Source organism: Streptomyces sp. NPDC107765 (genome assembly GCF_055657085.1).
This window is the reverse complement of record NZ_JBVKBL010000007.1, coordinates 171,810-283,661: the sequence shown is the minus strand read 5'-3', so window position 1 is coordinate 283,661 and position 111,852 is coordinate 171,810. Positions and strand designations below refer to the sequence as shown.

Sequence of the window (111,852 nt, the reverse complement as noted above, 5' to 3'; positions counted from 1 at the left end):
TGACGGCGGCGGCGCAGGACAGAAGGCCCACGATAGCGAGCGCCCATTCAGGTGCGGCGCCGACGCGGTCGGCGAGCGTCGTTTCGTTCCGCAGCGGAATGCGGGCGGAGACCACGCCCTGGGTGAATTCCGGAATCCGGTGGGTGACCGTGCCGTCCGGAGCGACCACCGCGCTGATCCCGCTGGTGGCCGCGGTGACCACCGCGCGGCCGTGCTCGACTGCGCGCAGCTTGGACATCGCCAGTTGCTGCTCGGGCTGGCCGGTGCGCCCGTAGGTGGCATTGTTGGTCTGGATGACCAGGGCCCGGGCGCCGGCGCCGACGGTGTCGTGCACGATCTCGTCGTAGGCGACCTCGAAGCAGATGACGTCGCCGAGCTCGGCGGGGCCGACCTTCAGCAGACCGGTGTGGTCGCCGGGATAGAAGTCGCGGGGCACCCGCTGGAAGCGCGTAATGATCTTGCTGAGCTGCTCCCGGAACGGTACGTACTCGCCGAACGGCACCGGGTGCTGCTTGGTGTACGAGGCGCCCGGCCCCTTCTTCGGGTCCCAGACGATGCCCTCGTTGAAGACGTAGCCCTTCTTGGACGGATGGTCCACGAGGGCGCCGACGAGCACGGGCACCCCGATCGCCTTGACCGCCTCGTCGATCCGGTCGTACGCCTGCGGGTACTGGAACGGGTCGAGGTCGGAGGAGTTCTCCGGCCAGATGACCAGGTCCGGCTTCTTGGCGCGGCCGGCCTTGATGTCGGCGGCGAGCTTCTCGGTGGCCGTGGCGTGGTTGTCGAGGATCTTCATGGGGCGGCCCAGGAAGTCCATCCCGGCCTGCTGGACGTTGCCCTGGACCACGGCGATGTCGACGGTGTCGTCGGCCTTCGTGGGGACCGGCACCAGCACCCCGGCCGCGGTGACCGCGGCGGCCAGCCCGAACGCCTCCAGCGCCGGCACGGCCCGGCGGACCGTGGCGTTGCCGCGCAGCCCCCACAGGACGGCGGCGCAGGCCGCCAGCAGCGTGCCGGCCAGCGCGACCGCGAAGGTCACCAGCGGGGCGCCGCCGAGCGCGGCGAGCGGGGTGAACGGCGAGCCGGTGTTCGCGAAGGCCAGCCGCCCCCAGGGGAAGCCGCCGAACGGCAGCCGGTCGCGGGCCCATTCCTCGGCGACCCACAGGCAGGCGCCCCACAGCGGCCAGGCCGGCAGCCGGGAGGTGAGCGCGAGCCCGGCGCCGAGCAGCGCCACGAAGAGCGCCTCGGCGAGCGAGAGGCCCACCACCGCGTCCCAGCCCACGACGTGCAGCCACTTGAGCAGGATGAGGAAGAACGGCAGACCGAAGGCGAGGCCGGTCCAGGCGCCCTGGCGGGCGGTCCGGCCGCGGGTCAGCAGGGCCAGCGCGGCCACCGCCAGCGGCGACAGCGGCCACAGGTCGTACGGCGGGAAGGCCAGGCCCAGCGCAACGCCGGAGACGACCGCGAGGCCGGTGCGCAGTGCCTCGCGGCGGGCCAGGGAGCGCAGGCGGCGGGCCCGTCCCGGGCGCGCGGGGGCGTCCGGGGCGCCGGTCGCGGCGGGCGGCACCGCGCCGCGGGGCGAGGGGCCGCGCACGGCTTCTTGGGTGGTGTCGGAACCCGACGGCACGGTCACGGGCCTTCCTGCAGCAGGTCATGCGTATGTGAGCTGACCGTACATCGGATGACCGGAATCGTGGGTGCGGGGTGCGCAGAAGGTGAAGAACACGGAAGACGGGTGCGGATCGGGGCCCGGGCGCCCTTCGGGCCGACCTGGGACCCGCTGGCTGCGGGTCGACCGAGAGCCGTTGTCTACTGAGCGTCCGGGCCCCACCCGGGTCGCACCTGCCGACCAGCCGAAACCCTCCGTCGCCCCGTACCGCTGGTGCTGGACCTGGCTCCCAGTGGTGGTGTGCCGCGGCGCACCGCCCCATGGCCCAGCTGCGTTCGACGACTGCGCGGAGGTCTCCCGGTCGGACGTCCTGTGGTGGACTCGGCCGAACCTACCGGCCGCCGACCGCCTGCTGTCAACAGGTGCTCCGCCTGCGTCGTTTTCGCGTCGTCCCAGGTCAGCAACGAGCGGCCCCTGGTGGGGCGAGTAGCGGCAAGCACGGGCCGTGAAGGGACCTGCCCGCCCGATGTCACTCGTTCGGCGGCCCGAAGACCGTGCGGCCGCCGACGACCGTGCGCAGGCACACCGGGAGGTCCCGGCCCGGCGTGAGATCGGGCAGGCCGGGGGTGCCCGAGCGGGGGTCGGTGGACCAGCGCTCCACCCGCTCGTCGGGCGCCTGGACGACCAGGTCGCCGGTGCGCCAGACCGCGTAGTCGGCGGGCGCGCCGGGGACCAGGACGCCCGCGTCGTCCCTGCCGACGGCCCGCCAGCCGCCCCGGGTGTGGGCGGTGAAGGCGGCGCGGGCGGAGATGCCGTGGGCGGGGGTGCGGTGGAAGACCGCGGCGCGCACGGTGCCCCAGGGGTCGAGCGCGGTGACCGGGCTGTCGGAGCCCAGGGCGAGCGGCACACCCGCCTTGAGCAGCGCGGCGTACGGGTTGAGGGTGGCCGCCCGCTCGGCGCCGAGGCGGGCGGCGTACATACCGTCGGTGCCGCCCCAGGCCGCGTCGAAGGCGGGCTGGACGGAGGCGGTGAGGGCCAGCTCGGCGAAGCCGGCGATGGTGGCCCCGGTGAGCATTTCGGCGTGCTCGACGCGGTGCCGGGCGGCCCGGACGCGGTCCGTTCCCACCCGCTCGGCGGCGGCCCGTACGCCGTCGACGACGCTGGTCAGGGCGGCGTCGCCGATGGCGTGGAAGCCGGCCTGCAGGCCGGCCTCGGTGCAGGCGACGACGTGCGCGGCGACCGCGTCCGCGTCGAGCTGCGCGGTGCCGGTGTGCCCGGCGTCCGCGTACGGGGCGTGCAGATGGGCGGTGTGCGAGCCGAGCGAGCCGTCGGCGAACAGATCGCCCGCGGCGCCGATCGCGCCCAGCTCGCGGATGCGCTCGGCGTCCTTTGCGGATGCGACCGCCTCGGCCCAGTAGCCGACCACGCGGGGGCCGGTCCCCTGCCGGGCGAGGGCGAGCAGTGCGGTGAAGTCGTCCTCGCCGGAGATCTCCGGGCCGGCGCATTCGTGGATGCTGCCGATGCCGAGTGCGGCGGCCCGGGCCAGTGTGGCGGCCTGGGCCTCGGCGCGCTGGGCGGGGGTGACGGTGGCGAAGGCGGCGCGGCGGGCCGCGTGGTGGGCGTCGCCGGTCAGCGGTGCGTCGGCGCGGAACCCGGCGCGGTCGCGGATGCCGGGAACCAGGTCCAGCAGGGCGGTGGTGACGACGGCGGAGTGCACGTCGACCCGGGTGAGGTAGAGCGGCCGGCCGCCGGCGGCGGCGTCCAGTTCGGCGCGGGACGGCGGGCGGCCCTCGGGCCAGGCGCTGGCGTCCCAGCCGTGCCCGAGCAGGATCCGGTCCGCGGGGCGGGCGTCGGCGTGGGCCCGGATCCGGGCCAGCGCGTCGGACAGCGAGGTGGCGCCGAGCAGGTCGAGGCCGGTGAGTGCGAGCCCGGTGGCGGTGGTATGCACATGTGCGTCCGTGAACGCCGGGGTGACCAGCGCTCCGTCCAGTTGGACGACCTCGTCGACGCCGTCGGCGAAGGAGTCGGCCGCGCCCTCCTCACCGACCCAGGCGATGCGGTCACCCTCGACGACCATGGCGGTGGCGAAGGGATCGGCGGGACTGTGCACCTCACCGCCGCGCAGCAGAACGGTACGGGGGGAGGCCGGGTCGGGGATGTGCTCGCTCATACCGGACAGTCTGGCCCCTGGACGGGCACGCTCCGCACGCAGGGGGCACCCCAGGGTGTCCTTCCCGTCAGATGCGCGGCGGGCGGGACTCGTACGGGGTGGACAGCACGACGGTGGTGCGGGTCGAGACACCGGCGAGCGTGCGGATGCGGGTGAGCAGGTGTTCCAGTTCGAGCGGGGCGGCGACCCGGACCTTGAGGATGTAGTTCTCGTCGCCGGCGACGCTGTGGCAGGCCTCCAGCTCCGGGACCTCGGCGAGCCGGTCGGCGATGTCGTCGGGGGCGCTGGGGTCGAAGGGTTTGACCGAGATGAAGGCGGTGAGCGGCAGGCCCACGGCTTCCGGGTCCACGATCGCGGCGTAGCCGCGGATCACACCGCGCTGCTCCAGGCGGCGCACCCGCTGGTGCACCGCCGAGGTGGACAGGCCGGTGGCCTTGCCCAGGTCGGTGTAGCTCATCCGCCCGTCCTTGACGAGCAGATCCACGATTTGTCGGTCCAACTCCTCCACCCGTTCAACCTACTGTGCGCGGGCGCGTATGCGCATCGTGCGCCGGATCGTGGACACCTCCGCGCCCCGCCGTGTGACCAATGCCACATGAGTGAACCCGTGTCCGTGGGGCGGTCGCGATTATGCGCGCGGCATGAAGGGAATTGCTGGTGGTGGCCAGGACCGCCCGTCAAGGAAGTCAGCGGTCCCCGCGGCCCACCCGAGGGGGATGGACATCATGCGACGCCTTCAGCAGGACTCCGCCGCCGCGAACATCGACGCCCAGGAGGGCGACAGTTCCGGCCTCACCGGCGACGACGAGGCGTACGACGCCTTCGACACCTTCGAGATCTACCGGGTGACCTGCCCGGACTGCCTGCAGCCGATCGCGCTGCTGGCGGACGAGGACACCCTTCCCGAGCACGCGCTGTGCCCGACTCCGTGGAACCCGTTCGGACTGACGGTGTGCCAGGGTTCGGGCCGTCCGGTGGCCGAGGCCCCGGAGACCGAGGACGCGCTGGACGCCCAGGAGCAGGACGCGGCCGTGCTGCTGACCCTGCCGGAGGGCCTGGACTGGCGCCGCCAGCCGTTCTCGCACATCGGCGGGCCCGGCACCCGTCCGCTGCGGGTGCCGCGGATGCGCCACAGCGCCTGACGTCCCGCCCGCGGCCGTCCGGCGGCCGCGGTGTTCCTCGCACGTACCGGGGCCGGGGAAGCCCTCAGCGGCTCACCAGTACCGGCCCTCGATCATCGCCTCCAGGCTGTCCCGGTGGAGGATCAGCGCATCGGCGTCCTCCGGTACCGGCACCTCCCCGAAGTGCACCTGGCGGTAGGCCACTCTCAGCATCACGACGGCGTGCCGCAGCGCCGCGTAGAGGGTGTGGAATTCCATGTCGCGGGGGGTGTGCCCGGTGAGCCGGGCGTAGCGGCTCTCCACGGCGTCCCGGCGCAGGAAACCGGGCAGTCCCCGTTGGCCGCTGCCTTCCGTGAGGTCCTGGAAGAAGCGGTGGAGATAGATCATCCAGCCCAGGTCCAGTTCCCGGGGGCCGAGCGCGGCCATTTCCCAGTCGAGTACGGCGGCGGGTTCGAAACCGTCGTAGACGATGTTGCCGATCCGGGCGTCGCCCCAGGTCAGTACGGTCTCGCCGGGGTCGGCGGGCCAGTGGTCGGCGAGCCAGGCGAAGCCGCGCTCGATCAGTGGTGATCGGGGGGTGTCCGCAACGACCCAGGCGTAGTAGGCGCGTTGGGCCGCCACATGCCGCTGCAGGGCGCTCCCGGTCCCGGCGGCGGCCAGGAAGCCGGCCTCGGCGGGCGGGACGTGGTCGTGGAGCCGGGCGAGCACCCCGACGCTGGCGGCCTCCAGCCGGTCGCGTTCGGCGTCGGTGGCTCCGGACAGCCAATTCCCCTCGTACGTATAGGGCATGACGTCCGGCGGCACCCGGCCGTCGGCCCGGGCCATGACGAAGAACGGGGCGCCGAGGTGCGCCGGGTCCTCCTCCAGCCAGAGGGTGCGGGGCACGGGGAGGCCGGTGTGCGCGGCGACCAGCCGCATGGTGCGGTACTGGCGGGGCATGTCGTAGCGCGGGAAGACGGTGTACGCGGCGGGGTCGGCGGCCAGCCGGAGTGCGCAGCGCATGGGGGTCCCTCCCTGCTCGAGCGAAGCCGAGAGCTTGGGGGACGGCGGGTGAGCGTGCTCGATGTCGAAGAGCAGCGTCTCGCTGGACATGCCGTTGGAGCCGGGGACGGTGGTGCGGGTGGCGCGGGCACCGGGGAGCCGGGTGCCGAGCCAGGCGTTGAGCCGGGCGGTGAGCTCCTCGGGGTCGCGGGTGGTGGTGCGGGGCCGGGGCGCGGTGCTCATCGGTCCGCCTCCGGGGCGACCGCGGCGTAACCGGTGAAGCCGCTGGGGTCGTGGCGTCCGAAGCTGCCGTGTTCGAAGATCCCGTAGCCGGTGCGGCCGTCGAGGGTGAAGCGGGCGGCGTGGTCGGTGACGCCGTAGGCGGCGTGGGGGTGTGCCGCCGGGTCCTTGAGGTCGTAGACGCGGCGGTCGGTCCAGCCGCGGCCGCGCCAGGTGCCGTGCTGCCAGTCGTCGTCGGGGTCGGGGTGGGGGTCCCCTCTGCTCGAACGGAGCTGAGAGCTCGGGGGAGGATAGCCGGCGCCGACGGCCAGGGGTGAGGAGGTGAGGATCTCGGCGGTGAGGTCCAGGGGTTCGCGGGCCGGGCCGGTGAGGTGGAGGACCGCGCGCTCGGGGTGCCGGGTGCCGGGGCGGTAGGTGATGTCCGTGTGGGGCCAGCCGAGTTGGACGTCGGGGCGGTCCGGGCGGACCTGCCGCGCCTCGTTCAGCGTGCGGTACCCGTCGGCGTCCTCCTGGACGATGACCATGACGAAGCGGTCGTCGAAGCGGACCGGGCACCAGATCCAGTGGAAGCCCTCGGTCCGCAACTCCTCCCCGGCCCGTCCGGGGTCCTCGCCGGGGATCGGCCGGACGCCCCAGCTGCGGTCGCGGGTCCCGGTCCACTCCCCCGCCGTGACGGCGATCTCCTCCCCCGCGACGCGGATCCGGCCGGTGCAGGTGCCCGCCTGGACGAACCGCCGGGCCTGGAGCGTCAGCCGGTCGCCGCGGTACTGCGTGTGGTGCGGTTCCCAGGTGGCCGGGAAGGCCGCGGTCCAGGTCAGGTCGTACGCCAGGCCGTCCGGGTCGCCGGGGTCCGCGGCGCAGGTCAGCCGCAGCCGGGCGAGCGGCTCCTCGACGGTGATCGCGAGCGGGCCGACGGTGAGCGCCATCCGGTCGTCGGTGAGCGCGTCGGAGGCCCGTACGGCGTGCAGCCGGTCGCCGAGACGGAGGGTGGCGTAGGCGTCGATGACGCCGGTGTTGGGGTAGACCCCGAGGCCGGCGATCAGCAGGGCCCGGCCCGAGTGGTCCAGGACGTGGAAGATGCACCGGTCGTAGGCGTTGCGGTCGCCGGTGGCGACGTGCCGCAGGGACAGCGGCACCTGGTGGATCGGGTATTCGTCGAGCGCGATGGGACGGTCGGACACTTCTCCTCCTGGGCGCTCGGGCAGGCCGGGCACCGCCCGGACTCGCGGGCCGCGGCGGGGAGTTGACGGTACGTCAGCTCGGCGCGGACGGCCAGACCCCGGCCGGGGTGAGAGGTGTCGACAGCACGGGCGGGCCGGGTGCGCCGGCCCGCCCGGTGGAGGATCAGCGGCCTTCCGGGCCCGCGAGGTGGCGGGCGATGACCATGCGCTGGATCTGGTTGGTGCCCTCGACGATCTGCAGGACCTTGGCCTCGCGCATGTAGCGCTCGACCGGGAAGTCGAGGGTGTAGCCGTAGCCGCCGAGCAGCTGGACGGCGTCGGTGGTGACCCGCATCGCGGTGTCGGTGCAGAAGAGCTTGGCCATCGCCGCCTCCTTGGAGAACGGCAGACCGGCGTCCCGCAGCCGGGCGGCGGTGAGGTAGAGCGCCCGGCCGGCCTCGATCTGGGTGGCCATGTCGGCCAGCATGAAGCGCAGGCCCTGGAAGTCCACCAGGGGGCGGCCGAACTGCCGGCGTTCGGCGGTGTACGAGAGCGCCTCGTCCAGCGCCGCCTGGGCGACGCCGACGGCGCAGGCGGCGATGCCGAGGCGGCCGGAGTCCAGGGCGGACAGCGCGATGGCGAAGCCCTGGCCCTCGTCGCCGATGCGGCGGGCGTCGGGGACGCGGACGGCGTCGAAGTGCAGCTGGGCGGTCGGCGAGCCCTTCATGCCCATCTTGCGCTCGGGGGCCGCGGCGCTCAGGCCGTCGGCGTCGCCGGGTACCAGGAAGGCGGTGATGCCGTGGGCACCGCTGCCGCCGGTGCGGGCCAGGACGGTGTAGAAGTCGGCCACGCCGCCGTGGGTGGTCCAGGCCTTGGTGCCGCTGAGCGTCCAGTCTCCCCCGTCCTCCCGCTCGGCGCGGGTGGTCAGCGAGGCGGCGTCGGAGCCGGAGGACGGCTCGGAGAGGCAGTAGGCGCCCAGCAGGCCGCCGCCGAGCATGGCGGGGAGGTGTTCGGCGCGCTGTTCCTTCGTGCCGTAGCCGGCGACGGCGTGGCAGGCGAGGGTGTGCACGCTGACACCGAGGCCGACGGTGAGGCGGGCGGCCGCGAGCTCCTCGACGACCTGGAGGTAGACCTCGTAGGGCTGGCCGCCCCCGCCGAATTCCTCGTCGTAGGGCAGCGAGAGCAGTCCGGATTCCGACAGCAGCCGGAAGGTCTCGCGGGGGAAGCGGCCGGCGTCCTCCTCCTCGGCGGCGGTCGGCCTGATCTCCCGCTCGGCGAGCTCTCGCACGAGCGTCATCAGGTCGCGGGCTTCCTCCGTGGGCAGCCTGCGGTCCACCGGCCGGGGGCCGTACTCGGTCATGGCGGCGCTCTCCTCCCTGTCGGGCGCTGCGGCGACGCACGCGGGGTGGGCGGCGGCGCCGTTTCCGTAGTGCCAGGCCGATGATCGCTTTCCGGGTCGCGGAAGGCGATGACCTGCGGCTGTGGCGCTAGGAGTATGCCCGATCGGCGGCCCCGCGTCACTGGTTGATCAACAGCGGGTACGGGTTCCGGCCCCTACCCGGACGTCGTGCGGTGCCGCCACCGACCGCCGGTGAAATTGGTCCGAACCATTGACGCACTGGTCTAGTCCTTCTACCTTCTCCTCAACGTTCAACGCGTTCATGCCAATTCGGAACGCAGGTCCGCACGCTTCCCCCTCGCCCCCCTCCGAGGAGACGACATGCTCAGACCGCACCGCAGGCGATCGCCGCGCCGGCTGATCGCCGCCGCCACCGCGCTGTGTACCGCGGCACTGGCCGGCACCCTGCTCGCCGGCCCGGCCTCCGCCCACCCGGCAGCCGCCCCTCACTCCCCCGCGGCCGCCGTCCCCACGGCGAAGCCGGCCGCGGCGGGCGGCAAGGTGGTCGGGTACTTCACCAACTGGGGTGTCTACGACCGCAATTACCACGTCAAGAACATCGAGACGTCCGGGTCGGCGGCCAGGCTGACGCACATCAACTACGCCTTCGGCAACGTCCAGGGCGGCAGGTGCGCCATCGGTGACTCCTACGCCGACTACGACAAGGCCTACACCGCCGACCAGAGCGTCGACGGCACGGCGGACACCTGGGACGCCGGTGCGCTGCGCGGCAACTTCAACCAGCTCAGGAAGCTCAAGAAGCTGCACCCGGGCCTCAAGGTGATCTGGTCCTTCGGCGGCTGGACCTGGTCCGGCGGCTTCGGCGAGGCCGCCAGGAACCCGGCCGCCTTCGCCCAGTCCTGCTACGACCTGGTCGAGGACCCGCGCTGGGCGGACGTCTTCGACGGCATCGACATCGACTGGGAGTACCCCAACGCCTGCGGTCTGACCTGCGACACCAGCGGGAAGGACGCCTTCACGGGCGTCATGAAGGCACTGCGGGCGAAGTTCGGCAGGAACAACCTGGTGACCGCGGCGATCACCGCGGACGCCTCGGCCGGCGGCAAGATGGACGCCGCCGACTACGCGGGCGCCGCCCAGTACGTCGACTGGTACAACCCGATGACGTACGACTACTTCGGCGCCTGGGACGCCAAGGGCCCGACCGCACCGCACTCCCCGCTCTCGTCGTACAACGGCATCCCCAAGGCCGGCTTCAACACCACCGACACCATCGCCAAGCTGAAGGGCCTCGGGGTGCCGGCGAGCAAGCTGCTGCTGGGCATCGGCTTCTACGGCCGCGGCTGGTCGGGCGTCACCCAGGACGCGCCGGGCGGCGCGGCGACGGGCGCGGCGCCCGGCAAGTACGAGGCCGGCATCGACGACTACAAGGTGCTCAAGACCCGCTGCCCGGCCACCGGCAAGGTGGGCGGCACCGCGTACGCCAAGTGCGGTGACCAGTGGTGGAGTTACGACACCCCGGAGACCATCGGGACCAAGATGGCCTTCAAGAACGCCCAGGGCCTGGGCGGCACGTTCTTCTGGGAACTGAGCGGTGACACCGCCAGCGGCGAGCTGATCAAGGCGATCAACTAGCCGCTGCGGCACGGGACGCGGACGGGCGGGAGGTGGCGGCCTCCCGCCCGTCCGGCATGCCGCCCCGCCGGTCTCAGGCGGGCGGCCGCGGCGGGGCCGGGCAGGCCGGTTCGAACTCCTCGATCAGCCGGAGGGTGTCGCCCAGGCCGCGCACCAGCAGCGTCACCACGGTCTCGCGGGGCACCTCCTGTTCCGCGATCCAGTCCAGGGTGACGCCCTCGACGCCGGAGAGCCAGCCGGTCAGCGCGGTGCGGGCGAGCGGCGGGAGGTCGGTGCGGCCCCAGGCGCCGAGCGCGATGGTGCCGAGCAGCCGGGCGCGCACCGCGTCGCGGAGCGCCATGACCTCGGCGTCGAAGCCGACCCCGCCGGTGACGATGGCGCGGTAGGCGGCCTGGTGGTGCTGGGCGTAGCGCAGATAGCCGTCGACGGTGCGCTGCACGCGTGCGGCCGGCGGCAGGTCGTGGGTGGTGCCGGCCCGCTCGACCAGCTCGGCCACCGCATCCTCGATGATCGCGAGGTAATAGCCCCGCTTGTTCGTGAAGTAGTAGTAGATCAGGCCCTTCGCGACCCCGGCCTGGCGGGCGATGTCGTCCATCGACAGTGCGTCGTAGGAGGTGTCGGCGAACAACTTCCGTCCGATGGCTATCAGTTCGGCGCGGCGCGCCTGGGATCGCACGGTGCCGCGAGCGGCCGGGGAGCCGCTCGTGCCGCGCTGTGGGCCCTTGTTCAAAATTCGCCCTAGTTTTCAACTGCCGGGATTTACAGGGAGTATGACAGAGCGTCATGAGTGCCGGAGGCCGTACCGCGCCACCTCGGACCCGATCAGCGCGGACGGGGCCGCGGCCGCACGCGGGACACCCGCACGCCTGAGCGACGACGGGCAGGCGGGGTTTACGGTCCCGTCCCGGCCGAGCACCATCGGCACATACGGTGCAGGAGCCGCTGCGGAAAGGTGACACGTGGTCAACCCCTGGCTGGCGATGGAGGCCGGCGCCGATCCGGTGGAGCGCACCCGGACGGTGCGCCGGGCCCATGCCGCGTTCCTGGCCGACGGGACCGTCGCCCCGCCGGTCCGCCGGGTCGTCGCCGAGTCGTGGCGCCGGTCCGCGCACGCGCGGGCCGCATGGGACGGTGCCGCGCCGATCGAACTGGACGAGGCGGCGCTGCGGGCCCACCGCGAGAGCCATCCGCTGGCCCGCGCGATGCCCGTCTTCCGGGACCTGCTGGGCAGCATCGCGCAGGACGGGGCGCATCTGCTGGCCGTCTGCGACCAGCAGGGGCGGCTGCTGTGGGTGGAGGGGCACCGCGGGGTGCGGCGCAGCGCCGAGCGGATGAACTTCGTGGTGGGTGCGCGCTGGGACGAGCCGCACGCCGGCACCAACGCGCCCGGCACCGCGCTCGCCGCCGATCACGCCGTGCAGATCTTCGCCGCCGAGCACTACAACCGGCAGGCGCAGCGCTGGACCTGTGCGGCCGCGCCGCTGCACGACCCGCGGACCGGGCGGCTGCTGGGCGCGGTGGACATCACCGGCGGCGACCATCTGGCGAGTCCGCACAGCCTGGCCCTGGTGCAGGCCACCGCCCGGGCCGCGGAGGCCCATCTCGCGGCCGGGGCGCCGGCACCGGGCACGTACCTGTCCGTGCTCGGCCGGGACGAGGCCGTGCTCGTCGTCGACGGCCGGCGGCTGCGGCTCGGGCGCCGGCACAGCGAGATCGTGCTGCTGCTGGCCCGCCACCCGGCGGGCCTGACGGGTGATCAGCTCACGGTGCAGCTCTACGGCGAGCGCGAGATGCGCCCGGTGACACTGCGCGCCGAGCTGTCCCGGCTGCGGCAGCTCGTCGGGAGCCTGCTGCACTCGCGTCCGTACCGCCTGAGCCGGCCGGTGGAGACCGACCTCGGCACGGTCGAGGAACGGCTGGCGGCCGGCGACCCTCGGTCCGCGCTGGACGGCTACGGGGGCCCGCTGCTGCCGTCGTCGGAGGCACCCGGCGTGCGGCGGTTGCGGGACGCAACCGCGGACCGGCTGCGCGCCGCCCTGCTCGCCGCGCGCGATCCGGGACTGCTGGGCGCGTGGTCCCGTACGCCGTGGGGCGAGGACGACCTGGAGGTCTGGGAGGCCCTGGTGGACGCGCTGCCGGAGCGGTCACCGGCCCGCGGCGGACCGCGCGCCACCGCGGACCGGCTGCGCGCCGCGTACGGCCTGACCGGCGGCCCGGCTCCTGCTCCGGCCGCCGCGCGCAGCGCAACGTTCCGGCAACCTCCGCCGCCCTAGGGTGCGCCCCATCGCCCGCCGCACGGGAGCGGCGGGCACCGCACCGAGAGTGATGGGGAGGCCGCTTCATGGCCCGTTACGCCAGCCCGGGTTCCGCCGATGCCGTGATGAGCTATCTGCCGCGCTACGACCACTGGATCGGCGGCGAGTTCGTGGCGCCCGCGGCGGGCCGGTACTTCGAGAATCCGACGCCGGTCAACGGGCAGCCCTTCACCGAGATCGCCCGGGGCACCGCCGAGGACGTCGAGCGGGCGCTGGACGCCGCGCACGCGGCCGCGCCCGGCTGGGCCCGTACCCCGGCCGCCGAACGCGCCGCCGTCCTCCACCGGATCGCCGACCGGACGGAGGCGCACCTCGAAGCCCTCGCGGTCGCCGAGAGCTGGGAGAACGGCAAGCCGGTACGCGAGTCCCTGGCGGCCGACATCCCCCTCGCGGTCGACCACTTCCGATATTTCGCCGGGGCGCTCCGGGCCCAGGAGGGCTCGCTGTCGGAGATCGACGAGGACACCGTCGCGTACCACTTCCACGAGCCGCTCGGCGTGGTCGCCCAGATCATCCCGTGGAACTTCCCGATCCTGATGGCCGCCTGGAAACTGGCCCCGGCGCTGGCGGCGGGAAACACGGTCGTCCTGAAACCGGCCGAACAGACCCCGGCCTCCCTCCACTTCTGGATGAGCCTGGTCGCGGACCTGCTGCCGCCCGGCGTGGTCAACATCGTCAACGGCTTCGGCGTCGAGGCCGGCAAGCCGCTGGCGTCCAGCCCCCGGGTCGCCAAGATCGCCTTCACCGGTGAGACCACGACCGGCCGGCTGATCATGCAGTACGCCTCGGAGAACCTGCGCCCGGTGACGCTCGAACTGGGCGGCAAGAGCCCCAACATCTTCTTCGACGACGTCTCCGCCGCCGCGGACGACTTCCTCGACAAGGCACTGGAGGGCTTCACCATGTTCGCCCTCAACCAGGGCGAGGTGTGCACCTGCCCCTCCCGCGCGCTGATCCAGCGCGGCCACTACGGCGATTTCCTGGCGGCCGGCGTGGCCCGTACGGAGAAGATCGTCCAGGGCCACCCGCTGGACACCGACACCATGATCGGCGCCCAGGCGTCCAACGACCAGCTCGAAAAGATCCTCTCCTACCTGGACATCGGCCAGAAGGAAGGCGCCCGCATCCTGACCGGCGGCACCCGCGCCGAACTCGGCGGCGAACTGGAAGGCGGCTACTACGTCCGCCCCACCGTCTTCGAGGGCAACAACGACATGCGCGTCTTCCAGGAGGAGATCTTCGGCCCGGTCGTCGCCGTGGCCCCCTTCTCCGACTTCGACGACGCCATCGGCATCGCCAACGACACCCTCTACGGCCTCGGCGCCGGCGTCTGGACCCGCGACGGCTCCACCGCCTACCGCGCCGGCCGCGCCATCCAGGCCGGCCGCGTCTGGACCAACTGCTACCACGCCTACCCGGCCCACGCCGCCTTCGGCGGCTACAAACAATCCGGCATCGGCCGCGAGAACCACAAGATGATGCTGGAGCACTATCAGCAGACGAAGAACCTGCTGGTGTCGTATTCGGCCAAGAAGCTCGGCTTCTTCTAGGGGCCTGGCTTACGCACCTCCACCCCCCGTGGCCCCCGGTTCCAACGGCTGTTCCGCCCAGATGGTTTTGCCGTTGCGTACGTAGCGGGTGCCCCAGCGGGCGGTGAGTTGGGCGATCAGGAAGAGGCCGCGGCCGCCTTCGTCGGTGGTGGCGGCGTGGCGTAGGTGGGGCGAGGTGCTGCTGGTGTCCGAGACCTCGCAGATGAGGTGGTGGTCCCGGATGAGCCGGAGGGTGGCGGGACCGCTGCTGTAGCGGTAGGCGTTGGTGACCAGCTCGCTGACGATCAGCTCCGTGGTGAGGGCCAGGTCCTCCAGGCCCCAGTCGTGGAGCTGGGCGGCCGCGAGCTTCCGGGCCTCGGCGGCCGCGGTCGGTTCGGCCGGCAACTCCCAGGTGGCCACCTGGTGTTCGGCCAGGCAGCGGGTGCGGGCGGCGAGCAAGGCGACGTCGTCGCGGGGACTCTCGGGGAGCAGCGCGTCCTCCACCGCCTTGCAGGTGTCGTCCAGCGACCGGGCGGGATCGCTCAGCGCCCCGCGGAAGAGGGCCAGGCCCTCATCGAGGTCGCGGCGCCAGGCCGCCAGGAGTCCATCGGTGTAGAGGACGAGCAGGGAGCCCTCCGGCAGTTCCCATTCGGTGGCTTCGAAGGGCAGTCCGCCCAGGCCGAGCGGCGGGCCGGCCGGAAGATCGGGGAAGTCCACCCGTCCGTCCGGTGTCACCACCGCGGGTGGCGGGTGGCCGGCGCGCGCGAGGGCGCAGCGCGCGTGGACCGGGTCGTAGACCGCGTACAGGCAGGTCGCGCCGACTATCTGCGGGGAGTTCTCGTCGGTCGCTTCCTGCTCGGCGGCCAGCCGGTCCACGAGGTCGTCCAGATGGGAGAGGACCTCGTCCGGTGGCAGGTCGAGGTGGGCGAGGGTGTGGACCGCGGTGCGCAGCCGGCCCATGGTGGCCGCGGCGTGGATGCCGTGGCCGACCACATCGCCGACGACGAGGGCGACCCGGAGTCCGGAGAGCGGGATGACGTCGAACCAGTCGCCACCGGCGCCGGCGGTGGTGTCGGCCGGCCGGTACCGATGGGCGATCTCGACCGCAGGATGCTCGGGCACCTCGCGCGGGAGCAGGCTGCGCTGCAGCGCGACCGCGGCCTGTTGCTGCTGGGTGTAGCGCCGGGCGTTGTCGATGCATACGGCGGCGCGGGCGGCGAACTCCTCGGCCAGCGTCAGGTCGTCCTCCTCGAACGGCTCGGGCCGGCGCCACCGCCACAGGCTCACCACGCCGAGTACGAGGCCGCGCGCGAGCAGCGGCACCACGATGAGTGAGTGGACGCCCAGTTCGAGGACCCGCTCGACCTTGGCCGGGTCCAGGGACGACCAGGCGGGGGAGAATTCCACGGCCGGTTCGAGGACGGGACGTCGCTCGGCCAGACATCTGGCCTGCGGTGCCTCCGGGGGGAAGTGCACCGGGTGGCCCACCGGGAACATCACCTGCGGCGCCTCCGGCGAGACGCTCCGCACGGCCGTCCTGCGCAGGGAGGCCGACGGCGCCTGATCAGGCTCCGCACCGCGGGTCACCGGTTCGAGCAGATCCACGGAGGCGCAGTCCGCGAGGTCGGGAACCGCCACCTCGGCCAGCTCACGCGCCGTGGCCTCCACGTCGAGGGTGGTGCCGATCCGGGCGCCGGCCTCGTTGAGCAGCGCCAGTCTCCGGCGCGCCCGGTAGCGGTCGGTCACGTCCTCGACGAGCTCGGTGACCCCGAGGACCTGCCCGGACGAATCCTGCATCCGGAAGGCCGAGACGGAGACGAACATCTCCGTGTCCGGGTCGTGCCGCAGACGGCAGGGCTGCTCGGTGAAGATCAGCGGTTCGCCCGTGTCGAGCACCCGCCGCAGCCCCGATTCCACCAGGGCCGTGTCCCGGTCGACGACGAAGTCTCCGGTGCGCATCCCCCGGTAGTACTCGGCCGGGAGGCCGCCGAACCGCGCGATCGCCCGGTTCACCCGTAGCAGGCTCAGGTCAGGGGCGAGGACGGCGAGACCGATCGGGGACCGGCGGAACATCCCGTCCAGGACCGACCGGTCCGTCTCCCACTGGATCACCTGCTCCGCGGGCGCACTCACGAGGAACCACTCCAGGCGGGAGCCCGGGCGCACCACTGCCCGGGCCCGGCAGCCCACCTCGACCCGTTGACCAGCCCGGTCCCGCACAGGGATGACCCCGAACCAGCCGCCGGCGCTCACACAGGCCGCCACCGCCGCCATGACGACGTCTTCATCGCGTGGGTCGAGCAGGAGGTCGCGGGCCGCGCGCCCCAGCACGTCCTCGGGCGAGTAGCCGAGCAGCGCCTCGGCGCGCTCGCTCCAGCCGACGACCCGCCCTGTGTCGTCCAGCACCGCAGAGGCCGAGCGACGCACCGCGAACGGGTCGTCCGGGCTCTCGCTGAACGTCGTCACCGGGGTGTCCATCACTACCACCCTCGTACCACCCCGGCGGGATCGCGCGCTGGAGCCGGGAGGGCTGCTGGCTCCGCCCCGACGATCTGTCCGGGCGGACAAGACTTACAAAACTGCCTTGCAAGGGTGCTTTGCAACTTCTAGGCTGCCGTGCATGCCACCCGAACCTCAGGAAATCAACGATGTGGAGGCCCTCCGGGTGCTCGCGCACCCCATGCGGCAGAAGATCGAGCAGTGCCTGCGGAAGGGCCCTGCCAACTCCACCACCCTCGCGCGCGAACTGGGCGAGAGCACCGGGCTGACCAGCTATCACCTGCGCCAGATGGCCAAGCACGGATTCATCGAGGAGGCGCCCGAGCTGGCGAAGGGGCGGGAGCGGTGGTGGCGGGCGGTGCCCGGGGACCGGCGGTTCCCGCCGTACAGCCGGCAGACGCCGCAGATGCGGGAGGCGCTGACCCAGATGCACCGGCTGAACCTCGCCGAACTGCTCGACAGCGCCCGGCAGTTCGAGGCGGCGCGGGACACCCTCGGCCCCTGGGCGGATGCGGCGATCTTCTCCCGTGCCACGCTACGACTCGATCCGGCCCAACTCCGGGAGTTCTTCGAGGAGTACATCGCGCTGGTCCACCGGTACTCCCCCGCGCAGGACGAAGCGGCTCCCGGGGCGCGCGCCGTCCTGGTCCGTCTGCTCGGGTTCCCCGAGATCGGCGACGAGGACGGCACGGCGTGAGGCTCTCGTTCCCTCGGTCCCTCTCCGCGCTGGCCGTGGTGTGGACGGTGGTCCTTGCCGCCGTGTCGGTGCCCGCGGGTGCCGCCCGGGCAGACGGTCACCGGTCGCACGGACGCGGCCACGGCGGCGAGGGCCTGGTCCGCCAGGAGGTTTCCTTCCGGGGCGGTGACGGGCTCGTTCTGCACGGCACGGTGCTGAGCGCGGCCGCGGCCCAAGGGATGCCTGCCCGGCCCGGGATCGTGCTGGTCGGCGGGGCGGGGCCGGGGCCTCGTCGGGAATACCGGCAGGAGGCGGAGTCCTTCGCCCGCGCGGGGATCACGACGCTGGTGTACGACAAGCGCACGGTGCGCTACTCCACGATGGACCGCGACTTCGGTCTGCTGGCGGCGGACGCCGCGGCCGGGGTGCGACTGCTGCGCGGCCGGCCGGGGGTGGATCCGCACCACGTCGGTCTGTGGGGATTCAGCGAGGGGGGCTGGGTCGCCCCGCTGGTCGCCGCGCGCTCCTCCGACGTCGGTTTCGTGATCACCATCGGCGGGCCCGGCCACTCGCCGCTGCGCACCCAGACCTGGAACCTCATCACCCATCTGCGGCATCGCGGCGTCAGCGGGTCCTTCCTCCCCACCCTGCAGGGGCCCGCCTCCCAACTCGTCGCCGCCACCGGCCTGTTCCCGGAGGGAGACTTCGATCCGTTGCCGGCGTGGAGGCGGCTGCACCACACGCCGGTGCTGGCTCTGTGGGGCGATCACGACCGGCAGGTGCCGCCGCGGGAGAGCGCGCAGACATTTCGGCGCGTCCTGACCGAGGCAGGCAACCGGCATGTCGTCGTCCGCTTCCTCCGGGGCGCCGCGCACAACGGCCACCGCACCTCGGACGGCTTCGACCGGATCGGCGGACCGCTCTTCCGGGGCAAGCGGTTGGGGGCGCTGGCCCCGGGCTATGTCCGCACCCTCACCTCCTGGGTGGCCGCGGTGGCCTCCGGTCACCCTCCCCGGTCCAGCACCGCCCCCGCCCCGCCGCAGCCGGTGTCCAGCGCCCCCGCGGCCGGCGCCTGGTACGCCTGGCTGCCTCCCGTACTGCTGCTCATGGGGTTCGCCGCCTACCCGGTGGCCGGGGCGCTACGACGGATCGCGCGGCGCCCTCGGCCCGGCCCGGCTCAGGGGGCAGCCCTGCGGGGCTGGCTGGCCGGGCTGGGCCTTGCTGCGGTCACCGCCGCGGTGCTGTGCCCCCTTGCGGTCTTCGGGGTGGGCGACGGGGGCGCGGCGGGACCGGTGGTGGCGGGACGTCCGCTGGGCTGGCTGCTGGCGCAGGCGCTGAGCGTCACTGTGGTCGTGCTGACCGGGGTGGTGGTGCGGCGCCGGTGGAAGGGGCAGCGCACCCCGGCCGGTGCGCGTCCGCGCGTCCGGCCCGGGGTGGCGAGGGCGACGCTGATGGCGACAGCGGTGCTGTTCGTGCCGTGGGCGCTGTGGTGGGGGACGTTGCGTCCGTGAGGAACCCCTCGGCGGCCGGGCCGGCCGGATGCCGGCCCGGCTCGCCTCGTGGCGGCACAGCGGCCCCGGCGCAACCCTCCTGGCCGTCGCGCCTCCCATGAGCCCTCCGCGCCCGCGCCGGCCGGGGCTCAGCCTGCGTGGAGGGCGAGGACCAGTGCGGAGGCGCACAGGACGAGCATGCCGGTGGCGTTGAGGAAGAGGTTGCGCCCGTAGTCCTTGGCGCGGAGGTGCAGGGAGATGGCAACGAGGAAGTAGACCACCAGTGAGGCGGTGGTGAGGACGGCCAGCGGCAGGAACCAGATGCCGACGATCAAGCCGGCCGCCGACGCGGTCTTCAGCACGGGCAGCAATCGCCAGTACCGGCGGGGGAAGCCGACATCTTCCAGGCAGGCCCGGATGAATCCGACGGGCCGGAGACACAGTGCGGCATCGCCGAGCTGGACGGCGGCCAGGCCGGCGAAGAGCCACCACGGGTTGATCACCACAGATACCTCGTCTCGTAGCGGTGGTACGGCTGTCGAACGAGGGACGGACGCGGGCCGGCGCCTTGTGACATCGCCACGTCGAGGAGGGCACGGGCCGGCAGTGCGGTGGCCGCTGCCCCGGCCACCGGGCCGGTTCATCAGGCTGTTATCGCCGTCGGCGTTCTCGTGGTACAGGTGCTCGCTGATGTGCAGCCGGTCGGTCGGCGACTCCGGTACGAGACTCCGGTACGAGCAGCCCCGCGAGGCGCCCGCGCCCCACGCCCTCTCGCCCGGCGTGGCCGTGGGAGGATTCCCGATCATGACGCTTCCACCATCGGATCGGCCCGTTGCCCTGGTCACGGGGTCCACATCGGGGATCGGCGAAGCCGTCGCGCGTCGGCTGGCGGCGGACGGCATGCGGGTCGTCGTGCATTCGCGGCGCAGCACGGAGGCCGGGGAGGCACTGGCGGCGGAGCTCGGCGGTGCGTACGTACGGGCCGATCTGGCGGTGGAGGAAGAGGCCCGCGGGCTGGCCGAGGCGGCGCTGGACCGGTACGGGCGGCTGGACGTGCTGGTGAACAACGCAGGCATCAGCTGGCCGATCCCGCACCACGACCTGGCCGCGGCGACACCGGCGGACTGGCGGCAGGTGCTGGAGGTCAACCTGATCGCGCCCTGGGTGCTGTGCACGGCGGCACTGCCGGCACTGCGCGCCTCCCCGGGGGGCGGCAGCATCGTGAACGTCACCAGCCACGCCGGGGTCCGACCCAAGGGCTCCTCGGTGCCGTACGCGGCGAGCAAGGCCGCGCTGAACCACGTGACCCGGCTGCTCGCGGCCGCGCTCGCGCCCGACGTACGGGTCAACGCGGTGGCCCCGGGGCTGGTGGACACGCCCATGACGAAGGACTGGGCGCACGCGCACGAAATCTGGCGGGACCGCGCGCCGATGCGCCGTCCGGCCCGACCCGCCGACGTCGCCGACCTGGTGGCGTCGGTGCTCGCCCACGGCTATCTCACCGGCGAGGTCATCCTGCTCGACGGCGGGCTGAACCTCACCTGACGCGCCGGGGGCCGGAGCCCGGCGCGGGCACCCCGGCCACCCCGGCCACCTCGGGCACCACGGACACCTCGCACACTCTACGGACCGTGCCGCTCAAGCCGCCGTGAACCAGGTGCCCAGCGCCTCGTGCAGGCCGTCGCCCGTGGTGCCCTGCCAGGCGACGTAGCAGTCGGGCCGGAGCAGCAGGGCGCTGTCGAGTCCGGGGACGGCCACGGTGTCGACGTGCGACGCCCAGGGGCCTGTGTCGAGGGTCCCCGTCGGGTCCAGTAGGAGCGGCCGGCCGGTGCGGGTCAGTTCGCGCAGGCCCGGCAGGTCCGGCGCCCAGCGGCCGACGAGCGCTCCGGTCGCCGGCCCCATGTCGTAGGTCAGGTCCGCGCCGGACAGCAGATCCGCGAGGTGCTGCCGCGTCGCCGGCTGGGCGAGCAGCTCGCCGAAGAGTTCCCGCAACGCCGTCACTTCGCCGCCCGGCCGGGTCAGCAGTGACTGCGCCTGGGTGTGCATGGCGACCCGCCGGGCGGCCGGGGACCGTTCCGCCTCGTAGGTGTCCAGCAGTCCCTTCGGTGCGTGGCCCCGCACGGCCGCGGCCAGCTTCCAACCGAGGTTCACCGCGTCCTGCAGGCCCAGGTTGAGCCCCGGGCCGCCGATCGCCGAGTGCACGTGCGCGGCGTCACCGAGCAGGAAGGTCCGGCCCGCACGGTAGCGCGACGCGATCCGGGTGTTGCCGCCGGACAACCGCCTCATCGAGTGCGGTCCCGGCCCGGTCGGCGGGCCAAGCGGCACGTCCGCGCCGAGCACCCGGGAGACGCTGGCCCGAAGCGCGTCGAGCGAGGCCTCGCCCTCGGCCGGCTGTCCCCATTCCACCGTGCTGATCAGCGGATCGCCGCCGGGGAACGGCGCCCAGGCGATCAGGCCGTGTGCGGTCCGCAGGTGCCGGAACGGCGGCACGGTACCGAAGTCGGGTACGACCAGCCCGCCATCGGCCCCGACCCTCTCCCGGGGCACGCTGACATGCCCGGTGCGCGAGACCGAGTCGTCCCTGGTCACGCCGGGGAAGTCGATCCCGGTGAGCTTGCGGACCACGCTGTGCCCGCCGTCCGCGCCGACCAGGAAGGCCGCCTCGACCGGCGTGCGCCCGCGCAGCTCGACCACCACCGACCCCCGGCCCTGCGTCAGGCCGATGACCTCGTGGTCGCGGCGGATCTCGACGCCCAGTTCGGCCGCGCGCTCGGCGAGCATCCGCTCGATCCGGCGCTGCGGCACCTGCAGCGTGTGGAGCGGGTTGTCCGGCAGGTCGGTCAGGTCGAGCGGGAACGCACCGAAGACGTGGCCGGGCGCCGGCCGCGGGGTGGCAGGGGCACCGGGCGCGGTCAGCCGCTCGTACAGTCCGCGCCGGTCGAGCATGCGGACGACCTGACCGACCAGGCCGTTCGCGCGCTGCTCGGAGGTCGGTTCGGCGAGGCGTTCCAGGACGAGCGGGCGCACGCCGGCCAGGGCGAGCTCACAGGCGAGCATCAGGCCGTTGGGTCCGGCGCCCGCGATGACGACGTCGATCATGAGTGGTCTCCGTTTCCGGGCAGGGGCCATCGGCCCGGCGCCGCCGGGCTTCCGGTCCGGGAGGGTGTTGCCTACGGGTGGATTCCTCGGGGTGGACGCCTGCGGGACGAGCCCTGGGAGTCCTGTCGGGCGGACGCCTACGGGGCCGACAGCCCCGCCGCGACCCGGGTGAGGGCGTCGGCGAGCAGACGGCTCACCGGCACCGGAGGATCGGTGCGGAGGTGGTGCGCGGTGGCGGTGTTGATGGCGGCGACGACTGCGGACGCGACGAGATGCGGGTACAGGTCCTGCTGCAGATCGGTGCCGGTACGGTCGGCGACGGCCGCGGCGATCTCGGCCTCGGCGAGGGCGCCGGCCCGCAACATCTCGCCCTGCAGGGCGGGTTCGGAGACCATCATGCGCACGCCGGCCGTCCACCGGGCCGCGTCGGCGACGGGATGGGCGGCCGCCTCGGCGTCCGGCCCGAACCGGTCCAGCACCGAGCGGGTGATCGCCTCCCAGAGCGGCTCCTCCGGGCCGTCACGCAGCGCTTCCGCGATGCGGAGACAGCGGTCGAGGTGGCGGGCGACGATCGCTTCTCCCTTGCTGGAGAAGTAGTTGTTGAACGTGCGCGGGGAGACGCCGGCCGCCTCGGCGATGTCCTCCACCTTGACGTTGCCGAAACCGCGCTCGACGGTCAGCCGGACCGCCGCCCAGCTGAGCGCCGCACGGGTCTCGGCCTTCTTCTGCTCTCTCCACCCCATGACAGAGGACAGTAGCAAAACTTGCGTGGCGCGCAAATATGCGCGCCACGCAAGTTTCTGGAAACGATCGCGTTGCTCGGGCCGGCCGCGCTGCTCCGGCCGCCGTCCCGCTCAGGCCACGCAGAACTCGTTCCCTTCCGGATCGGTGAGGAGCGACCACTCGCCCCCGGGTTCCTTCACGTGCCGGACCAGTGTCGCGCCGCGCTCCTGCAACCGGGCCACGGTGGCTTCCCGCCGGCCCGCCTCGGTGTGGATGTCGAGGTGAAGCCGGTTCTTTCCGTTCGGCTTCGGCTCGGGGACGCGGTTGAACAGCAGGCGTCTGCCCCGGCCGGCGCCGCTGAGCGGATCGAAGGGGTCGTCGGGGTGCCGGACGGCCGCGGCGTCCCGCCAGAACAGCCGCCCCTGGAACTCGATGCACAGACTTTCGTCGACCGCCCCGGAGGCCAGCAGCCGTTCGATCAAGGCGCTGTTGTCCTCGATCCGGTAGTCCAGCGCGTCCGCCCAGAAGACGGCTTGGCGGTGCGGGTCGCCGGCGTCGAAGACCACTTTCCAACCGAGTGCCACAAGGCTCTCCCCTCAGGAGGCGGTTGAACGGCTCATCACGCGGTGGATCACTATGCCTCCTCGGCGGAGAAGCGCGCCGGCTCCCGCGAGGACGCTGCTCAGTCGGCGACCTTGAGGACGATCTTGCCGCGGGTGCGCCCGGTTTCGCCGAGGCGGTGGGCGTCGGCGGCCCGTTCCAGCGGGAAGACGTCGGCGACCTCGACGGAGAGGGCGCCGTCCGAGATCAGCCGTGCGACCCGGGCGAGCGCCGCGCCGTCGGGCTCGACGAGGAACGGGGTCGTGCGCAGGCCCCGGTCCTCGGCCCGGGCGGCGAGTTCCGGCGCCACGTCCGACGGCACGACGACCAGCAGACCGCCCGGGGCCAGGACGTCGAGGGAACGGGTACCCGTCGCGTCCATCGCGTCACCGACGAGGTCGACCACCACGTCGACGTCCTTCACCACGTCCTCGAAGCGGACGGCGGTGTAGTCGATGAGCTCGTCGGCGCCCAGCTCCCGCAGCCACCGGTGCTTGCCCGCCCGCGCCGTCCCGATGACATGGGTGCCCAGGTGCCGGGCGATCTGCACCGCGAAGTGGCCCACCCCGCCGGCCGCGGCATGGATCAGCACCCGCTGACCCGGCCGGACGTCCGCGGCGTCGACCAGGATCTGCCAGGCGGTGAGCGCGGCCAGCGGCACCGCCGCCGCCTCCTCGTGGCTCAGGACCCCGGGCTTGCGGACGAACTGCCGGGCCGGCGCGGTCACGTACTCGGCGTAGGCCGAGGCGGCCCGGGGGAACCAGGGCATGCCGAAGACCTCGTCGCCCACCTTGAGCGTGTGGACGCCGAAGCCGACCTCCTCCACCACGCCGGAGACGTCCCAGCCCAGGGTGAACGGCGGGTCACCGAGCACGCCGAGCCCGCCCACGGCCCGGGTCTTCCAGTCGACCGGGTTGACCCCGGCAGCGTGCACCCGCACCAGTACCTCGGTCGGCAACGGCACCGGTCGCGCGGCCCGCGCGACGCGCAGCACCTCGGGACCGCCGAAGGTGTCCTGGACGATGACGCGCATGGTGGTGGAGGGGGTGGGGGCGTCGGGGGTGGCCGGGCTGGTCATGGGGTGGCTCCTGGGTGCGAGGCACGGGACAACGGCTGGTGGCGGCGGCCGGTGGACCGGGCCCCAGCCGCTGCGCCCCGGAAGCTACCTCGGAGGGAGTAGTAACCAGCAAGGGCGGCTACTATCCAAAGGGAAGTATCGAGGGTAAGGAGAGGTGGCAGGGGATGACGACGACGTGCAGGACGGGGAGCCATGACGAACACGACGTCTACGCGGCGCTGTGTCCGGGACGTGAGGTGTTCGATCTGCTGTCCAACAAGTGGACGGCGCTCGCGATCGGCGCCATGGAGGAGGGGCCGCAGCGCTTCGGGGCCCTGCAGCGCCGGCTCCAGGGCGTCAGCCCGAAGGTGCTGACGCAGACCCTGCGGCGGCTGGAGACCGGCGGCTTCGTCGACCGGACCGTCATCCCCGCCGTACCGCTGCACGTCGAGTACGCGCTGACCGACCTGGGGCGCAGCGTCGCCCAACCGCTCGCGGCCGTACGGCACTGGGTCGAGGCCCACCTCGACGAGATCGGCAGCCCGGCCGCGGCAGCGGGCTGACCTACGCCCCGGCGCAGGTCGCACCTCCCGGTACGGGCGCAGCGCTCAGGCCGTAAGCACCGCCATGCCCAGGGCCAGCAGGGCGAGTGCCTTGAGCGACTCGGCGACGGCGTAGAACACGTGGGCGCGGGAGCGTGGGAGTTCCTCGCCGGCCAGCACCCGGTCGGAGCGGCGGTTCAGGGCCGGGCGGATCGCCGTGAGCTGCGCCGCCAGGAGAAGGACGGCGACGGCCGCCGGGATCACCACGGAGGCCGGAGGACGGCCGAGGGCGACCGCGGTGATCACGACGACGGCCAGCACCGCCTCGACCCGGTTCAGCGCCCGGAAGACGAGCCGGCCGATGCCGAGGCCGATGCGTACGGTCACGTCGGGGGCGCGGAACTTCAGGGGCGCCTCCAGGAAGGAGATGCCGAGGACCATGCCCAGCCAGACGAAGGTCGCCGCGACGGCCACGGCGGCGGGGGCGGCGTGCATGGCGTGCGGGGCGTTCATGGCGGGCATGACGGTCACTGCCCCAGCCACAGGTCCGGGCCGAAGACCTCGTAGTGGATGGCTTCCGCGGGGACGCCACGGCGCAGCAGGTCGCCGCGGACCGCGCGCAGGAAGGGCAGCGGGCCGCACAGGTAGGCGGTCACGCCCGGAGGGAGGTCGACGGTGTCGAGATCGACCCGGCCGGTCGATGCCTCCGGGGCCCGGTCGTCCAGCTGCTCGTACCAGAGGTGGAGCCGGGCGTCCGGCAACGCGCCCACCAGGCTGCGCTGTTCGTCGCGGTGGGCGTGGTCGGCGGGGGTGTGGTCGGCGTGCAGGACGGTCACCGGGCGGGCGGATCCGCCGGCGGCGAGGTGGTCGAGCATGGACAGCATGGGCGTGACGCCGATGCCGGCGGACGCCAGGAGCAGCGGGGTCTCACCCTCCGGCAGGACGAGGTCGCCGAACGGGACGGAGACCGTGAGCTCGTCCCCGGTACGGGCGTGGGCGCAGAGCCAGTTGGACAATTCGCCGTCCGGCCGCCCGCCGTCCGCGGCACTCCCGGCCCGGACCCGCTTGACGGTGATGCGCCGATCGGCGCGGCCGGGCGCGGTGGACAGGCTGTACTGGCGGATCTGCCGGGCGCCGTCGGGGAGTTCGGCCCGGACGCTGACGTACTGGCCCGGGCGGAAGGGCGCGGTGGGGCGGCCGTCGGTCCGGCGCAGGACGAAGGAGACCGCGTCGGGGGTTTCCTGCCGCCGTTCGACGATCTCCATGCGGTGCCAGACGTCGCCCTCGGCCGCGCCGGCCTCCTGGTAGAGCCGCGCCTCGACGGCGATCAGCGCGTTCGCCATCAGCCAGTAGACCTCGTCCCAGGCCGCGGCGACCTCGGGGGTGACCGCGTCGCCGAGCACCTCGGTGATCGCCGCGAAGAGGTGGCGATGAACGATCTTGTACTGGTCGGAGGTGATGCCGAGGGAGGCGTGCTTGTGCGCGATCCGGGCCAGCAGGGCGTCGGGCCGGACGTCCGGGCCCTTCAGCAGCATGCCCGCGAACGCCGCGATGGAGCCGGCGAGGGCGCGCTGCTGCTCCCCGTTGGCCTGGTTGCCCCGGTTGAACAGGTCCCGCAGCAGCTCGGGGTGGGCGGCGAACAGCTTCCGGTAGAACAGCTCGGTGATGTCGCCCATGGCGGCGCCGACCGCCGGGAGGGAGGCCCGGATGACCGGGGTGGACCGCTCGGAGAGCACCGCGACTCCTTTAATTGGTTAATGATCTTCTTATTCAGGTCGCATGACGCGGCTACGGGCATGCAGGGGTAGGCGCACCGGCCGTCCGCGGGGCGGTGGTGCCGGTGGGGCGAGGGGTCACTCCGGCGGGCGGCCGACCAGACCGATCAGCACGGGGCCGGTGGGTGAGGCCACCAGGTCCGCCACGGAGAGCGGGTCGAGCGTGGCGTAGAACGCCTCCTGGGCGTCGCGCAGCGCCCGGCGCAGACGGCAGGCCGCACGCAGCGGGCACGGCGGGTCGCCCTCGCAGGCGACGACCTCGCCTTCACCTTCCAGCTCCCGGACCAGCCAGCCGACCGACGCCTTCCGGCCGAGACCGGTCAGCGCCAGGCCGCCGCCGCGGCCTCGGCGCGCCTCCACCACACCCAGGCGCTGGAGGCGGGTGACCGCCTTCGCCATGTGGGTGTAGGGCACGTCCATGGCCTCGGCCACCTCGCGCGTGGTCAGCGGGTCGCCCTCTCCGGAGACCGCCAGGCGCATCACGGAACGCAGCGCCAGGTCGGTGAACTTCGTCAGCCGCACACACGGACGTTAACAAAGACGCATGTAAGGTTCCTATTTGATGCGCCCGTGACGGTGTGGAATGCGTCACGAGCGAGACTGCCGACGGGCAGGGGGCCACCGAGGGCCCGTCCGGCTGGCAGTGGGCAACGCACATCGAACAGGGCACGTGTATGACTGTGGAAAACGACGGCTCCCCCGGACCGGCCGGTGACGCACCGGTCCCCCGCGTACTGTGCGACGCCGGGGCCCTGACCGCGCACGCGGCGCTCGACGGTGCGCCGGCCGGAGCGCTGTGGCGACTGGCGGAACCGGGACGGCAGCTCGACGCCAATGTCGTCCGCATCCCGCCCGCAGGGCGGGTGGACCCGCACACCGAGCCGGACCTCGACGTCCTCCTGCTGGTCGTCGCCGGCGACGGCACCCTGCTCTGCACGGACGGGGCACACCCGCTGAGCGAAGGAAGCCTGGTCTGGCTGCCGCACGGTTCCACCCGCGGCCTGGTCGCGGGCGCGGGGGGCCTCGGTTACCTGACCGTCCACCGCCGCCGGCCGGGCATGCAGATCCAGCCGACCTCGTCCGCCGACCGCCTCCGGCCGTGAACCGCTCCGCCTTCCCCTCCCGTTGAGGGGTTGGGAAGAGGGCGGTGGGGGTGGGCGTTGGGGGTACAAGGGGGCCTGCGGACCCGTAGGGGACGGTCGAACAGATCCCGTAAGGGTCGCGAGCGCCCCCTGCAGGGCCCAACTCGGCGGGCGAGGGGCGGTATTCCCGCTGTTCGTGCAACCCTCTCGCAACCTCGTAGGGGGTTGACTGACGGCCTTATGCCGGAAGTTGATGTGGAGGGTGGTGCGGCCGTGGACGCGGATGCCGGTGTGGAGCGGATCGCGGTGACCGCGGAGGCGGGTGCCGTGCTGCGGGACCTGCGGGAGCAGCACGGGCCGTTGATGTTCCATCAGTCCGGCGGGTGCTGTGACGGCAGTGCGCCGATGTGCTACCCGGCGGGGGAATTCCGTACCGGCGGGTCGGATGTGCTGCTGGGACGGCTGGCGGTGGCGGGGGTGCCCGAGCCGGTGGACTTCTGGATGTCGGCGGACCAGTTCGCGCGCTGGCGGCACACCCATCTGACCGTGGACGTCGTACCGGGTCGCGGCAGTGGGTTCTCGCTGGAGGCGCCCGAGGGGGTGCGGTTCCTGATCCGCTCGCGGCTGCTGGCCGAGGAGCCGGCGAAGGGGCCGGCCCACGACTGAGGGGACGGGCGGGAGAACGTGGTGAGACCCCACGCACGGGGGAGAGCGTGGGGTCTCACCTATAGGAACGGATGGGAGCGGGAAGTGGTTCCCCTGACGTGAAGATTCCGAGAAGAATCTTTCGGGTTCGCGGAAACGACGTCCCCGGCCGGGCTCCCCGGCCAGGTAGCGGCCGCTCAGGTCGGGCTCTCCCGCTCAGGTCGCGCCCGCCCGCTCAGGTCTCGCCCTGTACGAGGCGTTCGAGCAGCTCCTGGAATTCCCCGTCGACGACCACGCGCAGGCCGTCCCCGTCGGGCTCGCTCAGCGGAGTCATCATGCCCCGGCGCCACCAGAAGACCCGCGGGCTGATGGCACCCGCCGCGTCCTCGTGGCCGGCCGCGGCGAACTGTGCCATGGCCTGGAGCGCCGGGATCACCTGGGCGTCCTGGATGCGGTGGAACGCCAGCTGGTGGCGGAACGGCATGGCGACCAGCGCACCGTCCGGGGTGAGCCCGGTGCCCATGAGCCGCTGGACCAGATCGTCGAGCACCAGCACCCGGCTGGCGGTGAAGAACGAGTCCCCGAGCAGGACTTCGAAGGCCGAGCCGTCGCCGCGGCGTACCGTCTCGTGCCCCTCGACGGGCAGCGCGCGGAGGTTGTTCATGGCCCGGATCCGCAGTTCGGCGACGTCCCCGAGGTCGCTCAGCGAGTCCTCGCTCAGCATCTGCACCGCTTCGGGCAGGTCGAGCGCGAGCACCTCGCGCAGGCCGGGGGCCGGTTCCTGGCCGTAGCGGAAGGCGTCCGAGGCGGGCAGGGTCTCCTGGGCGACGACCCGGGGGTAGAGGCAGGCGCGGATCTCGTCCGCGGAGAGCACCTCCAGCGGCTGCGGGCCGTCCATGGTGCGCAGCACCTTGCCGACGTGGTCCCGGATCAGCCCGGGCCAGGCGCGTTCGCCGCGCCGGTCGCGGTGGCACACCGCGGCGAGGTTGCCGAGGCCGAACTGACGCCCCGACGAGTCGGTGACCACCCCCGCGTACGCGGTGACCTCCAGGCCCTGTTCGGCGAAGGCCTGCCGGACCTGGGACCGGAAGACGCCGCCCTCCCGCTCGGAGAAGAAGCTGAACTCCCCGTCGCGTGCCAGGTCGCGGGAATCCCGCTTCGGTCCTCGGCGGAACAGGCCCATCTCTTCCTCCCGGCAGCGGCCACGCACAACGGCCATGAATGGGCCGATCGTAACGGGTGCGCCGGCCGGCCCCGGCACCCCGCTGACCACGGGACACTGCCGTGACGCCGCAGGGCGACGGGGCGGTGGGGACGGGGGCGGACGAGCGGGGCGAGGGGGACGTACGCGGAGGAAGCGGTCGGACGGCGGTAGCGGGTCAGCCGCCGATGGTGACGTCGATGCAGGCGTAGAAGGCGTTCGCGGTGTCGGCGATGTTCCAGACCGCGAGGATCTTCTGCTTGCCCGTGATGCTGCCGAAGTTGACGGTATGGGTCACGGTCTCCGGGGGCTGTGCGCCGCCGCCGCTGAACTGGGCGACCTTCCTGCCGCCCGCGAAGTACTGCCAGGTACTGGTGGCATGACGGGCCGTCAGTCGCCAGGTGAAGGTCTGGGTGTGGCCGATCGGGGTGACCTTCCAGCCCTTGGAGTCGTCGTCGAGTTCGGCGAACCGGCTGTTGCCGCCGCTGCAACTGGTCAGCCCTTTGGGGCCCTCGACGCTCTGCGGCTCCCACTTGACGGGGCCGCAGTCGAGGGTGCCGGCGGCGCACTGCGCCTGGCGGCTGGGGGGTGCGGAGACGTAACCGTGGGCGCCGGCAGGGGTGGCCGGGAGGGTGACGACCAGCAGTGGGGCGATGCCGGCGCCGATGGCGAGGGCCAGCCTTCTTTTTTTGTCCATGTCAACCCTTTCGCGAGGGGGTGAGAGGCGCGAGGGGTGCACTGATTGGTCTGGACTTTACTCCGTGACCGTGTACGGTCAAGAGGTCCGGAGCGGACCGTCGGCAGCGACGGCGGCCGTCGCCCCGCTGGAGGCCCGGACCACCAATTCCGGGGCGAGGCGGACGGTGTGGCACGGACCTGACGAACCGTCGGCCCGGCGCCGGGACAGCAGACGGGCGGCCTCGGCGGCGAGGTCGGCGACCGGTTGCCGGACGGTGGTGAGCGCGGGGTCGGCCAGCCCGGCGAGCGGGATGTCGTCGAAGCCGGTGACCGCGACCTCGCCCGGGACGTCCGCGCCCAGCTGCCGCAGCCGTTGCAGGGCGCCGGCCGCGATCAGGTCGTTGGCGCAGACCACCGCGTCCGGGCGGGCCGGCCAGAGGCGGTCGACGGCGGCCCGGCCCCACTCCGCCGAGAAGTCGCCGAGGGCGAGCCGGCCGGGTGCCGCCGGATCGAGGACCGCGGCGCCGCTCTCGTAGGCCGTGCGCCGCTCGACGGCCGCGGAGGCGGTGCCGGCGGCCCCGATGAAGCAGGGGCGGCGGCGCCCGGTGGCGGCCAGATGGGCCAGTACAAGCGCCATTCCGGCGGCGTTGTCGACGGCCACGGAGTCGGCGACGCCCGGGCCGCAGCCGCGGTCCAGCAGGACCAGCGGCACCTGTGCGGCGGCGGCCGCCACCGCCTCCCGGCTGTGCCGTTCGTCGACCGGTATCAGCAGCAGCGCGTCGACCTGCCGGGCCAGCAGGGCGCTGATCCGGGCCGCCTCGGTGGCCGGGTCGTCGTCGCAGTCGGCGAGCAGCACCGCGCGGCCCCCGGCGTGCAGGGCGTGCTCCAGCTCCCGGACGAGGGTGGGGAAGAACGGGTTGGTGATCTGCGGCAGGACCAGCCCGACGGTGCCGGTGGAGCGGCTGCGCAGGGCGCGGGCGACGTGGTTGGGGCGGTAGCCGAGGCGCTCGGCCGCCGCGCGGACGGTGCGGGCGGTCTCGGCGCCGACCGGGCGGGTGCCGGCGAGCACACGGGAGACCGTGGCGATGGAGCAGCCGGACGCCAGCGCGACGTCCTTCAAGGTCACTTCGGCCACGGCGGCGCGCCCCTTTTGTCGACCCGTACCGGATGAGGGCGGCAAACGTTATCACCGCTCACCCACCGTGTCCGTGAGCCGGATCAAGCGGTCGTATGGCTCACATTCCGTTGACATCGGGAGGAGCGATGGGCGAAATTCTCGGAGAACGTTTTCCCTCGGTAGCCGCCTCCTGCGGGCGCACCCAGAGACTTCACCCCGGCACCACCCGCACCACCGTTCCGCAGAGCAAAGGGGCTCGTCCGTTGGCCAGAAAGATCATCCTCGACTGCGACCCGGGGCATGACGACGCGATCGCCATGCTCCTGGCGCACGGCAACCCCGATGTCGAGCTGGTCGCCGTGACGACCGTGGTCGGCAACGCGTCGGTCGAGAAGGTGACCCGCAACGCGCTGTCCGTGGCCCGGATCGCCGGGATCACCGGTGTGCCCTTCGCGGCCGGCTGCCCGCGTCCGCTGGTGCGGGACATCGAGACGGCGCCGGAGATCCACGGCGACACCGGTCTGGACGGCCCGGAGCTGCCCGAGCCCACCCTCGAACTGGACCGCCGGCACGCGGTGGACCTGATCATCGACACCGTGATGGCGCACGAGCCGGGCGAGATCACCATCGTCCCCACGGCCGGCCTGACCAACATCGCGCTGGCCGCGCGCAAGGAGCCGCGGATCGTCGAGCGGGTCCGCGAGGTCGTGCTGATGGGCGGTGGCTACCACGAGGGCAACTGGAGCGCGGTCGCCGAGTTCAACGTCATCATCGACCCCGAAGCGGCGCACATCGTCTTCAACGAGAAGTGGCCGGTCACCATGGTCGGGCTGGACCTCACGCACCAGGCGCTGGCCACCCCCGCGGTCGAGAAGAAGATCGCCGCGGTGGGCACCAGGCCGGCCACGTTCGTGCTGGAACTGCTGGACTTCTTCCGCGAGGCGTACCGCGAGAACCAGGGCTTCGAGCACCCGCCGGTGCACGACCCGTGCGCGGTGGCGTACGTCATCGACCCGGACGTGATGACCGTGCGCCGGGCCCCGGTGGACGTGGAGCTGCGCGGTGCGCTGACCGTCGGGATGACCGTGACGGACTTCCGCGCGCCCGCACCGGACGACTGCACCACCCAGGTCGCGGTCAAGCTCGACCACGAGCGGTTCTGGAACCTCGTCGTGGACGCGCTGGAGCGGATCGGCGACGTCGCGGAATGAACGGCACGAACGGCAAGAACGGCATGAACACCACCTCCACCACCCCCTCCCCCCGGTCCACCGTCGAGACGACGGGCGGCGGTTCCGGCGTCCGCATCGGGGTGCTGGTCACCGCGCTGCTGGCGGCCTGCTTCGCGTTCCAGCTGAACGCCAGCATGCTCAGCCCGGCGCTGAAGAACATCGAGGACACCCTCGGTGCCAGCTCGGCCGAGATCGGCCTCACCCAGACCGCGTTCTTCACCTCGGCGGCCCTGTTCTCCCTGTTCCTCCCGCGGCTGGGCGACGTCATCGGCCGCCGCCGGGTGCTCACCGGGATGCTCGGTCTGATGGTCGTCGGCTGTGTCGTCGCCGCGCTGGCGACCAGCGTGCCGATGCTGTTCGCCGGCCGCGTCATCCAGGGCGTCAGCGGTCCGGTCGTCCCGCTGTGCCTGATCATGCTGCGGGTCGAGGTGCAGGAGCCGAAGCGGTACGGCACCCTGCTCGGCGTGATCACCGCGGTCAACGGCGGGATCGCCGGGGTGGACTCCCTCGCCGGCGGCTACCTCGCCGACAGCCACGGCTTCGGCTCGGTGTTCTGGGCGATGGCCGTCGTCGCGGCGCTGGCGACCGTCCTCGTCGCCACCCTGACCCCGGAGTCCCGGGCTCCGGCTCCGGACGCGGCGGGCGCCCGCCGGATGGACTGGCCCGGTGTCGCCCTGCTCGTCGTCTCGGTCGGCTCGCTGCTGATCGCGCTGAACGAGGCGGGCAAGCTGGCCGCCGCGAACTGGCCGCTGATCGCCGTCCTCGTCGTGCTGGCCGCGGTCGCCTTCGGCCTCTTCTGGCGCACCGAGAACCGCAGCGGGCACCCGCTGGTCGCGACCAGGCACCTCAAGCAGCGTGCGACCTGGGCGACCCTGCTGACCACCGTGCTGACCATGACCGGCGTGTTCGCCGTGATGAACGGGCTGATCCCGGCGTTCGCGCAGGACGTGCAGGCCGGTCTCGGGATGAGCGCGGAGGCGTCCGCCTGGTGGACGCTGTCGCCGTACGCGCTGGCCGGTCTGGCCATGGGCCCGCTGGCCGGCCGGCTGGCCGCCACCTTCGGCTACGGGCGCGTGCTGCGGTGCGGCCTGGTCGGCTCGGTGGCGACGGTGGTGCTGATGCTGGCCACGATGCACAGCCACTCGCACGTCCTGCTGCTGGTGACCTCGATCCTGGTGGGCGTCGCCTACGCCGGCGTGGCCAACATCGTCCTCAACGGGCTCGGCATCGTGCTCTCCCCCCGCGACAACCCGGGCTTCCTGCCGGGCCTGAACGCCGGTGCGTTCAACCTCGGCGCGGGGCTGAGCTTCGCGGTGCTCTACGCCGTCAAGACCGCCGCCACACCGGTCGATCCGGCGTCCGCCGGCGGCTACACCGCGGGCATGATCGCCGGTGTGGTCATCCTGGCGGCGGCGATCGCCACCTCGTTCCTGATCCCGAAGCCGGTGGCGGCCGAGGCCCACGACTAAAGGGCTCGCGGCGCGCCACCGGGGGATCCTCGGGCGGTTCACTCCGGCGCCGGCTCGTCCGTCCACCGCAGGATGGCGCCGAGCCCGCCGGAGGGCGCCCGTTCGGGATCGCGGACGATCACGACCTCGGCGCCGCTGGCCGCGGCCGACCGGATGAGCGCGTCGTCGGCCCGGGCGGCGGCCGGCCGCACCTCGCCGAGGTACTGCAATTCGGTGCCGCGCACGGCCAGTTGGTCGGCGCTCTCACCGACCCAGACCTGGCGACCGGTGTCCGCGCCGTGCGGGTCGACCAGCAGGGTGTCGATCCGGTGTTCCCGGGCCGCCTCGACGAGCGCGGGGATGCCGGCCGCCGCGTGCGGGGCGCTCTTGCCGCCGGGGCCCTCGCCGGTGCGGAAGCGGTCGGTGATCTCCACGACGTGCTGGCGTTCCTGTTCGGCCCGGACCTGGGCGATGTCCCGTTCCACCAGGTCGCTCTCGGAGCCGGCCGCGCGGCCGCCGTGTTCGCTCTCGTAGGTGATGCTGCGCAGCTGCTCCGGCAGCTTGTCGTGCACGAGGTGCCGCTCGCGGGCGTCGCCGATGAGGATGACGGCCTCCACCCCGTGCTCCTGGGCGGTCCGGCTGATCGCGTCGGCGATCTCCGCGGCGTTCTGCTCCCAGGTGTTCTCCACCTTCGCCTGGAAGTGGGTTTCGGACCAGTCCGAGGACGTGGTGCGGTGGATGGGCCACTCGGCGCCGGTGACCTTGCCGGCGTCGTCCTCGGTGCCCTGTTGCCCCAGGACGGCGAGGTCCGCCCCGGTGCGGTCCAGCCGGACCACGAGGCAGACGGGGTCGTCGCCGATCGCGGCCAGGAAGGGCGCGATCCGGGGCACCGGCCCCCAGGCGGCGAAGGGTGTGGGCGGCGGCCCGGGCAGCGGCGCGTCGAGCACGACGTGACCGTTGGTCGCGAACAGCACCCGCCCGGCGTGCGACTGCGGTTCCCCTTCGCGCCGCCTGACCAGGGCCTCGTGCACGGCGCCGCAGGTGGCCTCGTCCGCGCCGAGCGCGAAGAGCTGTGCGGTGGTCGCGCTCGCCGTCAATTCCTGTTGTTTCTCGGCGTCCTCGGTGCCGTGCGAGATATCGGCATAGACGGTTGCCCATGGGCCCGGCCGATCGATGACCGGTCGAAGGAGCGAGAGTCGCATGGCGCTGCCTCCTTGGGTTCTCCCGGTTATGCGTGGGGCTTGTCTGCAGTGGGCTGCGTAATGCGGTGGGACGCATATGCGTCGACTGGTATCGGGTATGCGGTTGGCTGTCCTACGAATTCCCGATCTCCCAGGGCGTATGCATTGCGGTCCGGCCGGGGATATGCCTCGGCCGGTCACGCAGGGTGGCGGCCCGGGTGAATTGCGTACAGGGGCTTGAATCGACCGCTTCGGGTTGTTAGGGCAGAAGGACCAGGGAAACTGGGAGAAACGCGTCGGGTCGGTAGGACTCGTCAGACCGGAGGCAGCGATGGTCATGGAACACGGAATGGACAAGACCGGCCCCGCCCGGGACGACATGATGAAGAAGCAGTTGCGCGGGCAACTGGCCGCGGAGCGCTCGCTGCGGACCGACGAGGAACACGAACTCCAGCCCGCGGGCGAGGACCAGCCGGTGCCGGCGTGGTCGCCCGCGAGCGACTACCGCGGCGGTACGCCGAGCGGGATGACCGAGCAGGACGTCGGACTGCGCTCCGAACTCGCCCAGCACCTCGGCCGGAGCCTGTATCCCGCCGACAAGAACACGATCATCGAGACGCTGCGGCGCAACCACGCGCCGGACCGGCTGGTGGAGCTGGCGCAACGGCTGCCGGCGCACGACCGGTACGTCAATGTGCAGGCCATCGCCGAGGCCATCGGACTGCACACCGAGCACGTGCGGCGCTGACCCGGCCGTCCGCCTCCTGACGCTGCCGAGCGGCGCCGGGAGGCGGACAATTGGTGGCAGAGAGACCCGCCGCGGCCCGCGACGGGACGAGCGGACGGGAGAGGGAGGGCGGTCATGTCCGACGACGCGATGGGCGACGAGGTCTACCAGCCGCCCAGCTCCGACCCCCAGGACAACCCCAACGATCTGGACATGGAGGACGCCCTCGACGAGCCCGACCTCGACGCCATCCTGGACACCGGTTATTCGCCGCCCGAACGGCCCTTCGTGGTCAATCACGAGGGCACCACGGCACGCGAACTGCACGACCGCGAGTCGCTGGAGCACCGGCTGGCCGTGGAGGTGCCGGACGTGCTCCCGGTCGACGGCGACGGCATCGGCGATCTGCCGGGCGGCGTGGGCGAACCGGTGGATCTGGAGTGCGGCGAGACGCGGGCCGGCCGGCTCGTGGGGACCGACGAGGGCTTCTGGCGCGGTGGCAGCGACGACATCGCCGCCCGGGACGTCGGCATCGACGGCGGTGCGGCGTCCGCCGAGGAGGCCGCGGTGCACATCGCCCGCGACAATGCCGGGGACGGGGAGCTGGAGGCCTAGTTCCGGGGTGCGGCCCCGTCGACGGAATGCCTTTCGCCGAACCTCTCACCACGCCCGCCGTGCGATGTCGGAACGCCCCGCCCGCCGTGCGACGTCAGAAGATTTCCTCGGCGGTGGACCGGACGATACGGGCCTGCATATTGCGTTCCATCATGCGCAGCGCGGCTTCCGCGAGATCGCGGTGGATATGCGCGCAGGCGTCCTCGACGACGGTGACGCCGATGTGCCGGATGTGGGCGTCCAGCGCCGAATAGAGCACGCATTGTTCGGTGACCTGGCCGCAGAGCACGATGGTCTCGATGCCGTGCTGGCGCAGCAGGTATTCCAGCGGTGTCTGGTAGAAGATCGAGTGCCGCGCCTTCACCACGAACAGTGATTTCTCGTCCGGCCGTACCGGCTCCACGAGATCGGCGTGCGGGCCGCTCAGCGCGGTGTCCAGGAGCTCGTCGTGGTGCGAGCGCCACAGGCCGAAATTATCGTTGACGTAAATGACCTCGGTATCGCTTTGCCGGGCCCGTTCGAGCAGCGCGGTGAGCCGGGGCAGCGTGGCGCGCACCGAGGGCAGCAGCAGTTCGGCGTCCTCGTGCTCGTAGGAGTTGAGCATGTCGATCACGACGAGTGCGGTGCCGGACATCGCGGACTGCCCGGTCAGCCCCGGGCCGGAACGGCGCCGGCCCTGCTCATCGCCGGTTCACCCGTTCCCCGGCCTCCTCCTCGGCGACCCGTTTGAGGGTCCGCCCGCTGCGCACGGACCGGGCCCGGCGGGCGTCGGGGGTGCCGCGCCGTTCGGCCCGGTCGTCGTTCTCCTTGACCAGCAGCCAGGACTCCCGCTTCCCGGAGCCGTCGCCGCCGCGGAACCGGGTGAGCGCATAGCCGCCGTGCAGTTTGCTGCCGTCGAGCCAGAAGGACGCGTGGCCCTGCTCCAGGGCTTCGCCGAACGTGCGGGTGCGGCCCTTCTTCCGCCCGGGCAGCGGGCGGTAGCTGCCCTCGTCCCAGACGATGACGGTGCCCGCGCCGTACTCCCCGTCCGGGATGACGCCCTCGAACTCCCGGTACTCCAGCGGATGGTCCTCGGTGGGCATGGCCAGCCGCTTGTCCTGCGGATCGGTGGACGGGCCCTTCGGCACCGACCAGGACTTGAGGACGCCGTCGACCTCCAGCCGGAAGTCGAAGTGCAGGGTGCTGGCGTCGTGGATCTGCACCACGAAGCACGGGGTGTCCCCGGAGGAGCTCTGCCCGCCCTGCGGCTCGCGGGTCCGGTCGAAGTGCCGTTTGCCGCGGTACGTCGTCAGTCCGTTCCTGCCACTCACGGGTCCGCCCGCCTTTCCTCGGATGCCGCATCTCTCACTGTGGCGCGCGGCGGGCGGCACCGCACGTGCGGCCGGGGCCCGCCCCGCGGCTCATCGAGTGCCCGGTTGGGTGAGTAACACGCCCGCCAAGGGGCACGCGAGGGCCGCGGGAGCGAGTTTGGATCCGGAACCGCACGATGCGAGGTGCTTGGAGGAGCCATGGGCGTGGGGAGGCTGCTGCGTGACTGGCCCGTGTACCGGCAGCTGACCGGCGGTGATCCGCTGGGCCGCGGACGCGCCGTGATGTCCGCGCGCACCGAAACGCTCCGGCCGCGGACCAAGACCGCCGACCGGGTGGTGAAGTCGGTCTGCCCGTACTGCGCGGTCGGCTGCGGACAGCAGGTGTACGTCAAGGACGACCAGGTGGTGCAGATCGAGGGCGACCCGGATTCGCCGGTCAGCCGGGGCCGGCTGTGCCCCAAGGGCTCGGCGACGCTCCAGCTGACGACCGGGCCGTCCCGGCGCCATCAGGTCCTCTACCGCCGGCCGTACGGCACCGACTGGCAGCCGCTCGACCTGGACACGGCCATGGACATGATCGCCGAGCGGGTCATCGAGACCCGCCGGGACACCTGGCAGTGGGAGGCGGACGGCAAGCGGGTAGCCCGCACGCTCGGCATCGCCAGCCTTGGCGGCGCGACCCTCGACAACGAGGAGAACTACCTGATCAAGAAGCTGCTGACCGGGCTGGGCGTGGTCCAGGTGGAGAACCAGGCCCGGGTCTGCCACAGCTCGACGGTCGCCGGCCTGGGCACCTCGTTCGGGCGCGGCGGGGCGACCACCTTCATGCAGGACCTCCAGCACGCGGACTGCATCGTCATCGAGGGCTCGAACTTCGCCGAGGCGCATCCGGTGGGCTTCCAGTGGGTGATGGAGGCCAAGGCCCGGGGCGCCCGGATCATCCACGTCGATCCGCGCTTCACCCGGACCAGCGCGCTGTGCGACCTGCACGTGCCGATCCGGGCCGGCACCGACCTCGCCTTCCTAGGCGGGCTGATCCACCACGTCCTGTCCGAGGAGAAGGACTTCCGCGAGTACGTCCTCGCCTACACCAACGCCGCCACCCTGATCAGCGAGGACTTCCGCGACACCGAGGACCTGGGCGGCGTGTTCTCCGGCCTCGACGAGGAGGGCCGCCGCTACGACCCGGCGAGCTGGCAGTACGAGGGCACCGACGTCCAGGCCCCGGCCGGCGACGTCGAGCAGCTGCACGACCGGCGGCTGGAGGACCTCCGCGGGGCCTCCCACCACGCCCCCGGCCATGCCGAGACGCACGGCTCGGGCGGTCCGCAGGCCGCCGCCGACGCGCCGCGGGACCCGACCCTGACCCACCCCCGGTGCGTCTACCAGATCCTCAAGCGGCACTACGCCCGCTACACCCCGGAGCTGGTCGAGCGGACCTGCGGGATCCCGCGCGAGACGTTCCGGCAGGTGTGCGACGCGCTGACCTCGAACTCCGGGCGGGAGCGGACCAGCGCCTTCGTCTACGCGGTCGGCTGGACCCAGCACGCGACCGGTTCCCAGTACATCCGCGCCGCGAGCGTCCTGCAGCTGCTGCTGGGCAACATCGGCCGCCCCGGCGGCGGCATCCAGGCGCTCCGCGGCCACGCCTCCATCCAGGGCTCCAGCGACATCCCCACGCTCTACAACCTGCTGCCCGGCTACCTGCCGATGCCGCACGCGCACACCCACGAGGACCTGGACACCTTCATCGCCGCGAGCCGCACCGACAAGGGCTTCTGGGGCGACATGCGGGCGTACTTCGTCAGTCTGCTCAAGGCGTATTACGGCGACGCCGCGACCCCGGAGAACGACTTCTGCTTCGACCACCTGCCGCGGCTGACCGGTTCGCACAGCACCTACGACACCGTGATGGCGCAGCTGGACGGCGTCTGCAAGGGCTACTTCCTGATGGGCGAGAACCCCGCCGTGGGCTCCGCCAACACCCGGCTGCAGCGGCTGGGCATGGCGAACCTCGACTGGCTGGTGGTCCGCGACTTCTCGCTCATCGAGTCGGCGACCTGGTGGCGGGACGGGCCCGAGATCGAGAGCGGCGAGCTCGCCACGGAGGACATCGGGACCGAGGTGTTCTTCCTGCCGGCCGCCTCGCACACCGAGAAGTCCGGGTCGTTCACCAACACCAACCGCTGGCTGCAGTGGCACCACGCCGCCGTCGAGCCGGACGGCGACGCCCGCAGCGACCTGTGGTTCATGTACCACCTGGGCCGGCGCATCAAGCAGAAGCTGGCGGCCTCCACCGACCCGAGGGACCGCATGGTGCAGGACCTGGCCTGGGACTATCCGGTCGAGGGTGACCACCGGGAGCCGGTCGCCGCCGCCGTCCTCGCCGAGATCAACGGGCACGGCCCGGACGGCGCGCCGCTGAGTGCCTACACCGAGCTGAAGGACGACGGCTCGACCCGCTGCGGCTGCTGGATCTACTGCGGGGTCTTCGCGGACGGCGTCAACCAGGCGGCCCGCCGCACCCCGCACACCGAGCAGGACTGGGTCGCCGCCGAGTGGGCGTGGGCCTGGCCGGCGAACCGCCGGATCCTCTACAACCGGGCGTCGGCCGCCCCCGACGGCACGCCCTGGAGCGCCCGCAAGGCGTATGTGTGGTGGGACGCCGGCGCGGGCCGCTGGACGGGCCGCGATGTGCCGGACTTCGTGCCCGACCGGGCGCCGGACCACGTGCCGCCGCCCGGGGCGAGGGGGCCCGACGCGCTGCGCGGCGACGACCCGTTCATCATGCAGGCCGACGGCAAGGGCTGGCTGTTCGCCCCGTCCGGGCTGCTCGACGGGCCGCTGCCGACCCACTACGAGCCGCAGGACTCGCCGTTCGGCAACGCTCTCTACCCCGACCGGCCGCGCTCCCCGACCCAGCAGCGGTACGTCCGGGAGGGCAACCGCTACCACCCCAGCGGCGACGAGCCGGGCGCCGAGGTCTTCCCGTACGTCCTGACCACCCACCGGCTGACCGAGCACTTCACGGCGGGCGGGATGAGCCGCTGGTCGTCCCATCTCGCCGAGCTGCAGCCGGAGTTGTTCTGCGAGGTGTCCCCGCGGCTGGCCGCCGAGCGCGGTCTGACGCACAACGGCTGGGCGACGATCGTCACCGCCCGGAACGCCATCGAGGCGCGGGTGGCGGTCACCGACCGGATCAGGACGCTGACCGTGCACGGCCGCGAGGTGCACCAGATCGGGCTGCCGTTCCACTGGGGCCCCAACGGGGTGGTCACCGGCGACGCGGCCAACGAGCTGATGGCGATCGTGCTGGACCCCAACTCGCACATCCAGGAGGACAAGGCGCTCACCGCCGACATCCGCCCGGGCCGCCGGCCGCGCGGCCCCGCCCTGCCCCGCCTGGTGGCGGAGTACCGGCGGCGCGCGGGCATCACCGAGCACACCGGAGAGGACCGACGGCCATGACCGACAGCCTGCTCAGCGGCCCTGAGCCGGATCCGGCCGGTGACGCCGGGCACATCGGTGCCCCGCCCCGGGTGGGGTTCTTCACCGACACGTCCGTCTGCATCGGCTGCAAGGCGTGCGAGGTGGCGTGCAAGGAGTGGAACGCCCTCCCGGAGGACGGGCTGACGCTCACCGGCATGTCGTACGACAACACCGCCGGGCTCGGGGCGTCCACCTGGCGGCACGTGGCCTTCATCGAGCAGTCGGCGCCGCATCCGCCGGTGCCCGCGCCGGAGGGCCGTACGGTGCTGCCGCTCGCCGAGGACGCGGACCAGTCGGCCGGCGGCGACCTGCGCTGGCTGATGTCCTCCGACGTCTGCAAGCACTGCACCCACGCCGCCTGCCTCGACGTCTGCCCGACCGGCTCGCTGTTCCGCACCGAGTTCGGGACCGTGGTGGTGCAGGAGGACATCTGCAACGGCTGCGGCTACTGCGTCCCGGCCTGCCCCTACGGGGTGATCGAGCAACGCCCGTCCGACGGCCGGGCGTTCAAGTGCACGCTCTGCTACGACCGGCTCGGCGCAGGACAGGAACCGGCCTGCGCGAAGGCCTGCCCCACCGAGTCGATCCAGTTCGGCCCGCTCGACGAGCTGCGCGAACGCGCGGCACTGCGGGTGGACCAGCTGCACGCGGCCGGGGTGGACCAGGCCCGCCTCTACGGCCACGACCCGGCGGACGGGGTCGGCGGCGACGGGGCGTTCTTCCTGCTGCTGGACGAGCCGGAGGTCTACGGGCTGCCGCCGGACCCGCAGGTCACCACCCGGGACCTGCCCGCGATGTGGAAGCACGCCGGCGCGGCGGCGCTGTCGCTGGCGGGCGGTTTCGCGCTGTCCTTCGCGCTGCCCGCCGTGCTGCGGGGAAGGGGCCGGCGATGACCGGGCCCGACCGGCCGGGTGACCGGCGCGCACGGCGGTCCCGCAAGGGCGAGGAACTCATGGTCCCGCGCGCCGAGTTCGACTCCTACTACGGCCGTCCGGTCATCAAGGCACCCTCCTGGTCGGCCCGGGACATCGCCGGGTACTTCTTCCTCGGCGGCCTGGCGGGCGCCGGCTCGGTGCTCGCCGCGGGCGCCCAGCTGACCGGCCGGACCACGCTGGCGACCGGGATGAAGGTCTCGTCGCTGGCGGCCGTCTCGCTGTCCACCGCGGCGCTCGTCCACGACCTCGGCCGGCCCGCCCGGTTCGCCCACATGCTGCGCGTCATCAAGCCGACCTCGCCGATGAGCGTCGGTTCCTGGCTGCTCAGCGGCTACGGGCCGGCGGCCGGGGTGGCGGCGGTGTGCGCGGTCGGCGGGCGGCTGCCGCGGACCGGCGCCGCCGCCACCGCGGCCGCCGCGGCGCTGGGGCCGGCCGTGGCCGCCTACACCGCCGTGCTCGCGGCGGACACCGCGGTGCCGGCCTGGCACGGCGCGCACCGCGAACTGCCCTATCTCTTCGCGGCCTCCGCGACCGCCGCGGCGTCCGGCATGGCGCTGGTACTGGCACCGCCCCGCGAGACCGCGCCCGTGCGCTGCGCCGCCGTACTGGCCGCCGCCGCCGATGCGGTGGCGACCCGGGCGGCGAAGCGGCGGCTGGGGATGGTGGCGGAGACCTACCGGGAGGGCCGGGCCGGCCGGCTGCTGCACGGGGCGGAGCTGCTGCTCGGCGCCGGGGCGGTGACCGCGGCGCTCGCCGCCCGCCGCTCCCGGGCGGCGGCCGTCGCCGCCGGGCTGGCGCTGCTGGCCGGCTCGGCGTGCACCCGGTTCGGCGTCTTCGCCGCCGGGATCGCCTCGGCCGAGGACCCGGCGTACACCGTCGTCCCTCAGCGCACCACGAAGGAACCGTCCGGCGGACCGGGACCGGACCCGGCCACCGCCCGCCCGGACGGCCGGGAAACACCGCAATCGACAGACTGACCGTCCTCGACCGCAGGAGTCCACGTGCCTCGACGTCGTCCTCGGATCGTGATCGTCGGAGCCGGTTTCGCCGGCTACGAATGTGCCCGCACCCTCTCCCGGACGGCCAAGGGAGCCGCCGAGATCGTGCTGCTCAACCCCCATGACTACTTCCTCTACGTACCGCTGCTGCCGGAGGTGGCGGCCGGGATCCTGGAGCCGCGCCGGATCTCGGTGTCGCTGACCGGGACCCTGCCGGGCGTCCGGCTCGTCCTCGGGCAGGCCCACGACGTGGACCTGGACGCCCGCCGGGTGGCGTACACCGACCCGGAGGACCGGGAGGGCACGCTGGACTACGACCGGCTGGTGCTCACCGTCGGCAGCGTCAACAAGCTGCTGCCCATCCCCGGCGTCGCCGAGCACGCCCACGGCTTCCGCGGGATGCCCGAGGCGCTCTACCTGCGCGACCACATCACCCGCCAGTGCGAACTGGCCGGAGCGGCGGACGACCCGGACGAACGGGCCGCCAGGACCACCTTCGTGGTCGTCGGGGCGGGCTACACCGGCACCGAAGTCGCCGCCCACGGCGTGCTGTTCACCGATGCCCTGGCCCGGCAGAACACCGGGCTGCGGGACGGTCCGCGGCCGCGCTGGCTGCTGCTGGACATCGCCGACCGGCTGCTGCCGGAGCTCGACGAACGGCTCTCGCAGACCGCCGAGCGGGTGCTGCGCGGCCGCGGGGTGGACGTCCGTACCGGCACGTCGGTCAAGGAGGCCACCCCGGACGGGGTGCTGCTGGACGACGGCGAGTTCATCGACAGCCGCAGCCTGATCTGGTGCGTCGGCGTCCGCCCGGACCCACTGGTGGCCTCGATGGGGCTGCCCACCGACCGGGGGCGGCTGTGCGTCGACGAGTACCTGGGCGTGCCCGGCCGGCCGGAGGTGTTCGCCTGTGGTGACGCCGCGGCCGTACCGGACCTGACCCGTCCGGGCAAGGTGACGCCGATGACCGCCCAGCACGCCCAGCGGCAGGGCAAGGTCGCGGCGCGCAATGTGGCGGCGTCCTGCGGCCACGGCACGGCGCGCGCCTACGAACACCACGACCTGGGGTTCATGGTCGACCTGGGCGGGGTCCAGGCCGCCGCGAACCCGCTGCACGTGCCGCTGTCCGGTCCGCTCGCCAGTGCCGTCACCCGCGGCTACCACCTGATGGCGATGCCCGGGAACCGGGTGCGGGTGGCCGCCGACTGGCTCCTGGACGCGGTGCTGCCCCGCCAGGGCGTCCAGCTCGGCCTGGTGCGGTCCTGGTCGGTGCCACTGGACACCGAGACACCGGAGGTGGCCCGGGTACCGCGCTAGGGGCGCGCCCTGGCCACCCCGAGGCCGGTGTTCCCGGCCGTTCGTCGATGAACCGGGGTGACCTCATCAAGGCCCTCTCCGCCTGATTCCGGCGCTTGTTCGGGCAGGTGCCGGGTATCCGCCCGGAATGGAGAAGCTGACCGTGGCAACCACGCATCTGTCCGCGCACCTCGCCGCCGGGAACGGGACGAGCGGCGCCCTGCTCACGATCGTCGGGGTCCTCGTCGTCGCCCTGCTGCTCGCGGCGTTCGTCTGGGGCCGGCGCATCAGGAAGCGCGAGCCGGGCCCGCCCGACCCCGAGTCGCATCCGCGGCTGCCGCACGGAGAGCCGGTGGGCGACGTCGTGGAGCGCCGCGAGCCCGATGAGCTCCCCCGGACCGACCACCGGCGCAAGCCGCACGAGCTGAAGGGCAACGGCATCGAGTCCCGGCGCCGCGAGTAGGCACGGCCCGGCGATCGGCACATGTGGCCAGCCCCGGCCGCTCCGAAGAAGGAGGCGCACCCATGACCGCGGACCGCAGAGCCGCCCTGTTCGACATGGACGGCACCCTCGTAGACAGCACCTATCTGCACGCCGTCACCTGGTGGGAGGCGTTCCGCCAGGCCGGCCACCGGGTGCCGACGGCCGCCATCCACCGCACCGTCGGCATGGGCGCCGACCACCTCATCGGCCATCTGCTGGGCCCGGACCGGGACCGCGAGGGCGATGCCGCGATCAGCGCGGCGCACAAGACGCTCTTCGCCGAGTACTGGTCCCGGCTGGCGCCGCTGGACGGCGCCGCCGAGCTGCTGCGGGCCTGTGCCGAGCGCGGCTGGACGGTGGTCCTCGCCAGTTCGGCGGGCGGCGGCGAACTGAGCGCCATGCGCGCCGCGCTGGACGCCGAGGACGCGCTCACCGCGGTCACCGGCGCGGACGACGTGGAGTCCAGCAAACCCTCCCCCGACCTCGTCGAACAGGCGTTGGCGCAGGCCGGAACCGAGCCCGGCCGGGCGGTCTTCGTCGGGGACACGGTCTGGGACATGAAGGCCGGGGCCCGGGCCGGGGTGCCCTGCGTGGGCGTGCTCACCGGCGGCTACGGCCGCAACGAGCTGCTGGACGCCGGTGCCGAGGAGGTCTACGAAGGACCGGCCGCGCTGCTGGCCCGGCTGGAGTCGTCCCTGCTCAAGTGACCGGGCGCGGCGCTGGAGCGAGGGGAAAGCGAGGGAGAGGGGCCGGGCGGGCGAAATTGCCGGGCCGGCCGGCGGCATGGCGGTCTCCGCCCGTGGCGGCCCATCGAGTATCCAGGAGCCATGTCCCTTCGTCATCCCGTGAACCGCGGCGGCAAGGAACGGGGGCGGTTCGCCGAACTGGCCGAGAAGGCCTCGCATTTCACCAGTTCCCCGCTCTTCTTCGTGCTCTGCCTCACCCTGATCGCCCTGTTCCTCGCCGTTCACCTCGCCCATCTGTCACTGGCGTGGCAGCTGCTGGCGGGGGATGTCATGACCGCGGTGACACTGCTTCTCCTCGCCCTGCTCAAGAACTCCGAGCTGCGGGCGGAACACGCGATCCAGCGGAAACTCGACGCTCTGGCGGCCGCGCTGCTGGAATCCCGCGACGGCAAGGGCGGAAAGGCCGCGGAGGACCTGAGGAAGGCGATCCGAATGGAGGAGGAAACGTAAGCATGGACCTCAAGAAGAGCCCGGTCGTCCGGGCCTGGCGCGGCCGGCGCCGGTCCGCCGCACTCGGCGCGCCGCGCCGGCCGATGGACGTCGACGACGCCAACCGCCGGTTCCTGCTGTACGGCGTGATGCCGCTGTGGTTGGTCCCGGCGGTGGCGGACTGGGCCATGCACCGCCGTACCCGCATCGAGGACACCACCGGGGTGCGGGAATCGGCGGTGCACGCGCTGATGATGACCGAGGCCGGGGTGCCGGTCGCGATGGGCCTGCTGGCCCGGATCAACCCGCTGGTCCTGACGGTGATGGGCGGTGCCGCGCTGGCGCACGCCGCCACCGCCCTGTGGGACGTCGGCCTGGCCGACGGCGAGCGCGAGCTGCACCCGGTCGAGCAGCACATCCACAGCTTCCTGGAGGTCCTGCCGCTGACCGCGCTGGCGTTCCTGTGCACGCTCCACTCCGACCAGGCGCGGGCCACGCTGCGCGGCGGCCGCGGGCCCGACGACTGGAAGCTGCGGCCCAAGGAGAATCCGCTGTCCGCCCGCTATCTGGCCGGCCTCGGCCTCGGCATCGGCGCCTGCATCGTGCTGCCGTACGCGGAGGAGATGACCCGGTGCGTCAAGGCGGCCCGACTCCGGCGCGGCCGGTGAGCGCGGTCCAGGGGCGGCGGGCCGCGACCGGGCCGCTGCCGCTCCCGCCGGCGCGGCTCGTCGCTCCCGAGATCGACGGGCCCGAGGACGTGGTGGCCGACGCCGACGGCAGCCTCCTGGCGGGGGCCGCGGACGGCACGATCTGGCGGGTGCGGCTGCCGGAGCCGGCAGCGGGCGACCGGGCGGCGCGGTCCGCCCGGGCGGAGGTCGTGGGCCGCACCGGCGGCCGGCCGCTCGGTCTGCATCCGCTTCCCGGCGGCGAGCTGCTCGTCTGCGACGCCTACCGCGGTCTGCTGCACCTCTCGACCGGGGACGGGACGGTCCGGGTGCTGGCCGACGAGGCGGCCGGTGAGCCGCTGCGGTTCTGCAGCAACGTCACCGCGGCGCCGGACGGCACGGTCTACTTCACCGTCTCCAGCCGCCGCTACAACCTGGACGAGTGGCCGGGCGACATCCTGGAGCACCTCGGGACGGGCCGGCTGCTGCGGCTGCGGCCCGGCGGCAGGCCCGAAGTCCTGCTGTCGGGGCTGCAGTTCGCCAACGGTGTGGCGCTGGCGCCGGACGGTTCGTTCCTCCTCGTGGCCGAGACCGGAGCCCGCCGGCTGCGCCGCTACCGGCTCACCGGGCCGCGGGCCGGCCGTTCCGAGCTCCTGGCCGCGGACCTGCCGGGCTACCCCGACAACATCTCCCTCGCCGACGACGGTGTCTTCTGGGTGGCTCTCGCCGGGCCGCGCCAACCGGCCCTGGAGCTGGTGCACGCCCTCCCCCACCCGGTGCGGCGGGCGGCCTGGCGGACGATCCGGCGGGTACGCCCCGTCCCGCCGCCGCATCCGACCGTACGGGTGCTGGGCATCCGCCCGGACGGGCACCAGGTGTGGGACCTGCGGGCCGCCAGGTCGCCGTACCGGATGGTCACCGCGGTCTGCCGTACGGGCAGCCGGCTGGTCCTGGCCAGCGTCGCCCAACGCGGTATGGCGGTGTGCGCGCTGCCCGGCGCGGAGTCCCTGACCGGGCACTGAGCGGCCGCGTCGGCAGGTCGGCCGGGTGGCGTCATCGAACGGCGCCCACCCGGCACGGCTGCCGCGCGCCCGCGCCTACCGGACCCGCTCGACCGTTTCCTCCTCCTCGTCGGGGAGTTTCACATCGCTCACCGCGATGTTGACCTCCACGACTTCGAGACCGGTCATCCGCTCGACCGTGGCGATGACCTGCTCGCGGACCGCTTGGGCGACGTCCGGGATCACTTCGCCGTACTCGGCGATGATGTCGAGGTCGATGGCGGTCTGCTTCTCGCCCACCTCGACCCTGACCCCGTGCGTGCCGCCCGACCCTCCGCCGGGCACCCGCTTGCGCAGCTCGCCCACGGACCGCGCGAGCCCGCTGCCCAGGGCGTGCACGCCGACCACATCACCGGCCGCCAGGTAGGCGATCTTCGTCACCACGCCGTCGGCGATGGTCGTGCGTCCGAGGGTCCCGGCGTTCCGCGACCCGTGCTCGGTGACCTCGGTCATCCCGTTCACCCCTCGCTCCGTCGCCTGAGGTTCGTGCCGTGTGCTCCGAACGGAGCACAGCGTCGGCCCTCTCTTCACGCTAGAGCCCGGCAGATGAGGCCGCCTCTCCTCCTTTGCCGATCCGGCAACCGGAATTGTCGGCGGGTGCCCCGCCGACGCACCGGCGGCCGCGTCCCGTGGGACGCGGCCGCCGGAGTGCGCTTTCGGGTCAGGCGGCCCCGCCGGTCCGGCGGCGGCGCAGCACCAGGGCGGTGGCGGTCACCCCGCCCGCCACCACCGCGGCGCCGATCGCGGCCGGCAGCAGGGGGAAGGCGGAGTCGGTGGTCGAGGCGGTGTCCTGCACGGCCGGGCCCGGGTCGATGGTGGCCGCCATCGGGGCGATCTGCCGGACCGGGCCGACGGACCTGACCGAGCCGTCCTTGTTGAGCAGCACCTGCTTGTTGTTGGGGTGCCGGAAGTCGAACATGTTCTTCAGGGAGCCGGCCCGGCTGTCGAAGGCGGCGTCGCCGATCCGGCCGGTGTGCCAGTTGTCCTCGATGAACTTGATGACCGAGGTCTGCTCGGTGCGGGTGTGGTCGATCGTGTTGACCTTGCTGTACGGGGAGACCACCAGCAGCGGCTGCCGGGTGCCGGGGCCGCAGCGGTCCGCATAGCCGCCGGCGGCCGCGGGGCCCGCCTGGCAGGCCGGGCTGTCGGTGGCCTTGCCGTTGGAGTCGGTCGTGGTGTCCTTCGAGCCGTTGCGCGGCTTGGCGTACGCGTGGTCGTACCAGCCGTCGGAGTCGTCGTAGGCGATGACGACGGCGGTGTCCTTCCACTGCGGCGACTGCTGGATGCGGTTGATCCGGTCGACGAGGAAGTGCTGTTCGTCGATCGGGTCGGAGTAACCGGCGTGACCGTCCTGGTACTCGGGGGCCTTGACGAAGCTGACCGCGGGCAGCTTGCCCGCCTTCAGCACGGCGTCGAAGTCGGTCAGGTCGTAGTTGTGGTTGGCCGGTCCGGCGTGGCCGATCTCGTCGACGCTCTTGGGCGGCAGGTGGTGCGGGTTCGCCGTGGACCGGTAGTACTGGAACGGCGCGTGGTGCGGGCTGTAGTCGACGACCGCCGCGCCCCCGACGTTGGAGTGCGTGGTGCCGCCGCACTTCGCGTAGTGGCCGTCCTGGCCGTCCCACGCGGTGCTGGGCCGGAAGCCGCCCTGGAACCAGCCCCAGCTGACGTGCCGGGCGGTGAGCAGGTCGCCGATGTTGCGGCCCTGCATCGCGGCGAGCGCGTTCTTGCCGGTGTGGTCCTTGTTGGAGCAGTCGTCGTAGGCCGGGTCGGGGTCGCTGATGATCGTGCCGACGCCGTGCGCGTCGGGCGAGTGCACGGCGCGCGGGTCGGGCTTGTCGGTCTGCCGCGGGTGCTCCGTGCTGGAGGTCGGGTCCATGGAGACGACGCCGTGGGTCTGCCCGGAGACCAGGTTGAGGGCGCCGGGGGTGGAGGGGCCGTAAGTGGTGCTGAAGGAGCGGTCATTGAGGGCGTAGTGCTGGGCGTAGTTCCACAGCCCGGTGACGGTGTTGCCGTCGTAGTAGTCCATCACCAGTCCGGGCTCGCCGAAGAGGCCGCCGGAGCATTTGCCCGAGTCGGTGTTCTGGACGAACTGGTCGGCCTTGCCGCCGTTGTAGGCGTACTGCTCGGGCCCGTAGTCGTGGTTCTGGTCGCAGGTCATGGCCTGCTGCGGGGTCAGCCGCTTGGGGGCGTACTGATTGGGGTTGTGCTTGAGCAGACCCGCGGTGCGCAGGTTGTCGATGTCCCGGGGCGTGCGCGGGGACGGGGTGAAGCGGGTGCCGTCGGTGTTCGCGGCCTTGGGGTACGTCGCGAAGTAGTGGTCGAACGAGATGTTCTCGTCGAAGAGCACGACCACGTGCTTGATGGGGGTGGCCGTTCGGGCGGGGGTGGGTTGGTGCCCGGCGGCCCAGGACGGCGCCGTGGTGCCCAGGACGGTGAGGGCCGCGGCGCCCGCGAGGGCCCCCAGGCTCCTTATCGCCGGTCGTCTTCCCCTGCTTGCCATGCTCGTTCACCCTCCGGACGGGGTCGTGGTCGTGCTGTACGCCCGGATGCTCGGCCGGGCGGGCAGCGGCTCGGCAGAGCCATGATGACGCGCGGGTGAACACTGAGTCAGGTAAGCCGGGCCAAAGCTTGACCGGGTGTTGACCCTTTGCGACCGGTCAGGTGAGCAGGGCCCGGCCGTACCAGTCCGCGGTGTCGCGGACGCCGGGGAGGGCGTAGAAGTAGCCGCCGCCGAACGGGGTGAGGTAGTCCGTCAGCGGTTCGCCGGCGAGCCGGTGCTGCACGGCCTCGAACTGGGCGGCCAGGTCGCGCTGGTAGCAGCAGAACAGCAGGCCCATGTCCAGGTTGCCGTTGCGGTCCACGCCCTGGTCGTAGTTGTACGAACGGCGCAGGATCCGCTGGCCGTCGGTGGCCGCGGTGCGCGGGTTGGCCAGCCGGATGTGGCTGTCCAGCGGGATGACGTCACCCTTGGGGTCGCCGGGGTAGTGCGGGGTGTCGTGTTCGTGGTCGCCGTCCAGGGGCGCCCCGGTCTCACGGTTGCGGCCGAACATCCGCTCCTGTTCGGTCAGCGACACCCGGTCCCAGAACTCCACCAGCATGCGGATCAGCCGCACCACTTGGTAGCTGCCGCCGACCGCCCAGGCAGGCTCGCCGGAGTCCCGGCCGGCCCAGACCAGCCGGTCCATCTCCCGGCCGGACCCGGCGTCCGGATTGGCCGTGCCGTCCTTGAAGCCCATGAGGTTGCGGGGCGTGCCGGAGGGGCGGGGCGGGCTGCTGAAGCCGTCCATCCGCCAGCGCACCTGCATGCCGCCCCGGGTGTGCCGGGCGATGTCCCGCAGGGCGTGCAGCACGGTGTCGGTGTCGTCGGCGCACAGTTGGAGGCTCAGATCGCCGTGGCACCACTCGGGGCGGAGGTCGTCGTCGGGGAAGGTCGGCATGGCTTTCAGGCGGCGCGGCGCCCGGCCGTGCAGTCCGAACCGGTCGTCGAAGAGGGCCGCGCCCACGCCGACCGTCACCGTCAGCGCGCCGGCGGCCGGCCGCGGTCCGAGGAGGCCCGAGTCGGCGGGCGGGCCGGTGATGCCGGGGTCCGCGGGGGTGCCGCAGCCGGTCAGGGCCCGGGCCCGGGCGGTGAGGGTCCGCAGCAGCTCGGCCAGCTCCCGGCGGTCACCGGCCGTGACGTCGAACGCGGTGAAGGCCGTGACCCGGCGGGGCGGGGCGAGCACGGAGGACTGGTGCGGCCCGTGGAACGGCACCGGGGGTGCGGCCGCGGCCCCGAGCGCGGGACCGGGCACCGGCACCGTGACGCCGTTTGGCGGCGAACCCTGCGCGGGCGCCGCACCGCCGGCCGCCAGCCCGGCCCCGGCGAGGGCCGCGCCCCGCAGGAATCCCCGTCTGCCGACTCCGTTCACGCCACTCATTCCGCTCACACCGTTCTGCGCGCGTCGCACAGCGTCGCCACCGACGCCAGCCGTTCCACCAGGTCTCCCAGCACCGCGTCGGTGCGCTCCCGCTGCCGGCGGTCGAGTCGGTCCAGCGGCGTCCAGTGCCCGTCCCGCCGGAAGCCGTCGAGCAGTTCCTCAGCCCGGTCCAACTTGCGCTCCAGCGCGGGGAGTTGGGGGTAGCGGGTGACGAGCAGGGGGCGCAGCCGGGCGAGCACGGCACGGGTGCCGTCGAGGTTGGCGCGGGCGGTGGCGAGGTTGCTGCCGCTGCCGTAGTCGGTCCGCCCGGTCAGCTCGAACTGGAGGGTGTTCTCCAGGATCTCGTGGGCCCGCAGACCGAGGTCCGCCGGTTCCATCCGGGCCTCGGCCCAGTCGTCCCGCAGCGTCGTGACGGCATCGGCGAGTGCGGTGGCCGGTCCGCGCAGGGACGCGGTGGACCGGCCGTGCCACAGCCCGTACTCGATCCGGTGGAAGCCGGTGAAGGCCGGGTCCCGGACCCCGTCCGGCAGGCCGGCGGTGGTGCCGTTGATCTTCCCGTCCGCGTCGCCGAACGCCCCGTAGGCCGCGCCCAGCCGCTCGTAGGCGAGGTGCGCGGACAGCCAGGCGTCCTCGGCCGCCGCGCGGTCGCCGTCCGCCAGGGCGTCCCGCAGCCGCCCGGTCCGGCCGACGAGGCCGTCCAGGCCCCTGGCGACCCACTTCTGGTAGGCCAGCGCCGGGGGGATCAGATCATGCTCGGTGACCGGGGCCGCCGCCGGGCCGGGCGGGCCGCCGCCCGCGATCCGCACCGTCGGTCCGGTGACCGCGTGCGCGTCGTCCGGCAGGCACATGAAGGCGTACGCGCCCCGGCCCAGCCGGACCCGCAACTGGCGTGTGGTGCCGGGCCCGATGCCCTCCACCTCGCCGTGGACGGAGCCGTCGGCGGGGTTCTTGAGGTAGACCTCGGCGGCGGTGTCGGAGGTGTTGTGCAGATCGAAGACCTGGAGCCCGGGACGCGGGTGCTGCCAGCCGCGGCCGCAGCCGCCGGGCGACACCTCGATGCCGGTGTGCGGCAACCCGTCCGGCGCGGCCCGCCCCGCCTCCGCACCGTCCGCCCCGCCGGTCAGCAGCAGCCCGGCCAGCAGCCCACCGACCACGAGCACACCACCGACGGCCCTGGTCCGAGCGGTGGAACTCATGCTGCTCCTGGCCTTCGTCAATGGTCCTTGTCCCGGCCCCCGTCCCGGCGAGCTCCTGCGTCACCCGGCCGGTCTTCTCCCCACCGGACGGCGCCGGCCCCCATGCTAGGCAGCCTCCCGCCTCCGAACACCCCTTCCCCCGGACAGAGTCCGAGAGTTTCCCGGCAGTTCACCACGTGGACGCCCGCGACCGTCGTCGGCCGGTCAGCCGGAGACCTCCATGCGCTCCGTCCCGACGACCGACAGCAGCCGCATCGCCTCTTCCGACGGTGAGCCGGGGGCGGCGGTGTAGATGACGACGCGCTGGTCCCGGTCGGCGATGTCCAGGACGTCGCAGCGGACGGTCACCGGGCCGACGAGGGGGTGCGCGAAGGTCTTGCAGAGGGTGGGACGGTCGGTGACGTCGTGCGCGGCCCAGAGCCGGGCGAACTCCTCGCTGCCGGCGAGGAGTTCCTCGACCAGGCCGGTCACCTCCGGGTCGCGGGGGTAGCGGGCCGCGGCGGCCCGCAGGTGCTGGGCCGAGGTCCGGGCGAACTCGTCCGCGTCCGAGACGCCGTACAGCCGCCGGTGGTCCCGGTGGGGGCCGAGGAAGGCACGCCGGATCAGATTGCGGTCCCGGCGCGAGAGGGCGGAGAAGTCCTCCATCAGGGCGGCGGCCAGCTCGTTCCAGGCGATGACCTCGTACGTCGCCGACATCACCAGCGCCGCGGCCTCCGGCAGCCGGTGCAGCAGGTCGACGATGCTCTGCCGCACCTCCCGCGAGGGCCCCGGCGGGGGCCCGGGCGGGGCACCGGCGAGGTGGTGCAGGTGGTCGCGCTCGGCGTCCGACAGGCGCAGTGCGCGGGCGAGCTGGGCCAGCACCTCGCGGGACGGGTGCGGGGCGCGGGCCTGCTCCAGGCGTGCGTAGTACTCGGTCGAGATGAACGCCAGCTGCGCCACCTCCTCGCGGCGCAGTCCGGGGGTGCGGCGGCGCGGCCCGGCGGGCAGCCCCACGTCGGCGGGGGTGATGCGTTCGCGTCTGCTGCGCAGGAAGTCGCCCAGCTCACGTCGTACTCGTCGGTCCATCCGCCCAGTGTGCGGGGACGCCGCGACGCCCAGCCAGGTACTGCCGGTGCCTGGATGAGCGGGGCGGCCGGGCCCAGGCTCATCGGCATGGACAACACACCGATCACCACCACGCCCTCGAAGACCTCCGGACCCGCTGCGTCCCCGGAGGCCACCGGCCTGCTCGACGGCAAGGTCGCCTTCCTCACCGGTGCCGGTCGCGGCATCGGCGCGGCAGCGGCGCGGCTGTTCGCCCGGGAGGGCGCCCGGGTGCTTCTCGCGGCCCGTACGGAGAGCCAGCTCAAGGCGGTCACCGAGGAGGTCCGGGCGGCCGGCGGCACCGCGGAGTACGTGGTGTGCGACCTGGCCGACCCGGCGAGCGTCCGGAACGCCGTCGACCGGGCCGTGCAGCTGTACGGCCGGCTCGACGTGGCCTTCAACAACGGCGCGACGGACCAGCCGCCCGGCCCGATGGACCAGCTGTCGGAGGCCGATTTCGACCGTGTCTGCGCGGTCAACCTCAAGGGCCCGTGGCTGGCCATGAACGCCGAGGTCGCCGCGATCCGCGCCACCGCGCGGCGCGGGGCCATCGTCAACACCTCCAGCGTCGGCGCCCTGATGGCCAACCCCTGGCTGCCCGCCTACGGTGCGGCGAAGCGGGCGGTCAACAGCCTCACCGCCTCGGCAGCCGCCACCTACGGCCCGGAAGGCATCCGCGTCAACGCCATCGCGCCCGGTACCACGCTCACCGAGATGCTCCACGAATGGGACGAGAAGACCCCCGGCATCATCGATCAGCTCAACGCCCAAACCCCGCTGGGCCGCGCCGCCGACCCGGAGGAGATCGCCCAGGCCGCCGCCTGGCTCCTCAGCGACCGCTCCTCCTACGTCACGGGCACGGTCCTCCGGGTCGACGGCGGTATGCGGGCCTGAGCCGGCACGGCAGCCGGGCCCTGCTCGGAACGGCCGGGCCGTCAGGCCACCGTTCGGCGGGTTCCGGTCTCCGCGGAGAGCCTGATCGCGTCGAGAAGGCGGTGCAGCCGCAGTCCGGCATCGAAGTCCGGGACGGTGCGTGAGCCGGTGCGCAGGTCGCGGGCCAGCCGGGCGTAGAGCTGGGCCACCGGGAAGCCCTCCGCGGCGGAATCCATTCCCGAGGCCCACAAGTACCGCCCGGGAACGGGCAGTTCCGCGTACTCGCCGGCGCCCGGAACACCGGTGCCCAGCAGGCGCAGTTCCCCGATCTGGATACCGGCCGGCCCGTTGGCTCCGGTGGAGACCACGACAAGGTCCCCCTCCGTACCGGAGATTTCCAGCCGGGTCCGGGCATCGGTCACCTTGCCGTCGTGGACGTGGGCCGACACGACGGCACCGCTGGTGAGGGTCGCGTGCAGCAGGAGGTGATCGGGGCTCGTCGCCTCGACCGTCTCACCGGTTCCGGCGAGGGTGTGGACGGGGCGCTGGACGGACAACGTGGCCGAGAGCTTTCCGATGTCACCGAGCACGTACTGCAGGGCGTCGAGGGTGTGCCCGCCGGCGACCTCGAGCGTCCCGGCGCCGTTGTCGCGATCGAGGGTGTAGGCCGCCCAGGCGGGAATCGCCCCTCCGGGAGCCTTGCCGCGGGCCGCGTGGACGGTGGCCGAGGTGACGCGTCCGATACGGCCTTCGGCGACCAGCTCGCGGGCGTAGGCGAGCGCGGGGGCATACCGCGCCTGCAGCCCCAGCGCGTGGTGTACGCCCGCCGCGCGGGCCGACTTGGCGAGGGCCTCCGCCTCGGCGGAGGTCCGGGCCAGCGGCCACTCGCAGTACACGTGCTTGCCGGCTGCCAGCGCCGCCCCGACCAGTTCGGCGTGCGCGGGCACCTTGACGGTGATGACGACCAGGTCCACCTCGGGGTGCCCGGCGAGTTGCCCGGCGTCGGTGAAGGCGTGCGCGGCCCCGAACTGCCGTGCCGCTGCGCGGGCGCTCTCGGGTCGGCTGGTGCCGACCGCGGTGATGCGGTATTCCGGCAGGGCCAGCAAGGCCGGGACGTGCGCACGTGCGGCCCAACCCCGGTCCGGGCTGGCCCCGATGACGCCGACTCGGATCCTCTTCCGTTCCATACGGGACAGCCCCCAAAAAGCTAAACGGACAGACCTTGTCCGGTTACCGGAGAGCCTAGCCACCCGAACGCCAACCGGACAACACTGGTCCGGTTGTCGCTAGGATCGGCGCATGACCCCACCACGCGGCGCAGTGGACCGCCTGCTCGCCGAGACGCCGGGCCCCCGCCCCCGCGCCGACGCACGGCGCAACCTCGAACGCCTGGTGGAGGCGGCCCGGACCGCGGTCGCGGAGGTGGGTGTCGGCGTGTCCGCGCATGAGATCGCGCGCCGGGCCGGCGTGGGCATCGGCACCTTCTACCGGCGAATCCCCTCTCTGGAGGCGCTCCTTGAGGTCGTGCTGGAGGAGCTCCTCGACCAGATCTCGGACGCGGCCGGCCAGGCCCTCGAGGACCCGGACCCCTGGCACGGACTCTGCGCCTTCGCGACGGTCTACGTACGCCTGCGCGCGGAGAGCTGCGGCATCAGCGAGGCACTCGGCGGCGCCTCCGGAGACGCCCTCGCCCAGCGCATCGAGGACCTGCGGGAAGGGATGCGGGCCCTGGTGGAACGCGCCCAGGCAACCGGCGCCGTACGAACGGACCTCGCCTGGCAGGACGTCCCGTTCCTGTTCGCCGCTGCCGCGACCACCCGGCGAACTCTGGGCCTCGACGCGAGCGATCAGCAGTGGGAACGCAATCTCCGCGTCATTCTCGACGGCCTCCGCCCCGCACCTTCCGGCCTGAGCCGGGGTCGGCCCGCCTGACCTGCCACTACGCAGGTCGTGACGGCAACCCCGGCCAGACCCCACCCGAGGTGACTACTCGTGGGTGTACTCGACCGCCGTGTACGGGCCCGACCCCAAGGTGGCGCAGCGCCTGCACGCGCGGGAGCTGGAGCCCGGTGACGTGTTCGTCGCCACCCCGCTGGAACCCCTCGCGGCGAACCTTCTGGACCTGATGACGAAGAACGCCAAGCCTGACGACACGCAGACCAACGAGAAGGCCGTCGAGGCGCTGCACGAGGCGAATTCCCGCGGGCAGCTGCCCTTGCCGATGTCCATCGCCGCCTCGGGGCGTCTGGCGAACCCGCAGGACCTGGCCGACAGCCTTTCCACCACTGACAAGATCGGCGGGGTCCGCGTGCTTCAGCAGGTCGCGCACCTGCTGAAGACCGACCCGAAAGCGCGCGTGTGGTTCGACGGCGGATACCAGGCCGGCGACGGGCAGACGTACAAGTCCGACTACCTCTTCACCAGCAGCCGCGACGGGCAGGAGGTCCGGCGGGCCTTCCAGGTCAAGACCATCGAGGCGTGGAAGCAGTTGTGGCCGCGGATGGCCGAAGCCACCAGGCAGCTCAACGGTGAGAAGCGGGTCCTGCGGCACAAGAACTACGCGCAGGCCCGGCAGAACCTGTGCATGGAGAACGGCGCGCTCGGCCTCGGCCGGCTGGTCATCGTCAACTCGACCGGTACCCACGAAGGGACCGATCTGAGCAAGCTCGACATGCACTGCCCCTCACCGGGACGTTGATCCGCGATCTGCTGCGGCAGTGCCGAGCGGGCGGGTGAGTTGGCCCTCGGTGATCCCCACTGCACGGCCGAGGCTGATGCGGGAGACCGACGTGCTTCGTCCCCCGTGCTGCGGTGCAGCGCGGGGGACGAAGGGGGCCGTCCTCGCTCCGGCTCAGGTCACTGGATTCCGGTGCCTTGGGTCACCATGCGTCGATGACCGGCGCGTCGGGATCGTGCTGCCGCCAGGCCTCGTTGAGGCGAGTGAGCCGGTGCGCGGCGCCGATGCCGCGCAGGGACGCGACCTTGCCGTCGCTGACTTCGAACGCCACGGCGCCCACGACCCGGTCGTCGACCACGGCGACGACGGCCGGGGAGCCGTTGACCAGCGCGATGTGCAGCGCGGTGGAGCCGCCGGCCAGCCGCCGCTTCGCCGGAGTGGGCTTGAAGCCGGCCCGCACGTAGGAGGCGATGCGCTCGCGCGTCTTGTACCGCAGCAGCCGCTTGGCCAGTCCGGCGCCGTCCGAGACCGCGGTCGCGTCGGCGGTGAGCATCGCCACCAGCCGTTCGGTGCGTCCCGATATGGCGGCGGTGAGGAATTCCTGGACGATCCGGCGCGTGGACGCGGGGTCCACCTCGTTGCCGCCGCGGCGCTCGGCGGTGACCCGGCGTCGGGCCCGGTGGACATGCTGCTGGCTCGCGGACTCGGTGATGTCGAGGATGCCGGCGATCTCGGCGTGGGGGTAGGAGAAGGCCTCGCGCAGGACGTAGGCGGCCCGCTCGACGGGTGAGAGGCGCTCCATGAGGGTCAGTACGGCCAAGGACACCGATTCGCGCTGCTCGAAGGTGTCGGCCGGGTCGAGCATCGGGTCGCCCTCGAGGAGTGGCTCGGGCAGCCAGTCTCCGACAGCGCGCTCGTGCCGCGCCTGCGCCGAACGGAGCCGGTCGAGGCAGAGATTGGTGACGACCTTGGTCAGCCACGCCTCCGGCACCTCGATGCGTTCGCGGTCTGCGGCCTGCCAGCGCAGGAAGGTGTCCTGCACGGCATCCTCGGCGTCGGCGGCCGAGCCGAGCAGACGGTACGCGAGCGAGGCCAGCCGGCCCCGGCTGGCCTCGAACCGATCGATGGCTGTGCTGTCCATGCGGAGGAGCCTATGCGGCGACCCTCACACCGACCCGGTCGGGCCCGGTGGCCAGGCGGCGCCTGCGCTTGGGCATGCCGAAGGTCGGGTGGGCGACGCTCCACCCGGACCCCTTGAGCACGCCCGACTTGAAGCGTACGGCGGTCCGGCCGCCCAGGTACCAGGACTTCGAGCGGACGTCCTCGCCCACCATCTGGACGATGGCGTCCCGCCGCCCGAGGCTGATGTGGTTGCCGTAGTACTTCAGCCCGGTGGTCGGTACCTTGCTGCCCGTCAGACGCGCGATGATCGCGGCGGTCGCCTGCATGCCGGTGAAGCCGGCCGAGGCGCAGGACATCGGCAGCGGCCGGCCGTTGTCGCCGATCGCGTAGGCGCAGTCACCGGCGGCGTAGACGTCCGGGTGCGAGACCGAGCGCATGGTGCGGTCGACGACGATCTGGCCGGTGTCGGCAACCTCCAGGCCGCTGGCGGCCGCGATGGGGTGCACGGCGAATCCGGCCGCCCACACCGTCACGTCGGCCGGGATGGACGTACCGTCGGCGGCGATCGCCTGTGTCGGCTCGACCGCTTCGATTCCGGTGTGCTCGTGGAGGGTGATGCCGAGCCGGTCGAAAGCCTGGCGCAGGTGGCGGCGGGCCTTCGGGGAGAGCCAGGCGCCCAGCTCGCCGCGGGCGGCGAGCGCCACCGAGAGGTCGGGGCGGGACTCGGCGAACTCGGTGGCGGTCTCGATGCCGGTCAGCCCCTCACCGACGACCAGCACGGTGCCGCCCTCGCCCAGGCCGGCCAGCCGCTCGCGCAGACGCAGCGCCGAGGGCCGACCGGTCACATCGAAGGCGTACTCGGCCACGCCGGGGACGCCACGATGGGCGACGGAGCTGCCGAGCGCGTAGAAAAGCGTGTCGTAGGCGAGCTCCCCGTCGCCCTGCTCGCCGGTCACCGCCACGGTCCTGCGCTCGGGATCGACACCGGTGACGCGCGCCAGGCGCAGCCGCACCCCGGTGCCTGCGAATACGTCGGCGAGCTTGCGGGCCGCGAAGTCCTGGCCGATGGCGAGCTGGTGGAGCCGCATCCGCTCGACGAAGTCGGGCTCAGCGTTGACGACGGTGATCTCGGTGTCGGCGGGCGAGAGCCGGCGGGCCAGGTTTCCGGCGGCGAAGGCGCCGGCGTATCCCGCGCCGAGTACGACGATGCGGTGCTTCATGGCGTTGCTCCTGTCTTGTTCGCGTGCCCCATGAACGAGACCGCGCACCGATTGCTGACAGGATCCGGATGTGACGCCGGTCACCGAACTCGGTCGACCGACCACGGACACGCGGACATCCGGGTGAGCGGGCGTGTGACTTCCTTGCCGCGCCGCTATGCCCCTCTTGATGTCGGGACCGGGCCGGCCCCGACAGCGCGTTGGGTCGGCGTGGCCTCGACCAGCGCCGCGGCAGGCAACGTTCGCCCTGCCAGGGGGCGGGCTATCCTCAGGCCGGTCAACCGCGTTCCTTCGCAGGAGGTTTGAGTCCCTGATGACTGTGCCGTCTCGTGGCTCGATGCTGGAGCTGCTCTCGGCGGACGGCCCGGATCCGGACCACGCCGAGGCGATGATGCTCTACGGCCGACTGGTCGGAACGTGGAACATCAGCAACCGGTACCGGTTTGGTGATGGTCAGTGGCGTAGCGCAGCGGGTGAGTGGCGTTTCGGCTGGGCCCTGGGCGGGCGGGTGGTGCAGGATGTGCTCTTCTGCCCGGAGTTCCACGATCGGTATCCCGGCACCACTGTCCGCATGTACGACGTCACGACCGGGCTGTGGCAGATCACGTGGATCTCGCCGAAGCTCCCCTCGTACTTCTCCCAGGTCGGTCGGTCTGACGGTGCCGGTGGGATGATCCAGGAGGGAACCGACTCCGAGGGCAGGCGCTCGCGGTGGACGTTCACCGACGTCACGCCGACCTCTTTCCGTTGGCAGGGTTTCCGTGCCGCCCCCGATGGCGAGTTCGAGTTGTTCCAGGAGATGCACGCGACACGCCGGTAGTGCGGCAGCCGCCACGCGGTGGCGTGGCCTGGGCAGGCTGCATGACGTCGCCGGTGTACTCGAACTCTGCCGCGCCTTCGTAGGTGGAGGCGAAGGGGAACTCGTCGCAGTCTTTGGTGTTGTTCTCCGAGTACCGGGGGCCGACGGGGTCCGCTTCACGAGAAGCCGGAGCGGCGTGAGGCGTGCGCCGCGAGACCGAGAGCCCCATGCACACCTGGGCACGCCGGACCACCCGGTGCAGCTCGGTAGGGACTGGCTTCTCCGCTTCTGGGGCGGCGTAGCAAGCCAGGGTCCGAGTCGCCGCACGGACTTGCGCGCGGCCGTCCTCGAAGGCGTTCAGAGGCACGCCCATGCGAAGGCATGCCGGTGAGTGTCGGACCCTGAAGAAGAGCTGACGCCACATCAGGTAAGTCAGCGAAGAGTCAGCATGAGTATGATCCGAGAAGCTCAGAGGTGACGAAACCTGCACGCCGACGTGAGCCGGGGTTAGCCCTCCTGACCTGCTAAAAGCAGGTTGCGGGGCAGACCCCGACCCAACGCCCACCCGATTCGGGCGATCCCCCGCGTCGCCCGAATCAGGCCGCTCTCCGGATTCCGCCCGAGCCGACGGACTTCCGGTGGCTGCCTGAGTATATTGGCTCTCAGCCAGTCAACGCAGGAGTTACAGCATGTCTCCCCGCAGCGCATCGGTCAATGAAGAATTGCGGCGGCGCTCCCGCGAGCGGCTGTTGCAAGCGACGGTTGATCTGGTAGGGGAGCGCGGGTACGAGGCGACGACGCTCGGGGACATCGCCCAGCGGGCCGGCGCGGCGCGCGGGCTGATCTCGTATTACTTCCCGGGCAAGCGACAGCTGCTGCAGTCCGCGGTGCACCGGCTGATGCACCTCACCCTGCAGGCGGCGCTGGAGCGCGAGCCACGGCCCACCGGGCCGGGCGCGGGACGGGAACTGCTGGCCCGGGCCATCGACGCGATCCTCGGACTGGCGCACGACCGGGCGCTGCTGATGCGTACGCACATGGCGGGGATCCTGACGGCCGAGGGGTTCATCCAGTGCCCCGAGCAGCAGCGGCTGGCGCAGTTGCTGCGGGAGACGGTCGTGGCGTACGGCTCCGCGGACCCGGACACCGACTATCCGCTGCTGCGGGCCCTGCTGATGGGCGCGGTGGTGCCGATGCTGCTGCCGGGGGCCCCGATGCCGCGGGCCCGGCTGCGGGCCGAGCTGTTCCAGCGGTACGGGCTGGACTGGGCGCTGGGGGTACCACCGGGCGAGGAGCCCGCCGCGGTGACCCGGCCGCGCGACAACTCACCGCAGTTGGCGGGGGGTTGAGGCGGTCGCTCGTGGGTTGGGCTGGAGGTTCTCGTATCGTCGGGAGGCGGCGGCCGTCTCAGCGCTTGTTGTGACGTGGTGTCAAGAGCCCCTCGTCGCGGGCGCCGGCGATCAGGCGCAGTGAGCGCCGGCGGTTGCGTCCGGTGGCCAGCATGACGGCCAGCACCGGGTCGCGCCCCTCGCGCTGGGCCTGCCGGTAGGCGTCCGCGGCGAGCTTGCGGCGCTCGGCGACCCGTTTCCGGGCGAGCGGCGCCGAGCGGGTGCGCGCCTCCTTTGCCTCCCCCTCGGCCGCGTCCCCTTCCGTCGTGTCCCCCTGCTTCGGGTCCCCCTGCGTCGTCACCTCGCCCGTTTTTCCTGCGACCCGCTCCGCCGCCTCGGCGCGGTCGTCCGCCTCGGCCCGCTCCTGCACGTCGGTCTCGACCTCGGGCGCCGTCTCCGCCCGGGCGCGCTCAGCGCCCTCGGCATCCGCCGCCTCCGCCCCGCCGTCCGCGTCCGCTGTGGCGCCGGACGGCTGCCCGTCGAGCGGCTGGGGCGGTTCGGTGAGCCCGGCCGTCGCACCGGTGACCCGGGCCGGGCCCGTCGTCGACCCCGTAGGCGCCGTCGGACCCTCGGCCGGCCGTTCCACCGCCGGACCTGTCAGCGAGGTGTCCGGCACGACGGCGGTCCGGCCGGCCGGCGGAGTGTCTGCCGCGCCGGCCGTCGGGCCGGTCGCCGAGGTGCCCTCCGCGGCGGCGGTCGGTCCGTGGGCCGGGTCGGGCGACGGCTCCTGGGGCGGGCCGGCCGGTGTGCTCGGTGCCGGGCCGGTCGTGGGTGCGCCCGCCGGGCGCACCATCCGCTCCGGTGATCCGGCGGCCGGGCCGGGCTGGCGGGGTGTCGGGCGGTGCTTCCGCGGGCGTCCGGTGGCCGCCCGGAAGGCGTCGTCCAGGGGGCCGTCGATCCAGCGGGCCAGGTCGGCGAGGCCGTCCAGGGTGAGCGGCGGATCGGCCCGGACGTCCTCGACGGTGATGTGGTCGTCGGAGACCGTCACGAGGACGTCGATGCGGGCGCCGTCGGCGAAGGTCAGCCGGGCGCTGCACCAGGGGCCCAGCGGGTCGGGCCGGGGTGCGGGCGGGCCGGCCGGCCCGCCCGGTGCGGCGGGCGTGCGCGCGGGCGCGGCCGAGCCGTGCGCCTGCAGCTCCCACGTGGGCCACTCCCGTGGCGCGCCCTGGGCTTCATATCGGTGATTAACGGTATAAAAGTCACTTTCCGACACATTGAAAACCTAGCCTCCAGCCCACCCGGCCCAGTAGCGCGGCACGCTCATCCCACCGGGAGCAACCCCGATAGCGCATCTCCCGTCGCGCGCCCGCCGGTGCGATCCTGGGGTTATCCCGCGGAAGGGGCCACTCGTGCTTCGTGTCGCAGTGATCGGTTCGGGACCCAGCGGCGTCTACACCGCCCAGTCCCTCATCGAGCAGGAGGCCGTGCCGGACATCGAGGTCTACGTCCTGGACCGGCTGCCGTGCCCGTACGGCCTGGTGCGCTACGGAGTCGCCCCCGACCACGAGAAGATCAAATCGCTGCAGAACAACCTGCGTACGGTGCTGGAGCACCCGCGGGTGCACTTCGTGGGGAATGTGGAGGCGGGGGCTCCGGGGCTGGGGGTCGAGGAGCTGCGGGAGATCTTCGACGCGGTGGTGTTCTGCGTGGGCGCGGCCACCGACCGGCATCTGGGCATCCCCGGCGAGGACCTGCCCGGCAGCCACCCGGCGACCGATTTCGTCGCCTGGTACAGCGCGCACCCGGACGCGGCCGCGACCCGCTTCGCCCTCACGGCGCGGTCGGCCGTCGTGATCGGGGTGGGGAACGTGGCGGTGGACGTGACGCGGATGCTCTCGCGGGCGGCCGCCGAGCTGGCCGCCACCGACATGCCGCAGGATCCGCTGGGCGCGCTCGCGGACAGCCGGGTCGAGGACGTGTGGATGGTGGGCCGACGCGGGCCGTCCCAGGCCAAGTTCACGACCAAGGAGCTGCGCGAGCTGGGGTCGCTGCCGGGCACCGAGGTGCTGGTGCGGCCGGAGGAGCTGGCGCTGGATCCGGCGTACCACGACCCGGCCGGCCTGCCGGCGGTGGCCCGGCGCAACGTCGAGGTGCTGCGGGGCTGGGCGGAGCAGCCGGCCGGCGGCGCTCCGGTGGGCCGGCGGCGCCGGATCCATCTGCGGTTCTTCCTGCGTCCGGTGGAGATCCTCGGGGACGCCGGCGGGGTGCGGGCCGTCCGGTTCGAGCGGACCGCGCCCGACGGGTCGGGCGGGGTCACCGGGACGGGCCGATTCGAGGAGATCGAGGGGCAGTTGGTGCTGCGCTCGGTCGGCTACCGGGGGACGCCGCAGCCGGGGCTGCCGTTCGACGAGGCGACCGGGACGGTGCCGCACAGCGCGGGACGGGTGCTGCGGGACGGGGTGCCGCTGCCCGGCGTCTATGTGGCGGGCTGGATCAAGCGGGGCCCTACGGGCGTGATCGGCACGAACCGGCCGTGCGCCAAGGAGACCGCGCGGTCGCTGCTGGCGGACGCGGCCGCATCGGCGGGGCGGGCGACGGCGGGGGACCCGGTGGCCGCGCTGGCCCGGGCGGGGCAGCGGCCGGTCCTGTGGCCGGGCTGGCTCGCCATCGAGGCCGCCGAGGCGGCCTGGGGCCAGGGGCTGGGGCGCGGCACGGTCAAACTGCCGGACTGGGCGGGCTTGTTGGAGGCCGCCCGGGCGGCGACCTGACCTGCCAGGAGGGGGCGGGGCGGCGCGGGACGGCGCAGCGGAGATGCGCCACCGCCGGTGGACCTACCGGTCCCCGAGCCGGCGGGACTGGAGGTCGGCCGCCCGCAGGACGTCGTCGATCAGGCCGGGGAAGAGCGCTTCCAGGTCGGCCGCGCGCAGCCGGTTCATCTTGGCCGTACCCCGGTAGAACTGCTGGATCACGCCGTGTTCCCGCAGCACCCGGAAGTGGTGCGTACAGGTCGACTTGCTGACCGGGAGCTCGATGTCCGCGCAGTTCAGTTCACCCTCGGCGGCGGCGAGCGTACAGACGATCCGCAGGCGCATGGGGTCGGCGAGGGCGTGCAGGACGTCGGCGAGCCGGATCTCCTCGCGGGCCGGGTGCGCGAGCGTGCGCGATCCCGGTACGGCACCCGGGGAAGTCGTATCGGTCGGCATGACGGCTCCTGTGGGGTCTGCGGGCCCGCGCTGACGGGTTCCGGGGACCTGGCGCCCGGTCCGCAGGCTCATTGTACGAGAAGCGTCGTAGTTTGACACCTGCCGTAGTACGGCGGTTATCGTACGAGCACGGAGCCGGTCCGGCTCCCGTCCTTCCCGGCACACCCAGGCACAGGAGCCCGCCGTGAGCGCACTGTTCGAGCCCCTCACCCTTCGCTCGCTGACCATCCCGAACCGCCTCTGGATGGCGCCCATGTGCCAGTACTCCGCGGCTCCCGAGGGCCCCGGGGAAGGGGCGCCCAACGACTGGCACTTCCAGCACCTGGCCGCGCGGGCGACCGGCGGCACCGGGCTGATCCTCACGGAGGCGACCGCGGTGCGCCCCGACGGCCGGATCAGCCCGTACGACCTCGGACTGTGGAACGACACCCAGACCGCGGCCTTCCGGCGCATCACCGCCTTCCTCAAGGCCCAGGGCACCACCCCCGGAATCCAGATCGCGCACGCCGGACGGAAGGCGTCCACCGAGCGCACCTGGGTCAACCGCGGCGGTCCGATCCTGCCCGGCCAGCGGCTCGGCTGGGAGCCGGTGGGGCCGAGCCCGCTGCCGTTCGACGAGGGGTTCGCCACGCCGGCGGAACTGTCCGTGGCGCAGATCCACGAACTGGTCGGGCAGTTCGGGGCGACCGCGCGCCGGGCCCTGGCGGCCGGCTTCGAGGTGGCCGAGATCCACGGGGCGCACGGCTACCTGATCAACCAGTTCCTCTCGCCGTTCACCAACCGGCGCACCGACGCCTACGGCGGCTCGTACGAGAACCGGACGCGGTTCGCGCTGGAGGTCGTGGACGCCGTGCGGGCCGAGTGGCCCGACGAGCTGCCGGTCTTCTTCCGGATCTCGGCGACCGACTGGCTCACCGAGGACGCGAGCGACGACCGCACGGGCTGGACCGCCGACGACACCGTGCGCTTCGCCCGGGACCTCCAGGAACACGGCGTCGACCTGCTGGACACCTCCACCGGCGGCAACGCCCCGGACGCCAGGATCACCGCCGGTCCGGGCTACCAGGTGCCGTTCGCCGAGCGCGTCAAGAAGGAGACCGGCCTGGCGGTGGGCACGGTCGGGCTGATCACCGAGGCGCGGCAGGCCGAGAAGATCATCGCGGCCGGCCAGGCGGACGCCGTGCTGCTCGGCCGGGAGCTGCTGCGCTCCCCCAGCTTCGCGCAGCACGCGGCGCGGGAGCTGGGCGCCGAGGTCCGGGCGCCGCAGGCGTACCACCGCGCCGTCTGAGCCGGCCCGGCGCCTCGCGGGACGGTGTCCGGCAGGCCGTCGGTCACCGTCGGGGACGGCCGTGCGGCGCGCCGTCGCATGCCGTCCGACCTGCGCGCATGCGTTCCGGGACGCCGTTGTCAGTGGTCGGGTGCAGACTTGCCACCATCTGAGACAACGGCGTCCCGGAGGTTCGGGTCATGACTGACGTACTACTCGCGGTGGGCACCCGCAAAGGGCTCTTCATCGGCCGGCGACGGCGCGGCGCATGGGAGGTGAGCGGTCCGCATTTTCCCTCGCAGGCGGTCTATTCCCTCGGGATCGACACCCGCCGTGCGACACCCCGGCTGCTGGCCGGTGCCGATAGCGCCCACTGGGGCCCGTCGGTGTTCCACTCCGACGATCTGGGCGAGAGCTGGCAGGAGCCCGCCCGCCCCGCGGTCAAGTACCCGAGCGACACCGGGACTTCGCTGGAGCGGGTGTGGCAGCTGCATCCGGCGGGCCCGGCCGCCCCGGACGTGGTGTATGCGGGCACCGAGCCCGGCGGGCTGTTCCGCTCCGAGGACTGCGGCGAGACCTTCGAGCTGGTCCGGGCGCTGTGGGAGCACCCGAGCCGCGAGCAGTGGGTACCGGGCGGCGGCGGGCTGGCGGTCCACACGGTGATCACCGACCCGCGGGACCCCGCCGCGGTCACCGTCGCGGTCTCCACGGCCGGGGTGTTCCGCACCCTGGACGGCGGCGCCGGCTGGGCGCCGTCCAACAAGGGCGTCAAGGCGGTCTTCCTGCCTGACCAGCATCCGGAGTTCGGCCAGTGCGTCCACAAGATCGCCCAGGACCCGGTCGACCGTGACCGGCTCTATCTGCAGAACCACTGGGGCGTCTACCGCAGCGACGACGCGGGCGCGCGGTGGACGGACATCGGCGCCGGCCTGCCCTCCGACTTCGGCTTCGCGGTGGCCGCGCATCCGCACCGCGGCGATGTCGCCTACCTCTTCCCCATCACGGCCGACATCGACCGGGTGCCCGCGGAGCACCGCTGCCGGGTCTACCGCACGTCCGACGCCGGCCGCAGCTGGGAGGCACTGAGCCACGGCCTCCCCGAGGAGGACCACTACGGCACGGTGCTGCGCGACGCCCTCTCCGTCGACGACGCCGACCCCGCGGGGGTGTATTTCGGCAATCGCAACGGCGAGGTGTACGCCAGCGCGGACGACGGCGACAGCTGGCAGCAGCTCGCCTCCCATCTGCCGGACGTGCTGTGCGTCCGGGCGGCGGCGGTGGCCTGAGCAGGAGGGAAAGCAGGTGACGCGTCGTGCGGGCAAGAAGGCGGAACGGCCCGGCAGCGTACGGTGGTTGGGCCGCTCCAGGTGGGGCCCGTGCGCGTCCGGCCGGGCCCGGTTCGTCGAGGGACGGCGAATTGAAGGGGAAGGCGCTTCGGCCAGTAGGGTGACCCCGTGGCTGCACGACCTCTTGAAGACATCGTCGAACCCGGCTGGGCCAAAGCGCTGGAGCCCGTCGCCGACCGGATCGCCGCGATGGGCGACTTCCTGCGGGCGGAGATCGCCCAGGGACGTACCTATCTGCCGGCCGGCAACAACGTGCTGCGCGCCTTCCAGCAGCCGTTCGACGAGGTGCGGGTGCTCATCGTCGGACAGGACCCCTACCCCACCCCGGGGCATGCGGTCGGGCTCAGCTTCTCGGTGGCGCCGGACGTCCGTCCGCTGCCCGGGAGCCTGGAGAACATCTTCCGCGAGCTGCACTCGGACCTCGGCCTCCCCCGGCCGTCGAACGGCGATCTGACGCCCTGGACGCGGCAGGGTGTCCTGCTGCTGAACAGAGCGCTGACGACCGCGCCGCGCAAGCCCGCCGCGCACCGCGGCAAGGGCTGGGAAGAGGTCACCGAGCAGGCGATCCGCGCGCTGGTGGCCCGCGGCCGTCCGCTGGTGTCGGTCCTGTGGGGGCGCGACGCGCGGAATCTGCGGCCGCTGCTGGGCGACCTGCCGGCCGTCGAGTCCGCGCACCCGTCCCCGATGTCCGCGGACCGGGGCTTCTTCGGCTCCCGGCCGTTCAGCCGGGCGAACGACCTGTTGGTCCGGCAGGGCGCGGAGCCCGTCGACTGGAGGCTGCCCTGACGCCGGGCGATAGTGTGCCGGGCATGACGAATGCGAACATCCCTGCGGGTTGGTACCCCGACCCGCAGGGCACCCCCCACCAACTCCGCTGGTGGGACGGGTCCCAGTGGACGGCGCACACCCACCCGGGACAACAGCCGGCCGCCCCGGACCGGACCGCGCAGCCCGGCCCCCAGCAGCCGCAGCAGCAGTACGCGCCGGCCCAGCAGGCCGCCGGGCAGCAGCCCCAGCCGGCCGCCCAGCAGCCCGCGCAGCACCAGCCCGCGCAGCAGCAGATGGCTCCGCAGCAGGCGCCGCAGCAGTCCGTGCCGGGCCACTCGCCGTACCCCGGCCAGCCGCAGGGCGGCGCCCCGTACGGGCACCCCGGCCACGGCCCGCAGGGCCAGGGTCAGCCGATGCCGGGGCAGCCGATGCCCGGGCAGCCGATGCAGCAGCCGTACGGCCAGCAGCCGATGCCCGGACAGCAGCCCGGCCCGTACGCCGGGGCCGGTGTGGCGCAGCAGGTGCAGCAGCAGGCGGGGGTGGCGCCGGCGGGCCAGGGCGGCGGGACGCTGTTCACCGAGCCGGTGCTGGTGGTCAACCAGAAGGCCAAGCTCATCGAGGTCACCAACGAGTACGGCGTCTTCGACCAGCACGGCAACACCCTGGGCGCGGTCGTCCAGGTCGGCCAGAGCACGGCCAAGAAGGTGCTGCGGGTGGTCTCCAGCCTCGACCAGTACATGACCCACAAGCTGGAGATCCGGGACGCCTACGGCCAGCCGCAGTTGGTGCTGACCCGGCCCGCGAAGCTCATCAAGTCCCGGGTCATCGTGGAGCGTCCGGACGGTTCGCCGGTCGGCGAGATCGTCCAGCAGAACGCCATCGGCAAGATCAACTTCGGGCTGATGGTGAACGGCCAGCAGATCGGCGCCATCAAGGCCGAGAACTGGCGGGCCTGGAACTTCGCCATCGTGGACCACGCCGACACCGAGATCGCCCGGATCACCAAGACCTGGGAGGGCCTCGCCAAGACGATGTTCACGACCGCCGACAACTACGTGCTGCAGATCCACCAGCAGCTGCCCGATCCGCTGCTGAGCCTCGTCGTCGCCACGGCCCTCACCGTCGACACCGCCCTCAAGCAGGACGCCCGGGGCCTTGGCTGACGCCTCCGGCGGCCATGTGCTCGGCGTCGACTCGGGCGGGTCGGGGCTGCGGGTCGCGGTGGCCCGCGCCGACGACGCCGCGGCGCGGCCACTGGCCGTCCGTACCTCCCGCGAGCCGGTACGCACCGGCCCCGCCGGCATCGACGCGGACCATCTGCTGTCCCAACTCCTGCCGCTGGCCGGGGAGTTGGCCGAGGAGGTGGGGGCGCGGGAATTCACGGCCGGGTGCGTCGGCGCCGCCGGTATGGCCTCCCTGGGCGACGAGCTGCGCGCCCGGCTGCCCGGCGCGCTGGCCACCGCGTACGGGCTGCGCGGGCTCGTTCTCGCGGCCGACGCCGTGACCGCGTACGCCGGGGCCCTCGGGCAGCGGCCCGGTGCGGTGGTCGCCGCGGGCACCGGCATGATCGCGCTCGGCACCGACCTGACCGAGGAGGCGGGCTGGCGCCGGGCGGACGGCTGGGGCCATCTGCTGGGCGACTGCGGCAGCGGCGCCTGGATCGGCCGGGCCGGGCTGGAGGCCGCACTGCGCGCGTACGACGGCCGGCCCGGGGGTTCGGCCGCCCTCCTGGCGCGTGCGGAGGCGGTGTTCGGCCCGGTCGCCGGGCTGCCCGGGGCGGTCTACCCGCGCCCCGACCGGCCCGCCGTGCTGGCCTCGTTCGCGCCCGAGGTCGGCCGGTGCGCCGCGGCGGACGACGCGGTGGCGCGGGGCATCCTGGACGCCGCGGCCGGCCATCTCGCCGATGCCGCGGCCGCCGTCTGCCCGCCGGGCGCCGGCCGCGCGGTGGCCTGCACCGGCGGTCTTTTCGGCCTCGGCGAACCGCTGCTGGCCCCGCTGCGCACCGCGCTCGCCGAGCGGCTGCCCCACACCCCGCTGATGCCCGCCGCCGGGACCCCGCTCGACGGGTCGCTGATCCTCGCCGCGGCGCTCGCCGGCGACCGGCTGAAACTCCCCACCGATGGGAAGTTGTTGCAGATCACACGGCCTGCGCCGGGGTAGCGCGACCAACGCGCGGGATAAATCGGGACGGATACCTCGGCACCGAACCCTCCCTCCGCGGACGGGGGGTCCGAGGCATTAGCATGCGGCGCCATGAGTTCCCCCACTGGGCCCGCACCTGGCTCGCCCCATTTTGACGCCGCACCCCCGAGCCCGGGAGGCGCACCCGGCCTGCCCGTACGCATGCCGCGCGCCCGGCAGTCCGGCCGCCACCGCAGGCCGGAGCCGCTCGCCGCACCCGAGGGCGCACCCGCCCTGGTGCTGGCCGTGCCCGGCGCCCCCTCCCCCGCCGCGCGCAGCCTGGCGGAGGAGGTCTCCAGCATCGCCCGCTCCGAACTGCCCGGTCTGGACGCCCGGATCGGCTACGTCGACGGCGGCGACGACGAGTTCCCGTCGCTCGAAGCGGTGCTGGCGCAGGCCGCCGCCGAGCGCAGGGCCCGGGAGAGCGCCGACGGCCAGGAAGACCCCGGTCCGGTCGCGGTGGTCGTCCCGCTGCTGGCCGGCCCGGACAGCGCGCTGCTGCGCCGGATACGCCAGGCGATGATGAACAGCGGCTCGGGCGCCGAGCTGACCGACGTCCTCGGCCCGCACCCGCTGCTCGCCGAGGCGCTGCACGTCCGGCTCTCCGAGGCCGGTCTGGCGCGCGCCGACCGGGCCCGGCTGTTCACGGTCGCGACGGCCGCGGACGGCATCATCCTCGCCACCGTCGGCGGCGAGGAGGCCGTGCAGGCCGCCGGGATCACCGGCATGCTGCTGTCCGCCCGGCTCGCGGTGCCGGTGCTGGCCGCCGCGCTGGACGAGGAGGGCGCCATCTCCCGTACGGCCGAGCAGCTGCGCGAGTCCGGTTCGCAGCAGCTGGCGCTGGCTCCGTACCTGATCGGCCCGGAGATCGCCGACGGCCTTGTGGGGGCGGCCGCGGCGGAGGCGGGCTGCGCGGCGGCCGAGTCCCTGGGCGCGTACGGCGCGGTGGGCCGGCTGGTGCTCTCCAACTACGCGGCATCGGTGGGCATCACCCTCCCGACGCAGACCCCGGGGGTCCCGGTCCGCTAGGAAACCGCACGTCCGAACGCAACCACCGGCATCCGTACCGGCGAAGGGCCGTCCCCGCACGCTCCGTGCGGGGACGGCCCTTCGCCCTTTCCAGGGGGGACGGCATGCTTCCCGGGCGGGCGGCACGCTTCCTGGGCGGAAGGCGGCGGTCCGGTTCATGTCGTGAACGGTGCAGACGGCCGTCAGACGGCTCGGGAGCCCGGCGGGCGCGGCAGGATGCCCCGGGGAGCCGTACGCTCGCGAGAGGACCGCACACGGCCCCTCCGGCGGCCGCTCACCCGTACGCGAAGGAAGCCCATGTCGAACATCGACATCGTCCGAGCCGGTTTCGCCGCCTACCTCGCTCAGGACCGCGACGCCATCGACCGGCTGCTCGCCGACGACTTCGTCTTCACCAGCCCCCAGGACGACCACATCGACCGGGCCACCTTCCTGGAGGTGTGCTTCCCGACGGCGGACCGGCTGCGCCACCAGGAGATCCTGGACACGGTCGAGATCGACGACGAACAGGTCTACGTCCGCTACGAGTACGAGCTGACCACCGGTGAGCGCCACCGCAACGTCGAGGTGCAGACGGTGCGGAACTGCCGGATCACGGAGGCGCAGGTCTATTTCGGCGGCCGCTTCCCGCGGGAGTGAGGCTCTGGTCACCCGTCAGACGAACACGACGCAGGAGGCCGCCGGCGCCTCGATCGCGCCGCCCCGCTCCGGGACCCCGCTGACCGGGTCGACGGTGAACCAGGTGACGTCGCCGGAGCGCTCGTTGGCCACGTAGAGGTGCCGGCCGTCGGGGTGCAGGGCCAGGGCGCGCGGCCAGTGGCCGCCGCAGGGCACGGTGGTGACCAGGGTCGCCGCGCCGCCCGTCGGGTGGAGGGCGAGCACGGAGAGGCTGTCGTGGCCCCGGTTGGCGGCCCAGGCGAACCGTCCGTCCGGAGAGACGACCAGTCCGGAGGGGTACGTTCCGGCCGTCGCCACCCCGTCCGGCAGCAGCCGGCACTCCCCCAGCGGCGTCAGGGCCCCGCGCGCCCCGTCCCACCGGCAGACCGTCACCGCGGGGTCGAGTTCGTGGATGACGTAGACGTGGTGGCCGTGGGGGTGGAAGGCGAGGTGGCGCGGGCCGCTGCCGGGCCGGAGCGGCACCTCGTCGTGCACGGCCGGCGCCCCGCCGGCAGGGTCGGCGAACGCGCAGATCCGCACGGAGTCGGTGCCCAGATCGACGCTGAGCAGCCACCGCCCGCCCGGCGCGGAGGCGACGGCATGCGCGTGCGGCCCCTCCTGGCGGTCGGCCTGCGGTCCGCTGCCGTGGTGGGCGAGCACTCCGGCGGTGGCGCCGAGCGAACCGTCCTCGCCCACCGGGAGCGCACTGACGCTGCCGGAGCTGTAGTTGGCGGTGACCAGACGGCCCGCCATCAGGGTGAGATGGGTCGGATCGGCGCCGCCGACGGGGACGGCGGGGCCGAGCAGTTCGGGCCCGCCGGGCGTGAGGAGGAAGGCGGCCGCGGCCCCGTCGGTGGTCTCGCTGACCGCGTACAGCCACCGGCCGCCGGGGTCCGGCACCAGATAGGAGGGGTTCGGGAGGGCGTCGGTGGAGTGCAGCACGGTGAGCGCCCCCGTCTCCGGGTCGACCGCCGCGGTGGTGATCCCGCGCCCGCCGTTCGCGGTGAACGACCCGATGTACGCCCGCCGCCCCGGCACCGCCCGCTGTGCCGTGGCGCCCACTTCGTCCGCCGCCCCGTCCCTCACTGCTCCGCCCTTCGCCCACCGGCCCGTTCCGCACCGGGACGCTGCCCGCACCCGGCCTACGTATCCCTTACCGCGGGGAACGGCGGACACACCAGTACGGAGACCACCGGTACAGAGGCCGCCGGTCACGCACGGCCGGTACGGACGCCACCGTTACGGGACGGTCAGGCGCCGGCGAGCGGGGAGGGCCGGTTGCTGCGCAACGGAGCAGCCAGGTCGGACAGGGCGCGTTCCAGGCCGTGGAGGTGGGCGAGTGCGGGCCCGGGTGCCGTGAACTCGGGGGCCGTCCCGGTCTCGGTGGCGGTGCGGGCCCGGCCCGGTGTGGTGAGGGCCTCCACGGCGGCCTCCACCCGCCAGCACGCGGCGGCCAGCCGGTCGTCGTGCGACGCCTCCGGGTCCGCGGCGATCGAGGCGAGCCCGCGGACCTCCCGGGCGCAGTCGTCGAGCAGCGCCAGCACCCGGCGCGCCTTCTCCTTGCGGCCGCGCAGCGGGCTCAGCGGGTGTACGAGCGGGGCGAGGGAGAGCCGGACCCGGCCGAGCAGCAGTTCCAGTTCGGCGATCCGCGGGGTGGGGTCGGCGGTCTTCGAGCCGGCGAGCCGGGCGGCGGCCTCGGTGGCGCAGGCGTGCACACAGCGCAGGGCGCGCTCGATCCAGGCGTCCGTGGTGGCGTGCGTGGTCACCGGCAGGACGAACAGGACGGCCAGCGCCGCGCCGAGCGCGCCGACGCCCGTCTCGGTGAGGCGCAGGGCGAGCAGGTCCGGGGTCAGGACGCCGAGGAGCCCGTAGAGCAGGCCGGCCATCACCGTCACCGCGAACATCATCCAGGTGTACGACACCGGGGCGGTGTAGAAGATCCCGAAGACGCACAGGGCGATCAGGGCCACGGAGGGGACCGCGGCGCCGTGCAGCGGGAGGGCCACGACCGTTCCGGCGGCGATGCCGAGGACGGTGCCGAGGACCCGTCGGAAGCCGCGGACCAGGGTCTCGCCCCGGGAGGCGGTGTTCACGAAGATCCACCAGGTGGCGCCGACGGCCCAGTACCAGCGCTGGTCGGAGAGCACCTGGCCCGCCAGGAGGGCGAAGCCTCCGCCGAGGGTCGCCTGGATCGCCTGGCGGGTGGTCGTACGGGCCAGTCCCGTCCCGGTCGGCGGTGCGGGCGCGGCGGCCGGCGGCAGCTTCCGCTCGTAGCACCAGAGCCCGAACCGGACGGCCGAGGACACCGCGATCGACAGGGCGACGGCGCCGTAGAGCTCGACGAGCTGGCCGGGCACCGTGTGCAGGAACTGCGTCGCGAAGAACATCATGAACGCGAACACCCCGAGGGCGTGGCCGCGCGGCCCCCAGCGGCGGGCGTAGACGCCCAGGCCCATGACCGCGAGGAAGGCCGCGTCCCGGGCCGGTGGGAGGTCGTGCAGCCCCGCGGCGACCGCGAGCACGGGGAAGCCGACGGCGGGCAGCAGGAGGGTGGTGACGGCCTGGCCGCGGACCGTGGTGTCGGTGACGGTGAAGAGGGCCAGCAGTGCGGCGAGCCCGCCGGTGACGGCGGCGACCAGGGAATGCCCGGCCAGGCCGCAGACGGCGACCGCCAGGCCGATGCCGAGGACGGCCCGGACGGCGCTGCGCAACCGCAGCCACCCCGGGTCCGGAGCCACGAACATCCTCTTCAGCACTGCTTCCCCACCCTTCGACGGTCCGGCATGACAAAGGCGCCGCGGGATCCGCAGCGCCATCGACCGCACCATCAGAGCATCTCTCCGGCGAATGGCTCAACAGGGGCCGAAATCGCTGTGCCATTGGCCCAGACGGTGGCGGTCATTCCGGTTCGGAGGAGGTCCAATGGCCACGCCGCGCGGGGCGGCGCACGGGATGTCCACGCTGGCCGGTGCCCTGCCGGGGCGGGGCGCCGGCCCGGCTGCCGGTTCGCCCCGACGGCCCCGGGGCTGGGCCATTGGTACATTCACCGGCAGAGTCCGCCGACCGTGAGGAGGCCGTGGACCGTGCCCGTGGACGCCCTGGACGCCAAGATCCTCCGGCTGCTGCTGGAGCAGCCGCGCACCAGCGTGCGGGAGTACGCCCGGCTGCTCGGCGTGGCCCGGGGCACCGTGCAGGCGCGGCTGGACCGGCTGGAGCGGGACGGGGTGATCACGGCGTACGGGCCGCGGCTGTCGCCCGCCGCGCTCGGCCATCCGCTGCTCGCCTTCGTGCACATCGAGGTCACCCAGGGCCACCTGGAGGAGGTGGCCGACGCCCTCGCGGAGGTGCCGCAGATCATCGAGGCGTTCTCGACGACCGGCGGCGGAGATCTGCTCACCCGGGTGGTGGCCCGGGACGCGGCGCATCTGGAGGACGTGATCCAGCGGCTGATCAGCCTGCCGGGGGTGGTCCGTACGCGGACCGAGATGGCGCTGCGCGAGCGGGTGCCGCACCGGATGCTGCCGTTGGTCGAGGACGTGGGCGGGGCCGCACGGCGGCGATGAGCCGGGACGGGCGGTGAGCCGGGACGGCGATGAACTGGTTCGGCGGCGGCGGTGAACCGACCCGGCGCTCGGCGGTCCGGGCCGGGGGCGTCTTGGCATGCTGGAGGGCATGAGCGCCTCCCCCGCCTCCCCGGTCACGCCCACCCCGGTGATCTTCGATCTCGACGGCACGCTGGTGGACAGCGAGCCGAACTACTACGAGGCGGGACGCCGGCTGCTGGCCGACTACGGCGTACCGGACTTCAGCTGGGAGCAGCACGCCCGCTTCATCGGCATCGGGACGCGGGAGACGCTGGAGATCCTCAGCGCGGAGTTCGGGATCGACGCGCCCGTTGACGAGCTGCTCGCGGGCAAGAACCGGCTCTATCTGGAGCTGGCGCGGGCGCACACCGAGGTCTTTCCGGAGATGCGCCGCTTGGTCCGGCGGCTGTCGGCGGCCGGGCATCCGATGGCGGTGGCGTCCGGTTCCTCGCGGGCCGCGATCGAGGCGGTGCTGGTGGGGACGGGTCTCGACGGGCTGCTGCCGACGGTCGTGTCGGCGGAGGAGGTGGCGCGCGGCAAGCCGGAACCCGATGTGTTCCTGGAGGCGGCGCGCCGGCTGGGGGTCGCGCCCGCCGAGTGTGTGGTGCTGGAGGACGCGGCGCCCGGTGCGCTCGCGGCCACCCGGGCCGGGATGCGGTGCATCGCGGTCCCGTACGTACGCGGCACGGCCGACGACCCGGGCTTCGCGGGCGCCGGGCTGCTGTTCCGGGGCGGCCAGCGGGACTTCACCGCACGGGCCGCGTACGCGTGGCTGGGGCGGGCGGCGGAGCAGCCGGTGGGAGAAGCCGCGTGGCCGTCCTGACGGTCCGCCGGACGGCCATGCTCCGGGCCGCCGGCGCGGAGCATGGCCGTCCCGGTCATCCGGGCTGCGGCGGGGTCACTCCAGGCCGAGCGACTTGCAGGCCGAGTCGATGTCGGCGCAGAGCAGATCGACCCGGACCACGCCGTCGCGGACGACGGTGTCCTTCACATTCTTCCGGTCGACGAGCTGCGCCTTGAACAGCCGGGCCGGAATGCCCGCCTTGCTGCTGCTGGTCACGACGGTGGAGGTCAGTGAGTTGATCTTCTTGCCGCGGAGCAGCCGGAACGCGATTTCTGCGGCCGTTTCGGCTTCCGGCCGTACTTCCTTGTAAATGGTGAAGGACTGGGTGCCGGCGACCACGCGCTGGAGGGCGGGGAGTTCGGCATCCTGGCCACCGAGCGGAATGTTCTTGAGGCCCGCCGACTTGAGTGCCTCGGCGATACCGCCGGCCATACCGTCGTTGGCGGAGTAGACCGCGTCGAATCCCTGCGCGCCGCGCGCCTTGATGACGTCGGACATCTTCTTCTTGGCGGTCACCGCGGACCAGTCGGGGATGTCCTTCTCATAAACGATCTTGTGGATCTTGCCGTCGAGGACGTCATGCGCGCCCTTCTTGTAGGCCGGCGCATTCGGGTCGGTCGGCGAGCCGTTCATCATGACGATGTCGGAGTTGGCCGCCTGCGACCCGAGAGCGTCGAGAATGCCCTGCCCCTGGAGCCGGCCGATCTTCTCGTTGTCGTAGGAGACGTACGCCGCGACGTCACCCTCGGCGAGCCGGTCGTAGGCGATGACCTTGACGCCCTTCTTGGCGGCCGCGTCCACCCAGCTCTTGGCCGCCTGGGAGTCGACCGGGTCAAGGATGATGACCTTGACACCCTTCTTCACCAGAGCGTCGAACTGCCTTTTCTGGGTGCTGACTTGCTGCTCGGCGTTGCTGTAATCCACTTTGCATTCGAGGCAGAGGGAGGCCACCCGCGACGTAATGATGCGGCGGTCGAACTTCTCGTAACGGTCCGCCTTGTTCTCCGGGAGGAGCAGACCGATGGAGTCCTTGCCGGCACCCGCGTCCTGGTGATCTTGACCGCAGGCCGCCAATGGCGCCGCAAGAGAAAGCGCCATTGCACCGGTGAGCGCACGCCGCATTATTGCATTCATTTTTTTCGGTACCTCCCACTGGGGCCGCCTGACCCGGCCCAGAACGGCTGAAGTGAACGACACCACCTGCCCGATCGTCAAGAATCGAACCAATAACGATGCGAAAGCGGAGTGCGCATTGAGACCCCGAAGGAAGAAGGAGTCCGGACACGCGGAGTGAACTCTCCACCCCTATCGGACCGCCAGATCTTCAACCCACCTGCGCCGGGCCGGAGTTAGCTGATCACTCTGAGTGAGCATCAACTTCGCTGTTATGTACACCGACCCGCCGACTCATCCCCTTTTTCCCGCGGACCACACATGGCGAGCTATCGGCGCAAAAGGTCCGTTTAGCGAGAGACACGCTTTCCTGGCGGCTTTCGTTCCTTGCTTCCCCTATTTCTGAGTGGTCGCCTTTCACGCCGAAAGGGGAGGCCCACCCGATAGGTGGTCAGTGGCCGATGGTGCGTGCGATGTCCAGGGTGAGCCGCTGCCACGGGTCGCGGGGGTCGCGTCCGGTGAGGTCCCCGATGCGGCGCAGGCGGTAGCGCAACGACTGCGGGTGGAGGCCCAGCCTGCGGGCGGCGGCATTCGCGGAGCCGGTGTCGAGGTAGGCGGTGAGCGCGTCCAGGAGGTGCCGCCGGCCGGGGTGCAGCAGCGGACCGAGCACCAGCCGGGCGATCTGGTCGGGCGTGGTGGCGGGGCGGCCGGCGAGCAGTGCGAGGACCTGGGCGTCCCCGTCGGTGAGGAGGCGTGAGGGGTGGTGGGCGTGCGCGGGGGCGGTGTCCAGGGCGTCGGCCGCGAGGCGGTGGGCCACGGCGATCCGCTCCAGGCTCTCCCCGGAGATCGCGCAGCCGCGCAGCGCCCGCTCGCGCAGCGCCGCGGGCACGGCCCCTTCGGCGCCGGCCGGGAGCAGCAGGACGAGGCGGGATCCCCGTACCGTCGCCAGCGCGGTGACCTCGGGCGGCCCCGCGCCCCCGTGACCGGTCAGGTCCGCGAGCAGTTCGTCCGCCGGCTCCCCCGGGACGGCCGGCCCGGGGCCCACGCCGGCCGGTGCCAACGGCACGGAGGCCCGGCCCGGTTGGCCCGGCCGGCCCGGTTCGGCCGGTTCCACCAGTTCGACCGGCTCAACCGGTTCAGTCGACTCATCCGGTTCGGTCGACTGAACCGGTTCGGCCACCAGCAGGCAATAGGGGTCCGGGAGCTGTACGCCCAGGCGGTTGGCGCGGCCGGTCAGGGCGCCGGTGGAGGCGTGCCGACCGGCGATCAGGTCGTCGAGGAGCAGCCGCAGCGCCCGGTCGCGGTCCCCCGCGAGGTCCTCGTTCGCGGCCGCGTAGGTCCCCGCCATCTCTTCGGCCAGGGTGTCCAGCGCGGTCAGCAGCATCCGGGTGAGGGCGAAGGCGTCCTCGGCGGTGGGCCGGGGCGTGCAGCGGGCGATCTCGTCCGCGATGACGGTCGCCGCGACCCGGTAGGCCCGCAGGACGGCCTGCACGGGGCGGCCGTCGGCGGCCCGGGCCGCCGCGATGCCGCGGAACCGGCGCAGATCGGCCGGCGCCAGCACACCGTCCGTCGCCCACAGGTGCAGCAGCCGGTCCAGGGCCCAGCCGGCGATCGCCCGCACCTCCGGCAGCCGGCGGTCGTCGAGCGCCGCGTACGCCGGGACCTGCGCGTGCACCGCGTCCACGACGGCGTCGACGACACGGGGACTGGCGGTCAGCTCCTGCCGGATCCGCTCGCGGTCGTTCATCACAGGGTGATAGTCGCAGCGGAAGAATGTGCGCACCACCGTGGACGGATCTTGTCACTGTCGCCAGGATCGCGGGGACGGGCCGACGGACCCGCGGTCGCGTCCCCCGCGCGCTCGCACCGGATCCGTGGGCCCCAGGGAGACGCGAGAAGCGCACGAGAGACGGGACGGCCGGATGGCGAAGCACTGGGCGGACTTCCAGTACGAGATCTATCTCCACGGCATGACGGGCGCGGTACCCCGGCTGCCGACCGATCTGACCCGGCTGGAGGAGCTCACCGAACAGCGGCTGGGCCCCGGCCCGGTCGGCTATGTGGCGGGCAGTGCGGGCAGCGGCAGCACCGCGGCCGCCAACCGGGCCGCCCTCGACCGCCGGCAGATCGTCCCGCGGATGCTCCGCGACGTGCAGGAACGCGACCTGTCCGTCGAGGTGTGGGGCCGCCGGCTGCCGGCGCCGATGGCGCTCGCCCCGGTCGGGGTGCTGTCGATCCTGCATCCGGACGCCGAGCCCGCCGCCGCCCGGGCCGCCGCGGCGCACGGCGTCCCGTACATCCTCTCCTCCGCCTCCAGCACCCCCATGGAGCAGGTCGCGGAGGCGATGGGCGACGGGGAACGGTGGTTCCAGCTGTACTGGGCGAAGGACCGCGAGGTCACCAGGAGCTTCCTGCAACGGGCGAAGGCGGCGGGTTTCACCGCGCTGTTCGTCACCCTCGACACCCCGCTCCTCGCCTGGCGGCCGCGCGACCTCGACCAGGCGTACCTGCCGTTCCTGCACGGGGTGGGCACCGCCAACTACTTCTCCGACCCCGCGTTCCGGGCGGGGCTCGCCAAGCCGGTCCACGAGGACCCGAACGCGGCCGTGAGGCACTTCGTCGGAATGTTCGCCGACCCCGGCAAGACCTGGCCCGACCTGGCGTTCCTACGGGAGAACTGGGACGGCCCGATCGTGCTCAAGGGCATCCTGCATCCGGACGACGCGCTGCGGGCGGCCGAGGCCGGCATGGACGGCGTGGTCGTCTCGAACCACGGCGGCCGTCAGGTGGCGGGCTCGGTCGCCGCCGCGGACGCGTTGCCCCGCGTCGTCGAGGCGGCCGGCGACCGGCTCACGGTGCTCTTCGACAGCGGTATCCGCACCGGCGACGACATCGTCAAGGCGCTGGCGCTCGGCGCGGAATCGGTGCTGGTCGGACGCCCGTACGCCTACGGTCTCGGCCTCGACGGCCAGGCCGGCGTCGAGCACGTGATCCGCTGCCTGCTCGCCGAGTTCGACCTCACCCTCGCGCTGTCCGGGCACGCCCGCCCCGGCACGCTGACCGCCGACGACCTCACCACGGCGTCCTCGTAACCACCGCGTCCACGCAGCCGTGGCGTCCGGCGTGCCCCGTGCCGACGCCCCCACCACACCTTCCGCACGACCACCGCGGCGCACACCGCGCCCGAACCGAGAGGCCCGCCATGAAGAACGTCCTCGCCGTCATCTCCCCGCACGTGGGCGGCCGCGCCGCCGGCGCCGCGCTGGCCGGCGTCTTTCCCGGTCAGGCCCGGGTCACCGTCGTCGAGAGCACCGACGAGGACCCCGCGGCGCTGGCCGCGGCGCACGTCATCATCACCGGCCTCGGCCCCGTGACCGCCGAACACCTTGCTGCGGCACCGGAGTTGGAGCTGGTCCAGTGCGCCAGCCACGGCTTCGACTACGTCGATCTGGACGCCGCGCGCGAGAGGCGCGTGGCGGTCTGCAACATCGGCTCCAGCGGCGCCGAGAAGCAGAACGTGGCCGAGCAGACCTTCGCCCTGATGCTCGCGCTCGCCAAGCAGCTGGTCCCCGCCCATACGGCGCTCACCCAGGCGGACTGGGCACTGCCGCGTCTACAGCAATCGATCACCGAGCTGTCCGGGAAGACCCTCGGCATCATCGGCCTCGGCCACATCGGCGCGGAGGTGGCGCGGCGCGCCGTCGCATTCGACATGAGCATCGTCTACGCCGGGCCGCGGCCGGTCGACCCGGAAACCGCGGCCCGGCTCGGCGGGGCCCGCCATGTGGACCTGGACGAGCTGCTCCGCACGTCGGACTACGTGAGCCTGCACGCCCCGCTCACCGAGGCGACCCGGCACCTCCTGGACGCCGAGCGGCTGGCCCTCCTCAAGCCGACCGCCTTCGTCATCAACACCGCACGCGGTGCCCTGATCGACCAGGACGCCCTCGCGGACGCGCTGGCCGCCGGGACCCTCGCCGGCGCCGGCATCGACGTCTTCGACCCCGAACCGCCCACCGCGGCCCTCCGGCTCCTCAAGGCCCCGAACGTCGTCCTCTCCCCCCACGTCGCGGGCGTCACCCGCGAAACACTGGTCCGCATCGCCCTGGCGGCCGTCCAGAACGTCCTCACCCATCTGGAGGGCCACGCCTTGCGGGACGTGGTCGGTCTTCCTCCCACGTAGCCGTTTCGCTGCGCTTTGCGGTGCCTCCGCTTTGCGGTGCCTCCCACGTAGCCGTCTGTCCCGCCGCGGGTCGTCTCGCCGTTGCGCTTTGCGGCGCCGCCTACGTGGCTGTCTGCGGCGCCGCGGGTGTTTCTCGCCGTTGCGCCTGCGGCGGGCTGGGTGGGTGTTGGGTGCGGTGACGGACCTCCGGGGCCGGGGTGTGGGACTGCTGACGCTTTACGTCCCACACCCCGGCCCCTCCGGCCCGTCCCCTCCCGTAAGGGGTAGGAATGCGGTGCGTGGGGGTGGACGTTGAGGCATGCAAGGGGGTCTGGGTACCCGTAGGGGATGGTCGAACAGAACCCGTAAGGGTCGCGAGGGCCCCCTGCGGGGCCACAACCCAGTGGGCGGGGCGAGGCATTCCCAAGACCACATGACACCAGGTGCGCGGGCAACGACGCGCGCCCCCACGCACCCGCACACTCCCCCAACGGGAGGGGACGGGCCGGAGGGGCCTTGTTCGTGGACGTAAAGCGCCAGCAGTCCACGAACAAGGCCCCGCAGGCCAGTCACCGCACCCACCACAAACCCAGCCCGCCGCAGGCGCAACGGCGAGACGACCCGCGACGGGAAAGACGGGTACGTGCGGCGCGCCGCAAAGCGCAACGGCGAGCAACCCCGACGGCGGGAAAGACGGGTACGTGGGAGGCCAGCAAAGCGCAGCGAAACGGCAATATGGGACAATTGCCGCGGCGAGCGCCCGGGCCGATAGGTGAGGAGAAGACCATGGCACGTGCAGTGGGTATCGACCTCGGTACGACGAACTCGGTGGTCAGCGTGCTGGAGGGCGGCGAGCCCACGGTGATCACCAACGCCGAGGGGGCTCGCACGACCCCGTCGGTGGTGGGGTTCGCCAAGGGCGGTGAGGTGCTGGTCGGGGAGATCGCCAAGCGGCAGGCCGTGACCAACATCGACCGCACCGCGCGGTCGGTCAAGCGTCACATGGGCGAGTCGGACTGGCGCTTCCCCGCCAGCGGCGACATCGACGGCAAGCGGTACACCGCCCAGGAGATCTCCGCGCGGGTGCTGCAGAAGCTCAAGCGCGATGCCGAGGACTACCTCGGAGAGGACGTGACGGACGCCGTCGTCACCGTTCCGGCCTATTTCAACGACGCGCAGCGCACCGCCACGAAGGAGGCCGGGGAGATCGCCGGCCTGCGGGTGCTGCGGATCGTCAACGAGCCGACCGCCGCGGCGCTGGCGTACGGCCTGGACAAGGAGAACGACCAGACGATCCTGGTCTTCGACCTCGGCGGTGGCACGTTCGACGTCTCGCTGCTGGAGATCGGCGAGGGCGTGGTCGAGGTCAAGGCCACCAACGGCGACACCCATCTGGGTGGGGACGACTGGGACCAGCGGATCGTCGACTACCTGGCCAAGCAGTTCAAGAACGCGTACGGCATCGACCTGTCGAACGACAAGATGGCCACCCAGCGGCTGCGGGAGGCCGCGGAGAAGGCGAAGATCGAGCTGTCGGCGGCCACCGAGACGACGGTCAACCTGCCGTATCTGAGCGCCTCGGCGGAGGGCCCGCTGCACCTGGACGAGAAGCTGACCCGCTCGCAGTTCCAGCAGCTGACCGCGGACCTCCTGGAGCGCTGCAAGACGCCGTTCCACAACGCGGTGAAGGACGCCGGGATCAAGCTCTCGGACATCAACCACGTGATCCTGGTCGGCGGTTCGACCCGGATGCCCGCCGTGACCGAGCTGGTCAAGGAGCTCACCGGCAAGGACCCGCACAAGGGCGTCAACCCGGACGAGGTCGTGGCGGTGGGGGCCGCCCTGCAGGCCGGTGTCCTCAAGGGCGAGGTCAAGGACGTTCTGCTCCTCGACGTCACCCCGCTGTCCCTGGGCATCGAGACCAAGGGCGGCATCATGACCAAGCTCATCGAGCGGAACACGACGATCCCGACCAAGCGCTCGGAGATCTTCACGACCGCCGAGGACAACCAGGCGTCCGTGCAGATCCAGGTCTACCAGGGCGAGCGCGAGATCGCGGCGTACAACAAGAAGCTCGGGATGTTCCAGCTCACCGGCCTGCCGCCGGCCCCGCGCGGGGTGCCGCAGATCGAGGTGTCCTTCGACATCGACGCCAACGGCATCATGCACGTGACCGCGAAGGACCTGGGCACGGGCAAGGAGCAGAAGATGACCGTCACCGGCGGCTCCTCGCTGCCGAAGGACGACATCGACCAGATGGTGCGCGACGCCGAACGGCACGCCGAGGAGGACCGGCAGCGCCGCGAGGCCGCGGAGACCCGCAACCAGGGCGAGCAGCTCGTCTACCAGACCGAGAAGTTCCTCAAGGACAACGAGGACAAGGTCCCCGGTGAGATCAAGACCGAGGTCGAGACCGCCGTCGGTGAGCTGAAGGAGAAGCTCAAGGGCCAGGACACCGCGGAGATCCGCAGCGCCGTCGAGAAGGTCGCGGCCGTCTCCCAGAAGCTCGGCCAGGCCATGTACGCCGACGCCCAGGCCGCGCAGGCCGCCGCGGGTGGCACCACAGCCGCCGGGGGCGGCGCGGGTGAGCAGGGCAAGTCCGACGCCGCCGACGACGTCGTGGATGCCGAGATCGTCGACGACGACAAGCGGGAGGGAGGCACGCCATGAGCCGCCCGACCCGGCTCCGCGGCACGTCCCGGCCGCCGCTGGCCATCGTCGGAAGCGGCGCGGACCGGCCGGAGCCCGGACGGCGCGGGCAGCAGGCCGGCTCCGGGAGCGAGGCCGGTTCCCCGTCGTCCCGTACCGAGCGGACCGACCGGGACACCGGTCCCCCGCCGTCCCGCGTGTCCGAAGAGGCCGGTACGTCCCCCCAGGAGGCCGTGCTCCGCGCCGAGCTGCGGCAGCGCACCGCCGAACTGCAGGAGCGCACGGCCGATCTGCAGCGCCTGAAGGCCGAGTACGACAACTACCGCAAGCGGGTGCACCGGGACCGGCTGGCGGTCGGTGAGATCGCCGTGGTCAATGTGCTGGGCCGGCTGCTTCCGGTGCTCGACGCCGTCGAGGAGGCGGCCGGGCAGGGCGAGGTCACGGGTGGCTTCGGGCGGGTCGCCCGGGCGCTGGTGGCCGAACTGACCTCGCTGGGCCTGATCTCCTTCGGCAGCGTGGGTGATGCCTTCGATCCGGAGATCCACGAGGCCGTCACCTTCACGGCGATGAGCCGTCCCGAAAGCCCCTCGGGTGCCGTGTGCACCGCGGTGCTCCGGCAGGGTTACCGCGTCGGTGACCATCTGCTCCGTCCCGCGCAGGTGTCGGTCACGGGTGATCCGCCCGCGGCTCCGGCCCGTCCGTCCTGGTGAGGGCGATGAGGGCGACGTCGTCGCTGAGGGTTCCGCCGACGTACGCCAGCAGGTCGTCGCGGAGGTGCGCCACCAGCGCGCCCGGGTCCCGGTCGGTGCAGACGGCGACCCGGTCCGTCAGCCGGTAGAACGCGCCGGTCGCGTCCCGGGCCTCGATCACCCCGTCCGTGTACAGCAGGAGCAGATCACCGGGGGCGAAGCCGAAGGTCTCGACCTGGTAGTCGCCCTCCGCGGGGGCGCCGATTCCCAGGGGCAGCGCGGGTTCCCGTACCTCCAGGGGACGGACCTTGCCCTCCCGCAGCAGGAGCGGTGGCGGGTGCCCGCAGTTGACCATCGTGAGGAACGGCTCGTCGTGGTGGACGTCCAGCACGACCGCGGTCACGAAGGACTCGGTGGGCTCGGGATCGGCGGCGGTGAGGTGCGCGGTGTTCCAGTGCACGGAGTTCCCCAGGTGGGCCGCGATGGCCGGCAGGGAGAGGTTGCGGTAGGCGGAGCCCTGGAAGGCGCCGATCAGCACCGCCGCCTCGCCGATGGCGGCCAGTCCCTTGCCGCGGACGTCGCCGACGACCAGCCGGGTGGCTCCCGGGGTGGGCGCCACCGCGTACAGGTCGCCGCCGATCAGCGCCTCGGCGTCGGCGGCGAGGTAGGTGGCGGCGATCCGCAGCGGGCCGAGGCGTTCGGGCAGCGGCCGCATCAGGACCTGCTGCGCCGCGACGGCCACCGACTGCACCTGGCTGAACCGCCGCTGGTGGCGGTCCTGGACGTACCGGAAGACGGTGACGAGCACGGAGATCAGCAGCAGGGCGGCGATTTGCGCCTGGTGATTGGGGGTCATCAGACCGCCGTGCAGCATGCCGACGACGATCTGGGCCGCCACCGCGAGGGCGCCGACCGCTGCGGTGAGGCCGGGTCCGGCGAAGGAGGCGGTGATCGCGGGCGCGGCGACCAGGAACGGGCCGAGGTGGATGCTCGTCGGGGAGTTGATGTCCACCACGGTCACGGCCACGATGATCGCCAGCGGGACGACCAGCAGGCCGGGGCTCCCCCGCCGGAAGCCGGCGGGCGGGTCGGGACCGTGCCGGAGGCGCATAACTCCTCTTTACACCCCTCCCGCCGACCATGCCGGGCAACGGGAGGGACCCCGGGACCGTGGGTCCCGGGGTCCTGGCCGACGCGGTGCCGCGCCGGCCTCCGCAGGTCTGCGGTGACGTCTCAGACGTCGCTGGTCTGCACGGTGGCCAGACCGGCCAGCTGCCCGGTGGGCAGGGAGGGGACGAGCGACTGGGCGGTGCCGACGACGTCGCCGATGGCCACCGAACCACCGTGGCCGGCCACCTCGGCACCGGCGCTGGCGAGACCACCGGAAATGTTGTCCAGCTCGCTGTCGGCAATCTCGCAGGTCTCGACGATGTCACGCATGTACGTGCCCTTCCTTCATTACTCTCAATTTTCCTGGCGGACACCGCGCGCATTCATGCACTCCACATGCAAGAAAAATTGCGCACGGTCCAGCGGCGCGACTTCACCGCCCGATAAACCGGGCCGCGAAGATCAATCTCCCGCACCGGAAGGATGCAATCACGCCAACGAAGCGTCAGGCAACCTGCCACCCATTTTCCTTTCCAGATGTTCACGTTCGCCCTCACAACCCCGCTGAAGTGCAGCTTTGTCAGTCACCGGGTGACGTATCCAACGAACCACGCACCCATGGAAGCAACGTCTCGGCCATTGCGAAAAGACGCCGCACCCCCGGAAAAGGCACCGCACCCGGCCGCGACTGGACATATCTGCATTTACGTTTCGAGGGGGTACACAGGGGCCGGGATGACCAGAGATGTCGGGATGTATGACCCGACGGCACATGCAATTGGCCAGGCCGGACGAAATCGGCACCTTCAGGCGTCCGGGGCGATTACCGGACCTCGAAGCCCGGCAGCCCTTCGGGTTCCTCCTCCGTCACCGACACCGCGTCGACGACCGCCGCGGGCGGCCCCTGGTGCGCCCACTCCACCAGCTTCTGCACACTCTCCGGATCGCCCTCGAAGACGGCCTCCACCGTTCCGTCCCGAACGTTGCGCACCCAGCCGGCCACGCCCCGCGCCTCGGCCGTGCGCCGGCAGGTGTCGCGGAAGAACACCCCCTGCACGGTCCCCGAGACCACCACCCGCCTGCGGATCATCCGTCCTCACCTCGCGTCATGGCTTCCCTCTCGTCACGTCTGCCCCGTCGTCGGGTCTGCTCTCTCGTCAGGTCTGCCCTCGCGCCCGGACGGCGTACGGCTGACCGTGCGCCCGGTGGCCGCCACCGCCCGCGCGAAGACGCTCGCGTCGTGCACGGCCGCGCCGCCCGGGTCGTTGTTGAAGTACGCGTACACGTCGGCCCGGTCCGGCCAGGTGTCGGCGATCCGGCGCGCCCAGGTGGCGAGCGCCTTTCTCCCGTAGCGCGGCCAGGGCGCCGCGCGGCCCTCGTGGAACCGCACGTAGCCCCAGTCGGCGGTCCGCCACAGCGGTGCCACGGGACGGGACCCCCGGTCCGCCCAGCACAGCGCCGCGCCCCGGCGCTCCAGCACCTCCCGGACCTCCTCGGTCCACCACGAGTCGTGCCGGGGCTCGACGGCCACCCGCGTACCGGCCGGGAAGCAGCCGAGGCAGGCGTCCAGCAGCCCGGCGTCCCGCCGCAGCGTGGGCGGCAGCTGGAGCAGTACGGGTCCGAGCCGCGGCCCGAGGGCGGCGGCCCGTGACATCAGCCGGTCCACCGGCTCCTCCGGGGTGCGCAGCCGCTTGATGTGGGTCAGATAGCGGCTCGCCTTGACGGCCATCACGAAGCCGTCCGGGGTCCGGTCCCGCCAGTCGGCGAAGGTCTTCTCCTCGGGCAGCCGGTAGAAGGCCGCGTTGCTCTCGACGGTCGCGAACCCGCGCGCGTACTCCTCCAGCCACAGCCGCTGCGGCCGGTCCGGCGGGTAGAGGACACCGCGCCAGTCCTTGTACTGCCAGCCGGAGGTTCCGAGGAGGACGGTCATGTCCGGATGCCTGCCCGCTGGTGCGCGCGCCCTATCAGAGCACCCTCAGGGCGCCATCGGTGCCACGTCCGTCTCACGGCTCCCGCCCGCGCCGGTACGCCCTTGCGGAGCCCGGTGGTGACGGTCAGTGTGGGGTCCGTGACTTCCTTCGTCCTGCCCCACGCCCTGCACGGCAGGGGCCCGCACAAGGTGATCGCCGTCCACGGGTGGTTCGCCGACCGGTCCGCCTTCGCACCGCTTCTCCCCGACCTCGACCGCGCCGCCTTCCAGTACGCACTGGTCGATCTCCGTGGCTACGGCGAGGCGCAGGAGGCGGCCGGGGCGTACACCACGGCGGAGGGCGCGGCCGATGTGCTGGCGCTCGCCGACCGGCTGGGCTGGGACCGGTTCTCGGTGCTCGGCCATTCGATGGGCGGCAGCGTCGTCCAGCGGGTGCTGGCCGCAGCCCCGGCGCGGGTCCGGCGGCTGGTCGGCATCTCGCCGGTGCCCGCCTCCGGGTTTCCGCTGCCGCCGGACCAGTGGGCGCTGTTCTCCTCGGCGGCGCACGCCCCGGACAGCCGGCGGGCCATCATCGACCTGACATCCGGCGGCCGGCGCCCCGACGCCTGGCTGGACCGCATGGTGCGGCGGTCGCTGGAGTGCAGCAATCCGACGGCGTTCCGTACCTGGCTGGACTCCTGGGCCGGTGAGGGCTTCGCCGACGACGTCGACGGTTCGCCGGTGCCGGCGCTGGCGGTGACCGGCGCCCTGGACCCCGCGCTCACCGCCGAACTGACCCGCCGGACGTGGCTGCGGTGGTACGCCAACAGCCAGCTGATCGAGCTGTCGGCGGCCGGGCACTACGCGATGGACGAGACGCCGCTGGAGCTGATCCGCACCGTCGAGGACTTCCTGCGCGCGGACGGCGACGGGGACTGGGGCCGCGGTGTCAGGGCCGCCGGCGGGCCGGAGGCCGGATGACGCCTCCGGCGGGCGACGCTCCCCGGATACCCGACGTCTTCGACCCCCGCGGCTATGCCCAGGGGCTGCCGCACTCCGCCTACCGGCTGCTGCGCGACCGGCACCCGGTGGCCTGGCAGGAGGAGCACGAGGTCCTCGGCTGGCCCGCCGGGCCCGGATTCTGGGCGGTCACCCGGCATGCCGACGTCGTCCGCGTCCTGAAGGACGCCCGCACCTTCTCGTCGTACCTGGGCGCCACCCAGATCCGCGATCCGGACCCCGCCGACCTGCCGTTCATCCGGCGGATGATGCTCAATCAGGACCCTTCCCCAAGCTCTCAACTCCGTTCGAGCAGGGGAGACCCCAACACCCACGGTCGTTTGCGCCGGCTGGTCGGCCGGGCCTTCACCCGGGGCCGGATCGACCGCTTCGAGACGGCGGTACGCGACCGGGCCCGCGGTCTGCTGACCGCGGCGCTCGACACGGCGCGCGCCGGGAGCGGTGTGGTCGACCTGGTCACCACCGTTACCGACGATTACGCGCTGCTCAACCTCGCCGACGTGCTGGGGGTGCCGCCCGGTGAACGCGGGCTGCTGCTGGACTGGACCCGGCGGGTCATCGGCTACCAGGACCCGGACGAAGCCGGTCCGCCGGCGTCCGGCCCGGACGGCCGTCCGGCCGATCCGCGTTCGCCGGCGATGCTGCAGGACATGTTCGCGTTCGCGCGCGAGCTGGCCGCCCACAAGCGGCGGCACCCCGGCGACGACGTGCTGACGGTCCTCGCCACGGACCGCGAACTGGCCACGCCCGAGCTGGAGATGTTCTTCTTCCTGCTGACCATCGCGGGGAACGACACGGTCCGCAGCGCGGCACCGGGCGGCCTGCTGACCCTGGCCCGGCACCCGGACGCCTACCGCGCGCTGCGCGCCGGTGCCGTGGCGACGTCCTCGTGCGTGGAGGAACTGCTGCGCCGGCATCCGCCGGTGCTCAGTTTCCGCCGTACCGCGGCATGCGACACGGAACTTGCCGGCCGCCCGATCCGCGCCGGTGACAAGGTGGTCGTCTTCCACGGCTCGGCCAACTACGACGAGCGGGTGTTCGCCGCCCCGCACCGCCTGGACCTCGCCCGTTCGCCCAACCCCCATGTCTCCTTCGGCGACGGCCCGCACGTCTGCCTGGGTGCCCATCTCGCCCGGCTGCAGCTGCGGGTGCTCTACGAGGAGACCCGCGATCTGCTGTCCGCCCTGGAACTCGCCGCCCCACCAAGGTACTTGGTGTCGAACTTCATCCACGGCCTCAAGTCCCTGCCGCTGCGGCTCCTCCCGCCGGAGGGGGATCGCCCACCGGGCTGAGCGCGGCGAGTTCGGGGAGTCTGGCGGCGGTCGCCGCGTCGGCGGGCAGGCAGGAGACCAGGGTGACGCCCGGTGCGTCCACGGCCGCGAGCTTGACGTAGTCGAAGGTCAGCCGGCCCAGTGACGGATGGTCGAACTCCCTGCGCGCCGGCCGGAAGTCCGCCACGTCATGGGTGGCCCACCAGGTCCGGAACTCCTCGCTGCGGGCGCACAGTTCGGCGGTGAGCCGGCGGAATTCCGGGTCGTCGGGGTGCCGGTCGGCGCTGGCGCGGTACTGCTCCAGCAGGGCCCTGGCCTGGGCGTCCCAGTCGGCCAGGAGCGTACGGATCCTGGGGCGGGTGAACACCAGGCGCATCAGGTTGCGTTCCGCGGCGTCCCAGTGGGCCGGGTCGCCGATGAGGCCGGCCTCGGCGCGGTTCCAGGCCAGCAGGTCCCAGTTGGGCGCGAGCAGGTACGCGGGGTGCGGGTCGAGCGCGTCCACCAGGCGCTGCAGTTCCGGCCCGCCGGGGTGGTCGCCGGCCGGCGCGGGCAGCGGCTGCCCGGCCAGCGCGAACAGGTGGCGGGTCTCGGCGGCGGACAGCCGCAGCGCCCGGGCCAGGCTGTGCAGCACCTGACGGCTCACGCTGATGTCCCTGGCCTGTTCGAGCCAGGTGTACCAGGTGACGCTGACGCCCGAGAGGACGGCGACCTCCTCGCGGCGCAGGCCGGGCGTACGGCGGCGAGGGCCCGCGGGGAGTCCGGCGTCGGCGGGCGGGACCCGTTCGCGTCGCGAGCGGAGGAACTCCGCCAGCACCCGGCGCCGTTCCTGGTCGGCCATCGGACCCCTCTCCGCCGCGCACCGTGCCGTGCGCCCGCCGCTTCCCCGTCCCGCGGCCCCGTGCGGCGAGGCCCTGAGGTGGTCCTTCGGCCGACACCGGTACCGCTGCCACCAGGATAAATAGCCTCTGTTCGGTTCCTGCGGCCCGGGCCAGGGTCGCAGGCATGACTCCTCTCCGACCGCCGGCCGGTCCGGTACCCGCCTCGCCCGCCGCCGCTGCCCCGCACACCGCGGCGGCCCGCCCGCCCGCTCCGTGGCGGGCCCTGTCCGTCGTCCTCACCGGCGTCTTCATGGCCGTGCTCGACACCTTCATCGTGCTGGTGGCGGCGCCCGCCATCCAGGACGATCTGCGCGCCTCGGACGCCGATGTGCAGCTGATCCTGGCGGGCTATCAACTCACCTACGCCGTCGCGCTGATCACCGGTGCCCGCCTCGGCGACCGGTTCGGCCGCAAGCGCTGTTTCCTCATCGGAATGGGCCTCTTCACCCTGGCGTCGGTGGGCTGTGCGGCCGCGCCCGGAGCCGGGGCGCTGATCGCGGCCCGGCTCGTCCAGGGGCTCGGGGCCGCGGTGATGTTCCCGCAGGTCTTCTCGACGATCCAGGTGCTGCTGCCGCCTGAGCGGCGGGCCCGGGCCTTCGGCGTGCTGGGAGCAGTGATCGGCACGGCGGGGGTGGCCGGCCAGCTGCTGGGCGGAGTCCTGCTCTCCGCCGACCTGTTCGGCGCGTCCTGGCGGCCGATCTTCTGGGTCAACGTTCCCGTCGGGCTGGTGACGCTGGCCCTCGCGGCGGTCCTCCTGCCCGAGTCGCGGGCGCCCGAGGGCCGTCGGCTGGACCTGGCGGGCGTGGCGGTGCTGACGGTGGCACTGTTCCTCCTGGTCGTGCCCGTGGTGGAGGGCCGGGAGGCCGGCTGGCCCGCCTGGGCGTGGGTCAGCCTGGCCGCGGGGGTGCTCGCCCTGCTCGGCTTCGGTGCCGTGGAACGCCGGGTCGAGGCGCGCGGCCGGTCCCCGCTGGTACGGCCGGGGCTGCTGCGGGAGCGGGCCTTCGCGATCGGGATGGTGCTGGTCCTCCTGGCGTACTTCGGGATCAACTCCTTCTTCCTGGTGCTGTCCGTGACCGTGCAGGACGGGCTGGGGCTGGACGCGCTGGGCGCCGGGGTGTTCTACCTGCCGTTCGCCGCGGGCTTCTTCACCGGGAGCCTGGTGGCGGGGCGGCTGGCGCGGTACGGGAAGCGGCTGCTCCAGGCCGGGGCGCTGGTCCTCGGGCTCGGCCACGCGATGTCGCTCGCTGTCGTCGGGCTCGCCGGCCAGACGCTGACGGCCCGGTCGCTGGCCCTGCCGCTGCTCGTCGTGGGCCTGGGCAACGGGGTCCTGGTCACGCCGCTGCTCAACGCCGTGCTCGCCCGCATCCGGCCGGCGGAGATCGGGATGGCCTCCGGTGTGCTCTCCACCGGCCAGCAGATCGGCGGCTCGGTCGGGGTCGCGCTGGTCGGCGTCCTGTTCTACGGGACGCTGGGCCACGCCGCACGCCACGACGTCGGCGCCTACGGGCACGCCCTGATGGCGGCGCTGTTCTTCGACCTCGCCCTGGCCGTCGCCCTCTCGCTGCTCCTGCGGGTCCTGCCGGACCCGGCGCCGGCCGGCCGGTGAGCCGGGGCCCGGCCGGCGGCGGTGTCCGCGGTGTCCCGGGTCAGTGCGTGATGAGGCGGGCGGACACGCAGGGGTCCTCGTTGCGGTAGCCGAGGCGGGTGTAGAGCCGGTCGGCGGGCGTGTTGTCGGCGAGTTGCCACAGCGTGCAGAAGCCGTGCCGGCGCACCGCGTACCGGGTCAGCCATGCGGTCAGTGCCGCACCGAGGCCCTGGCCGCGCTGCGCGGCGTCGGTGGCGACGGAGGCCATGAGCGGGGCGCCGGTGTCCCGCAGGCTGCTCAGGGCGCCGCAGGCCTCGAGGTTCCCGTCCGGGCCGCGGATGCCCGCCCACAGGCTGACGGCGGAGGAGCCGGGTCCGGTGGAGTGGGCCGGGCTGTGCACCCCGAGGAAGGCGAGCAGTTCGTCGTGGTGGGTCTCGTCGAGCACGACCACCCGCTCCTCCGCGCGCTGGACGGGCGGTTCCTGGAGCGTCCAGCGGAAGACCCACTCGACGACGTCGGTCACCGGGAGGTGGCGGCCGACCAGGGCGGCCGTGCCGCGCGGGCCGGTGAACTCCTGCACCCGGTCGGGCAGGCCCAGCGCGGCGCGCAGCACCAGTCCGGCCGCGGCCTGGGGTCCGCCGACGCTCCACACGTGCCCGCGGGTGTCGTCGAGCCAGGCCACGGCGCCGTCGCCGGACCAGCCGGGCCGGCCGGCCGGTCGCTGCCGCGCGGCGCCGAAACGCAGCAGGGCGGAACCGGTCCGGCGTTCCAGGCCCTGGTCGAACAGATCGGTGGCCCGGGGGACGAGGGTCGTTGCCAGCATCGCTCTCAGGGGGACGTACGGACACGGGAAGGCGGCGGTTCCGCTGCGCGCGCGGGCGCGGTCGGAACCGTCCGTGGGGGTGGGGGGAGCCCGGCGGCGGCAGCGCACGGGGGCGGGCCCGGCCGACCGGACGGCCCACTGTCGCACACCGCCCCGGGCCGGACGCAAATCCACCTCCGCGCCGGCCCGCGGGCGGTCAGCGCAGGGCCAGTTCCGCCCAGATGATCTTGCCTTCGGCGGTGTAACGGGTGCCCCAGCGCCCTGCCATCCGGGCGACGAGGAAGAGCCCGCGGCCGCCCTCGTCCTCGCCCGCGGCGAACCGGAGATGGGGCGCGGTGCTGCTGGTGTCGGAGACCTCGCAGATCAGCGTGCGGTCGTACAGCAGGCGGACGCCGATCGGGCCGGAGGCGTAGACGATGGCGTTGGTGACCAGCTCGCTGAGGATGAGCTCGGTGGTGAACACCTCCTCCTCCAGGCCCCACTCCAGGAGCTGCCGGGTGAGGTGCGCGCGGGCCTCGCCGACGGCCGCGGGGTCGGCGGGCACCTCCCACTCGGCGATGCGGTCGGGCGGCAGCAGGCGGGTGCGCGCCACGAGGAGGGCGATGTCGTCGCGCTGCCGGTCGGGGAGCAGGGCGCCGAGCACGGCGTCGCAGGTCTCCTGCGGCGTCCGGTCGCGGTGCGCCAGGGCCGTGGCGAGCTGGTGCATGCCGGTGTCGATGTCGTGGTTGCGGTCCTCCACCAGGCCGTCGGTGTAGAGCACCAGATTGCTGCCCTCGGGCAGCAACAGCTCCACCGATTCGAAGGGCAGGCCGCCGACGCCGAGCGGCGGGCTGGCCGGGAGGTCCGGGTACGCGACGGTGCCGTCCGGGTGGACGAGGGCCGGCGGGAGGTGGCCGGCCCGGGCCAGCGCGCAGCGGCCGGAGGCCGGGTCGTAGATGGCGTAGAGGCAGGTGGCGCCGGCGACCGTGGCCTCGTCGTTCGCCGCGATGGCCTCCTCGTCGATGCGGTTGACCAGCTCGTCCAGGAAGCCGAGGAGCTCGTCGGGCGGCAGGTCGAGGGTGGAGAAGTTCTGCACCGCGGTACGCAGCCGTCCCATGGTCGCCGCGGCGTGCAGCCCGTGCCCGACGACGTCCCCGACGACCAGTGCGACCCGGGCGCCGGGCAGCGGGATGACGTCGAACCAGTCGCCGCCCACCCCGGTCTGTGCGGGCAGGTAGCGGTGGGCGAGGTCGAGGGCGCTCTGTTCGGGCAGACCGCGCGGCAGCAGGCTCTCCTGGAGGGTGACGGCCATGGCGTGCTCGCGGGTGAAGCGGCGCGCGTTGTCGATGCACACGGCGGCCCGGGCCGCCATCTCCTCGGCCAGCGACAGCTCGCCCTCCTCGTAGGGCCGCTCCCGGGAGCGCCAGAAGTTGACGATCCCCATCCGGACGCCGCGGGCCTGGAGCGGAACGGTGATCAGGGATTCGCAGCCGTGGCTCATGACCAGTTCCAGCCGCCCGGGGTCGTCGGGGTACCAGTCGCCGGCGGCCCGCACATCGGGTACGAGCACGGACTGGCCGCTGACGAATCCGGTGGCCATCGGGGTGAGCGAGAGGTAGGTGTGCACCTCGCCCGGCCGGTAGAGGGGGTGGTCGTCGCGGATCCCGGCGACCGCCACCCGGCGCAGCTCGGGCGCCTCGCGGTACGAGCCCACCGGTGGCTCTCCGCCGCTCAGTACGGGTTCGGCCAGGTCGACGCTGGCGTAGTCGGCGAACCACCGCACGGCGACCTGGGTCAGCTCCTCGGCGGTGCGCCGTACGTCGAGGGTGGTGCCGATGGCCACGCTGGCCTCGTACAGCAGCCGCAGCCGGCTCTGGGTGACCTCCGCCTTCCCCGCGAGGGCGAGCAGGTCGGTGGAGTCCCGCAGCGTGGCGACGCTGCCGGGCGGGCCGCCCTGGCGGTCGGTGGACCGGATGTTCAGCGCGAGCAGCCGGTCGTTGACCGGCAGCACCTCGTCGGAGATCGCCCGCCCGGACGTCAGCAGCTCGGCGATCTTGGAATCGAGGCCGAGGCCGGTGAGGCATTGCCCCTCGGCGTCGGCGGGCAGGCCCAGCAGCTTCTGGGCCTCGTCGTTCGCCAGCAGGACCCGCCCGTCCGCGTCGAGGATCAGTACGCCCTCGCGCACGGCGTGCAGCACCGCGTCGTGGTGCTCGTACATCCGGGTCATCTCCGCCGGGCCGAGTCCCCGGGTCTGGCGCCGCAGCCGGCGGCTGACCAGTGCGGTGCCGGCCGTGGTGAGGGCGAGCGCGGCGCCGCCGGCACCGATGACGACGGGCACCTGACGGTCGACGGCGCTGCTGACCCGGCTGACCCGCATGCCGGAGCTCACCAGGGCCACCACCTTGCCCTGGGCGTCCTTCACCGGGACCGTTGCCTGCACCTCGTGGCCGAGCGGCCCGTAGACGCTCTCGATGGTGGTGCGGCCGGCGAGGGACGGCTTGATGTTGCCGACGAACTTCTTGCCGATCCGGCTGGGGATCGGGTGGGTGTAGCGGATCCCCTTGCGGTCCATGACGACGATGAAGTCCACCCCGCCGCGCTTGCGGGCGTCCTCGGTCAGCGGCTGGAGCACCGCGCTCGCGCCCGGATGGCCCTTCTTCAGCACGGTGGGCAGGCCGGGGGCGTGCGCGAAGGACTCGGCGGAGGCGAGCGAACGGTCCCGGGCGCCCTGGAACCGGTCGCTGCGCGCCTGGACCAGCAGCGTGATCACCGCGGCCACGACGAGCAGCAGCACGATCAGCACCTGCAGGAGGAACATCTGGCCGGCGACGCTGTGGACGTCCACCAGGCCGCGCAGGCGTTGGTTCAGCGGCTTCGGCGGGCCGTCGTCCCGGGCCCGCCGGCCGTTGCCGCCCGGGCTCCGACCGGTGTGCCTGCGCGTCGGAGCGAACCACGGAAAGCGGCCGGAAAATCGGGCCATGTTCTATGTGTACCTCGCGCACCGAGGTGGCCGGTACGCACCACGCTGAGGTATCGCATGACTGTACGGCGGTGACCGGGCCCGCGCGGCGGTGTTTCCGGGGCCCGGCCGCCGCGCTCAGGCCGCCAGCTCGCCCAGGAACTCCCAGGTACGGCGCCGGTCCGCGGCCCCGGCGAGCTCCGTTCCGGAGAAGACGACCTCCGGGGAGGCTCAGGCGGCGGCGGTTGAGCCGGCCGGGCCCGGGGCCGGGTCGGCGGGGTCGCGGTGGATCGGGGTGCCGGAGCCGGTCAGCGGCCGGCCCGTGCCGCCGCGACGGGACGCGACGATCTCGGCGGCGATGGACAGGGCGGTCTCCTCGGGCGTACGGGCCCCGAGGTCGAGGCCGATCGGCGAGTGCAGCCGGGCCAGCTCACGGTCGGTGAGGCCGGCCTCGCGGAGTCTTCGGTCGCGGTCGTCGTGGGTGCGGCGGGACCCCATCGCGCCGACGAACGCGACCGGCAGGCGCAGCGCCACCTCCAGCAGGGGGATGTCGAACTTGGCGTCGTGGGTGAGCACGCACAGGGCCGTACGGCCGTCGGTCGCGGTGCGCCGGAGGTAGCGATGCGGCCAGTCGACCACGATCTCATCGGCCTCCGGGAAGCGGGCCTGGGTGGCGAAGACGGGGCGGGCGTCGCAGACGGTGACGTGGTAGCCGAGGAACTTGCCGGTGCGCACCAGGGCCGCGGCGAAGTCGACCGCACCGAAGACGATCATGCGGGGCGGCGGTACGCTCGCCTCGACGAACAGCGTCAGCTCCGCCTCGCAACGGGTGCCGCCCGCCGAGACGTCGAAGCTGCCGGTGCGGCCCGCGTCGAGCATGGCGCGGGACTCGCCCCGTGCCGTCCGGTCCAGATCCGGCCCGCCGCCGAGACCGCCTTCGTGGGAGCCGTCCGGGCGGACGAGCAGCGCCCGGCCGAGGAGGTCGGCCGGGCCCCGGATCACCCGGGCCAGGGCCGCCGCCTCTCCGCGGGCGGCGGCCGCCAGCGCGGCGGCGAGCACCGGCCGGTCCGGGGCGTCGGCGGTCACCGGGGTGACCAGGACGTCGATCGTTCCGCCGCAGGTCAGGCCGACTGCGAAGGCGTCCTCGGCGCTGTATCCGAAGCGTTCGCGGACGATCGTGCCCTCCTGTAGCGCCTGGGCGCACAGGTCGTAGACGGCCGCCTCCACGCATCCGCCGGAGACCGACCCGATGGCCGTGCCCCGGCTGTCGACGGCGAGGGCGGCGCCGGGGCTGCGCGGGGCGCTGCCGCCGACGCCCACGACCGTGGCGACGGCGAACTCCCGGCCCTCCTCGGTCCACCGGTTCAGTTCATCGGCGATGTCCAGCATCCCGCTCTCCCACGCTTCCTCGTCCGGTCCCCGCCTGCAGGACCCGGTCCGGCCGGATCGGCAGATGCCGGTGCCGTACACCGGTCGCGTGCCAGACCGCGTTGGCGACGGCTGCCGCGGCACCGACGAGGCCGATCTCGCCGATGCCCTTGATCCCCACCGGGTCGTCCGGGTCCGGATCGTCCACCCAGTCCGCTTCGACGAGCGGTACGTCGGCGTGTGTGGCGACGTGATAGCCGGCGAGGTCCGCGCCGACGTGGCCGCCCGAGGCGCGGTCCCGGACCGCCTCCTCGTGCAGGGCCATGGAGATGCCCCAGATCATGCCACCGACGAACTGGTTGCGCGCGGTGAGGGGATTGACGATCCGGCCCGCCGCGAAGACGCCGAGCATGCGCCGGACCCGCACCTCGCCGGTGGCGACGTCCACCGCGACCTCGGCGAACTGTGCGCCGAAGGAGTGCCGTTCCTTCTGCGCGAGGGCGCCGATCGCCGCGGTGGTGTCCGACCGTACGGTGATGCCCTCCGGTGGGAGGTCCGCGCCCAGTGCGAGCCGCTCGCGCAGCTCTTCCGCCGCAGCCAGCACCGCCCAGGACCAGGAGCGGGTGCCCATCGAGCCGCCTGCGATCATCGCCGGGCCGAAGTCGCTGTCCCCGATGCGCACCCGGATCCGGTCCGGCGGGACCTCCAGCGCGTCGGCGGCGACCAGGGTGAGCGCGGTGCGCGCTCCGGTGCCGATGTCGGCCGCGGCAATCCGTACGGTGAAGGTGCCGTCGGCCTCGGCGGTCAGGGCCGCCGTGGAGGGTGCGGCTCCGGCGCCGAAGGAGGCCGCGGCCGTGCCGGTGCCGAGCAGCCAGCGCCCGTCACGGCGGAGCCCGGGACGCGGGTCCCGGCCGGCCCAGCCGAACCGGCGGGCGCCCTCCTCGAAACAGGCGCGCAGATTGCGGCTGCTGAACGGCAGGCCGGAGACCGGGCCCTTCTCGGGTTCGTTGCGCAGCCGCAGCTCGATCGGGTCGATCCCGCACTTCTCGGCGAGCTCGTCGAGCGCCGCCTCCAGCGCGAACGACCCCGGTGCCTCGCCCGGCGCGCGCATGAACGTCGGTGTCGGCACGTCGAGCCGTACGACGGTGTTGGCGGTGTGGTGGGCGTCCGCGTCGTACATCACCCGGGCCACGGCGGCGCTCGGCTCGATGAATTCGTGCACGGTGGAGGTCAGGCTCAGGGCGCGGTGCTCCAGCGCGCGCAGCCGCCCGTCGGCGTCGGCGCCGAGCCTGACCCGCTGGCTGGTGGGGCTGCGGTATCCGGCCAGCGAGAACATCTGACGGCGGGTCAGGACGACGCGTACGGGGCGCTGGAGGGCGGTCGCGGCCATCACGGCGGCCACCTGGTGTGCGCGCACGCCCTTGCTGCCGAACCCGCCGCCGATGTGCTCGGACCGCACCCGCACCGCGGACGGGTCGAGCGAGAACAGCTTGGCGAGCTCGCCCACGACCCAGGTGGCGCCCTGGTTGGAGTCGACGACCTCCAGCCGGCCGCCGTCCCAGCGGGCCGTCGCCGCATGGGGCTCCATCGGGTTGTGGTGCTCTTCGGGCGTGGTGTACTCGGCGTCCAGGACGACGGCGGACGCGGTGAGTTCGGCCTCCAGGTCGCCCTTCTCCGCCACCGCCGGCAGATGGCCGTCCAGCGGGTAGGCGTCCGGGTGCCCGCCGGCGAAATCGATGTCGTGGGGCTCCTGGTCGTAGTGCACCACCAGCGCCTCGGCGGCCTCCCTGGCCTGCTCGGACGTCTCGGCGACGACCAGCGCCACCGGCCAGCCCAGGCTCGGCACCCGGTCGTGCTGGAACACCGCGCAGGTCGGGTCCGGCGGAACGCCCAGCATGCCGACGTAGTCGGTGTCCACGCGCGGGGCGTTGCCGTGGTGCAGCACGGTGAGCACGCCGGGCATCGCCAGGACGGGACCGGACTCCACCGAGCGGATCCGGCCGCGGGCGATGGTGGACACCACCAGCCAGCCGTGGGCGAGCTCGGCGAACGGGATCTCGCCGGCGTAGCGCGCCGCGCCGGTGACCTTGGCCAGGCCCTCCACCCGGGTGTGCGCGGTGCCGACGGCCTTCCGTACCGCGGTGGTTTCCGTCGTCGTGGTCATCGCGCGGCCTCCTCGGCGAGCTCGGTCAGCAGGGCGACAATGAGATTGCGCATCAGCGTCACCTTGTATCCGTTGTGGGGCAGTGCCTCGGCGGCGGCGAGTTCGGCGTCCGCGGCGGCGGCGAACGCGTCGGCGCCGGCCGGCTTCCCGGTCAGCACCCGCTCGGCCGCCAGGGCCCGCCACGGCCGTGACGCCACCGCCCCGAGGGCGAGGCGGACGTCGCGCACGACCCCGTCGCGGACGTCGAGGGCGGCGGCGACCGAGCCGATCGCGAAGGCGTACGACGCGCGCTCCCGCACCTTGCGGTAGCGCGAAGCCGCGGCGACCGGCAGGGGCGGCAGGGTGATGCCGGTGATCAGCGCCCCGGCGGGCAGTGCGGTCTCCCGATGCGGGGTGTCCCCCACGGGCAGATGGAACTCCGCGAACGGCAACTCACCCGGCCCGTCCGCCGTTTCGTAGTGGACGACGGCGTCGAAGGCGGCCAGCGCCACCGCCATGTCCGAGGGGTGGACGGCGACGCAGTGCGCGGAGGCGCCGAGGATCGCGTGATTGTGGTGCTCGCCCTCGATGGCGGGGCAACCGCTGCCGGGCGTCCGCTTGTTGCAGGGACGGGTGAGGTCGGTGAAGTACCCGCAGCGCGTCCGTTGCAGCAGGTTCCCGCCGACGGTGGCCATGTTGCGCAACTGGCCGGAGGCACCGGCGAGCACCGCCTGCGCCAACGCCGGGTAGCGCCGCCGCACGTCGGGATGGGCCGCGAGATCGCTGTTGGTCACCGTGGCGCCGATCCGCAGCCCGCCGCCCTCCGTGAACGCGATCCCGTCCAGAGGGAGTTCACGTACGTCGATGAGCAGTCCGGGCCGCTCCACCCCGGCCTTCATCAGGTCGACGAGATTGGTGCCCCCACCGAGAAAGCGCGCCTCCGGATCGGACCCGAGCAGCGCGACCGCCCCGGGAACGTCGAAGACCCGCCGATAGCCGAATTCCCTCATGCCGTCACCTCCGCACCCGCCGAGCCCGCCGCACCCGCTTCGAATCCCCGCGTCGCGCTCTCCTGCCTCTCGCTCTCCTGGGTCTCGATCCCCTGCGTCGATCCGGCACCGTGCGCGGCTGCCGCTCGCGCGACGGCCTGGACGATCGACACATACGCCCCGCAGCGGCACAGGTTGCCGCTCATCCGCTCCCGGATCTCCTCGGGCGTCAAGGGCGGAACCCCCGCCTCCGGCCGTACATCGGCACTCACCGCGCTCGGCCAGCCGGCCGCGTGCTCCTCGATCACCGCGAGGGCGGAACATATCTGCCCCGGGGTGCAGTACCCGCACTGATAGCCGTCGAGGTCGAGAAAGGCCTGCTGCACCGGATGGAGCGTCTCACCGTCCGCCACGCCCTCGATCGTGGTGATCTCCCGCCCCTCGGCGGCCACCGCGAGCTGAAGGCAGGAGACGGCTCTGCGCCCGTCGATCAGCACCGTACAAGCACCACATTGGCCCTGGTCACAGCCCTTTTTGGTACCTGTCAGATCGAGCCGCTCGCGCAGCGCGTCGAGCAGTGTGGTGCGGTGGTCGACGGGCAGCGCATGCTTCTCGCCGTTGATGTTCAAAGTGATGGCACTGGACGTCGATAGGGCCATGATCAGCTTCTTTCGCGTGTGACTTCACGTATCCGATGCGCGAAACGGGAGGGGAGGCAGGGAAGGAAAGAGGGCAGGGACAGGGAGCTCGGGGAAGGTCGGACGGTCAAGAAGGCGGGCGGGGCTAGGCGTTCAGGGCAAGGGGGATCGCAGATCCGGCGTCTACGGTCCGGTGTCCGGCGTCCGGGCGAGCGCCGAGGGGACCTTCAGAAGGGCACTTTCAGAAGGGCACCTTCAGGAGGGCACCTTCAGTCAGGCACCTTCGGGAAGGCAGTGCATGCAGTGCGTCGGCGCCTCAGCACGCCAACACGACAGGGCAGATCGAGTGCGGTGCAGGTCAATGCAGTGCAGCGCAGTGCATTGCATTGCATTGCAGTCAATACGTGCGAGGAGCACGGCAACGTAGTGAACGTGGCAAACGTGGCGAACGTAGCAAGTACAGGAAGGCGACCACCCCACCACCCGTTTCTGCCGCTATGGTGGAGCTAACCGGACAGCTATCCGATTACCGTGAATCTACCGGACACCTGTCCGGTTAGCAAGGCTGTTCCGGCAGTGATTTCCGAAAAGGAGGACGAGTGCAGGAGAAGAAGGACGCTCCACTGCGCTCGGACGCGCAACGGAATCGCGAGCGCATCCTCGAAGTCGCCCTGGAGGAGCTGACGCGCGCGGCCGACGCCCCGCTGAGCGCGATCGCGAAGAAGGCCGGCGTCGGGCAGGCGACGTTCTACCGCAACTTCCCCAACCGCGAGTCGCTCGTCCTTGAGGTCTACCGCTACGAGGTCCAGCAGGTCGCCGACACCGCGGCCCAGTTGCTCGACACCCGCTCCCCCGACCAGGCGCTGCGGGAATGGATGGACCGCCTGGCCCAGTACGCCATGGCCAAGGCCGGTCTGGCCGACGCGCTCCGCAAGGCGACCGCGCACGGCAGCCTGGCCGCCTCCGGACACGGCCCGGTGACGTCGGCCCTCGCCCTGCTGCTGAAGGCCAACGAAGAGGCCGGCACCATCCGCCCCGGCATGACCCCCGACGACTTCTCGCTCGCCATCGCCGGCCTCTGGCAGATCGACCCGCACAGCGACTGGCAGGCCCGCGCCGGCCGCCTCCTCGACCTGGTCATGGACGGCCTCCGCTCCGGAGCCCCCGCCTCACACCGCGACGCTCCGGAAAGCTGAGCAGCACCGACGCCGCACCCTGACGCGGCACCCTCCTGAACCCCACCCTGTCCCGCCAACTCCCCCGAGCCGTCCCCTCATTCATGCGCACCCGGGGGGGGGGCACCCGCTTGCGCACTGACGGCATGGAGTCCGTACGGATCAGATCGATGCAGGCGGAGGACCTCGTCCCGCGGAGCGTGCGTCGGCTCTGACGTCCGTTCGTCTACCGCGCCCGGTGGTCCGCGCCCGGGTGGGCGACGGGGAGGCCGAGCCGGTGCGCCACCGCCGATCCCATGCCCTGCACGGCGTCGGTGGTCTCGGCGACGGGGAGCCGGGTGCCGGTGTCGGCTGCGGCGGCGGGCACGGCCCCGGCCACTCCCGCCAGCGCCGCGGCGGTGGCCGCGAGGGTCAAAGTCGTCTTGCGCACGCGCACAGGTTCCTCCCGAAGTGAAGTGATCGCGCTCAGAGGTCAGTGACCTGAGGTCTGATCCCAGAGGTCTGAGCTCAGAGGTCTGAGGTCAAGGGGGCAAAGGGTCAGTTGGGGTGAGGTGGTGGGTTACCGGCTGTAGTTGCCGGTCGTTCGGTCAACGAGGGGTGCTCGGCCAGGACACGGCGGGGCAGCCGAGGGGGCGGAGATCGGGGCGGCCGAGGTGCGCGGTACGGCGGGCGTCGGTCGGTCGTCGCCGGGCGTCGGTGGGTCGCCGTCGATGGCCGGCCGGTCACTCACCGACAGTCACGAAAGTCACCGGACGGCCGCCCGACTCGTCTCAGAGTGCGACCACTTCGTTGACACCCTGACGGGCCCTATGTCCAGGATGTTCGGCATTCCGCGTTCTTCGCCTTGCTGCGGAAATTTCTGCCGTACAGCGGAAAGGAACCCCGATGGGTGCACATGTACACGTCCGCCTGATACAGAGCCTGGGCGTCACCGAAGACGGCGAGCTGATCGAGTACTCCTCTTGCGCCGAGTGCGGCGCAACGTGGGTCAGGAAGTACCCGGAGGGGCAGGTTCCGGTGCCGGAGTGAGGGCGCGCGCCCATCCCCACTAACGCCCCTGACGGCCCCGTTGCCACAGCGGACGCAGGAGCCACTCCAGGGACTCGAGCCCGTCGGTCGCCGGCGCATCGTCCTCGGCGTGACGGACGCCGAGTACTTCGATGCGCACGGGGCCGAGGTGTAGCACGATCACGGTGTCGGCCTCGTCGCCCGACGGCCGTGGGCGGTAGGTCCGGGCGGGGGCCGAGCGGCCGGGGCCCGAGCGGCCCGCTCCCGCGCGTGGAGCCCGCCCCTGCGCAGAGCGACGGTCGCGCTCAGCGAGGGCACGGTCCGCGTCGTAACGGGCCCGGCTCTGCGGGTCGTGGAGGACGCGGTACGCCGTCAGTACCTCTCCGAGTTCTTGCTCCGCTGCCGGCCGGGCCGGACCGGTGTCCGGGTGCAGGCTGCGGACGAGGCGGCGGTAGGCCGTGGTGATCTGGCGCGCGGACGCGGAGGGCTGGACACCGAGCACGGCGTAGTGATCGGGCTGCGGTCCCGGCATCGCCGTCACCTCCTGCTCAGGCAGGCTTGCGGTAGGTAGGCAGCCATCGGATAGCCATCGGTCCCATACCCGAAATTCTTTGCTGAATGCCCGGGGACCGGCCGCAAGAGCGCCCTTCGAGGCAAGCGAGCCTCCTCCCCCACGGCCCTCCCTCTCCGCTGGTCGTCGTACGGATGACGCTTTACCGACGGGCGTCCCGCCGTCGCCGCCCGTGATCCGGACGGCGACGGCGGGACGGGGCGAGGCGGCGGCGGGCGAGCCGGCCGCCCACGCCGGTCCGTCAGGCGTCCTGCTGCAGTTGCAGTTGTTGCAGCGAGGCTGCCAGCTTGTCCACCTCCTCCGGGGTGTTGTAGAGCGCCAGGGAGGCACGCGCCGCGCTCGTCAACCCGTAGTGGGCCAGGGCGGGTTGGGCGCAGTGGTGGCCGGCGCGGATGGCGATGCCGTCCCGGTCCAGCCAGTCGGCGATCCGGGACGGGTCCTGGCCGGCGAGGGTGAAGGTCAGCACGCCGACCCGGCCGGGCGCGGAACCCAGGAGTTCCAGCCCGGGAACCGTGGACAGCGCCTGTTGGGCGTGGGCCGTCAGCGCCGTCTCATAGGCGGCGATGGCATTCCGGTCGAAGGAGGTCAGCCAGTTCAGCGCGGCCAGCAGGCCCACCACTCCGGAGATGTGCCCGGTGCCGGCCTCCATACGGTGCGGCACCGGCGCGTAGGTGGTGCGGGTGAAGTCGACGGACTCGATCATGTTCCCGCCGCCCTGCCACGGCGCCATCTCCTCCAGGACGTCCGGCTTCGCGTACAGGGCGCCGATGCCCGTGGGGGCGAACAGCTTGTGGCCCGAGAACGCGTAGAAGTCGGCGTCCAGATCCGTTACGTCGACGGGGAAGTGCGCCACCGCCTGCGCCCCGTCGACCAGCACCTTCGCGCCGTACCGGTGCGCCAGCGCCGTCATCTCCCGTACCGGCACGACGGTGCCGAGCACGTTCGAGACCTGGCTGATCGCGACGAGCTGGGTGCGCATGGAGAGCAGATCGGCGTACGCGTCGAGGTCGACCTGCCCGTCCGGTTGCAGCGGTACGGGGACCACCCGGGCCCGGGTCTCCTTGGCGATCAGCTGCCAGGGAACGATGTTCGAGTGGTGCTCCAGTGTGGAGACCAGGATGTCGTCCCCGGGACCGAGGTTGGCGCGCCCCCAGCTCTGGGCGACGAGGTTGATCGCCTCGGTGGTGCCGCGTACGAAGACGATCTCGTCCGGTGACGGCGCGCCCAGGAACTGGGCCACCGCCGCCCGGCCCGCCTCGTACATCTCGGTGGCCTCCCGGGCCATGGTGTGCGCGCCGCGGTGGATGTTGGAGTTGGCGGAGCCGTAGAAGCCCGCCAGCGCCTCGATCACCTGGCGCGGCTTCTGAGTGGTGGCTCCGTTGTCCAGCCACACGAGGGGGTGCCCGTTCACCGTCCGGTACAGGATCGGGATGTCCCGCCGGGCCAACTCCGGTGAAAATCCGGCCGGTTGACCGGGGAGGACGGTGGCGGACGGCAAGGGATAGGGGGAGGCTTGCGTATCGACCGGGGCGGTAAGGCCCGTCGCGTCCGGCGCCGTGCCGGCCGTCGCATCCGGTGTCGCTACGGGCGCGGCAACTCCCGCCGTGGCCGGCGCAGTGACCGCCGTGGCCGGCGCAGTGACCTGTGTCGCGGCCGGCGCCGTGGTCGGTGTCGTGCTCGGCGGAGTGGTCACAGCCGGGGCGCTCGGCCAGGCGCCCCGGAGGACGTCAGGAGTAGTCATGGTAGTTGGCGACCTCGACGTTCTGGAGGACGGCGAGTGCGTCCTCCACCAGTACCGCGGTGTTGAAGTAGGCCGTCATCAGGTACGACGTGATGCCCTTCTGGTCGACGCCCATGTTCCGCATCGACAGGCCGGGTTCCACCTCGTCCTCGATCTTGGCGGGGCGCAGGCCCACCACGCCCTGTTCGGCCTCGCCCACCCGCATCAGCAGGATCTCGGTCGTGCCGATGCCCGCACCGCCGGAGAACTGCACCTTGTCGGACGGCAGCAGCGGCACACCGCGCCAGGTCAGCAGTGGGCTGCCGAAGCTGTTGTCGATGACCGGGGGCACACCCCGGCGCGTACATTCCCGGGCGAACGCGGCGATGGCCCTGGGGTGGGCGAGGAAGTAGCCGGGCTGCTTCCAGACCCGGGTCAGCAGCTCGTCCAGGTCGTCGGGGGTCGGTGAGCCGGTGCGCGCCTGCACCCGCTGACCGGGCGCCACGTTGTTGAAGAGCCCGAATTCCGGGTGGTTGAGCAGCGAGGCCTCCTGCCGCTCGCGCAGGGCGTGCACGGTGAGGTTGGACTGGGCGCGGATCTGGTCGATGGGCCCGTTGTAAAGGTCGGAGACCCTGGTGTGGACGCGGAGGACGGTCTGCGCGAGGGTCATGTGGTACTCGCGGGGCGTGTCCTCGTAGTCGACGAAGGTGGCCGGGAGGTCGGGTTCGCCGACGTGGCCGGAGCTGAGGTCGACCGGCACCTCCGCGCCGGGCAGCACGCCGTCCGTCGAGAGGTAGGCGTCCAGCGCGCCGCGCACCGTCGCGTCGCGGTCGCAGAGTCCGGCGAGCGCGCTGCGGTCGACGCACAGGGCCACACCGGGGGTGAGCGCCTTGACGCGGTACGGCATGGGCTCGCCGCGGGTCCAGGCGTCGAGGTCGAAGAACTGGCCGTCGCCGATCACTTCGAGCACCGCGTCCTCGCCGTAGCGGCCGCTCACCCGCTTCTCGGCGCGGCCCTGGGCGATCACCCACAGCTGGTCGTGCGCCGCACCGTCCTGGGCCAGCATCTGCCCGGCCTCGAACGGCACTTCCGTGAAGGCGCCGGCCAGTTCGGTCAGCAGGTTGTCGTCGGCCTCCCGGAGGTAGGGGAGTTCCCGCAGGTCGCCCGGGATGACGCGGGGCGAACCGCCGTCGTTGTGCGTGCTGATGCGGTCATCGCCGAGGACGTAGGTCCGCCGCCGGTTGACGCGGAACACGCCCGCTTCGACGTCCACCCAGGGCAGTGCTCGCAGCAGGTAGCGCGGCGTGATGCCGCGCATCTGCGGGGTGGTCTTGGTGGTTGTCGCGAGCTGCCGTGCGGCATCCGGGCTGAGGCTCAACTGGTCGTTCATGGGACCCCTCCTCGCACACAGGCATGCCGGACGGCCGATGTACGGCCGGACGGCATGCGGGAACAGGGCGATCGTCCGGGCGGGCGCCGCCTACCCGCAACCAACCGGTCACCGGCGTCCGGCCGGAATTGCACGCCGTTCTGACATCTCAGTCCCGCATGGGCGTACGACTACGGGTCGACTTATCGCCATGACCACGAGGGGGATTGCCGAAGGGCCACGGCGTCACCCGCCCGGGCGTTCCCGCAGGTCCCACCAGGCACAGGCCGGCGCTGCGCATACGACCTGATTTCCCCTCATAACACTTCTTTGCATGTCCTAAAGGGCGCCTTATGGCAAGGGTTGATGACGCCGGCCGGTGTCGCGACACCGTGCTGCGCCGTGTTGCGCCGTGGTGTGCCGTGGTGCCGTGTGGTGCCGCGGAGCGGATCGGGGGCTGCCCGACGCTGTACCCCACCCGAGGAAAGGTACGGACATGATCACCGTGCACGGTACGCCCCTGGACATTCCCACGCGGGACGGCGTCGTGGACGCCTGGCTCGCCCACCCCGACGACGGCCGTGCGCACCCCGGGGTCCTGCTGTACATGGACGCCTACGGGCTGCGCCCCTCGCTGGAGGCGATGGCCAAGCGCCTGGCCGGACACGGCTACACGGTGCTGGTGCCCAACGTCCTGTACCGGGCCGGGCGGGCGCCCGTGGTGGAACTCCCCGACTTCATCGGCGCCGCCGAGCGGCCGGAGATCTTCGAGCAGCTCCGGCCGCTCCTTCAGGGGCTCACCGCGGAGCGGGCCGTGCGGGACGCCGGCGCGTACCTCGACTGGCTGGCCGCCTCGCCGCTGGTCGCCGACGGACCGGTGGGCACCACCGGCTACTGCATGGGCGGCGTCCTCGCGCTCCGCACCGCCGCGGCCCACCCGGACCGCATCGCGGCGGTGGCCTCCTTCCACGCCGGTCGTCTGGTCACGGACGCCGAGGACAGCCCGCACCGGCTCGTCGACCGCATCACGGCGGAGGTGTACTTGGGGCACGCCGATCAGGACCCGTCCATGCCGGCAAAGGGAATCAAGGCCCTGGAGCGGGCCCTGGACGCCGCGGGCGTGCGCTACCGCAGCGAGGTGTACGACGGTGCCCGGCACGGTTACACCCAGACCGACACCGCCGCCTACAACGGCGCGGCGGACGACCGGCATTGGCGCAACCTGCTGGAACTCTTCGGGCGCACGCTCGGCTGAGCCCGCCCGCCCGGGCGTCACCCGTCGCCGCCCCGCCAGATGTTGTCGAACGCGGCCTTGTCGATGGCGCGCCGCTGTCGCTGGTACCCGAGCTCGCTCAGCGCGTCGTGGACGGCGGCGAGCACCGTCTCCACCGACTCGTCGGCCGGGGGCCCGTCGTCCCGGGGACCGCCGGTCCGGGGGTCTGTGGCCGGCTCCCCGCCGATCCCGAGCATGTCCGCGAGGGCGGCGAGGACCGGTTCGTCCGCCGCCCAGCGGTCCGCCGCCGCACGGCGCGCCGGGGACTCGGCCAGCACCAACTCACCGGCCCGGAACGGCCTCCAGTGGCCCCGCCGTTCGCGGGTGAGCTCTCCGTCCGCTTCGAGGGCGGACAGATACGTCGTGAACAGGCCGCTGCCCCGGCGCCACAGCCAGTCCTCGACCGACTCGTACGGCTCCTGCTGGACCAGCGCTCCCGCCGCCTCGTCCAGGAGACGATCGGTCACGGACGGCCGGTATCCGGGGATGATGCGCTCGCCGTCCAGCGCGGCGGCTTGCGCCCGCAGCAGGTCGATCAGCTCGGCCCCCGCGAGCGCGAGCGACAGGTCGCCCTGCTCGGGAGGCGACGCCTCGCCCAGGGCCACGATCAGCAGGTCCCGCGGTGTGGTCATGACGGCTCCCCACTTCTGCTTCGAGCTTACGGAGGGGTGGGCCCGGCTGCATCCCGCACCTACGGTGGCACGGAATCACCCGGGCCGTGCGCGATATCCCCGGGCCACATCGGGAACGCGTGCCAGGAGGACCCCCGATGCTCCGGAACATGCCGGAAGCCCAAGAGACCGAATGACCCCGGACGCCCACGTGAGAGATGAGGTGGGGCACTGATGAAGAGCGATGAGTTCCTGGCGAAGGTGCGTGAGCGCGGCGAGTACGGGAGCCGGGAGGAGGCCGAGCGGGTCACCGGGGCCGTGCTGCGGGTGCTGGCCGGGCGGATCACTCCCGGCGAGGTCGCGGACCTGGCCTCGCAGCTGCCGGCGCCGCTGGACGAGGCATTGCGTCCCGACGGGCCGACCGAGAGCTACGGCCGGGAGGAATTCCTGCGCCGGGTGGCCGACGGCACCGGCGCCCGGACCCGTACGGCCGAGTGGGACGCCTGTGCCGTGCTCTCCACCGTGGCGGAGGCCGTGTCCGGCGGGGAGCTGAACCAGGTCCTCAGCCAGCTGCCCTCGGGCTACGCCGTCTTCTTCGGCAAGCCGGGGCTCAGCGACTGACCGGCCAGGCCTCAGGCCGCCTGCGCCTCGTCGCCGTAGCGCAGGGCATCGGCGTAGCGCAGCAGCACGCCGACGCCTTCGCGCAGCCTCAGCTGCTGCTCGGGGACGAGGACGAGTTCCGCGCCGGTGCCCACCAGGGCGCGCGTGAGCGCGGCGTCGGCGCGCTCCTCGCGTACGGTCGTCACGCCGTAGACCCGCAGGTCGCTCTCCGTGAGGGCGAGCTGGCCGGGCTCCGGGCCGACCCACAGGCGCAGCGGCGACTCCGGGTGGTTGTTGAGGAAGAGCGCGCTGACCTGGCCGCGCTGCAGTGCCGCGACGGTGGCCGCGAGCCCTTCGGCGCAGGCCCCGTCGTGGGCCCGCCGGGCCATGAAGGTCTCCAGGAGGGTGCGGTCGTGGGCGGCCATGCGGCCGCTGAAGAGGCGGTCGAGCTGGCCCTCCAGCAGCGCCCGTCCCGGTTCCGGCTGGCCGCCTCCTTCGGCGGTGGCGAGCAGGCCGCGCAGAGGGGTGGGGAGCCGACGGGCCAGGATGCCGCGGGCCCAGGTGTCACCGGCGAGTACCAGCGTCTCGGCGCCGCGGCGGCGGGCCTGCGTCTCCAGCTGCCGGCCGAGCCGTTCGGCGAGGTGCTGCCATTCGGCCACCGGGACCTCCATGTGGAGCCGGTCGCCGGGCGTCACCTTGGTCAGGGGCCAGGTCCCGGCCTCGGTGTCGATGCGTACGGTGCCCTCGGCGTCGGTGGAGTGGCGGCCCGTGTAGTGGACACGTACCGCCAGATAGGCGATCCCGGGGGCGTGCTGGGCGATCAGCGGCAGGGTGTCGGGCAGGGCGCCGAAATGGGCCGTGTCCTGTGCCGGCGGGCGGGGCAGTTCGTCCTGGAGGACGAGCTTGCCGTGCGCGGTGAACAGGGCCTGCCCGTGCCGGCCGGGCACCCGGACGTCGTCCCCGACGGTGCCCGCCACGGCGGCGATGGACTCCGGGTCCGCGCCCTCGGCGAGCAGGTCGTCGCGCAGATGCCGCCAGCGCAGCGCGATGGCGGAGTCCGGGTCCTCAATGGCACTGTCGCGCGAGGTGTCGAGGTACACCGAGGCGAACGGGCCGGCCTCCTTGTAGAGCGGTTCGAGGAAAGAAAGTCGCATCGCCACTCCCACCGGGAACGGAACCATCCCTGGGCCCATGATGCGCCCGCGGGACGGAGGGCGCGTCCGCTG

The 111,852-nt window shown here is 72.8% G+C and carries 102 protein-coding genes (1 of these 102 cut by a window edge); 49 read left to right on the top strand and 53 right to left on the bottom strand.

The window, feature by feature from the left end; translation table 11 throughout:
- The 3 genes from lnt to ACZ7MX_RS19505 form a co-directional block, all read right to left on the bottom strand.
- Positions 1-1,627, bottom strand: partial view of an apolipoprotein N-acyltransferase gene (gene lnt, locus ACZ7MX_RS19515; protein WP_472133982.1) — the 5' portion only. It extends 47 nt beyond the left edge of the window; 1,627 of the gene's 1,674 nt are visible here — the first part of the coding sequence; its start codon is at positions 1,625-1,627; the stop codon falls past the left edge of the window.
- Between the two features lie 511 nt (positions 1,628-2,138).
- Complete coding sequence (locus ACZ7MX_RS19510; RefSeq protein ID WP_472133702.1) at positions 2,139-3,779, bottom strand: amidohydrolase; 1,641 nt, start codon at positions 3,777-3,779, stop codon at positions 2,139-2,141.
- Between the two features lie 67 nt (positions 3,780-3,846).
- The gene (locus tag ACZ7MX_RS19505) at positions 3,847-4,287 is read right to left on the bottom strand and encodes an Lrp/AsnC family transcriptional regulator (protein WP_030412641.1); all 441 of its coding nucleotides are present in this window, start codon (positions 4,285-4,287) and stop codon (positions 3,847-3,849) included.
- Between the two features lie 208 nt (positions 4,288-4,495).
- On the opposite strand from ACZ7MX_RS19505, the gene ACZ7MX_RS19500 reads away from it, so the two are divergent.
- Positions 4,496-4,921, top strand: coding sequence for a hypothetical protein (locus tag ACZ7MX_RS19500; RefSeq protein WP_472133701.1), 426 nt, complete (start codon positions 4,496-4,498; stop codon positions 4,919-4,921).
- Positions 4,922-4,993: 72 nt separating this feature from the next.
- Here the strand turns inward: ACZ7MX_RS19500 and ACZ7MX_RS19495 are convergent, their stop codons facing one another.
- The 3 genes from ACZ7MX_RS19495 to ACZ7MX_RS19485 form a co-directional block, all read right to left on the bottom strand.
- A complete protein-coding gene (locus ACZ7MX_RS19495) occupies positions 4,994-6,124 on the bottom strand; it encodes a phosphotransferase family protein (RefSeq protein ID WP_472133700.1) in 1,131 nt (376 codons plus the stop codon).
- Positions 6,121-7,302 carry an Rv3169 family protein gene (locus ACZ7MX_RS19490; RefSeq protein WP_472133699.1) on the bottom strand — a complete coding sequence of 394 codons (1,182 nt, stop codon included), beginning with the start codon at positions 7,300-7,302 and terminating at the stop codon, positions 6,121-6,123. The genes ACZ7MX_RS19495 and ACZ7MX_RS19490 overlap by 4 nt, the downstream gene beginning before the upstream one ends.
- A gap of 163 nt (positions 7,303-7,465) precedes the next feature.
- On the bottom strand, positions 7,466-8,641 hold the full coding sequence (locus ACZ7MX_RS19485; protein ID WP_472133698.1) for an acyl-CoA dehydrogenase family protein: 1,176 nt from the start codon (positions 8,639-8,641) through the stop codon (positions 7,466-7,468).
- A 360-nt stretch (positions 8,642-9,001) separates the two neighbouring features.
- Between ACZ7MX_RS19485 and ACZ7MX_RS19480 the strand changes: the two genes are divergently transcribed.
- Positions 9,002-10,276: a glycoside hydrolase family 18 protein gene (locus ACZ7MX_RS19480; RefSeq protein ID WP_472133696.1), complete on the top strand. Its 1,275-nt coding sequence runs from the start codon at positions 9,002-9,004 to the stop codon at positions 10,274-10,276.
- Positions 10,277-10,349: 73 nt separating this feature from the next.
- Here the strand turns inward: ACZ7MX_RS19480 and ACZ7MX_RS19475 are convergent, their stop codons facing one another.
- Positions 10,350-11,006: a TetR/AcrR family transcriptional regulator gene (locus ACZ7MX_RS19475; RefSeq protein ID WP_472133694.1), complete on the bottom strand. Its 657-nt coding sequence runs from the start codon at positions 11,004-11,006 to the stop codon at positions 10,350-10,352.
- A gap of 229 nt (positions 11,007-11,235) precedes the next feature.
- Here ACZ7MX_RS19475 and ACZ7MX_RS19470 point away from each other — a divergent pair, with 229 nt between their 5' ends.
- Both ACZ7MX_RS19470 and exaC read left to right on the top strand, forming a co-directional pair.
- Positions 11,236-12,549 (top strand): GAF domain-containing protein, encoded by a 1,314-nt coding sequence (locus tag ACZ7MX_RS19470; RefSeq protein WP_472133692.1) that lies wholly within the window; start codon positions 11,236-11,238, stop codon positions 12,547-12,549.
- Positions 12,550-12,617: 68 nt separating this feature from the next.
- A complete protein-coding gene (gene exaC / locus ACZ7MX_RS19465) occupies positions 12,618-14,141 on the top strand; it encodes an acetaldehyde dehydrogenase ExaC (RefSeq protein ID WP_472133691.1) in 1,524 nt (507 codons plus the stop codon).
- Between the two features lie 9 nt (positions 14,142-14,150).
- Here the strand turns inward: exaC and ACZ7MX_RS19460 are convergent, their stop codons facing one another.
- Positions 14,151-16,598: a SpoIIE family protein phosphatase gene (locus ACZ7MX_RS19460; RefSeq protein WP_472133689.1), complete on the bottom strand. Its 2,448-nt coding sequence runs from the start codon at positions 16,596-16,598 to the stop codon at positions 14,151-14,153.
- A 142-nt stretch (positions 16,599-16,740) separates the two neighbouring features.
- Between ACZ7MX_RS19460 and ACZ7MX_RS19455 the strand changes: the two genes are divergently transcribed.
- Together ACZ7MX_RS19455 and ACZ7MX_RS19450 are read left to right on the top strand one after the other, a co-directional pair.
- Complete coding sequence (locus ACZ7MX_RS19455; protein WP_472133687.1) at positions 16,741-17,316, top strand: helix-turn-helix domain-containing protein; 576 nt, start codon at positions 16,741-16,743, stop codon at positions 17,314-17,316.
- The gene (locus tag ACZ7MX_RS19450) at positions 17,313-18,806 is read left to right on the top strand and encodes an alpha/beta hydrolase family protein (protein ID WP_472133685.1); all 1,494 of its coding nucleotides are present in this window, start codon (positions 17,313-17,315) and stop codon (positions 18,804-18,806) included. Before ACZ7MX_RS19455 ends, ACZ7MX_RS19450 begins: the two co-directional genes overlap by 4 nt.
- 128 nt (positions 18,807-18,934) lie before the next feature.
- Here the strand turns inward: ACZ7MX_RS19450 and ACZ7MX_RS19445 are convergent, their stop codons facing one another.
- A complete protein-coding gene (locus ACZ7MX_RS19445; RefSeq protein ID WP_472133683.1) occupies positions 18,935-19,291 on the bottom strand; it encodes a DoxX family protein in 357 nt (118 codons plus the stop codon).
- Between the two features lie 298 nt (positions 19,292-19,589).
- On the opposite strand from ACZ7MX_RS19445, the gene ACZ7MX_RS19440 reads away from it, so the two are divergent.
- Positions 19,590-20,330 carry an SDR family NAD(P)-dependent oxidoreductase gene (locus tag ACZ7MX_RS19440; RefSeq protein ID WP_472133681.1) on the top strand — a complete coding sequence of 247 codons (741 nt, stop codon included), beginning with the start codon at positions 19,590-19,592 and terminating at the stop codon, positions 20,328-20,330.
- A gap of 93 nt (positions 20,331-20,423) precedes the next feature.
- On the opposite strand, the gene ACZ7MX_RS19435 is transcribed toward ACZ7MX_RS19440, so the two are convergent.
- From ACZ7MX_RS19435 to ACZ7MX_RS19420, 4 genes are all read right to left on the bottom strand, one after another.
- Positions 20,424-21,884 carry an FAD-dependent monooxygenase gene (locus ACZ7MX_RS19435; RefSeq protein ID WP_472133679.1) on the bottom strand — a complete coding sequence of 487 codons (1,461 nt, stop codon included), beginning with the start codon at positions 21,882-21,884 and terminating at the stop codon, positions 20,424-20,426.
- Between the two features lie 137 nt (positions 21,885-22,021).
- Complete coding sequence (locus ACZ7MX_RS19430; RefSeq protein WP_472133678.1) at positions 22,022-22,627, bottom strand: acyl-CoA-like ligand-binding transcription factor; 606 nt, start codon at positions 22,625-22,627, stop codon at positions 22,022-22,024.
- A gap of 111 nt (positions 22,628-22,738) precedes the next feature.
- The gene (locus ACZ7MX_RS19425; protein WP_472133676.1) at positions 22,739-23,191 is read right to left on the bottom strand and encodes a VOC family protein; all 453 of its coding nucleotides are present in this window, start codon (positions 23,189-23,191) and stop codon (positions 22,739-22,741) included.
- A gap of 98 nt (positions 23,192-23,289) precedes the next feature.
- Positions 23,290-24,285: an NADP-dependent oxidoreductase gene (locus tag ACZ7MX_RS19420; RefSeq protein ID WP_472133674.1), complete on the bottom strand. Its 996-nt coding sequence runs from the start codon at positions 24,283-24,285 to the stop codon at positions 23,290-23,292.
- A 164-nt stretch (positions 24,286-24,449) separates the two neighbouring features.
- On the opposite strand from ACZ7MX_RS19420, the gene ACZ7MX_RS19415 reads away from it, so the two are divergent.
- Positions 24,450-24,827, top strand: a complete 378-nt coding sequence (locus ACZ7MX_RS19415) for a winged helix-turn-helix transcriptional regulator (RefSeq protein WP_261954440.1) — start codon at positions 24,450-24,452, stop codon at positions 24,825-24,827.
- 45 nt (positions 24,828-24,872) lie between these two features.
- On the opposite strand, the gene ACZ7MX_RS19410 is transcribed toward ACZ7MX_RS19415, so the two are convergent.
- The 3 genes from ACZ7MX_RS19410 to nsrR form a co-directional block, all read right to left on the bottom strand.
- Positions 24,873-25,301, bottom strand: coding sequence for a hypothetical protein (locus ACZ7MX_RS19410; protein WP_472133980.1), 429 nt, complete (start codon positions 25,299-25,301; stop codon positions 24,873-24,875).
- Between the two features lie 32 nt (positions 25,302-25,333).
- Complete coding sequence (locus ACZ7MX_RS19405; protein ID WP_472133671.1) at positions 25,334-26,542, bottom strand: globin domain-containing protein; 1,209 nt, start codon at positions 26,540-26,542, stop codon at positions 25,334-25,336.
- A gap of 117 nt (positions 26,543-26,659) precedes the next feature.
- Positions 26,660-27,103, bottom strand: coding sequence for a nitric oxide-sensing transcriptional repressor NsrR (gene nsrR / locus ACZ7MX_RS19400; protein WP_472133670.1), 444 nt, complete (start codon positions 27,101-27,103; stop codon positions 26,660-26,662).
- 152 nt (positions 27,104-27,255) lie between these two features.
- Between nsrR and ACZ7MX_RS19395 the strand changes: the two genes are divergently transcribed.
- On the top strand, positions 27,256-27,684 hold the full coding sequence (locus ACZ7MX_RS19395; protein ID WP_472133668.1) for a cupin domain-containing protein: 429 nt from the start codon (positions 27,256-27,258) through the stop codon (positions 27,682-27,684).
- Positions 27,685-27,903: 219 nt separating this feature from the next.
- The gene (locus ACZ7MX_RS19390; RefSeq protein ID WP_472133667.1) at positions 27,904-28,329 is read left to right on the top strand and encodes a DUF779 domain-containing protein; all 426 of its coding nucleotides are present in this window, start codon (positions 27,904-27,906) and stop codon (positions 28,327-28,329) included.
- Between the two features lie 214 nt (positions 28,330-28,543).
- On the opposite strand, the gene ACZ7MX_RS19385 is transcribed toward ACZ7MX_RS19390, so the two are convergent.
- From ACZ7MX_RS19385 to ACZ7MX_RS19375, 3 genes are all read right to left on the bottom strand, one after another.
- Positions 28,544-29,491, bottom strand: a complete 948-nt coding sequence (locus tag ACZ7MX_RS19385; RefSeq protein WP_472133978.1) for a DUF1444 domain-containing protein — start codon at positions 29,489-29,491, stop codon at positions 28,544-28,546.
- A gap of 196 nt (positions 29,492-29,687) precedes the next feature.
- Complete coding sequence (locus ACZ7MX_RS19380; RefSeq protein ID WP_472133665.1) at positions 29,688-30,206, bottom strand: lytic polysaccharide monooxygenase auxiliary activity family 9 protein; 519 nt, start codon at positions 30,204-30,206, stop codon at positions 29,688-29,690.
- A gap of 78 nt (positions 30,207-30,284) precedes the next feature.
- Positions 30,285-31,322, bottom strand: coding sequence for a LacI family DNA-binding transcriptional regulator (locus tag ACZ7MX_RS19375; RefSeq protein ID WP_472133663.1), 1,038 nt, complete (start codon positions 31,320-31,322; stop codon positions 30,285-30,287).
- 245 nt (positions 31,323-31,567) lie between these two features.
- On the opposite strand from ACZ7MX_RS19375, the gene uriH reads away from it, so the two are divergent.
- Positions 31,568-32,515 (top strand): uridine-preferring nucleoside hydrolase UriH, encoded by a 948-nt coding sequence (gene uriH, locus ACZ7MX_RS19370; protein WP_472133661.1) that lies wholly within the window; start codon positions 31,568-31,570, stop codon positions 32,513-32,515.
- 23 nt (positions 32,516-32,538) lie between these two features.
- The gene (uriT, locus tag ACZ7MX_RS19365) at positions 32,539-34,005 is read left to right on the top strand and encodes a uridine transporter UriT (protein ID WP_472133976.1); all 1,467 of its coding nucleotides are present in this window, start codon (positions 32,539-32,541) and stop codon (positions 34,003-34,005) included.
- A gap of 38 nt (positions 34,006-34,043) precedes the next feature.
- On the opposite strand, the gene ACZ7MX_RS19360 is transcribed toward uriT, so the two are convergent.
- Positions 34,044-35,186 (bottom strand): baeRF2 domain-containing protein, encoded by a 1,143-nt coding sequence (locus ACZ7MX_RS19360; RefSeq protein WP_472133659.1) that lies wholly within the window; start codon positions 35,184-35,186, stop codon positions 34,044-34,046.
- Between the two features lie 328 nt (positions 35,187-35,514).
- Between ACZ7MX_RS19360 and ACZ7MX_RS19355 the strand changes: the two genes are divergently transcribed.
- Together ACZ7MX_RS19355 and ACZ7MX_RS19350 are read left to right on the top strand one after the other, a co-directional pair.
- On the top strand, positions 35,515-35,913 hold the full coding sequence (locus ACZ7MX_RS19355) for a DUF2795 domain-containing protein (RefSeq protein WP_374102854.1): 399 nt from the start codon (positions 35,515-35,517) through the stop codon (positions 35,911-35,913).
- Between the two features lie 114 nt (positions 35,914-36,027).
- Positions 36,028-36,507 carry a DUF5709 domain-containing protein gene (locus tag ACZ7MX_RS19350; RefSeq protein ID WP_472133657.1) on the top strand — a complete coding sequence of 160 codons (480 nt, stop codon included), beginning with the start codon at positions 36,028-36,030 and terminating at the stop codon, positions 36,505-36,507.
- 94 nt (positions 36,508-36,601) lie between these two features.
- Here the strand turns inward: ACZ7MX_RS19350 and ACZ7MX_RS19345 are convergent, their stop codons facing one another.
- Both ACZ7MX_RS19345 and ACZ7MX_RS19340 read right to left on the bottom strand, forming a co-directional pair.
- On the bottom strand, positions 36,602-37,141 hold the full coding sequence (locus ACZ7MX_RS19345; RefSeq protein ID WP_472133656.1) for a cysteine hydrolase family protein: 540 nt from the start codon (positions 37,139-37,141) through the stop codon (positions 36,602-36,604).
- Between the two features lie 46 nt (positions 37,142-37,187).
- On the bottom strand, positions 37,188-37,817 hold the full coding sequence (locus ACZ7MX_RS19340) for a DNA polymerase ligase N-terminal domain-containing protein (RefSeq protein WP_472133655.1): 630 nt from the start codon (positions 37,815-37,817) through the stop codon (positions 37,188-37,190).
- Between the two features lie 198 nt (positions 37,818-38,015).
- On the opposite strand from ACZ7MX_RS19340, the gene fdh reads away from it, so the two are divergent.
- The 9 genes from fdh (at position 38,016) to ACZ7MX_RS19295 (ending at position 47,881) form a co-directional block, all read left to right on the top strand.
- A complete protein-coding gene (gene fdh / locus ACZ7MX_RS19335) occupies positions 38,016-41,285 on the top strand; it encodes a formate dehydrogenase (RefSeq protein WP_472133653.1) in 3,270 nt (1,089 codons plus the stop codon).
- Positions 41,282-42,199 (top strand): 4Fe-4S dicluster domain-containing protein, encoded by a 918-nt coding sequence (locus tag ACZ7MX_RS19330; RefSeq protein ID WP_472133651.1) that lies wholly within the window; start codon positions 41,282-41,284, stop codon positions 42,197-42,199. The genes fdh and ACZ7MX_RS19330 overlap by 4 nt, the downstream gene beginning before the upstream one ends.
- Positions 42,196-43,218 (top strand): NrfD/PsrC family molybdoenzyme membrane anchor subunit, encoded by a 1,023-nt coding sequence (gene nrfD, locus ACZ7MX_RS19325; protein WP_472133650.1) that lies wholly within the window; start codon positions 42,196-42,198, stop codon positions 43,216-43,218. The genes ACZ7MX_RS19330 and nrfD overlap by 4 nt, the downstream gene beginning before the upstream one ends.
- Positions 43,219-43,266: 48 nt before the next feature.
- Positions 43,267-44,556 (top strand): NAD(P)/FAD-dependent oxidoreductase, encoded by a 1,290-nt coding sequence (locus ACZ7MX_RS19320; protein ID WP_472133974.1) that lies wholly within the window; start codon positions 43,267-43,269, stop codon positions 44,554-44,556.
- 142 nt (positions 44,557-44,698) lie between these two features.
- Entirely contained in the window at positions 44,699-44,998 is a 300-nt protein-coding gene (locus ACZ7MX_RS19315) for a DUF6479 family protein (RefSeq protein WP_472133648.1), read from the top strand.
- Between the two features lie 62 nt (positions 44,999-45,060).
- The gene (locus ACZ7MX_RS19310; RefSeq protein ID WP_472133647.1) at positions 45,061-45,726 is read left to right on the top strand and encodes an HAD family hydrolase; all 666 of its coding nucleotides are present in this window, start codon (positions 45,061-45,063) and stop codon (positions 45,724-45,726) included.
- 120 nt (positions 45,727-45,846) lie between these two features.
- Entirely contained in the window at positions 45,847-46,215 is a 369-nt protein-coding gene (locus tag ACZ7MX_RS19305) for a low affinity iron permease family protein (RefSeq protein ID WP_472133646.1), read from the top strand.
- Positions 46,216-46,217: 2 nt separating this feature from the next.
- Positions 46,218-46,862, top strand: coding sequence for a diguanylate cyclase (locus ACZ7MX_RS19300; RefSeq protein ID WP_472133644.1), 645 nt, complete (start codon positions 46,218-46,220; stop codon positions 46,860-46,862).
- A complete protein-coding gene (locus ACZ7MX_RS19295) occupies positions 46,859-47,881 on the top strand; it encodes an SMP-30/gluconolactonase/LRE family protein (protein ID WP_472133642.1) in 1,023 nt (340 codons plus the stop codon). Before ACZ7MX_RS19300 ends, ACZ7MX_RS19295 begins: the two co-directional genes overlap by 4 nt.
- Positions 47,882-47,956: 75 nt before the next feature.
- Here ACZ7MX_RS19295 and ACZ7MX_RS19290 read toward each other — a convergent pair whose 3' ends face one another.
- The 5 genes from ACZ7MX_RS19290 to ACZ7MX_RS19270 form a co-directional block, all read right to left on the bottom strand.
- Positions 47,957-48,373, bottom strand: coding sequence for an Asp23/Gls24 family envelope stress response protein (locus tag ACZ7MX_RS19290; RefSeq protein WP_472133640.1), 417 nt, complete (start codon positions 48,371-48,373; stop codon positions 47,957-47,959).
- A gap of 208 nt (positions 48,374-48,581) precedes the next feature.
- Complete coding sequence (locus ACZ7MX_RS19285; RefSeq protein WP_472133638.1) at positions 48,582-50,420, bottom strand: phospholipase C; 1,839 nt, start codon at positions 50,418-50,420, stop codon at positions 48,582-48,584.
- A gap of 157 nt (positions 50,421-50,577) precedes the next feature.
- Positions 50,578-51,837 carry an iron uptake transporter deferrochelatase/peroxidase subunit gene (efeB, locus tag ACZ7MX_RS19280; protein WP_472133636.1) on the bottom strand — a complete coding sequence of 420 codons (1,260 nt, stop codon included), beginning with the start codon at positions 51,835-51,837 and terminating at the stop codon, positions 50,578-50,580.
- 5 nt (positions 51,838-51,842) lie between these two features.
- Positions 51,843-53,033 carry an EfeM/EfeO family lipoprotein gene (locus ACZ7MX_RS19275; protein ID WP_472133634.1) on the bottom strand — a complete coding sequence of 397 codons (1,191 nt, stop codon included), beginning with the start codon at positions 53,031-53,033 and terminating at the stop codon, positions 51,843-51,845.
- A 204-nt stretch (positions 53,034-53,237) separates the two neighbouring features.
- Positions 53,238-54,098, bottom strand: a complete 861-nt coding sequence (locus ACZ7MX_RS19270; RefSeq protein WP_472133633.1) for a helix-turn-helix transcriptional regulator — start codon at positions 54,096-54,098, stop codon at positions 53,238-53,240.
- Positions 54,099-54,185: 87 nt separating this feature from the next.
- On the opposite strand from ACZ7MX_RS19270, the gene ACZ7MX_RS19265 reads away from it, so the two are divergent.
- Positions 54,186-55,010, top strand: coding sequence for an SDR family NAD(P)-dependent oxidoreductase (locus ACZ7MX_RS19265; protein WP_472133631.1), 825 nt, complete (start codon positions 54,186-54,188; stop codon positions 55,008-55,010).
- A gap of 41 nt (positions 55,011-55,051) precedes the next feature.
- On the opposite strand, the gene ACZ7MX_RS19260 is transcribed toward ACZ7MX_RS19265, so the two are convergent.
- Positions 55,052-56,176 carry a Gfo/Idh/MocA family protein gene (locus tag ACZ7MX_RS19260; RefSeq protein WP_472133629.1) on the bottom strand — a complete coding sequence of 375 codons (1,125 nt, stop codon included), beginning with the start codon at positions 56,174-56,176 and terminating at the stop codon, positions 55,052-55,054.
- A gap of 112 nt (positions 56,177-56,288) precedes the next feature.
- On the opposite strand from ACZ7MX_RS19260, the gene ACZ7MX_RS19255 reads away from it, so the two are divergent.
- The gene (locus ACZ7MX_RS19255; RefSeq protein ID WP_472133627.1) at positions 56,289-56,921 is read left to right on the top strand and encodes a TetR/AcrR family transcriptional regulator; all 633 of its coding nucleotides are present in this window, start codon (positions 56,289-56,291) and stop codon (positions 56,919-56,921) included.
- A gap of 64 nt (positions 56,922-56,985) precedes the next feature.
- Entirely contained in the window at positions 56,986-57,687 is a 702-nt protein-coding gene (locus ACZ7MX_RS19250; protein WP_472133625.1) for a hypothetical protein, read from the top strand.
- 181 nt (positions 57,688-57,868) lie between these two features.
- Here the strand turns inward: ACZ7MX_RS19250 and ACZ7MX_RS19245 are convergent, their stop codons facing one another.
- Entirely contained in the window at positions 57,869-58,807 is a 939-nt protein-coding gene (locus ACZ7MX_RS19245) for a sigma-70 family RNA polymerase sigma factor (protein ID WP_472133623.1), read from the bottom strand.
- Between the two features lie 10 nt (positions 58,808-58,817).
- Positions 58,818-60,008 (bottom strand): NAD(P)/FAD-dependent oxidoreductase, encoded by a 1,191-nt coding sequence (locus tag ACZ7MX_RS19240; RefSeq protein ID WP_472133621.1) that lies wholly within the window; start codon positions 60,006-60,008, stop codon positions 58,818-58,820.
- A gap of 337 nt (positions 60,009-60,345) precedes the next feature.
- On the opposite strand from ACZ7MX_RS19240, the gene ACZ7MX_RS19235 reads away from it, so the two are divergent.
- On the top strand, positions 60,346-60,828 hold the full coding sequence (locus ACZ7MX_RS19235; RefSeq protein ID WP_472133619.1) for a hypothetical protein: 483 nt from the start codon (positions 60,346-60,348) through the stop codon (positions 60,826-60,828).
- A gap of 668 nt (positions 60,829-61,496) precedes the next feature.
- Positions 61,497-62,156, top strand: a complete 660-nt coding sequence (locus tag ACZ7MX_RS19230) for a TetR/AcrR family transcriptional regulator (protein ID WP_472133616.1) — start codon at positions 61,497-61,499, stop codon at positions 62,154-62,156.
- 58 nt (positions 62,157-62,214) lie between these two features.
- On the opposite strand, the gene ACZ7MX_RS19225 is transcribed toward ACZ7MX_RS19230, so the two are convergent.
- Positions 62,215-63,408, bottom strand: coding sequence for a DUF6214 family protein (locus ACZ7MX_RS19225; RefSeq protein ID WP_472133615.1), 1,194 nt, complete (start codon positions 63,406-63,408; stop codon positions 62,215-62,217).
- A 136-nt stretch (positions 63,409-63,544) separates the two neighbouring features.
- Here ACZ7MX_RS19225 and ACZ7MX_RS19220 point away from each other — a divergent pair, with 136 nt between their 5' ends.
- Complete coding sequence (locus tag ACZ7MX_RS19220; protein ID WP_472133613.1) at positions 63,545-64,903, top strand: FAD-dependent oxidoreductase; 1,359 nt, start codon at positions 63,545-63,547, stop codon at positions 64,901-64,903.
- Between the two features lie 63 nt (positions 64,904-64,966).
- Here ACZ7MX_RS19220 and ACZ7MX_RS19215 read toward each other — a convergent pair whose 3' ends face one another.
- Entirely contained in the window at positions 64,967-65,338 is a 372-nt protein-coding gene (locus ACZ7MX_RS19215; RefSeq protein WP_472133611.1) for an ArsR/SmtB family transcription factor, read from the bottom strand.
- Positions 65,339-65,522: 184 nt separating this feature from the next.
- On the opposite strand from ACZ7MX_RS19215, the gene ACZ7MX_RS19210 reads away from it, so the two are divergent.
- The 7 genes from ACZ7MX_RS19210 (at position 65,523) to ACZ7MX_RS19180 (ending at position 72,568) form a co-directional block, all read left to right on the top strand.
- Entirely contained in the window at positions 65,523-66,626 is a 1,104-nt protein-coding gene (locus ACZ7MX_RS19210) for an NADH:flavin oxidoreductase/NADH oxidase (RefSeq protein ID WP_472133609.1), read from the top strand.
- A 179-nt stretch (positions 66,627-66,805) separates the two neighbouring features.
- On the top strand, positions 66,806-67,891 hold the full coding sequence (locus tag ACZ7MX_RS19205; protein ID WP_472133606.1) for a WD40/YVTN/BNR-like repeat-containing protein: 1,086 nt from the start codon (positions 66,806-66,808) through the stop codon (positions 67,889-67,891).
- 168 nt (positions 67,892-68,059) lie between these two features.
- Positions 68,060-68,737 (top strand): uracil-DNA glycosylase, encoded by a 678-nt coding sequence (locus ACZ7MX_RS19200; RefSeq protein WP_472133604.1) that lies wholly within the window; start codon positions 68,060-68,062, stop codon positions 68,735-68,737.
- A 23-nt stretch (positions 68,738-68,760) separates the two neighbouring features.
- Positions 68,761-69,882: an LURP-one-related family protein gene (locus ACZ7MX_RS19195; protein ID WP_472133602.1), complete on the top strand. Its 1,122-nt coding sequence runs from the start codon at positions 68,761-68,763 to the stop codon at positions 69,880-69,882.
- Entirely contained in the window at positions 69,875-70,879 is a 1,005-nt protein-coding gene (locus ACZ7MX_RS19190; RefSeq protein ID WP_472133600.1) for an N-acetylglucosamine kinase, read from the top strand. Before ACZ7MX_RS19195 ends, ACZ7MX_RS19190 begins: the two co-directional genes overlap by 8 nt.
- A 93-nt stretch (positions 70,880-70,972) precedes the next feature.
- Positions 70,973-71,929 carry a sirohydrochlorin chelatase gene (locus ACZ7MX_RS19185; RefSeq protein WP_472133598.1) on the top strand — a complete coding sequence of 319 codons (957 nt, stop codon included), beginning with the start codon at positions 70,973-70,975 and terminating at the stop codon, positions 71,927-71,929.
- Between the two features lie 297 nt (positions 71,930-72,226).
- On the top strand, positions 72,227-72,568 hold the full coding sequence (locus ACZ7MX_RS19180; RefSeq protein WP_472133596.1) for a nuclear transport factor 2 family protein: 342 nt from the start codon (positions 72,227-72,229) through the stop codon (positions 72,566-72,568).
- Between the two features lie 15 nt (positions 72,569-72,583).
- Here ACZ7MX_RS19180 and ACZ7MX_RS19175 read toward each other — a convergent pair whose 3' ends face one another.
- Together ACZ7MX_RS19175 and ACZ7MX_RS19170 are read right to left on the bottom strand one after the other, a co-directional pair.
- Positions 72,584-73,672: a lactonase family protein gene (locus tag ACZ7MX_RS19175; RefSeq protein ID WP_472133594.1), complete on the bottom strand. Its 1,089-nt coding sequence runs from the start codon at positions 73,670-73,672 to the stop codon at positions 72,584-72,586.
- Positions 73,673-73,836: 164 nt separating this feature from the next.
- A complete protein-coding gene (locus ACZ7MX_RS19170; protein WP_472133592.1) occupies positions 73,837-75,342 on the bottom strand; it encodes an FUSC family protein in 1,506 nt (501 codons plus the stop codon).
- Between the two features lie 327 nt (positions 75,343-75,669).
- On the opposite strand from ACZ7MX_RS19170, the gene ACZ7MX_RS19165 reads away from it, so the two are divergent.
- Together ACZ7MX_RS19165 and ACZ7MX_RS19160 are read left to right on the top strand one after the other, a co-directional pair.
- Positions 75,670-76,149, top strand: coding sequence for an Lrp/AsnC family transcriptional regulator (locus tag ACZ7MX_RS19165; RefSeq protein ID WP_030416418.1), 480 nt, complete (start codon positions 75,670-75,672; stop codon positions 76,147-76,149).
- A 109-nt stretch (positions 76,150-76,258) separates the two neighbouring features.
- Positions 76,259-76,993, top strand: a complete 735-nt coding sequence (locus ACZ7MX_RS19160) for an HAD family hydrolase (protein ID WP_472133590.1) — start codon at positions 76,259-76,261, stop codon at positions 76,991-76,993.
- A 75-nt stretch (positions 76,994-77,068) separates the two neighbouring features.
- Here the strand turns inward: ACZ7MX_RS19160 and ACZ7MX_RS19155 are convergent, their stop codons facing one another.
- Entirely contained in the window at positions 77,069-78,148 is a 1,080-nt protein-coding gene (locus ACZ7MX_RS19155) for a sugar ABC transporter substrate-binding protein (RefSeq protein ID WP_472133588.1), read from the bottom strand.
- A gap of 430 nt (positions 78,149-78,578) precedes the next feature.
- Positions 78,579-79,874, bottom strand: coding sequence for a PucR family transcriptional regulator (locus tag ACZ7MX_RS19150; RefSeq protein WP_472133586.1), 1,296 nt, complete (start codon positions 79,872-79,874; stop codon positions 78,579-78,581).
- Positions 79,875-80,049: 175 nt separating this feature from the next.
- Between ACZ7MX_RS19150 and ACZ7MX_RS19145 the strand changes: the two genes are divergently transcribed.
- The 4 genes from ACZ7MX_RS19145 (at position 80,050) to grpE (ending at position 85,648) form a co-directional block, all read left to right on the top strand.
- Entirely contained in the window at positions 80,050-81,219 is a 1,170-nt protein-coding gene (locus ACZ7MX_RS19145; protein WP_472133584.1) for a lactate 2-monooxygenase, read from the top strand.
- Positions 81,220-81,329: 110 nt separating this feature from the next.
- The gene (locus tag ACZ7MX_RS19140) at positions 81,330-82,310 is read left to right on the top strand and encodes a 2-hydroxyacid dehydrogenase (protein ID WP_472133582.1); all 981 of its coding nucleotides are present in this window, start codon (positions 81,330-81,332) and stop codon (positions 82,308-82,310) included.
- A gap of 765 nt (positions 82,311-83,075) precedes the next feature.
- Positions 83,076-84,959 carry a molecular chaperone DnaK gene (gene dnaK / locus ACZ7MX_RS19135; protein ID WP_472133580.1) on the top strand — a complete coding sequence of 628 codons (1,884 nt, stop codon included), beginning with the start codon at positions 83,076-83,078 and terminating at the stop codon, positions 84,957-84,959.
- Positions 84,956-85,648: a nucleotide exchange factor GrpE gene (grpE, locus tag ACZ7MX_RS19130; protein WP_472133578.1), complete on the top strand. Its 693-nt coding sequence runs from the start codon at positions 84,956-84,958 to the stop codon at positions 85,646-85,648. The genes dnaK and grpE overlap by 4 nt, the downstream gene beginning before the upstream one ends.
- On the opposite strand, the gene ACZ7MX_RS19125 is transcribed toward grpE, so the two are convergent.
- The 4 genes from ACZ7MX_RS19125 to ACZ7MX_RS19110 form a co-directional block, all read right to left on the bottom strand.
- The gene (locus ACZ7MX_RS19125; protein ID WP_472133576.1) at positions 85,605-86,738 is read right to left on the bottom strand and encodes a PP2C family protein-serine/threonine phosphatase; all 1,134 of its coding nucleotides are present in this window, start codon (positions 86,736-86,738) and stop codon (positions 85,605-85,607) included. The two genes, grpE and ACZ7MX_RS19125, sit on opposite strands and share 44 nt — an antisense overlap.
- A 122-nt stretch (positions 86,739-86,860) precedes the next feature.
- On the bottom strand, positions 86,861-87,067 hold the full coding sequence (locus ACZ7MX_RS19120; RefSeq protein ID WP_107052853.1) for a hypothetical protein: 207 nt from the start codon (positions 87,065-87,067) through the stop codon (positions 86,861-86,863).
- A 493-nt stretch (positions 87,068-87,560) separates the two neighbouring features.
- Positions 87,561-87,827 (bottom strand): acylphosphatase, encoded by a 267-nt coding sequence (locus ACZ7MX_RS19115; RefSeq protein ID WP_388959810.1) that lies wholly within the window; start codon positions 87,825-87,827, stop codon positions 87,561-87,563.
- Positions 87,828-87,860: 33 nt separating this feature from the next.
- Entirely contained in the window at positions 87,861-88,667 is an 807-nt protein-coding gene (locus ACZ7MX_RS19110) for a DUF72 domain-containing protein (protein ID WP_472133574.1), read from the bottom strand.
- A gap of 138 nt (positions 88,668-88,805) precedes the next feature.
- Here ACZ7MX_RS19110 and ACZ7MX_RS19105 point away from each other — a divergent pair, with 138 nt between their 5' ends.
- Both ACZ7MX_RS19105 and ACZ7MX_RS19100 read left to right on the top strand, forming a co-directional pair.
- Positions 88,806-89,627, top strand: coding sequence for an alpha/beta fold hydrolase (locus tag ACZ7MX_RS19105; protein ID WP_472133572.1), 822 nt, complete (start codon positions 88,806-88,808; stop codon positions 89,625-89,627).
- The gene (locus tag ACZ7MX_RS19100; protein WP_472133569.1) at positions 89,624-90,958 is read left to right on the top strand and encodes a cytochrome P450; all 1,335 of its coding nucleotides are present in this window, start codon (positions 89,624-89,626) and stop codon (positions 90,956-90,958) included. Before ACZ7MX_RS19105 ends, ACZ7MX_RS19100 begins: the two co-directional genes overlap by 4 nt.
- On the opposite strand, the gene ACZ7MX_RS19095 is transcribed toward ACZ7MX_RS19100, so the two are convergent.
- Positions 90,903-91,775 carry a helix-turn-helix transcriptional regulator gene (locus ACZ7MX_RS19095; protein WP_472133567.1) on the bottom strand — a complete coding sequence of 291 codons (873 nt, stop codon included), beginning with the start codon at positions 91,773-91,775 and terminating at the stop codon, positions 90,903-90,905. The genes ACZ7MX_RS19100 and ACZ7MX_RS19095 overlap by 56 nt on opposite strands.
- A gap of 164 nt (positions 91,776-91,939) precedes the next feature.
- Between ACZ7MX_RS19095 and ACZ7MX_RS19090 the strand changes: the two genes are divergently transcribed.
- Positions 91,940-93,421, top strand: coding sequence for an MFS transporter (locus ACZ7MX_RS19090; protein WP_472133565.1), 1,482 nt, complete (start codon positions 91,940-91,942; stop codon positions 93,419-93,421).
- Positions 93,422-93,461: 40 nt separating this feature from the next.
- On the opposite strand, the gene ACZ7MX_RS19085 is transcribed toward ACZ7MX_RS19090, so the two are convergent.
- The 6 genes from ACZ7MX_RS19085 to ACZ7MX_RS19060 all read right to left on the bottom strand — a co-directional run bounded on the left by ACZ7MX_RS19085 (position 93,462) and on the right by ACZ7MX_RS19060 (position 102,320).
- Complete coding sequence (locus ACZ7MX_RS19085; RefSeq protein ID WP_472133563.1) at positions 93,462-94,223, bottom strand: GNAT family N-acetyltransferase; 762 nt, start codon at positions 94,221-94,223, stop codon at positions 93,462-93,464.
- Positions 94,224-94,419: 196 nt separating this feature from the next.
- A complete protein-coding gene (locus ACZ7MX_RS19080) occupies positions 94,420-97,182 on the bottom strand; it encodes a SpoIIE family protein phosphatase (RefSeq protein WP_472133561.1) in 2,763 nt (920 codons plus the stop codon).
- A 210-nt stretch (positions 97,183-97,392) separates the two neighbouring features.
- Complete coding sequence (locus ACZ7MX_RS19075) at positions 97,393-98,550, bottom strand: XdhC family protein (RefSeq protein ID WP_472133559.1); 1,158 nt, start codon at positions 98,548-98,550, stop codon at positions 97,393-97,395.
- Positions 98,531-100,693: a xanthine dehydrogenase family protein molybdopterin-binding subunit gene (locus ACZ7MX_RS19070; protein ID WP_472133557.1), complete on the bottom strand. Its 2,163-nt coding sequence runs from the start codon at positions 100,691-100,693 to the stop codon at positions 98,531-98,533. Before ACZ7MX_RS19070 ends, ACZ7MX_RS19075 begins: the two co-directional genes overlap by 20 nt.
- Complete coding sequence (locus tag ACZ7MX_RS19065) at positions 100,690-101,682, bottom strand: FAD binding domain-containing protein (RefSeq protein WP_472133555.1); 993 nt, start codon at positions 101,680-101,682, stop codon at positions 100,690-100,692. Before ACZ7MX_RS19065 ends, ACZ7MX_RS19070 begins: the two co-directional genes overlap by 4 nt.
- Positions 101,679-102,320: a (2Fe-2S)-binding protein gene (locus ACZ7MX_RS19060; protein WP_472133553.1), complete on the bottom strand. Its 642-nt coding sequence runs from the start codon at positions 102,318-102,320 to the stop codon at positions 101,679-101,681. The genes ACZ7MX_RS19065 and ACZ7MX_RS19060 overlap by 4 nt, the downstream gene beginning before the upstream one ends.
- Before the next feature lie 578 nt (positions 102,321-102,898).
- Here ACZ7MX_RS19060 and ACZ7MX_RS19055 point away from each other — a divergent pair.
- Positions 102,899-103,495 carry a TetR/AcrR family transcriptional regulator gene (locus tag ACZ7MX_RS19055; protein ID WP_472133551.1) on the top strand — a complete coding sequence of 199 codons (597 nt, stop codon included), beginning with the start codon at positions 102,899-102,901 and terminating at the stop codon, positions 103,493-103,495.
- 205 nt (positions 103,496-103,700) lie between these two features.
- Here the strand turns inward: ACZ7MX_RS19055 and ACZ7MX_RS19050 are convergent, their stop codons facing one another.
- Entirely contained in the window at positions 103,701-103,904 is a 204-nt protein-coding gene (locus ACZ7MX_RS19050; RefSeq protein ID WP_472133549.1) for a hypothetical protein, read from the bottom strand.
- 455 nt (positions 103,905-104,359) lie between these two features.
- Here ACZ7MX_RS19050 and ACZ7MX_RS19045 point away from each other — a divergent pair, with 455 nt between their 5' ends.
- Complete coding sequence (locus ACZ7MX_RS19045; RefSeq protein ID WP_199812497.1) at positions 104,360-104,503, top strand: hypothetical protein; 144 nt, start codon at positions 104,360-104,362, stop codon at positions 104,501-104,503.
- Between the two features lie 19 nt (positions 104,504-104,522).
- On the opposite strand, the gene ACZ7MX_RS19040 is transcribed toward ACZ7MX_RS19045, so the two are convergent.
- The 3 genes from ACZ7MX_RS19040 to ACZ7MX_RS19030 form a co-directional block, all read right to left on the bottom strand.
- Complete coding sequence (locus ACZ7MX_RS19040) at positions 104,523-105,014, bottom strand: J domain-containing protein (RefSeq protein WP_472133547.1); 492 nt, start codon at positions 105,012-105,014, stop codon at positions 104,523-104,525.
- Positions 105,015-105,294: 280 nt separating this feature from the next.
- On the bottom strand, positions 105,295-106,794 hold the full coding sequence (locus tag ACZ7MX_RS19035) for a SufS family cysteine desulfurase (RefSeq protein WP_472133545.1): 1,500 nt from the start codon (positions 106,792-106,794) through the stop codon (positions 105,295-105,297).
- Complete coding sequence (locus tag ACZ7MX_RS19030; RefSeq protein ID WP_472133543.1) at positions 106,781-108,163, bottom strand: family 2B encapsulin nanocompartment shell protein; 1,383 nt, start codon at positions 108,161-108,163, stop codon at positions 106,781-106,783. The genes ACZ7MX_RS19035 and ACZ7MX_RS19030 overlap by 14 nt, the downstream gene beginning before the upstream one ends.
- A gap of 475 nt (positions 108,164-108,638) precedes the next feature.
- Here ACZ7MX_RS19030 and ACZ7MX_RS19025 point away from each other — a divergent pair, with 475 nt between their 5' ends.
- Positions 108,639-109,397, top strand: a complete 759-nt coding sequence (locus tag ACZ7MX_RS19025) for a dienelactone hydrolase family protein (protein ID WP_472133541.1) — start codon at positions 108,639-108,641, stop codon at positions 109,395-109,397.
- Between the two features lie 17 nt (positions 109,398-109,414).
- Here ACZ7MX_RS19025 and ACZ7MX_RS19020 read toward each other — a convergent pair whose 3' ends face one another.
- Positions 109,415-110,047, bottom strand: a complete 633-nt coding sequence (locus ACZ7MX_RS19020) for a GPP34 family phosphoprotein (RefSeq protein WP_472133538.1) — start codon at positions 110,045-110,047, stop codon at positions 109,415-109,417.
- Positions 110,048-110,260: 213 nt separating this feature from the next.
- Here ACZ7MX_RS19020 and ACZ7MX_RS19015 point away from each other — a divergent pair, with 213 nt between their 5' ends.
- Positions 110,261-110,647 (top strand): DUF2267 domain-containing protein, encoded by a 387-nt coding sequence (locus tag ACZ7MX_RS19015; protein WP_472133536.1) that lies wholly within the window; start codon positions 110,261-110,263, stop codon positions 110,645-110,647.
- Positions 110,648-110,658: 11 nt separating this feature from the next.
- Here the strand turns inward: ACZ7MX_RS19015 and ACZ7MX_RS19010 are convergent, their stop codons facing one another.
- Positions 110,659-111,780: a baeRF2 domain-containing protein gene (locus tag ACZ7MX_RS19010; protein WP_472133534.1), complete on the bottom strand. Its 1,122-nt coding sequence runs from the start codon at positions 111,778-111,780 to the stop codon at positions 110,659-110,661.
- Between the last annotated feature and the right edge of the window lie 72 nt (positions 111,781-111,852).

Excerpts from the sequence above, each read along its gene's own strand:
- ACZ7MX_RS19110 (WP_472133574.1), bottom strand. The coding sequence starts at position 88,667 with ATGACCGTCCTCCTCGGAACCTCCGGCTGGCAGTACAAGGACTGGCGC.
- ACZ7MX_RS19240 (WP_472133621.1), bottom strand. The coding sequence starts at position 60,008 with ATGAAGCACCGCATCGTCGTACTCGGCGCGGGATACGCCGGCGCCTTC.
- ACZ7MX_RS19440 (WP_472133681.1), top strand. The coding sequence starts at position 19,590 with ATGACGCTTCCACCATCGGATCGGCCCGTTGCCCTGGTCACGGGGTCC.
- ACZ7MX_RS19275 (WP_472133634.1), bottom strand. The coding sequence starts at position 53,033 with ATGAGTTCCACCGCTCGGACCAGGGCCGTCGGTGGTGTGCTCGTGGTC.
- ACZ7MX_RS19025 (WP_472133541.1), top strand. The coding sequence starts at position 108,639 with ATGATCACCGTGCACGGTACGCCCCTGGACATTCCCACGCGGGACGGC.
- ACZ7MX_RS19455 (WP_472133687.1), top strand. The coding sequence starts at position 16,741 with ATGCCACCCGAACCTCAGGAAATCAACGATGTGGAGGCCCTCCGGGTG.
- ACZ7MX_RS19380 (WP_472133665.1), bottom strand. The coding sequence starts at position 30,206 with ATGGACAAAAAAAGAAGGCTGGCCCTCGCCATCGGCGCCGGCATCGCC.
- ACZ7MX_RS19290 (WP_472133640.1), bottom strand. The coding sequence starts at position 48,373 with ATGACCGAGGTCACCGAGCACGGGTCGCGGAACGCCGGGACCCTCGGA.
- ACZ7MX_RS19230 (WP_472133616.1), top strand. The coding sequence starts at position 61,497 with ATGTCTCCCCGCAGCGCATCGGTCAATGAAGAATTGCGGCGGCGCTCC.
- ACZ7MX_RS19355 (WP_374102854.1), top strand. The coding sequence starts at position 35,515 with ATGGACAAGACCGGCCCCGCCCGGGACGACATGATGAAGAAGCAGTTG.
- ACZ7MX_RS19415 (WP_261954440.1), top strand. The coding sequence starts at position 24,450 with ATGACGACGACGTGCAGGACGGGGAGCCATGACGAACACGACGTCTAC.
- ACZ7MX_RS19305 (WP_472133646.1), top strand. The coding sequence starts at position 45,847 with ATGTCCCTTCGTCATCCCGTGAACCGCGGCGGCAAGGAACGGGGGCGG.
- ACZ7MX_RS19045 (WP_199812497.1), top strand. The coding sequence starts at position 104,360 with ATGGGTGCACATGTACACGTCCGCCTGATACAGAGCCTGGGCGTCACC.
- ACZ7MX_RS19350 (WP_472133657.1), top strand. The coding sequence starts at position 36,028 with ATGTCCGACGACGCGATGGGCGACGAGGTCTACCAGCCGCCCAGCTCC.
- fdh (WP_472133653.1), top strand. The coding sequence starts at position 38,016 with ATGGGCGTGGGGAGGCTGCTGCGTGACTGGCCCGTGTACCGGCAGCTG.
- ACZ7MX_RS19080 (WP_472133561.1), bottom strand. The coding sequence starts at position 97,182 with ATGGCCCGATTTTCCGGCCGCTTTCCGTGGTTCGCTCCGACGCGCAGG.
- ACZ7MX_RS19215 (WP_472133611.1), bottom strand. The coding sequence starts at position 65,338 with ATGCCGACCGATACGACTTCCCCGGGTGCCGTACCGGGATCGCGCACG.
- ACZ7MX_RS19360 (WP_472133659.1), bottom strand. The coding sequence starts at position 35,186 with ATGCGACTCTCGCTCCTTCGACCGGTCATCGATCGGCCGGGCCCATGG.
- uriT (WP_472133976.1), top strand. The coding sequence starts at position 32,539 with ATGAACACCACCTCCACCACCCCCTCCCCCCGGTCCACCGTCGAGACG.
- ACZ7MX_RS19125 (WP_472133576.1), bottom strand. The coding sequence starts at position 86,738 with ATGCGCCTCCGGCACGGTCCCGACCCGCCCGCCGGCTTCCGGCGGGGG.
- ACZ7MX_RS19390 (WP_472133667.1), top strand. The coding sequence starts at position 27,904 with ATGCCGGAAGTTGATGTGGAGGGTGGTGCGGCCGTGGACGCGGATGCC.
- ACZ7MX_RS19495 (WP_472133700.1), bottom strand. The coding sequence starts at position 6,124 with ATGAGCACCGCGCCCCGGCCCCGCACCACCACCCGCGACCCCGAGGAG.
- ACZ7MX_RS19330 (WP_472133651.1), top strand. The coding sequence starts at position 41,282 with ATGACCGACAGCCTGCTCAGCGGCCCTGAGCCGGATCCGGCCGGTGAC.
- ACZ7MX_RS19485 (WP_472133698.1), bottom strand. The coding sequence starts at position 8,641 with ATGACCGAGTACGGCCCCCGGCCGGTGGACCGCAGGCTGCCCACGGAG.
- ACZ7MX_RS19345 (WP_472133656.1), bottom strand. The coding sequence starts at position 37,141 with ATGTCCGGCACCGCACTCGTCGTGATCGACATGCTCAACTCCTACGAG.
- grpE (WP_472133578.1), top strand. The coding sequence starts at position 84,956 with ATGAGCCGCCCGACCCGGCTCCGCGGCACGTCCCGGCCGCCGCTGGCC.
- ACZ7MX_RS19500 (WP_472133701.1), top strand. The coding sequence starts at position 4,496 with ATGGACATCATGCGACGCCTTCAGCAGGACTCCGCCGCCGCGAACATC.
- ACZ7MX_RS19150 (WP_472133586.1), bottom strand. The coding sequence starts at position 79,874 with ATGAACGACCGCGAGCGGATCCGGCAGGAGCTGACCGCCAGTCCCCGT.
- ACZ7MX_RS19435 (WP_472133679.1), bottom strand. The coding sequence starts at position 21,884 with ATGATCGACGTCGTCATCGCGGGCGCCGGACCCAACGGCCTGATGCTC.
- ACZ7MX_RS19065 (WP_472133555.1), bottom strand. The coding sequence starts at position 101,682 with ATGAGGGAATTCGGCTATCGGCGGGTCTTCGACGTTCCCGGGGCGGTC.
- ACZ7MX_RS19160 (WP_472133590.1), top strand. The coding sequence starts at position 76,259 with ATGAGCGCCTCCCCCGCCTCCCCGGTCACGCCCACCCCGGTGATCTTC.
- ACZ7MX_RS19100 (WP_472133569.1), top strand. The coding sequence starts at position 89,624 with ATGACGCCTCCGGCGGGCGACGCTCCCCGGATACCCGACGTCTTCGAC.
- nrfD (WP_472133650.1), top strand. The coding sequence starts at position 42,196 with ATGACCGGGCCCGACCGGCCGGGTGACCGGCGCGCACGGCGGTCCCGC.
- ACZ7MX_RS19015 (WP_472133536.1), top strand. The coding sequence starts at position 110,261 with ATGAAGAGCGATGAGTTCCTGGCGAAGGTGCGTGAGCGCGGCGAGTAC.
- ACZ7MX_RS19090 (WP_472133565.1), top strand. The coding sequence starts at position 91,940 with ATGACTCCTCTCCGACCGCCGGCCGGTCCGGTACCCGCCTCGCCCGCC.
- ACZ7MX_RS19205 (WP_472133606.1), top strand. The coding sequence starts at position 66,806 with ATGACTGACGTACTACTCGCGGTGGGCACCCGCAAAGGGCTCTTCATC.
- ACZ7MX_RS19020 (WP_472133538.1), bottom strand. The coding sequence starts at position 110,047 with ATGACCACACCGCGGGACCTGCTGATCGTGGCCCTGGGCGAGGCGTCG.
- ACZ7MX_RS19245 (WP_472133623.1), bottom strand. The coding sequence starts at position 58,807 with ATGGACAGCACAGCCATCGATCGGTTCGAGGCCAGCCGGGGCCGGCTG.
- efeB (WP_472133636.1), bottom strand. The coding sequence starts at position 51,837 with ATGAGTGGCGTGAACGGAGTCGGCAGACGGGGATTCCTGCGGGGCGCG.
- ACZ7MX_RS19510 (WP_472133702.1), bottom strand. The coding sequence starts at position 3,779 with ATGAGCGAGCACATCCCCGACCCGGCCTCCCCCCGTACCGTTCTGCTG.
- ACZ7MX_RS19030 (WP_472133543.1), bottom strand. The coding sequence starts at position 108,163 with ATGAACGACCAGTTGAGCCTCAGCCCGGATGCCGCACGGCAGCTCGCG.
- ACZ7MX_RS19040 (WP_472133547.1), bottom strand. The coding sequence starts at position 105,014 with ATGCCGGGACCGCAGCCCGATCACTACGCCGTGCTCGGTGTCCAGCCC.
- ACZ7MX_RS19035 (WP_472133545.1), bottom strand. The coding sequence starts at position 106,794 with ATGACTACTCCTGACGTCCTCCGGGGCGCCTGGCCGAGCGCCCCGGCT.
- ACZ7MX_RS19395 (WP_472133668.1), top strand. The coding sequence starts at position 27,256 with ATGACTGTGGAAAACGACGGCTCCCCCGGACCGGCCGGTGACGCACCG.
- ACZ7MX_RS19460 (WP_472133689.1), bottom strand. The coding sequence starts at position 16,598 with ATGGACACCCCGGTGACGACGTTCAGCGAGAGCCCGGACGACCCGTTC.
- ACZ7MX_RS19075 (WP_472133559.1), bottom strand. The coding sequence starts at position 98,550 with ATGCTGGACATCGCCGATGAACTGAACCGGTGGACCGAGGAGGGCCGG.
- ACZ7MX_RS19265 (WP_472133631.1), top strand. The coding sequence starts at position 54,186 with ATGGACAACACACCGATCACCACCACGCCCTCGAAGACCTCCGGACCC.
- ACZ7MX_RS19260 (WP_472133629.1), bottom strand. The coding sequence starts at position 56,176 with ATGGAACGGAAGAGGATCCGAGTCGGCGTCATCGGGGCCAGCCCGGAC.
- ACZ7MX_RS19155 (WP_472133588.1), bottom strand. The coding sequence starts at position 78,148 with ATGAATGCAATAATGCGGCGTGCGCTCACCGGTGCAATGGCGCTTTCT.
- ACZ7MX_RS19310 (WP_472133647.1), top strand. The coding sequence starts at position 45,061 with ATGACCGCGGACCGCAGAGCCGCCCTGTTCGACATGGACGGCACCCTC.
- ACZ7MX_RS19300 (WP_472133644.1), top strand. The coding sequence starts at position 46,218 with ATGGACCTCAAGAAGAGCCCGGTCGTCCGGGCCTGGCGCGGCCGGCGC.
- ACZ7MX_RS19385 (WP_472133978.1), bottom strand. The coding sequence starts at position 29,491 with ATGGGCCTGTTCCGCCGAGGACCGAAGCGGGATTCCCGCGACCTGGCA.
- ACZ7MX_RS19120 (WP_107052853.1), bottom strand. The coding sequence starts at position 87,067 with ATGCGTGACATCGTCGAGACCTGCGAGATTGCCGACAGCGAGCTGGAC.
- ACZ7MX_RS19145 (WP_472133584.1), top strand. The coding sequence starts at position 80,050 with ATGGCGAAGCACTGGGCGGACTTCCAGTACGAGATCTATCTCCACGGC.
- ACZ7MX_RS19095 (WP_472133567.1), bottom strand. The coding sequence starts at position 91,775 with ATGGCCGACCAGGAACGGCGCCGGGTGCTGGCGGAGTTCCTCCGCTCG.
- ACZ7MX_RS19285 (WP_472133638.1), bottom strand. The coding sequence starts at position 50,420 with ATGGCAAGCAGGGGAAGACGACCGGCGATAAGGAGCCTGGGGGCCCTC.
- ACZ7MX_RS19235 (WP_472133619.1), top strand. The coding sequence starts at position 60,346 with ATGCTGGAGCTGCTCTCGGCGGACGGCCCGGATCCGGACCACGCCGAG.
- ACZ7MX_RS19010 (WP_472133534.1), bottom strand. The coding sequence starts at position 111,780 with ATGCGACTTTCTTTCCTCGAACCGCTCTACAAGGAGGCCGGCCCGTTC.
- ACZ7MX_RS19480 (WP_472133696.1), top strand. The coding sequence starts at position 9,002 with ATGCTCAGACCGCACCGCAGGCGATCGCCGCGCCGGCTGATCGCCGCC.
- ACZ7MX_RS19270 (WP_472133633.1), bottom strand. The coding sequence starts at position 54,098 with ATGGACCGACGAGTACGACGTGAGCTGGGCGACTTCCTGCGCAGCAGA.
- ACZ7MX_RS19085 (WP_472133563.1), bottom strand. The coding sequence starts at position 94,223 with ATGCTGGCAACGACCCTCGTCCCCCGGGCCACCGATCTGTTCGACCAG.
- ACZ7MX_RS19410 (WP_472133980.1), bottom strand. The coding sequence starts at position 25,301 with ATGCACGCCGCCCCCGCCGCCGTGGCCGTCGCGGCGACCTTCGTCTGG.
- ACZ7MX_RS19430 (WP_472133678.1), bottom strand. The coding sequence starts at position 22,627 with ATGGGGTGGAGAGAGCAGAAGAAGGCCGAGACCCGTGCGGCGCTCAGC.
- exaC (WP_472133691.1), top strand. The coding sequence starts at position 12,618 with ATGGCCCGTTACGCCAGCCCGGGTTCCGCCGATGCCGTGATGAGCTAT.
- ACZ7MX_RS19255 (WP_472133627.1), top strand. The coding sequence starts at position 56,289 with ATGACCCCACCACGCGGCGCAGTGGACCGCCTGCTCGCCGAGACGCCG.
- ACZ7MX_RS19180 (WP_472133596.1), top strand. The coding sequence starts at position 72,227 with ATGTCGAACATCGACATCGTCCGAGCCGGTTTCGCCGCCTACCTCGCT.
- ACZ7MX_RS19420 (WP_472133674.1), bottom strand. The coding sequence starts at position 24,285 with ATGACCAGCCCGGCCACCCCCGACGCCCCCACCCCCTCCACCACCATG.
- ACZ7MX_RS19115 (WP_388959810.1), bottom strand. The coding sequence starts at position 87,827 with ATGATCCGCAGGCGGGTGGTGGTCTCGGGGACCGTGCAGGGGGTGTTC.
- ACZ7MX_RS19185 (WP_472133598.1), top strand. The coding sequence starts at position 70,973 with ATGAGTTCCCCCACTGGGCCCGCACCTGGCTCGCCCCATTTTGACGCC.
- ACZ7MX_RS19060 (WP_472133553.1), bottom strand. The coding sequence starts at position 102,320 with ATGGCCCTATCGACGTCCAGTGCCATCACTTTGAACATCAACGGCGAG.
- dnaK (WP_472133580.1), top strand. The coding sequence starts at position 83,076 with ATGGCACGTGCAGTGGGTATCGACCTCGGTACGACGAACTCGGTGGTC.
- ACZ7MX_RS19140 (WP_472133582.1), top strand. The coding sequence starts at position 81,330 with ATGAAGAACGTCCTCGCCGTCATCTCCCCGCACGTGGGCGGCCGCGCC.
- ACZ7MX_RS19195 (WP_472133602.1), top strand. The coding sequence starts at position 68,761 with ATGACGAATGCGAACATCCCTGCGGGTTGGTACCCCGACCCGCAGGGC.
- ACZ7MX_RS19070 (WP_472133557.1), bottom strand. The coding sequence starts at position 100,693 with ATGACCACGACGACGGAAACCACCGCGGTACGGAAGGCCGTCGGCACC.